This is a genomic window from Bartonella sp. B23 (assembly GCF_053793815.1).
In genome coordinates this window covers 807,403-922,745 of the sequence record NZ_CP200033.1, presented here as the reverse complement: position 1 = coordinate 922,745, position 115,343 = coordinate 807,403, and the positions used below count along the sequence as shown (strand labels likewise).

The 115,343-nt window shown below is 37.2% G+C and carries 118 protein-coding genes, 4 tRNA genes and 11 pseudogenes (1 of these 133 running past the window's edge); 82 read left to right on the top strand and 51 right to left on the bottom strand.

The annotated features are described in order from the left end of the window. Window positions 1–515 precede the first annotated feature (515 nt). On the bottom strand, window positions 516–1,916 hold the full coding sequence (locus V4B17_RS04170) for an amino acid permease (RefSeq protein WP_455478954.1): 1,401 nt from the start codon (window positions 1,914–1,916) through the stop codon (window positions 516–518). Window positions 1,917–3,187: 1,271 nt separating this feature from the next. Beyond that, window positions 3,188–3,313 carry a hypothetical protein gene (locus tag V4B17_RS04165; RefSeq protein ID WP_455478953.1) on the bottom strand — a complete coding sequence of 42 codons (126 nt, stop codon included), beginning with the start codon at window positions 3,311–3,313 and terminating at the stop codon, window positions 3,188–3,190. A 504-nt stretch (window positions 3,314–3,817) separates the two neighbouring features. Between V4B17_RS04165 and V4B17_RS04160 the strand changes: the two are divergent. Continuing rightward, window positions 3,818–3,982 (top strand): annotated as a pseudogene (locus V4B17_RS04160) (phage tail protein); the annotation flags it as partial. 14 nt (window positions 3,983–3,996) lie between these two features. Further along, window positions 3,997–4,602 (top strand): annotated as a pseudogene (locus tag V4B17_RS04155) (DNA adenine methylase); the annotation flags it as partial. 115 nt (window positions 4,603–4,717) lie between these two features. Here V4B17_RS04155 and V4B17_RS04150 read toward each other — a convergent pair. Next, window positions 4,718–4,793: transfer RNA gene (locus V4B17_RS04150), tRNA-Lys, on the bottom strand. A gap of 464 nt (window positions 4,794–5,257) precedes the next feature. Here V4B17_RS04150 and V4B17_RS04145 point away from each other — a divergent pair. Beyond that, window positions 5,258–6,808, top strand: coding sequence for a TerC family protein (locus tag V4B17_RS04145; RefSeq protein WP_455478952.1), 1,551 nt, complete (start codon window positions 5,258–5,260; stop codon window positions 6,806–6,808). A gap of 509 nt (window positions 6,809–7,317) precedes the next feature. On the opposite strand, the gene V4B17_RS04140 is transcribed toward V4B17_RS04145, so the two are convergent. The 4 genes from V4B17_RS04140 to V4B17_RS04125 all read right to left on the bottom strand — a co-directional run bounded on the left by V4B17_RS04140 (window position 7,318) and on the right by V4B17_RS04125 (window position 13,106). Beyond that, complete coding sequence (locus V4B17_RS04140; protein ID WP_455478951.1) at window positions 7,318–8,271, bottom strand: lysylphosphatidylglycerol synthase transmembrane domain-containing protein; 954 nt, start codon at window positions 8,269–8,271, stop codon at window positions 7,318–7,320. Between the two features lie 15 nt (window positions 8,272–8,286). After that, the gene (ybaL, locus tag V4B17_RS04135) at window positions 8,287–10,041 is read right to left on the bottom strand and encodes a YbaL family putative K(+) efflux transporter (RefSeq protein ID WP_455478950.1); all 1,755 of its coding nucleotides are present in this window, start codon (window positions 10,039–10,041) and stop codon (window positions 8,287–8,289) included. 98 nt (window positions 10,042–10,139) lie between these two features. After that, complete coding sequence (gene secD / locus V4B17_RS04130) at window positions 10,140–12,653, bottom strand: protein translocase subunit SecD (protein WP_455478949.1); 2,514 nt, start codon at window positions 12,651–12,653, stop codon at window positions 10,140–10,142. A gap of 78 nt (window positions 12,654–12,731) precedes the next feature. After that, complete coding sequence (locus tag V4B17_RS04125; protein WP_455478948.1) at window positions 12,732–13,106, bottom strand: hypothetical protein; 375 nt, start codon at window positions 13,104–13,106, stop codon at window positions 12,732–12,734. A gap of 181 nt (window positions 13,107–13,287) precedes the next feature. On the opposite strand from V4B17_RS04125, the gene V4B17_RS04120 reads away from it, so the two are divergent. From V4B17_RS04120 to V4B17_RS04085, 8 genes and pseudogenes are all read left to right on the top strand, one after another. Further along, the gene (locus V4B17_RS04120; RefSeq protein ID WP_455478947.1) at window positions 13,288–15,663 is read left to right on the top strand and encodes a mechanosensitive ion channel domain-containing protein; all 2,376 of its coding nucleotides are present in this window, start codon (window positions 13,288–13,290) and stop codon (window positions 15,661–15,663) included. Beyond that, window positions 15,657–15,929 (top strand): hypothetical protein, encoded by a 273-nt coding sequence (locus V4B17_RS04115; RefSeq protein WP_455478946.1) that lies wholly within the window; start codon window positions 15,657–15,659, stop codon window positions 15,927–15,929. The genes V4B17_RS04120 and V4B17_RS04115 overlap by 7 nt, the downstream gene beginning before the upstream one ends. A 652-nt stretch (window positions 15,930–16,581) precedes the next feature. Beyond that, the gene (locus tag V4B17_RS04110) at window positions 16,582–17,607 is read left to right on the top strand and encodes an outer membrane protein (protein WP_455478945.1); all 1,026 of its coding nucleotides are present in this window, start codon (window positions 16,582–16,584) and stop codon (window positions 17,605–17,607) included. 194 nt (window positions 17,608–17,801) lie between these two features. Beyond that, window positions 17,802–18,041 (top strand): hypothetical protein, encoded by a 240-nt coding sequence (locus tag V4B17_RS04105; RefSeq protein ID WP_455478944.1) that lies wholly within the window; start codon window positions 17,802–17,804, stop codon window positions 18,039–18,041. Window positions 18,042–18,200: 159 nt separating this feature from the next. Beyond that, a pseudogene (locus V4B17_RS04100) lies at window positions 18,201–18,606 on the top strand (antA/AntB antirepressor family protein); the annotation flags it as partial. Between the two features lie 192 nt (window positions 18,607–18,798). Continuing rightward, a complete protein-coding gene (locus tag V4B17_RS04095) occupies window positions 18,799–19,461 on the top strand; it encodes a lysozyme (protein ID WP_455478943.1) in 663 nt (220 codons plus the stop codon). Continuing rightward, window positions 19,458–19,685 (top strand): hypothetical protein, encoded by a 228-nt coding sequence (locus V4B17_RS04090; RefSeq protein ID WP_455478942.1) that lies wholly within the window; start codon window positions 19,458–19,460, stop codon window positions 19,683–19,685. The genes V4B17_RS04095 and V4B17_RS04090 overlap by 4 nt, the downstream gene beginning before the upstream one ends. After that, entirely contained in the window at window positions 19,618–19,833 is a 216-nt protein-coding gene (locus V4B17_RS04085) for a hypothetical protein (protein ID WP_455478941.1), read from the top strand. The genes V4B17_RS04090 and V4B17_RS04085 overlap by 68 nt, the downstream gene beginning before the upstream one ends. Window positions 19,834–20,389: 556 nt before the next feature. Here the strand turns inward: V4B17_RS04085 and V4B17_RS04080 are convergent. Together V4B17_RS04080 and V4B17_RS04075 are read right to left on the bottom strand one after the other, a co-directional pair. Further along, window positions 20,390–20,794 (bottom strand): hypothetical protein, encoded by a 405-nt coding sequence (locus V4B17_RS04080; protein WP_455478940.1) that lies wholly within the window; start codon window positions 20,792–20,794, stop codon window positions 20,390–20,392. Next, window positions 20,787–21,134, bottom strand: coding sequence for a hypothetical protein (locus V4B17_RS04075; protein WP_455478939.1), 348 nt, complete (start codon window positions 21,132–21,134; stop codon window positions 20,787–20,789). Before V4B17_RS04075 ends, V4B17_RS04080 begins: the two co-directional genes overlap by 8 nt. Window positions 21,135–22,492: 1,358 nt before the next feature. Here V4B17_RS04075 and V4B17_RS04070 point away from each other — a divergent pair. Then, window positions 22,493–23,311 (top strand): annotated as a pseudogene (locus V4B17_RS04070) (DNA adenine methylase). Between the two features lie 69 nt (window positions 23,312–23,380). Here V4B17_RS04070 and V4B17_RS04065 read toward each other — a convergent pair. Then, window positions 23,381–23,457: transfer RNA gene (locus tag V4B17_RS04065), tRNA-Pro, on the bottom strand. A 402-nt stretch (window positions 23,458–23,859) separates the two neighbouring features. Between V4B17_RS04065 and V4B17_RS04060 the strand changes: the two genes are divergently transcribed. Then, window positions 23,860–24,237, top strand: coding sequence for an iron-sulfur cluster assembly accessory protein (locus V4B17_RS04060; protein ID WP_455478938.1), 378 nt, complete (start codon window positions 23,860–23,862; stop codon window positions 24,235–24,237). An 89-nt stretch (window positions 24,238–24,326) separates the two neighbouring features. Here V4B17_RS04060 and mazG read toward each other — a convergent pair. The 8 genes and pseudogenes from mazG to V4B17_RS04020 form a co-directional block, all read right to left on the bottom strand. Beyond that, window positions 24,327–25,137: pseudogene (gene mazG, locus V4B17_RS04055) on the bottom strand (nucleoside triphosphate pyrophosphohydrolase). Window positions 25,138–25,166: 29 nt separating this feature from the next. Beyond that, window positions 25,167–26,096 carry a lipid A biosynthesis lauroyl acyltransferase gene (locus tag V4B17_RS04050; RefSeq protein WP_455480183.1) on the bottom strand — a complete coding sequence of 310 codons (930 nt, stop codon included), beginning with the start codon at window positions 26,094–26,096 and terminating at the stop codon, window positions 25,167–25,169. Window positions 26,097–26,102: 6 nt separating this feature from the next. Then, window positions 26,103–27,131 carry a zinc-binding dehydrogenase gene (locus V4B17_RS04045; protein ID WP_455478937.1) on the bottom strand — a complete coding sequence of 343 codons (1,029 nt, stop codon included), beginning with the start codon at window positions 27,129–27,131 and terminating at the stop codon, window positions 26,103–26,105. A gap of 67 nt (window positions 27,132–27,198) precedes the next feature. Then, window positions 27,199–28,473, bottom strand: a complete 1,275-nt coding sequence (locus V4B17_RS04040) for a beta-ketoacyl-ACP synthase (RefSeq protein ID WP_455478936.1) — start codon at window positions 28,471–28,473, stop codon at window positions 27,199–27,201. A gap of 14 nt (window positions 28,474–28,487) precedes the next feature. Beyond that, window positions 28,488–29,663, bottom strand: coding sequence for a beta-ketoacyl-ACP synthase (locus tag V4B17_RS04035; RefSeq protein ID WP_455478935.1), 1,176 nt, complete (start codon window positions 29,661–29,663; stop codon window positions 28,488–28,490). Between the two features lie 9 nt (window positions 29,664–29,672). After that, complete coding sequence (locus tag V4B17_RS04030; protein WP_455478934.1) at window positions 29,673–29,957, bottom strand: acyl carrier protein; 285 nt, start codon at window positions 29,955–29,957, stop codon at window positions 29,673–29,675. A 199-nt stretch (window positions 29,958–30,156) separates the two neighbouring features. Next, a complete protein-coding gene (locus tag V4B17_RS04025) occupies window positions 30,157–32,475 on the bottom strand; it encodes an NADP-dependent malic enzyme (protein WP_455478933.1) in 2,319 nt (772 codons plus the stop codon). Between the two features lie 809 nt (window positions 32,476–33,284). Continuing rightward, complete coding sequence (locus V4B17_RS04020) at window positions 33,285–37,847, bottom strand: hypothetical protein (RefSeq protein WP_455478932.1); 4,563 nt, start codon at window positions 37,845–37,847, stop codon at window positions 33,285–33,287. A gap of 706 nt (window positions 37,848–38,553) precedes the next feature. On the opposite strand from V4B17_RS04020, the gene hfq reads away from it, so the two are divergent. From hfq to V4B17_RS04000, 4 genes are all read left to right on the top strand, one after another. After that, entirely contained in the window at window positions 38,554–38,793 is a 240-nt protein-coding gene (gene hfq / locus V4B17_RS04015; protein WP_455478931.1) for an RNA chaperone Hfq, read from the top strand. 56 nt (window positions 38,794–38,849) lie between these two features. Then, a complete protein-coding gene (hflX, locus tag V4B17_RS04010) occupies window positions 38,850–40,193 on the top strand; it encodes a GTPase HflX (RefSeq protein WP_455478930.1) in 1,344 nt (447 codons plus the stop codon). A gap of 140 nt (window positions 40,194–40,333) precedes the next feature. Beyond that, complete coding sequence (locus V4B17_RS04005; protein ID WP_455478929.1) at window positions 40,334–42,100, top strand: hypothetical protein; 1,767 nt, start codon at window positions 40,334–40,336, stop codon at window positions 42,098–42,100. Window positions 42,101–42,225: 125 nt separating this feature from the next. Beyond that, window positions 42,226–43,314: a COX15/CtaA family protein gene (locus V4B17_RS04000; RefSeq protein ID WP_455478928.1), complete on the top strand. Its 1,089-nt coding sequence runs from the start codon at window positions 42,226–42,228 to the stop codon at window positions 43,312–43,314. Between the two features lie 21 nt (window positions 43,315–43,335). Here V4B17_RS04000 and argC read toward each other — a convergent pair whose 3' ends face one another. Next, window positions 43,336–44,271, bottom strand: a complete 936-nt coding sequence (argC, locus tag V4B17_RS03995) for an N-acetyl-gamma-glutamyl-phosphate reductase (RefSeq protein WP_455478927.1) — start codon at window positions 44,269–44,271, stop codon at window positions 43,336–43,338. A gap of 326 nt (window positions 44,272–44,597) precedes the next feature. On the opposite strand from argC, the gene glyA reads away from it, so the two are divergent. The 6 genes from glyA to nusB all read left to right on the top strand — a co-directional run bounded on the left by glyA (window position 44,598) and on the right by nusB (window position 49,145). Further along, the gene (gene glyA, locus V4B17_RS03990; protein WP_455478926.1) at window positions 44,598–45,911 is read left to right on the top strand and encodes a serine hydroxymethyltransferase; all 1,314 of its coding nucleotides are present in this window, start codon (window positions 44,598–44,600) and stop codon (window positions 45,909–45,911) included. Window positions 45,912–45,923: 12 nt separating this feature from the next. Beyond that, on the top strand, window positions 45,924–46,412 hold the full coding sequence (nrdR, locus tag V4B17_RS03985) for a transcriptional regulator NrdR (protein WP_455478925.1): 489 nt from the start codon (window positions 45,924–45,926) through the stop codon (window positions 46,410–46,412). Continuing rightward, window positions 46,405–47,532: a bifunctional diaminohydroxyphosphoribosylaminopyrimidine deaminase/5-amino-6-(5-phosphoribosylamino)uracil reductase RibD gene (ribD, locus tag V4B17_RS03980; RefSeq protein WP_455478924.1), complete on the top strand. Its 1,128-nt coding sequence runs from the start codon at window positions 46,405–46,407 to the stop codon at window positions 47,530–47,532. The genes nrdR and ribD overlap by 8 nt, the downstream gene beginning before the upstream one ends. Beyond that, complete coding sequence (locus V4B17_RS03975; protein ID WP_455478923.1) at window positions 47,514–48,131, top strand: riboflavin synthase; 618 nt, start codon at window positions 47,514–47,516, stop codon at window positions 48,129–48,131. Before ribD ends, V4B17_RS03975 begins: the two co-directional genes overlap by 19 nt. An 82-nt stretch (window positions 48,132–48,213) precedes the next feature. Further along, window positions 48,214–48,672 carry a 6,7-dimethyl-8-ribityllumazine synthase gene (locus tag V4B17_RS03970; RefSeq protein ID WP_455478922.1) on the top strand — a complete coding sequence of 153 codons (459 nt, stop codon included), beginning with the start codon at window positions 48,214–48,216 and terminating at the stop codon, window positions 48,670–48,672. Between the two features lie 2 nt (window positions 48,673–48,674). Continuing rightward, window positions 48,675–49,145: a transcription antitermination factor NusB gene (gene nusB, locus V4B17_RS03965; protein ID WP_455478921.1), complete on the top strand. Its 471-nt coding sequence runs from the start codon at window positions 48,675–48,677 to the stop codon at window positions 49,143–49,145. A gap of 83 nt (window positions 49,146–49,228) precedes the next feature. Here nusB and V4B17_RS03960 read toward each other — a convergent pair whose 3' ends face one another. Then, window positions 49,229–49,708: an outer membrane protein assembly factor BamE gene (locus V4B17_RS03960; RefSeq protein ID WP_455480182.1), complete on the bottom strand. Its 480-nt coding sequence runs from the start codon at window positions 49,706–49,708 to the stop codon at window positions 49,229–49,231. 216 nt (window positions 49,709–49,924) lie between these two features. Here V4B17_RS03960 and V4B17_RS03955 point away from each other — a divergent pair, with 216 nt between their 5' ends. The 5 genes from V4B17_RS03955 to V4B17_RS03935 all read left to right on the top strand — a co-directional run bounded on the left by V4B17_RS03955 (window position 49,925) and on the right by V4B17_RS03935 (window position 53,809). Then, window positions 49,925–50,488: a DUF177 domain-containing protein gene (locus V4B17_RS03955; RefSeq protein ID WP_455478920.1), complete on the top strand. Its 564-nt coding sequence runs from the start codon at window positions 49,925–49,927 to the stop codon at window positions 50,486–50,488. Between the two features lie 137 nt (window positions 50,489–50,625). Then, the gene (gene plsX, locus V4B17_RS03950) at window positions 50,626–51,708 is read left to right on the top strand and encodes a phosphate acyltransferase PlsX (RefSeq protein ID WP_455478919.1); all 1,083 of its coding nucleotides are present in this window, start codon (window positions 50,626–50,628) and stop codon (window positions 51,706–51,708) included. A 36-nt stretch (window positions 51,709–51,744) separates the two neighbouring features. Continuing rightward, complete coding sequence (locus V4B17_RS03945) at window positions 51,745–52,719, top strand: beta-ketoacyl-ACP synthase III (protein ID WP_455478918.1); 975 nt, start codon at window positions 51,745–51,747, stop codon at window positions 52,717–52,719. A 76-nt stretch (window positions 52,720–52,795) separates the two neighbouring features. Next, a complete protein-coding gene (locus V4B17_RS03940) occupies window positions 52,796–53,119 on the top strand; it encodes an integration host factor subunit alpha (RefSeq protein ID WP_455478917.1) in 324 nt (107 codons plus the stop codon). A 186-nt stretch (window positions 53,120–53,305) separates the two neighbouring features. Continuing rightward, a complete protein-coding gene (locus V4B17_RS03935; RefSeq protein WP_455478916.1) occupies window positions 53,306–53,809 on the top strand; it encodes a MerR family transcriptional regulator in 504 nt (167 codons plus the stop codon). A 48-nt stretch (window positions 53,810–53,857) separates the two neighbouring features. Here the strand turns inward: V4B17_RS03935 and thrS are convergent, their stop codons facing one another. The 3 genes from thrS to V4B17_RS03920 all read right to left on the bottom strand — a co-directional run bounded on the left by thrS (window position 53,858) and on the right by V4B17_RS03920 (window position 56,736). Beyond that, a complete protein-coding gene (gene thrS / locus V4B17_RS03930) occupies window positions 53,858–55,834 on the bottom strand; it encodes a threonine--tRNA ligase (protein ID WP_455478915.1) in 1,977 nt (658 codons plus the stop codon). 119 nt (window positions 55,835–55,953) lie between these two features. Then, window positions 55,954–56,307 (bottom strand): membrane protein insertion efficiency factor YidD, encoded by a 354-nt coding sequence (gene yidD / locus V4B17_RS03925; protein ID WP_455478914.1) that lies wholly within the window; start codon window positions 56,305–56,307, stop codon window positions 55,954–55,956. Further along, a complete protein-coding gene (locus V4B17_RS03920; protein WP_455478913.1) occupies window positions 56,308–56,736 on the bottom strand; it encodes an iron-sulfur cluster assembly scaffold protein in 429 nt (142 codons plus the stop codon). It lies immediately after the preceding gene. Window positions 56,737–56,861: 125 nt separating this feature from the next. Here V4B17_RS03920 and folE point away from each other — a divergent pair, with 125 nt between their 5' ends. From folE to V4B17_RS03895, 5 genes and pseudogenes are all read left to right on the top strand, one after another. Continuing rightward, window positions 56,862–57,479 (top strand): GTP cyclohydrolase I FolE, encoded by a 618-nt coding sequence (gene folE / locus V4B17_RS03915; RefSeq protein ID WP_455478912.1) that lies wholly within the window; start codon window positions 56,862–56,864, stop codon window positions 57,477–57,479. 128 nt (window positions 57,480–57,607) lie between these two features. Then, a tRNA-Leu gene (locus tag V4B17_RS03910) sits at window positions 57,608–57,692 on the top strand. A 191-nt stretch (window positions 57,693–57,883) separates the two neighbouring features. Next, window positions 57,884–59,068 carry an alpha/beta hydrolase gene (locus V4B17_RS03905; protein WP_455480145.1) on the top strand — a complete coding sequence of 395 codons (1,185 nt, stop codon included), beginning with the start codon at window positions 57,884–57,886 and terminating at the stop codon, window positions 59,066–59,068. A 136-nt stretch (window positions 59,069–59,204) separates the two neighbouring features. Continuing rightward, the gene (locus V4B17_RS03900; protein WP_455480181.1) at window positions 59,205–59,699 is read left to right on the top strand and encodes a hypothetical protein; all 495 of its coding nucleotides are present in this window, start codon (window positions 59,205–59,207) and stop codon (window positions 59,697–59,699) included. A gap of 200 nt (window positions 59,700–59,899) precedes the next feature. Beyond that, window positions 59,900–60,927, top strand: a pseudogene (locus tag V4B17_RS03895) (tyrosine-type recombinase/integrase); the annotation flags it as partial. A gap of 20 nt (window positions 60,928–60,947) precedes the next feature. On the opposite strand, the gene V4B17_RS03890 reads toward V4B17_RS03895, so the two are convergent. From V4B17_RS03890 to V4B17_RS03880, 3 genes are all read right to left on the bottom strand, one after another. Beyond that, window positions 60,948–61,739, bottom strand: a complete 792-nt coding sequence (locus tag V4B17_RS03890; RefSeq protein ID WP_455480180.1) for an ERF family protein — start codon at window positions 61,737–61,739, stop codon at window positions 60,948–60,950. A 29-nt stretch (window positions 61,740–61,768) separates the two neighbouring features. After that, window positions 61,769–61,927 (bottom strand): toxin-antitoxin system HicB family antitoxin, encoded by a 159-nt coding sequence (locus tag V4B17_RS03885; RefSeq protein WP_455480179.1) that lies wholly within the window; start codon window positions 61,925–61,927, stop codon window positions 61,769–61,771. Window positions 61,928–62,082: 155 nt separating this feature from the next. Beyond that, window positions 62,083–62,385, bottom strand: coding sequence for a CopG family antitoxin (locus V4B17_RS03880; RefSeq protein WP_455480144.1), 303 nt, complete (start codon window positions 62,383–62,385; stop codon window positions 62,083–62,085). 454 nt (window positions 62,386–62,839) lie between these two features. Here V4B17_RS03880 and V4B17_RS03875 point away from each other — a divergent pair. The 8 genes and pseudogenes from V4B17_RS03875 to V4B17_RS03840 all read left to right on the top strand — a co-directional run. After that, window positions 62,840–62,974 (top strand): annotated as a pseudogene (locus tag V4B17_RS03875) (phage tail protein); the annotation flags it as partial. Further along, window positions 62,974–63,195, top strand: coding sequence for a tail protein X (locus V4B17_RS03870; protein WP_455480076.1), 222 nt, complete (start codon window positions 62,974–62,976; stop codon window positions 63,193–63,195). The pseudogene V4B17_RS03875 and the gene V4B17_RS03870, both read left to right, overlap by 1 nt. Further along, on the top strand, window positions 63,195–64,508 hold the full coding sequence (locus tag V4B17_RS03865) for a phage late control D family protein (RefSeq protein WP_455480075.1): 1,314 nt from the start codon (window positions 63,195–63,197) through the stop codon (window positions 64,506–64,508). The genes V4B17_RS03870 and V4B17_RS03865 overlap by 1 nt, the downstream gene beginning before the upstream one ends. A gap of 106 nt (window positions 64,509–64,614) precedes the next feature. Further along, complete coding sequence (locus V4B17_RS03860) at window positions 64,615–64,974, top strand: helix-turn-helix domain-containing protein (RefSeq protein ID WP_455480143.1); 360 nt, start codon at window positions 64,615–64,617, stop codon at window positions 64,972–64,974. A gap of 85 nt (window positions 64,975–65,059) precedes the next feature. Next, window positions 65,060–65,218 (top strand): hypothetical protein, encoded by a 159-nt coding sequence (locus V4B17_RS03855; protein WP_455480142.1) that lies wholly within the window; start codon window positions 65,060–65,062, stop codon window positions 65,216–65,218. 121 nt (window positions 65,219–65,339) lie between these two features. Next, entirely contained in the window at window positions 65,340–66,002 is a 663-nt protein-coding gene (locus tag V4B17_RS03850) for a lysozyme (protein ID WP_455478943.1), read from the top strand. After that, window positions 65,999–66,226: a hypothetical protein gene (locus V4B17_RS03845; RefSeq protein WP_455478942.1), complete on the top strand. Its 228-nt coding sequence runs from the start codon at window positions 65,999–66,001 to the stop codon at window positions 66,224–66,226. Before V4B17_RS03850 ends, V4B17_RS03845 begins: the two co-directional genes overlap by 4 nt. Beyond that, window positions 66,159–66,374 (top strand): hypothetical protein, encoded by a 216-nt coding sequence (locus tag V4B17_RS03840; RefSeq protein WP_455478941.1) that lies wholly within the window; start codon window positions 66,159–66,161, stop codon window positions 66,372–66,374. The genes V4B17_RS03845 and V4B17_RS03840 overlap by 68 nt, the downstream gene beginning before the upstream one ends. Window positions 66,375–66,930: 556 nt before the next feature. Here the strand turns inward: V4B17_RS03840 and V4B17_RS03835 are convergent. The 6 genes from V4B17_RS03835 to V4B17_RS03810 all read right to left on the bottom strand — a co-directional run bounded on the left by V4B17_RS03835 (window position 66,931) and on the right by V4B17_RS03810 (window position 72,220). Beyond that, complete coding sequence (locus V4B17_RS03835; protein ID WP_455478940.1) at window positions 66,931–67,335, bottom strand: hypothetical protein; 405 nt, start codon at window positions 67,333–67,335, stop codon at window positions 66,931–66,933. After that, window positions 67,328–67,675, bottom strand: a complete 348-nt coding sequence (locus V4B17_RS03830) for a hypothetical protein (RefSeq protein ID WP_455478939.1) — start codon at window positions 67,673–67,675, stop codon at window positions 67,328–67,330. The genes V4B17_RS03835 and V4B17_RS03830 overlap by 8 nt, the downstream gene beginning before the upstream one ends. Window positions 67,676–68,948: 1,273 nt before the next feature. Further along, a tRNA-Thr gene (locus V4B17_RS03825) sits at window positions 68,949–69,024 on the bottom strand. A 207-nt stretch (window positions 69,025–69,231) separates the two neighbouring features. Further along, window positions 69,232–70,590, bottom strand: coding sequence for an acetyl-CoA carboxylase biotin carboxylase subunit (accC, locus tag V4B17_RS03820; RefSeq protein ID WP_455480141.1), 1,359 nt, complete (start codon window positions 70,588–70,590; stop codon window positions 69,232–69,234). 14 nt (window positions 70,591–70,604) lie between these two features. Continuing rightward, on the bottom strand, window positions 70,605–71,096 hold the full coding sequence (gene accB, locus V4B17_RS03815) for an acetyl-CoA carboxylase biotin carboxyl carrier protein (RefSeq protein WP_455480140.1): 492 nt from the start codon (window positions 71,094–71,096) through the stop codon (window positions 70,605–70,607). A 251-nt stretch (window positions 71,097–71,347) separates the two neighbouring features. Beyond that, window positions 71,348–72,220 carry a DsbA family protein gene (locus tag V4B17_RS03810; RefSeq protein ID WP_455480139.1) on the bottom strand — a complete coding sequence of 291 codons (873 nt, stop codon included), beginning with the start codon at window positions 72,218–72,220 and terminating at the stop codon, window positions 71,348–71,350. 353 nt (window positions 72,221–72,573) lie between these two features. On the opposite strand from V4B17_RS03810, the gene glpD reads away from it, so the two are divergent. The 3 genes from glpD (at window position 72,574) to cobT (ending at window position 76,743) form a co-directional block, all read left to right on the top strand. After that, on the top strand, window positions 72,574–74,118 hold the full coding sequence (gene glpD, locus V4B17_RS03805) for a glycerol-3-phosphate dehydrogenase (protein WP_455480138.1): 1,545 nt from the start codon (window positions 72,574–72,576) through the stop codon (window positions 74,116–74,118). Window positions 74,119–74,374: 256 nt separating this feature from the next. Then, a complete protein-coding gene (gene dusA / locus V4B17_RS03800; RefSeq protein WP_455480137.1) occupies window positions 74,375–75,355 on the top strand; it encodes a tRNA dihydrouridine(20/20a) synthase DusA in 981 nt (326 codons plus the stop codon). A 401-nt stretch (window positions 75,356–75,756) separates the two neighbouring features. Beyond that, window positions 75,757–76,743, top strand: a complete 987-nt coding sequence (gene cobT, locus V4B17_RS03795) for a nicotinate-nucleotide--dimethylbenzimidazole phosphoribosyltransferase (protein WP_455480136.1) — start codon at window positions 75,757–75,759, stop codon at window positions 76,741–76,743. A 48-nt stretch (window positions 76,744–76,791) separates the two neighbouring features. Here cobT and V4B17_RS03790 read toward each other — a convergent pair whose 3' ends face one another. The 5 genes and pseudogenes from V4B17_RS03790 to V4B17_RS03770 form a co-directional block, all read right to left on the bottom strand. Next, window positions 76,792–77,283: an Lrp/AsnC family transcriptional regulator gene (locus V4B17_RS03790; RefSeq protein ID WP_455480135.1), complete on the bottom strand. Its 492-nt coding sequence runs from the start codon at window positions 77,281–77,283 to the stop codon at window positions 76,792–76,794. Between the two features lie 20 nt (window positions 77,284–77,303). Next, a pseudogene (locus tag V4B17_RS03785) lies at window positions 77,304–77,893 on the bottom strand (uracil-DNA glycosylase family protein). A gap of 82 nt (window positions 77,894–77,975) precedes the next feature. Beyond that, on the bottom strand, window positions 77,976–78,539 hold the full coding sequence (locus V4B17_RS03780) for a thermonuclease family protein (RefSeq protein ID WP_455480134.1): 564 nt from the start codon (window positions 78,537–78,539) through the stop codon (window positions 77,976–77,978). A gap of 364 nt (window positions 78,540–78,903) precedes the next feature. Next, window positions 78,904–79,071, bottom strand: coding sequence for a 50S ribosomal protein L33 (rpmG, locus tag V4B17_RS03775; protein ID WP_455480133.1), 168 nt, complete (start codon window positions 79,069–79,071; stop codon window positions 78,904–78,906). 1,006 nt (window positions 79,072–80,077) lie between these two features. Further along, window positions 80,078–80,644 (bottom strand): hypothetical protein, encoded by a 567-nt coding sequence (locus V4B17_RS03770; protein WP_455479057.1) that lies wholly within the window; start codon window positions 80,642–80,644, stop codon window positions 80,078–80,080. An 81-nt stretch (window positions 80,645–80,725) separates the two neighbouring features. Here V4B17_RS03770 and V4B17_RS03765 point away from each other — a divergent pair. From V4B17_RS03765 to V4B17_RS03755, 3 genes and pseudogenes are all read left to right on the top strand, one after another. Then, window positions 80,726–81,109: pseudogene (locus V4B17_RS03765) on the top strand (phage tail tape measure protein); the annotation flags it as partial. Between the two features lie 16 nt (window positions 81,110–81,125). Beyond that, window positions 81,126–81,332, top strand: a complete 207-nt coding sequence (locus V4B17_RS03760) for a hypothetical protein (protein WP_455480132.1) — start codon at window positions 81,126–81,128, stop codon at window positions 81,330–81,332. Window positions 81,333–81,475: 143 nt separating this feature from the next. Then, a pseudogene (locus V4B17_RS03755) lies at window positions 81,476–82,294 on the top strand (DNA adenine methylase). 219 nt (window positions 82,295–82,513) lie between these two features. On the opposite strand, the gene V4B17_RS03750 reads toward V4B17_RS03755, so the two are convergent. From V4B17_RS03750 to V4B17_RS03720, 7 genes are all read right to left on the bottom strand, one after another. Then, window positions 82,514–83,557, bottom strand: a complete 1,044-nt coding sequence (locus V4B17_RS03750; RefSeq protein WP_455480131.1) for a tyrosine-type recombinase/integrase — start codon at window positions 83,555–83,557, stop codon at window positions 82,514–82,516. 2 nt (window positions 83,558–83,559) lie between these two features. After that, on the bottom strand, window positions 83,560–83,808 hold the full coding sequence (locus V4B17_RS03745) for a hypothetical protein (protein ID WP_455480130.1): 249 nt from the start codon (window positions 83,806–83,808) through the stop codon (window positions 83,560–83,562). Between the two features lie 121 nt (window positions 83,809–83,929). Further along, window positions 83,930–84,553, bottom strand: coding sequence for a lambda exonuclease family protein (locus V4B17_RS03740; protein ID WP_455480129.1), 624 nt, complete (start codon window positions 84,551–84,553; stop codon window positions 83,930–83,932). 1 nt (window position 84,554) lies between these two features. Continuing rightward, window positions 84,555–85,334 carry a phage recombination protein Bet gene (gene bet / locus V4B17_RS03735; RefSeq protein WP_455480128.1) on the bottom strand — a complete coding sequence of 260 codons (780 nt, stop codon included), beginning with the start codon at window positions 85,332–85,334 and terminating at the stop codon, window positions 84,555–84,557. A 140-nt stretch (window positions 85,335–85,474) separates the two neighbouring features. After that, the gene (locus V4B17_RS03730) at window positions 85,475–85,843 is read right to left on the bottom strand and encodes a hypothetical protein (RefSeq protein WP_455480127.1); all 369 of its coding nucleotides are present in this window, start codon (window positions 85,841–85,843) and stop codon (window positions 85,475–85,477) included. 171 nt (window positions 85,844–86,014) lie between these two features. Further along, on the bottom strand, window positions 86,015–86,392 hold the full coding sequence (locus tag V4B17_RS03725) for a hypothetical protein (protein ID WP_455480126.1): 378 nt from the start codon (window positions 86,390–86,392) through the stop codon (window positions 86,015–86,017). Window positions 86,393–86,665: 273 nt separating this feature from the next. Then, window positions 86,666–87,019, bottom strand: coding sequence for a helix-turn-helix domain-containing protein (locus V4B17_RS03720; protein ID WP_455480178.1), 354 nt, complete (start codon window positions 87,017–87,019; stop codon window positions 86,666–86,668). Window positions 87,020–87,106: 87 nt separating this feature from the next. Between V4B17_RS03720 and V4B17_RS03715 the strand changes: the two genes are divergently transcribed. Both V4B17_RS03715 and V4B17_RS03710 read left to right on the top strand, forming a co-directional pair. After that, window positions 87,107–87,400: a helix-turn-helix domain-containing protein gene (locus V4B17_RS03715; RefSeq protein WP_455480125.1), complete on the top strand. Its 294-nt coding sequence runs from the start codon at window positions 87,107–87,109 to the stop codon at window positions 87,398–87,400. A 25-nt stretch (window positions 87,401–87,425) separates the two neighbouring features. After that, on the top strand, window positions 87,426–87,872 hold the full coding sequence (locus tag V4B17_RS03710) for a hypothetical protein (RefSeq protein WP_455480124.1): 447 nt from the start codon (window positions 87,426–87,428) through the stop codon (window positions 87,870–87,872). Window positions 87,873–88,081: 209 nt separating this feature from the next. Here V4B17_RS03710 and V4B17_RS03705 read toward each other — a convergent pair whose 3' ends face one another. After that, window positions 88,082–88,750, bottom strand: a complete 669-nt coding sequence (locus tag V4B17_RS03705) for a hypothetical protein (protein ID WP_455480123.1) — start codon at window positions 88,748–88,750, stop codon at window positions 88,082–88,084. Window positions 88,751–88,821: 71 nt separating this feature from the next. Here V4B17_RS03705 and V4B17_RS03700 point away from each other — a divergent pair, with 71 nt between their 5' ends. The 16 genes from V4B17_RS03700 to V4B17_RS03625 all read left to right on the top strand — a co-directional run bounded on the left by V4B17_RS03700 (window position 88,822) and on the right by V4B17_RS03625 (window position 98,750). Further along, entirely contained in the window at window positions 88,822–89,292 is a 471-nt protein-coding gene (locus V4B17_RS03700) for a crossover junction endodeoxyribonuclease RuvC (RefSeq protein ID WP_455480122.1), read from the top strand. After that, window positions 89,282–89,623, top strand: a complete 342-nt coding sequence (locus V4B17_RS03695) for a DUF1376 domain-containing protein (RefSeq protein WP_455480121.1) — start codon at window positions 89,282–89,284, stop codon at window positions 89,621–89,623. The genes V4B17_RS03700 and V4B17_RS03695 overlap by 11 nt, the downstream gene beginning before the upstream one ends. After that, window positions 89,613–91,097: a hypothetical protein gene (locus V4B17_RS03690; protein WP_455480120.1), complete on the top strand. Its 1,485-nt coding sequence runs from the start codon at window positions 89,613–89,615 to the stop codon at window positions 91,095–91,097. Before V4B17_RS03695 ends, V4B17_RS03690 begins: the two co-directional genes overlap by 11 nt. Continuing rightward, window positions 91,039–91,542, top strand: coding sequence for a hypothetical protein (locus V4B17_RS03685; protein ID WP_455480119.1), 504 nt, complete (start codon window positions 91,039–91,041; stop codon window positions 91,540–91,542). The genes V4B17_RS03690 and V4B17_RS03685 overlap by 59 nt, the downstream gene beginning before the upstream one ends. A 169-nt stretch (window positions 91,543–91,711) precedes the next feature. Further along, on the top strand, window positions 91,712–92,038 hold the full coding sequence (locus V4B17_RS03680; RefSeq protein WP_455480118.1) for a hypothetical protein: 327 nt from the start codon (window positions 91,712–91,714) through the stop codon (window positions 92,036–92,038). A gap of 273 nt (window positions 92,039–92,311) precedes the next feature. After that, window positions 92,312–93,079: a hypothetical protein gene (locus V4B17_RS03675; RefSeq protein WP_455480117.1), complete on the top strand. Its 768-nt coding sequence runs from the start codon at window positions 92,312–92,314 to the stop codon at window positions 93,077–93,079. 251 nt (window positions 93,080–93,330) lie between these two features. Continuing rightward, entirely contained in the window at window positions 93,331–93,744 is a 414-nt protein-coding gene (ssb, locus tag V4B17_RS03670) for a single-stranded DNA-binding protein (RefSeq protein ID WP_455480116.1), read from the top strand. Between the two features lie 10 nt (window positions 93,745–93,754). Beyond that, window positions 93,755–94,321, top strand: a complete 567-nt coding sequence (locus V4B17_RS03665; RefSeq protein WP_455480115.1) for a hypothetical protein — start codon at window positions 93,755–93,757, stop codon at window positions 94,319–94,321. 97 nt (window positions 94,322–94,418) lie between these two features. Then, window positions 94,419–94,676, top strand: coding sequence for an AbrB/MazE/SpoVT family DNA-binding domain-containing protein (locus V4B17_RS03660; protein WP_455480114.1), 258 nt, complete (start codon window positions 94,419–94,421; stop codon window positions 94,674–94,676). Next, window positions 94,676–95,008: a type II toxin-antitoxin system PemK/MazF family toxin gene (locus V4B17_RS03655; RefSeq protein WP_455480113.1), complete on the top strand. Its 333-nt coding sequence runs from the start codon at window positions 94,676–94,678 to the stop codon at window positions 95,006–95,008. Before V4B17_RS03660 ends, V4B17_RS03655 begins: the two co-directional genes overlap by 1 nt. A gap of 298 nt (window positions 95,009–95,306) precedes the next feature. Then, window positions 95,307–95,618: a hypothetical protein gene (locus V4B17_RS03650; RefSeq protein ID WP_455480112.1), complete on the top strand. Its 312-nt coding sequence runs from the start codon at window positions 95,307–95,309 to the stop codon at window positions 95,616–95,618. 3 nt (window positions 95,619–95,621) lie between these two features. Continuing rightward, the gene (locus tag V4B17_RS03645) at window positions 95,622–96,215 is read left to right on the top strand and encodes a hypothetical protein (protein WP_455480111.1); all 594 of its coding nucleotides are present in this window, start codon (window positions 95,622–95,624) and stop codon (window positions 96,213–96,215) included. Between the two features lie 468 nt (window positions 96,216–96,683). Beyond that, window positions 96,684–96,953, top strand: coding sequence for a type II toxin-antitoxin system Phd/YefM family antitoxin (locus V4B17_RS03640; RefSeq protein WP_455480110.1), 270 nt, complete (start codon window positions 96,684–96,686; stop codon window positions 96,951–96,953). Continuing rightward, window positions 96,953–97,375 carry a PIN domain-containing protein gene (locus V4B17_RS03635; protein WP_455480109.1) on the top strand — a complete coding sequence of 141 codons (423 nt, stop codon included), beginning with the start codon at window positions 96,953–96,955 and terminating at the stop codon, window positions 97,373–97,375. Before V4B17_RS03640 ends, V4B17_RS03635 begins: the two co-directional genes overlap by 1 nt. A 359-nt stretch (window positions 97,376–97,734) precedes the next feature. Continuing rightward, complete coding sequence (locus V4B17_RS03630; protein ID WP_455480108.1) at window positions 97,735–98,478, top strand: antA/AntB antirepressor family protein; 744 nt, start codon at window positions 97,735–97,737, stop codon at window positions 98,476–98,478. Further along, window positions 98,475–98,750: a hypothetical protein gene (locus tag V4B17_RS03625; protein ID WP_455480107.1), complete on the top strand. Its 276-nt coding sequence runs from the start codon at window positions 98,475–98,477 to the stop codon at window positions 98,748–98,750. The genes V4B17_RS03630 and V4B17_RS03625 overlap by 4 nt, the downstream gene beginning before the upstream one ends. A gap of 46 nt (window positions 98,751–98,796) precedes the next feature. On the opposite strand, the gene V4B17_RS03620 is transcribed toward V4B17_RS03625, so the two are convergent. The 4 genes and pseudogenes from V4B17_RS03620 to V4B17_RS03605 all read right to left on the bottom strand — a co-directional run bounded on the left by V4B17_RS03620 (window position 98,797) and on the right by V4B17_RS03605 (window position 100,119). Then, the gene (locus tag V4B17_RS03620; RefSeq protein ID WP_455480177.1) at window positions 98,797–99,078 is read right to left on the bottom strand and encodes a type II toxin-antitoxin system YafQ family toxin; all 282 of its coding nucleotides are present in this window, start codon (window positions 99,076–99,078) and stop codon (window positions 98,797–98,799) included. Further along, entirely contained in the window at window positions 99,065–99,328 is a 264-nt protein-coding gene (locus V4B17_RS03615) for a type II toxin-antitoxin system RelB/DinJ family antitoxin (RefSeq protein WP_455480106.1), read from the bottom strand. The genes V4B17_RS03620 and V4B17_RS03615 overlap by 14 nt, the downstream gene beginning before the upstream one ends. 226 nt (window positions 99,329–99,554) lie before the next feature. Beyond that, window positions 99,555–99,875: a BrnA antitoxin family protein gene (locus tag V4B17_RS03610; RefSeq protein ID WP_455480105.1), complete on the bottom strand. Its 321-nt coding sequence runs from the start codon at window positions 99,873–99,875 to the stop codon at window positions 99,555–99,557. Further along, window positions 99,853–100,119 (bottom strand): annotated as a pseudogene (locus V4B17_RS03605) (BrnT family toxin). The gene V4B17_RS03610 and the pseudogene V4B17_RS03605 overlap by 23 nt, the downstream one beginning before the upstream one ends. A gap of 90 nt (window positions 100,120–100,209) precedes the next feature. Here V4B17_RS03605 and V4B17_RS03600 point away from each other — a divergent pair. The 11 genes from V4B17_RS03600 to V4B17_RS03550 all read left to right on the top strand — a co-directional run bounded on the left by V4B17_RS03600 (window position 100,210) and on the right by V4B17_RS03550 (window position 108,942). After that, window positions 100,210–100,761, top strand: coding sequence for a hypothetical protein (locus tag V4B17_RS03600; RefSeq protein ID WP_455480104.1), 552 nt, complete (start codon window positions 100,210–100,212; stop codon window positions 100,759–100,761). Between the two features lie 16 nt (window positions 100,762–100,777). Next, a complete protein-coding gene (locus V4B17_RS03595) occupies window positions 100,778–102,703 on the top strand; it encodes a phage terminase large subunit family protein (protein ID WP_455480103.1) in 1,926 nt (641 codons plus the stop codon). Next, the gene (locus V4B17_RS03590; protein ID WP_455480102.1) at window positions 102,700–102,951 is read left to right on the top strand and encodes a phage head-tail joining protein; all 252 of its coding nucleotides are present in this window, start codon (window positions 102,700–102,702) and stop codon (window positions 102,949–102,951) included. The genes V4B17_RS03595 and V4B17_RS03590 overlap by 4 nt, the downstream gene beginning before the upstream one ends. Further along, window positions 102,951–104,495, top strand: a complete 1,545-nt coding sequence (locus tag V4B17_RS03585) for a phage portal protein (RefSeq protein WP_455480101.1) — start codon at window positions 102,951–102,953, stop codon at window positions 104,493–104,495. Before V4B17_RS03590 ends, V4B17_RS03585 begins: the two co-directional genes overlap by 1 nt. After that, on the top strand, window positions 104,482–105,468 hold the full coding sequence (locus tag V4B17_RS03580) for a S49 family peptidase (protein WP_455480100.1): 987 nt from the start codon (window positions 104,482–104,484) through the stop codon (window positions 105,466–105,468). Before V4B17_RS03585 ends, V4B17_RS03580 begins: the two co-directional genes overlap by 14 nt. Further along, window positions 105,381–105,809, top strand: coding sequence for a hypothetical protein (locus V4B17_RS03575; protein WP_455480099.1), 429 nt, complete (start codon window positions 105,381–105,383; stop codon window positions 105,807–105,809). The genes V4B17_RS03580 and V4B17_RS03575 overlap by 88 nt, the downstream gene beginning before the upstream one ends. A gap of 1 nt (window position 105,810) precedes the next feature. Then, window positions 105,811–106,176, top strand: coding sequence for a head decoration protein (locus V4B17_RS03570; protein WP_455480098.1), 366 nt, complete (start codon window positions 105,811–105,813; stop codon window positions 106,174–106,176). Window positions 106,177–106,190: 14 nt separating this feature from the next. Continuing rightward, a complete protein-coding gene (locus V4B17_RS03565; RefSeq protein WP_455480097.1) occupies window positions 106,191–107,267 on the top strand; it encodes a major capsid protein in 1,077 nt (358 codons plus the stop codon). Continuing rightward, window positions 107,267–107,620, top strand: a complete 354-nt coding sequence (locus V4B17_RS03560; protein WP_455480096.1) for a head-tail joining protein — start codon at window positions 107,267–107,269, stop codon at window positions 107,618–107,620. The genes V4B17_RS03565 and V4B17_RS03560 overlap by 1 nt, the downstream gene beginning before the upstream one ends. A 309-nt stretch (window positions 107,621–107,929) precedes the next feature. Next, complete coding sequence (locus tag V4B17_RS03555; protein ID WP_455480095.1) at window positions 107,930–108,670, top strand: antA/AntB antirepressor family protein; 741 nt, start codon at window positions 107,930–107,932, stop codon at window positions 108,668–108,670. Next, window positions 108,667–108,942: a hypothetical protein gene (locus tag V4B17_RS03550; protein WP_455480094.1), complete on the top strand. Its 276-nt coding sequence runs from the start codon at window positions 108,667–108,669 to the stop codon at window positions 108,940–108,942. The genes V4B17_RS03555 and V4B17_RS03550 overlap by 4 nt, the downstream gene beginning before the upstream one ends. A gap of 47 nt (window positions 108,943–108,989) precedes the next feature. Here the strand turns inward: V4B17_RS03550 and V4B17_RS03545 are convergent, their stop codons facing one another. Continuing rightward, a complete protein-coding gene (locus V4B17_RS03545) occupies window positions 108,990–109,286 on the bottom strand; it encodes a HigA family addiction module antitoxin (protein WP_455480093.1) in 297 nt (98 codons plus the stop codon). 19 nt (window positions 109,287–109,305) lie between these two features. After that, window positions 109,306–109,587: a type II toxin-antitoxin system RelE/ParE family toxin gene (locus V4B17_RS03540; RefSeq protein WP_455480092.1), complete on the bottom strand. Its 282-nt coding sequence runs from the start codon at window positions 109,585–109,587 to the stop codon at window positions 109,306–109,308. 90 nt (window positions 109,588–109,677) lie between these two features. Between V4B17_RS03540 and V4B17_RS03535 the strand changes: the two genes are divergently transcribed. The 6 genes in view from V4B17_RS03535 to V4B17_RS03510 are tightly spaced (at most 1 nt apart) and all read left to right on the top strand, a layout consistent with a single transcriptional unit that may run on beyond the window. After that, window positions 109,678–110,208 carry a hypothetical protein gene (locus V4B17_RS03535; RefSeq protein ID WP_455480091.1) on the top strand — a complete coding sequence of 177 codons (531 nt, stop codon included), beginning with the start codon at window positions 109,678–109,680 and terminating at the stop codon, window positions 110,206–110,208. After that, complete coding sequence (locus tag V4B17_RS03530; RefSeq protein WP_455480090.1) at window positions 110,201–110,842, top strand: phage baseplate assembly protein V; 642 nt, start codon at window positions 110,201–110,203, stop codon at window positions 110,840–110,842. Before V4B17_RS03535 ends, V4B17_RS03530 begins: the two co-directional genes overlap by 8 nt. Next, window positions 110,839–111,180 (top strand): GPW/gp25 family protein, encoded by a 342-nt coding sequence (locus tag V4B17_RS03525; RefSeq protein ID WP_455480089.1) that lies wholly within the window; start codon window positions 110,839–110,841, stop codon window positions 111,178–111,180. The genes V4B17_RS03530 and V4B17_RS03525 overlap by 4 nt, the downstream gene beginning before the upstream one ends. After that, the gene (locus V4B17_RS03520; RefSeq protein ID WP_455480088.1) at window positions 111,177–112,004 is read left to right on the top strand and encodes a baseplate J/gp47 family protein; all 828 of its coding nucleotides are present in this window, start codon (window positions 111,177–111,179) and stop codon (window positions 112,002–112,004) included. Before V4B17_RS03525 ends, V4B17_RS03520 begins: the two co-directional genes overlap by 4 nt. Then, a complete protein-coding gene (locus V4B17_RS03515) occupies window positions 112,004–113,110 on the top strand; it encodes a phage tail protein (RefSeq protein WP_455480087.1) in 1,107 nt (368 codons plus the stop codon). Before V4B17_RS03520 ends, V4B17_RS03515 begins: the two co-directional genes overlap by 1 nt. A gap of 1 nt (window position 113,111) precedes the next feature. Further along, window positions 113,112–115,343: the 5' portion of a DUF4815 domain-containing protein gene (locus V4B17_RS03510; protein ID WP_455480086.1), read on the top strand. 912 nt of this gene lie beyond the right edge of the window; only the first 2,232 of its 3,144 coding nucleotides appear in the window; its start codon is at window positions 113,112–113,114; the stop codon falls past the right edge of the window.

Below are 115,343 nucleotides of genomic sequence, written 5' to 3'. Positions count from 1 at the left end.
GGATTTTTTATTCTGAAATTGTGAACAAGAATTATGTTCAGCTTGGATAAAAACTTGTGAGAATTTCATGTTGATTATATAGAATCTTTTCCAAGATATGGTAGAGAAATGAAGTGTATTTATGATTTTTTTTACTTTTGTAGAAATTGGTAAAAAAGAGAAAATGATTTGAGAGGTCTTTGAAAAGTTTTTAAGATTTTTTATATTTTTAAAATTTCGAAAAGTCATTTTTGAAAAAGCAAAAAAATAAATCTTATCCTACAATAAAAAAGGCTTTTATTACTCTTTTGCTGTAGGTATTTGTAAATCTGTGTTTTTTGATTGTTTAATGCGCTTTTCAGCTCTAAGAGGAAGTTTTGAAAAATTTTGTTTTATACTGCTCCGTATAAGTGCTAGTGCTTCTGCAAATAAAAAATCTTGTCGATTTCCGTAGAAGATTTTATTTGAAAATTCAATGTCTCACATATAAGAAGGGTAACTTCTTACCCTTTTAACATGCTTTTTACGTGTAGGTTTTATTTGTTATCTTGAGCTGTTTTTTTCCTTAGAAAGATAAAATACGCTATTCCTAAGAAAGCAAACCATGCTAAACTATATTTAAGAGCCGTGAAGGTATCAGATTCTAATGTCAACAAATAGAGCATAAAAGCAAAAAAAGCTAGAACAGCCCAGCATGCGACAACACCTCCTGGCATTTTATAGACAGATTCAGCATGCAGTTTTGGGTGATTGCGACGATACACAATATAGCTAACTAAAATTACAGACCATACGAATAAAAACGCAATAGCTGAAATACTGGTCACAATTGTAAAAGCACTTATGATACTTGGGGATAGTGATGTGATTGTGTACCCTAATAAAATACACAAGCAAGAAAAGAATAGGGCGTTGGCTGGGACATGATATTTGGAAAGTTTTCCAAAAATACGAGGTGCTCCTTTTTGCGTTGCAAGCCCGTATATCATGCGACTGGTAGAAAAAATACCACTATTTGCAGAAGAGGCGGCAGATGTTAGGACAACAAAATTCACCAAACCAGCAGCTATCGGAATGCCAGCAAGCCAAAACATTTCAACAAAGGGACTTCTATCTAGAAGCACTTGATCCCAAGGAGTTATGGACATAATTACAATAAGAGAAAAGATATAAAAAAATACAATACGAACCGGTATTGCATTAATTGCTTTCGGCAGAACTGTTTTAGGATCTTTAACTTCAGCTGCGGTTGTTCCGGCAATTTCTATACCAACAAAAGAAAAAATAGCAATTTGAAATCCAGCAAAAAAACCTGCGATTCCCAGAGGAAATATGTTTCCATTGTTCCATATGTGGCTGAGAGAGGCAACAGTACCATTGGGAGAGGTAAAACCAGTAACGATCATATAAAATCCTATAATGATTAATACTAAAATCGCTACAATTTTGATAAGACCAAACCAAAATTCAAGTTCACCGAACATTTTTACTGCGAAAAGATTAAAGATTAAAAAGAAAGTAATGCAAGAAAAAACAACAGTCCATGGATTGAGTTCGGGCCACCAAAAGTGCATATAAGTGATAATGGCGATAATATCTGCTGCTCCAGTTACAACCCAGCTTAGCCAATAGCTCCAGCCAACAAAAAAAGCAATTCCTGGTCCCAGCATATCGGTTGAAAAATCAATGAGAGATCGATATTGCGAATTAGAAAGCAAGAGTTCTCCCATAGCACGCATTACAAAGTATAAGGCGCAACCGATAATAGCATAAACGAGTATAATAGAGGGGCCTGCTACGCTAATTGTTTTTCCTGATCCCATGAAGAGTCCTGTCCCAATGGCACCACCGAGAGCTATAAGTTGTACGTGACGGTTATCCAATCCCCGTTGCAATTTCTTTCGAGGATCATCTTCTAAATTTTGTTTGTAGTTCATTTTTTGAAGGTTCCCTTTAATTATTTAAGATTCAAATTACATTGAGAAAAGTAACCTATGTATCGAAGCATGATATGAGTGAGTCGTAAAGGAGAAAAACATTTTTTATGATTTCATGTGGAAAAAGGGAAAGCATAGGAAACTGATAAGAATAAACGACTCCACTCCAAAATAATATAAAATTTGAATGCAGAGTTTTAAATTTTAGATGAGGCGATTGATAAATGGTTGATACAAATATTTAGTATTGTTATTTAAATTATTTTTAAGATATTTCAAACAGTTGTAAGAAAATACTTATGGATCATAGCAAAACATATTCGTATAATAAGACTGTAGTTTTCATAGATCTTATAATGAAAAAATATTTTTTTTCATTTAGGTAGATCGTGTAATTAAAATATCACTTAAGAAATTGTTTTTATGACAAGAAATATAAAGCGATTTTTACAATAATTTTTATTTTGTACCATAAATGAAAAATCGCTATTTTCTTTTGTGCAAGGTCAGTGATAAGAATTCCATTCAGACGTTCATACCACTGGGTAAAGTCTTACGAGAGAATCGGATTAGTCATGTAGAAGATCTTTAGAGGATGATAGAGAAATACAATGTATTTGTAGTGTCTTTTTTGAATAGATTATAAAGAGATTTATTTTCATATGGTTTAAATTAGGAAAGAAAAGTTCTTTTAAGAAGTAAATACAGATGTTTGTTGTAACAGTTTCATAGTAAGTTCTTTTTGCTCATTTAATTACAAAGCTGTAGGTATATTTGTTAGGGTTTTTGATAATTTTTCCAAAAAATCGCCAGAAAAAAATCGAAATTCTGATAGATAAAGAGAAAAATAACAAGACACATTTTGTAGAGGAAAATGCAAAATTTTCTTCTCTTTTTTATTATGCATGTAATTTGATATTGGTTTGTGCACTAAGTGAGAAGAAGTAGTATTGATTAAAAACACGTGGTAATTTATTGTTTTTACGTATAATTTTTATAATTAAATGCGCATTTTTTCAAAATGGATTTTGATATCTAAAATTATAAAAAAGAGCTAAAAAGAGCGAAAATTGGAATTTTCTGTTAAAAATGAAAGAAGTCTGTGAAAGCTTAAGAACCATCTTTAAAAAAATAAATAAAAAAATGAAATCAACTCCAAAATTAGTCAAAAATAACTCAATAGGCAAAAAATATTTTTATATCGATTGTTGATTTTAAAAGGGCATAGAGCCGTATTTTGTATAGCTTCTATTTGATGTTTTAAATGCAGTTTAAAGAAGAGGGGAAGTTGCCTCTACTTCTTCTATATTGTTGATATTTTGAATAAGTGCTTGTAAGTTTTTATAAAGCTTTACTGCTAATTTCGCCATATCTTCAGAGGAATCTTTTTTTCTCAAGAAAAGCTCTCTAAGGATTTCAATGTTGGTATGAAACAAGCAGAGCAGGAGTTTGCCAATTGGATTGTCGATGGTTTTATTACCTTTATCACGAAGTTGAGCTATTTTTTTGCATCATTTTCAGTGAACAATCTGAAGCCGGCTATTCCTCTCCCGCTTGTAAAAAGATTACGGCTGAGTACTCCAAGCTTGATAAAAAGGTGATCAACCTTGCCAATCTACATCAATATATGGACTTATCAGTATTGATTTATCGGATCTTTTCCATTTGTCAAATTGGCTTGGAGGGGGCAAACAGCCGTCCAACCCATTGTGCAATTTTCGTGAAGTCATGACAAACATGCTCCTAACATATAGATAAGGGACAAAGACTGCTTCACCATCACACACAGTCAAAAATGTCACGGTGCATATTTATGGTGCGCGTGATCCTGTTACGACAGGGCGGTCCGTTAGTGCTGCGATTCAACGTGCACAAGCCAATGCACTCCATGGAGGGACAGAATGAATGATCCCTTTATGATGCTAGGACCACATCAATTGTATGTCGATTGGCTCAATTTTTAATCGTTTGAGGAGGAGTTTTTAGCTACATGGGTTTCAATGGCACGCTTTGGGAGGGCGTCGAGCTTGCAGTTTACAGGCTATGGCAGTGATCCTAAAGTCATCCCTGATCGCTCAGGGGAGATGTGATCAATTTTTTCAGAGTTTTGCAACGCCATTATCGGCCTTTTATGGATATGCTAAAGTTCCAAATCAGCATCCGTTAGGCATTTCAACGTCTCTCACGGCAAGAGCAAAAGGATTTAACCGATTTAGAGCGTGTTGTTCGGTTTTTGTATTTGCAACGGTCAAGTTTTAGCGGCAAGGTGGTAAAGCGCACATTTGGCGTTGAAACGAGCTGTGGTGCACGGTTTAATTATTTTAAGGTTGAAGCGTCATTAGAGCTTCTTTGCCAGCGCTTGGCAAGGGTTGCGATTGAAAATACAGATTGGTCAGACTTTATTCTTCGCTATGATAAATAAAACGTTTTGTTTTACCTTGATCCGCCTTATTGGGGTGCTGAGAATTATTATGGAAAGGATTTGTTTAAACGAGAAGATTATCAGGTGATGGCTACGATTCTTGCGTAATTAAAGGGCAAGTTTCTTCTTTCTTTAAATGACGTACCAAAAATTCGGAAAACCTTTAGTCAATTCCATATAAAATAGGTCACCACATCTTATTTATGTGGCAGCTCAAATAATGCTATTGCTAAAGAACTGATCATCACAAATTGCGATTTTTAATAGAAAAAAGACTCTTTGAAAGGCCTGTGAAGATCCTTTAAAGCCACTTTGAAAACCCTGTGAAAAAAATAAATCTGTACAAAATGAGGCAGCAAGATTTAATCATGAAAGGAAATGGTGGGTGATGAGGGGATCGAACCCACGACCCGCTGATTAAGAGTCAGCTGCTCTACCGACTGAGCTAATCACCCACAACTTTTCAGAAGATGAGAATGAGCGGTTCTATAATGCTCATAAAGGGGGATGTCCAGATAGTTTTATTATTTTTTACATGAAAGTAGCAAAATTTATAGCTAAATTGGCTGTATGATTAAAAATATGATATGACCCCTTGATCTTATATAAAAATAGACTCATTATAAAGAGCTTTGTAAACGAGTGTTTCGATTGTTGTGTGGAGCTATGGTTGGAAGATCGTCAGGCGTGATACTTGAGAAAAATTTAGAGAAACCTTCTTATGGTTGTGAGTAATGTAGATTAGTGTTCTTTTGTATAAATTTTATAAATAATCGTATGCGTTTAAGTAATATTTTACCTTCGCTTGTTTTGAGCACAGTCTTTTTGCATACAATATTCTTGATCAATTGTGCGAATGGGAGCTCATGAATTTATTTTGTCAATTGCGCACTTTTAAGTTTTTAAAAGGTGTACTATAATGGAGTGGATCACTGATCCCCACGCGTGGTTTGGCTTGGTCACGTTAATTTTTCTCGAAATTGTTTTAGGAATAGACAACCTCGTTTTTGTTGCAATTTTAGCTGAAAAATTGCCTATCCATTTGCGTGATCGTGCGCGCTTGATAGGTCTCACTTTGGCACTCATTATGCGACTGTTTCTTCTTACGGTTATTGGATGGGTGATGAATCTTGATACGATAATTTTTTCATTCTCCTCTTTTGTATTTAGTTGGCACAGTCTTATTTTAATTGGTGGTGGGGCTTTTTTGCTAGCAAAAGGAACATTAGAATTACATGAACGATTAGAAGGGATATCGCATGAAAGAAAGACAGGCATTGCTTATGCTGTCTTTTGGCAGGTAATTATTCAAATCGTGGTACTGGATGCCGTTTTTTCCCTTGATAGTATTATTACTGCAACAGGTATGATTGCAAGAGAGCAAGCAGTGGTTATGTATATAGCAGTCATTGCTGCCATGGGGGTGATGATGTGTGGATCTGGTCCTCTTATGCGCTTTATTAATCGTCATTCTACTATTGTCATCCTTTGTCTTGGCTTTTTGATGATGATTGGTTTTACCCTTATTGTTGAAGGATTTGGTTTTCATATTCCAAAAGGGTATTTGTATGCTGCTATTGGTTTTTCTGTTCTCATTGAATCTTTTAATCAAATTGGACGTCGTAATCGTGAAAAGATGATTACAACAAATAATCTCCGTGGTCGAACGGCTGATGCTGTTTTAAGGCTCTTAGGAGGGGGAAATAAAGACGGTCATCTGGGCGAGACTGTGGATGTTATTGCTGAACAAGCAGCAGCTTCTGAGTTATTTCGACCTGAAGAAAAAGAGATGATCCGTGGCGTCCTCGATTTGGCTGATCGTCCTGTTCGTTCTATAATGTCTCCGCGCAATGAAATTGAGTGGTTGGATTTGAATAGCGATGAGAATGAAATGCGTAAAGAACTACAACAAGTTAAACATAGCCGCTTAATTCTTGCACGTGAAAAAGTGGATGAATTTGTTGGTGTTGCTTTGACCAAAGATCTCCTTTTGAATTTGGCTGAGGGAAAAAAAATCAATTGGAAAAAAGCTATGCGAGAACCCCTCGTGGTTCATGAAAATACAAGCGTCTTACGATTGATGGAGCAATTACGCAATTCTTCGATTCAACTGGCAATTATTGTTGATGAGCATGGATCTTTTGAAGGGATTGCAACACCAACCGATATTCTTGAAGCCATTGCAGGTGATTTTCCTGATGATGATGAAGAACCCATGATTGCAGAACAACTTGAAAATGGAAGTATTCTTGTTGAAGGATATGCTGATATCCGCCGTTTGAGTGGTTATCTTGGGCGTAATCTTGTTGATGAGGCAGATCGTTACACGACTCTAGCAGGGTTTATGCTTTGGAGGTTTGGTCATTTGCCGAATGAAGGAGAAAGCTTTGAAGCTGATGGGTTACATTTTAAAGTTATAGAGATGGATCGTCGAAATGTATCTAAAATCCTTATTTCTCCTCTCATGTAAGAAAAAAGCGTATTATTTTTTTATTTATGTTGAGGATAAAACACGGAGTAAGCAAAAATTGAATTGCAATGAGTCTTTAGGTTAAAAGAGGGAAATTTTCACACTAGATGAAGACTTTTATTAATAATTTGCTAGGAAGAGAAAATGATACAGAATTATTTGTAATAATAATCATTAATTATCAGAAATAATGGTTGCATGTGCATTATTTTTGCATTTTTATCGAGTATATTACTTTATAAAATGGTAATTTTAACATTCAATTCTGAAAGTTAATTAGAGATTATAGAAGCGGTTATTTTTCTGCATGGAAATTCATCTTATAGGTTCATGAACATCCTTTTGAAGGAAGAATGAAATATAAAATGTTGCCATGTTTTGTATTGCGGTGTTTCTATAAAAAGAAGAGCGTTTCAAAGTTTAATATAAAAAAAATGAATAAAGACTAATGGCTGCATTATTTTACATTTTACACACCACAAAAAAAGGAAGATGCTGATTTTTTTTATTTACTCAGGTGGTGTTTTGGGAGTTCGCTTCCAATATTGTTGGGCTTCAAAAATTGCTACAACAAATAGTGAAATGATGAACGGTATAATCAAATAAAACATTCTGAATACGATAAGTGCTGCAACAACATCCGCTGGATTTAAATTGGGCATACCTGTTATGAATAAGGCTTCCAGAACACCAACTCCTCCTGCTGGAGCATTGGAGAGAAGAGTTATCGTAAAAGATGCTAGGAAAACACCGAGCACAGAAATAAAATGAACATCTGTATTGTAAGGGAGAACAGCATATATAATCCCTGCTGCTGCTAAAAGCTCTAGGGGGCTAATGAGAAGCTGTTGAATGACAATTTTTAGTCGCGGATAAGAAAGTTGAATTTTTTTACCTAGGCGCAAGGGTCTTAATTGAAGCCAGCTACCAAAAACATAAAGTGCTATACAGCTGAGCAAAATTGCACCAACTGTTGTTCCAAGCCATCCAGGAAGATCATCATGAATGAGCGTGATAATTTCGGGTTGCAGAATCAAAACGATCCCAAAAAGTAAGATTGTACCTACCACAAATGTAAAAGAGCAAAAACCTACTAATATTGCGATTTCAGTTCCACTTAATCCTTTCATTTTATAAGCGCGGTAGCGCACGACTGCACCAGAAAAAACCGAAGCACCTATATTGTGCGAAAGGGCATAGGTCGTAAACGAACATATAGCGATAAAAATCCAAGAAATTTTATGGCCAAGATGCTGTAAAGCAATTCGATCATATCCCGCAAGAGTGGCATAAGCTAAAAGAGAACACAAACAGGCTAACAGCCAATGTTGTCCATTTAAACTGTTCAAGCGTTCCAATACTTCATTAAAAGAAATCGCAGAAAGCTTTATATAAAGAATGCGGATAGATATCAGCATTGCTAAGACACCAATAAATGGCCATATAAACTGCTTTATTTTCACGCTTCTTTATCCATTTTATGTTTTTTGTAAATTTAATTCATGATTTTGCATATTTTTTACAGGCCTCTGCTCCGTTATATGCTCGATAACACCATTGGCAATTTCTTCATCATCGGTTACTACAATATCTGCACCTAAATCAATGAGATAAGACGTTTCTACGTCGGATAGTGCATGCGTGATTATTTGGATATTTTTTCTTGTATCACGTATATTCACTATACACTCTCCTACTTCAATGGTACCTCGCATTGTAATAACAACTTTGTGTGCATTGTTTATATTTGCTGCATTCATTATTTCTTGTTGAATAATATTGCCGCAAATGACCTCGAAACCATCTGCAATTGCTTGATCAGCGAGGCGTTTTGATTCTTCTACTATCACTAAGTTTTTTTTTCTATCTTTTAAAGATAGTGCAACACATTTACCAATACAACCGTAGCCAATAATCACGATATGGTTGGTCTTTAAGGTCATTTGTAAAAATTCTTGATCGAGATCTTGTGGATCAATGTCAATAATTTTTTCTATATCGTGTAAATTTTCAGAAACCTTTTCTAGATGTTTTTTAATTTTATTACAGGCTAAGAAAACAAGGGGATTGAGCAAAATAGAAAGAATCGCACCTCCAAGAATTAAATCATGGGCATCGTTGTTTAAAAGTCCTAAGTTCAAACTTAAACCTGCAAGGATAAAAGAAAATTCTCCGATTTGGGCAAGGCTTGCAGAAATAGTTAAAGCTGTTGCATTAGAATAGCGAAAAGCTTTAACGATGAAAAAGGCAGCAACAGATTTTCCCAATACAATAATAAACAATGTTGCTAGGAGAGGAAAAAAATGAGTCAATAATTTTCCTGGATCAAATAACATACCTACAGAAACAAAAAAGAGAACAGAAAATGCGTCTCGTAGTGGTAAGGATTCTTCTGCTGCATGATGGCTCAATTCTGATTCGCTCATCACCATGCCTGCAAAAAAAGCACCAAGAGAAAGAGAAACACCAAATAGATGAGCTGCTCCGAAGGCCACTCCTAATGCAATGGCAAAGACACTAAGACGAAATAATTCGCGTGATCCTGATTGTGCACTCATTTTTAATAACCACGGGATAACACGCCGACCAATAATGAGCATAAGAGCGATAAATATGATAACTTTCAAGATTGTGAGACCAAAAATTCCCCAAATACTTAAATCTAACCATTGAACAAGAGGATCAATCGCTTCCTTTTTTGCACTGCTAAGGACATTTGCCAGTGATGGTATGAGAACAAGAATAAGAACCATTGCTAAATCTTCAATAATCAGCCATCCGACAGCAATGCGTCCTTTTTCTGTTTTAATAAGGTGGCGTTCTTGCAAAGCACGCAGAAGGATGACAGTGCTTGCAATTGATAAAGCTGAACCGAAGATTAAACTACCACTAAATCCCCATCCCATGATCAAACCAAGGCACAAGCCAAGAAAAGTAGAAAATATCATCTGTGCAATAGCAGCGGGGATAGCAACAGCTCTCACAGATAGAAGGTCTTTTAATGAAAAATGGAGTCCAACACCAAACATCAATAAAATGATCCCAATTTCTGCGAGTTGGTTAATAATAACGGAATCTATCCTAAATCCGCCTGTATTGGGTCCCACGATAACACCAGCCAATAGGTATCCCACAAGAGGTGAGATACGCAAACGGCTTGCAATCATTCCTAAAAGAAATGCTAAACATAAACCGGAAACAATAGTTGTAATCAGTGGTGTATCATGGAGCATGGACTATTTATGGCTTTGTTGTTAAAAAATGAATGGGTTGAAATGAACGTATTTCTTATGAGAAAAAAGAGGAAACCTATTATATGAGAATGGCATTTTCATTTTGCTTTTGTATTTATACAATTATTTCGTTTATGCCACCAATTTCCTAGCAAGAGTAAAATGGGTGCGGCAATAAAAATAGAGGATGATGTTGCAATAACAATCCCAAAGACCATAGGTACTGCAAAATTATGGACAGCACTTCCACCCCATATCGCCATAGGGAGCATAGCGAGAACTGTGGTAGCCGATGTAAAGAAACAACGGACAAGAACTTGGTTAATTGAGAGATCAATGAGTTCGCGCAGGGGCATTTTTTTATAAAGGCGCATATTTTCACGCATTCGATCATAGACAACAACCTTATCATTTATAGAATAACCAACAATTGTTAGAAGAGCAGCGATGGCTGTTAAATTGAAATCAAATTGAAATAAAGCGAAAAAACCAACCATTTTCGTAGTATCTAGAATGAGTGTTACAATTGCTCCAACTGCAAAAAACCATTCGAAACGTAACCATATGTAGAGAGACATAGCAATGGCCGCCAGAATAACAGCGGTAAAAGCAGCTGTAGCAAGCTCACCTGAAATTTTTGGTCCAACAACCTCTATTTGATCGAATGTGGCATCCGGATAGATGTTTTGTACCGCTGTTTTCACTTTATCAATAGCGCTAATTTGTTGTGCTTCACTGCCATTTTGTTTCTGTATACGAATCAGCACAGTGTTTGCATTATCCATATTTTGCAGGGTAATTTCACCAATATTGAGAGTTGAAAGCTTAGAGCGCAAGCTAGCTAAGTTTGCTGGTACTTTTATGGTAATACTCATTTGGCTACCACCGATGAAATCAATTCCAAAATTCAAGCCAGGCTTAAAAAACAGAAAAGCTGAAGCTAGCGATAAAATAATTGAGACGCCAATTCCAACGAATCGTGCTTTCATAAAATGGAAATTTGTATTTTGTGGGATGATGTTGAAAATAGAATGAAGATGCAGAGTTTTAATTTTCCATTTACGTATTACCCAAGTCATCATGATACGCACAATCGTAACATTTGTGAACATAGAAATGATAATACCAAGCAGCATTGTTACAGCAAAACCGCGAATAGGACCGGTGCCAAACCAGAACAGTAAAATAGTTGCAATAATTGCAGTAACATTAGCATCAACAATGGTTGCGAAAGCGTGTTTAAAACCGCGATCTAAGGCTGCAAAGGCACTGACACTTTTTCGACTTTCTTCACGGATGCGCTCATTGATGAGAATGTTGGCATCAACGGCGATACCAATGCCTAAAATAATACCAGCAATACCTGGTAATGTGAGTGTCGCACCCAGAAGACTAAGTGTAGCAAATGTTAAAATAGTATGTAGTGCTAGCGCTATATTTGCAATGATACCCCACAGTCTGTATAAAAGAAAAATAAAAACTGTAACAAGAGCAAAGCCTATTATGCCGGTGTAAAACCCCATCTGGATGGCGTCAGCACCAAGATTTGGACCCACAGTTCTCTCTTCAATCACGGTTAGTGGTGCTGGCAAGGAACCAGCGCGCAGGAGAGCTGCTAGAGTTGAGGCTTCTTTAGGGCCAAAGCTTCCTGTAATTTGACCCTGTCCATTGGGAATAACACTATTAATAGTAGGAGCAGTCAAAACTTTGTTATCAAGAACGATTGCGAAAGGGCGATTAATGTTTTGTCGCGTTATTTCCGCAAACATTTTTGCACCAGCGGAATTTAAAGTAAATGAAATAATAGAACGTCCAGGTATTTGCGGGTCAAAACCTGCGCGGGCATCTGTCAGAACATTTCCATCTAAGGCGACTTGATCATAAATCGCGTAGCGTTGTGTTTCCTCTGTATATCCGGGGAGAATTGAAACACCTACGGGTGGGTTATTTATATCTACATTAGAGGGCACCAAATGAAAGGTCATCTTAGCAGTTGTTCCTAAAAGATCACGTAGCTGCTTCGGGTCTTGTAAACCCGGCAATTGAACCATAATACGATCAGTTCCGACTTTTTGTATAGCAGGTTCAGTAATACCAACTTGATCTATACGGCGACGTATGATTTCTAAGCTTTGTTCAATAGCACTGTTCACACGATCCTTTATACCAGCTTCAGTTAATACGACACGGATAGTTTCATTTTGAGCACTAATAGTGATATCATCGGTTGTAGCACCAAAGCTGCTATATACAGGAGTGATTAATGTTTTCAAAGCAGTGACAGCTTTTTCATTTTGTGTTGGATCAGAAATAATTGCAATTATACTGTCTTCGAGGATGCGAATACTCGATGTACGGATTTGTTTTTCGCGTAGCGTGTTGCGCACATTGCTTAAAACCGTGTGCAGTTGGTCGCGTTTTAGTGTTTTGCTGTCGACCTCAAGTAAGAGGGAAGAGCCTCCTTGAAGATCAAGCCCAAGTGTTACTCGGGTGTCGGGTAAGAATTTTAAGTTTTTAACTTGTTCTTGCGAGAATAAATTAGGCAAGGCGATGTAAATGCTGCTTAAAATGATCAAACAATAAAGAGTAGTTAACCAACCGGGTGTGCGCATGATATATTCCACTGATAGGAAATTTAAGAGTTATTAAAATTAAAGGTGAGACAGGATAATAATCTCACAATTTAAGATTCAAGCAAAAGGAGGAGCACGTTTATCTGAAAAATATTGTGTTTGTAGGTTCTCAAGCTCTGAACAAACGAATGTGGTCGTTATTAAAAAGAGATCCAACATCGAGATATTTTGCAAAATGCTGAGGGGCAATACAGAATCTTTATGAAGTGTTACAAGCTTTTTGTTTTTGGTTGTTTTAGCATTTAACTGATTACGTTTGTTTTGTGAATCGAGGGTATTCGTTTCAACTATATTATCTGCTTGTGATTGTTTGATTGAATAGGCTCTTGTTCCTAGATTGTTTGTCAACAATATGCCAAAACTGGACAGAAGAATCCAGGCTGTAAAAGAGAGAAAATTTTCTTTTTTGCAAGAAAGGTGCAAAAAAAGCATGCTAAAACGCCTTCTTTAATCTTGTTAAGTCCACAAACTTAGCTATTATCTTTTCTCTTATTATCAGCATTATGGGATAAGGAAAAGCTTTTATAAGATTATTCTATAAAAGTTGAAAATATTTATTCCATGCCATATTTTTAAAAAGGGGTGGATTTTTCTTTATGCATCTAAGGCAGATATGTATTCATTTTTTAAAAAAAAATCACTCATATTTTTCTTTGTTTTTGAGATTGCCGTTGTATTCAGTTCGTGTGCATGGGGGCATCTTGAATCGCAAAATACCACAATTGGACAAGGGAACACTTTTCACTCAATTGATAAAATTATTCAACAACAACAGTTAATTGTTAAGAATCTTGAACAAAACACAGAACGTTTAGAAAAAGATTTTGAAAAAAAATCAGGAGATCAGCATGCTTTGGTAGAACTGCGGTTACGTGCACAAAATATCAATAAACGTGCCATAGAAGCAGCGTTTTTTTTGCGTGCTCCTCTTAATGATATTAATGCACTTCTTGATCAATTAACAGAGCTCCATGATGATTTAAAAAATTTGAAAAAAACAAGTGAGGAGCGTTCTCACTTGATGGAAAAAAAAGCTAAAATTAATAGTATAGTGCTTCGGTTTGAAGAAATCTTTTTGGCCACAAATAAAATGGCCGAACTTGCTATTTCTCAATCTAGAGAATTTTTTAAATATACACTTACGCACAGATTTGAGTTTTCGATGTCGATAGTTACACATCTCATCCAGAAAACCAAAGAGGCTTCATCGGATTTTCGTTTGTTATTGAGTTCTTGGTGGAATTTTGTATTTTATTTCAAATTATTAAATCTTATTCTTTCCTTCTTAATTCCACTTTTTGTTGTTTTGGGACTTTCTTATTTTTCTCGCAAAATTTTGGTACATGTGCGCGATCATTTTACCAAGGAGAATGGAGAAATATCTTATTTGCAATGTTTATTGGTTTCTTTTATTTCAGTTCTTCTCCCTTCGCTTGTGTGTGCTGTTTATATTTATTTCGTATTGTTTTTGTTCCATAGTTTTGGTTTGGATCTGGGCAAACTCACAACGGTATTTGATATGCTTGGATATCAAATTGTCTTAGTTTTTTTGATAAATCGTTTAGCAGTTGTTCTGTTATCACCGAATATAAAACAAGTGCATATTCTCAATATTACACCGCTGGCATCATATCAATTAGTGATTTTGATCACTTTTTTAGGTGGAGTTTTGGCACTTGATGCTGTTTTCGATAGTATTTATCAAGTTGTTTTGGCTTCTTTTTCTTTGACAATTGCTAAAAGTTTTATTGCTGTTTTTCTTGTCGCGATATTGCTGTTTCTTATCTCATTTGTGCCTTTATGGTTTAGACGTGGAACTTCTCAAGATGGAGAGAGAGAACAACACTTTTGGCCACTTTATATACGTATTCCTCTGATTATATTGGGAATATTTCTGGTTGTGATGAATTTTTTAGGTTATGTTGGCCTGGCGCGTTTTATTATGCAGCAAGTTATAATCTGGGGCGCATTTTTGGTTTTAATGTATTTGGGGATAAAAAGCTCACAAATGATTGGAACTAAAGGACAATTTATGAAAACAAGTGTTGGTCATACTTTGATGCAACGGTTCCATTTAGAAGAGAAAACAATGAATCAATTGGGGATTGTTTTAAGTATTTTTCTCAATTTATTTGTTGTCGTATTTTGTGCAATGCCAATTGCCGTACAGTTTGGATTTTCTTACTCTGATTTGAGAGCAGTTTTGTGGCATTTGATGACTGGTTTTCAAATTGGAAATGTATCTATTTCTTTGATTTCTATTGTTACAGGAATCGTTGTTTTTTTCGCTTGTTTTTTCGTTATTCGTCAAGCTATCGGTTGGCTAGATGGCACGATACTATCGCATGGTGAATTCGATTCTGGTGTACGTAATTCTATCAAAACGGTTATAAGTTACCTTGGTATTATTCTATCAGCTCTGATGGGATTGTCGATGGCAGGTTTTGATCTTAGAAATTTTGCTCTCATTGCTGGTGGGCTTTCGCTTGGTATAGGTTTTGGATTACAAAATATTGTTCAAAATTTTGTATCTGGGCTTATTATTTTGGTTGGGAGACCATTTAAACTTGGCGATTATGTAGAAGCTGGATCAGTAGGTGGTATTGTCAAACGTATCAGTGTTCGCGCGACGGAACTTGAAACATTTCAGCGTAAAACAGTTATTATTCCTAATTCAAGCCTCATCAACAACAATGTCAGTAATTGGACTCGACATAGTAAAATGGGGCGGATTGATATCCCTATCGCTGTTTCTTCCAATATTGCTCCAGAACGTGTTGTTGAAATTTTACTAGAAACTGCTTCTACAACAGAAGGAATTTTAAAAAATCCTGCTCCCCAAGTGAGTTTTACTGCATTTGATAGTAAAAAATTTTCCTTTAATTTGGCTATTTATGTGCCTAACATCACTTCACCTTTTAAGATAACCAATACTCTTCGCTTTGTGCTATATAAGCGTTTTGTTGAAGAAGGAATCCTAGAGTGCTAAAATGTATCCATGTTTTTATAACGATTGCGTTGTTGAATATTTTGACTGTAACAGTTTTTGCAGCAACTGTAAAAAACACTGATTTAAAGGTACAATCTCTCATTATCGTTGAAGGGAGTGTGCCTTTAAATATTTCGTTGAATACTCATCAAACTGTTACAGTTTGTATGAAGGGATGTTTTATCACTTTTCCTAACAAAGACCGCTTTGTAATAAAGGCAGAAGATAATATAGAAATCAGTGATGGTAGAGCAATTTTTAAATAAAATTATACTATAAGGTAAGCTTTATAAGCAACTAATATTGCTATTATGTGCATTGAATAAGAGTAATATTAAAAGTAAAAGATAAAAATGTAATGTTTATAAATATGCACATAATTTGAAACATGTACTATCATTGTAACAACATCATAAATGTTTCTGCAATATTTTTATTATTTTATGTTAATTACAATAAGTAAATTTAATTTATTTATACAAGTTAATTATTCATGTTGTATTATCCATAACATATTTAAAATAATATTTATTATATAGTGTTTTTCTAACAATTATATCTGTTTTTTTAAATAAATTCTAGGAAACATACAATACATTATGTATTTTTTGTACGATAATTTACATAAAAAATAAAACAAAATGTATTTTATACTTATAGCTATTTTATGTATAAAATATTAATATAAGTGTATGAAATATTAATATAAATTAATTTATTTGATAATACTTTTAATTAGGTGTATACAGTATGGTATATATATATGAAGTTTAGTGATAATTGTACATATACTTTCAGATGAGCATATGTCATTTTTCAGAAAATGTTTTTTAATACTTTATTTATCATTTTTTTTTATATTTGACTTAGAGTATGCGTTTTTTTTTAATTTTCAACTTCAGAATATTGGGATATACTATGAATAAAATACTTATAACAACCTCCATTTTTGCGTTATTTTCGTCCTCTGTTGTGCAGGCAGCAGATATAGCGGTGTTTGAAGAGCCGGTGCATCGCGTCGCTTCAGCGGGTTTTTCTTCTCCCTCTTTTTCTTGGTCAGGTCTTTATTTTGGAGCTCAAATTGGTGGTTCTTCAGGCAAAAGTTCTGCTATGATGCCTAATACTGATATTCCTCTCTATCCTGGTAAGAATAGTGGAAAGAATAAATGGGTACCAGTCGAAAAAATATATACGCCTGAACCTTCTGGTTTTATAGGTGGTTTTTATGCTGGTGCTAACTTTAGTCTCGGTAATAATTTTGTTCTTGGGGTTGATACGGATATACTTTTTACGGATCGAAAGAGTACAATAACTGTTGCAGCTCCTGGTGTTGGTACTGATCCTGATCTTGAAATTAGTACTGGTGCTGGTACTGGTGCTGGTGCTGGTGCTGGTGATGGTGCTGGTGCTGGTGATGGTGCTGGTGCTGGTGATGGTGCTGGTGGGTCCAATGGTGATGAAGGGGGGGAAGCAAATAGTAGGAAAAAATTGGGGTTTGCAGTAGGTAAGAGTGGCAAATTTTCTCGATCTGTTGTAAGGGCTGAAGCTGAAGCTGAAGCTGAAGCTGAAAAAGGAGACAACGACGGTCGTTCATCGTTTAGTCATACTTTCAGACAAAAATGGACAGGTGCTACGCGGGTGCGTGCTGGTTTTTCTGCTGGTCGTATGATGCCTTATATTTCTGGTGGTATCGCTTATGGGCAGTTTCAGGATGTTATGTCGGTCTCAATTAAGGGGAAAAATCCCTTTGATCAAGAATTAGATGCTACAAAAACCATGATTGGTTATACTCTGGGTAGTGGTATTGATTTTGCAGTGACAGATAATATCATTGTGCGTGCAGAATATCGTTACTCAGATTTTGGTAAAAGGAAATTTGATGACAAAATCGAAGTTAAATATAAGACGAATGATTTCCGTGCTGGAATAGCTTACAAATTCTAATTTTTTAGATAAGTCAGCTTAAAAGGCTCTATCTTAAGATAGAGCCTTTATTTTTTATTATAAATGTGGCTGAAGAGGTTGGTTTTCCCAGGAAAATTGGTTGTTTCTTTTTTGTAAATAAAAAAATCTAATAATTGACCAGTCATGTCATTAAATAAGCCTAAAATTAGTCTACAAAGGGAGAGCCTACGAAAATGGTCATTGCCAGATCAATGTGCGTTTTCGGCAATAACGAAAGCACTGTTCGTTTTGGGCCTTCAACTTTGGATAATCCATTTGTTGAAGTTTTTAATCAAATTTATGCTCGTATTAAATGTGCTCATGCTGCTAAAATTTATCAAGAAAAGCAATGTATTGCTGTTGATACAGAACAATCGATTGATGAGAATGCAAAAACAGATAGTCACGAAGAGATAAGCAAAAAAAGAAACTGAAACGGTCGTTTCTGAATAGGCTAAGGGAGTTATGGACTAGATGCCGTGTTTGTTAGAACCCAGCACTCTTCTTGAGTGTCAATAACTTATAGCCTCTTGGAGTTAGCAATGACGCTCATACCAATATTAAAACAAATTATTGGTTAGGAAACTGTTTAGACAGGAAATGCACGTAAATTACATGCGTTTTTGGAAGTAAAATCTGAATTTAAAAATTGGGTAAAGAATCGTATTGAGGAATATGCTTTCTTAAAAAATTAGGACTTTATCAGTTTCGGTAAAAATTTACCGAAACCCTCAGGTGGTCGTCCAAATATAGAATATCACCTCACACTTGACATGGCAAAAGAACTTGCCATGGTAGAGCGTAATGAAAATGGTGAGAAAGCGCGTCGCTATTTTATCAAGTGCGAGAAGAAATTAAAAAGCCAATCTGTTGACCGTGATACACGGTTTGATTTACCAAATTATTGGAATGATATGAGATCTGCCGAAAAGGCTTTGTTATCTTTTGGGATTAATTCATAAGCGTCTTGTTGATGCTTTTAAGGTGAATGAAAGAGATGTGTGAGAGGACGGACATTATTAAAGTCTTAAATCAATGAATCTAATCGTGTTTTAGAAGACCCACTTTAGAAAGTATCTTAACCCTTATCAATGAGTTTTATCTTCTCTCGCTGTTAAAGGACGGGAAAATGAATTTTAAATATGTCAATTATCTCCGCGTTTTGCGGGGCTTTTTTTATGGAGGGAAGCAATGCGAAAAATATCGAAAGAGGGGCTTATGCTCATTAAGCAATGGGAAGGACTGCGATTACAGTCTTATCAGGATGCTATTGGTGTATGGACAATTGGTTATGGCCATACCAACGCTGCTGGAGAACCTTTGGTGCGTAAAGGTATGAGTATCACAGAAAAAGAAGCAGAAACCATTCTTTGCCAAGATTTAAAACAATTTGAGAATACTGTTGAGCAAGCAGTCGCTGTCCCTTTAACGGATGAGCAATTTTCAGCATTGGTGTCTTTTTGTTATAATGTAGGGGCAACGGCTTTTTGCAATTCGACGCTTTTAAAAAAGCTCAATAATAGTGATTATGAATCTGTTCCAACCGAATTACAGAGATGGACAAAAGCAGGAGGACAATGTCTCGAAGGTCTTGTTAATCGTCGTGCAGCAGAATCGGGATTATGGGCAAAGGGGTCTTATGTTTGTTCAAATTATCAACCGGTAGAAACAAAAGAACCAACAGGTTTTTTCAAAGCAGAAATTCTTGCACCAATTATTGGTTCTTTTTCTGGACTTGGAGGCTTATTGGCAGGCAATGGCCCAGTTCAATGGGCTTTTGCAGCCATTATGATTATAGCTGCCTGTATCGGTGTTATGTTTATAGCCAAACGTTTTCATGAGCAACGCTTATGATCTGGCGGGTAAAGAAAAACTTAACACTTATGATGGCAGCTTTTGCTGCTTTTTCTATGGCTATAGTGAAAGCATTTTACCTTGGAAAGAAGTTTGGACAACAGAAACAAACAAAGAAAGCTTTAGAATCAGCAGCAACACGGTTTAAGGTGGAAAATGAAATTAACAAGAAAAGTGATGCTGATGTGCGTGCTGATCTCTCTGACTGGTTGCGCGATAAATAGGTCTGTTTCCTGTCTAGGTTGGATGCCCATTTACTTAGGTAAGCAAGATCTGAACGTTATCAGCTCAAACTTAGCAAGAGATATCTTAAAGCATAACAAGCAAGGCGAGTGCTTGTGCGGGTGGAAGCATGGCCAGAAAGAAGGCTGAGAAAACAACAGATCTTATGGAATCATAAAAAGAAATACTCCAAGAGATGATTGTTACTTACCAAAGTATAAAAGTGGTATCTCGCTGTATGAAATGGATCGTATTTACCATCTTTTTATTCATTCTTGAATTTGCACGCCTTATGGATGCACTAAATGATATCTTTGTTTATTTGAAGCAGTGGTTTTCAAGGAGCTGAGTGATAAAATATTTTATAGTCTTATGTTGATAGATGGCGTAGGGGATCTTTTTTAATAATTTTCATAAAAATATGATTCCGTGCTTTTGTGTTTCCGATAATAGCTTTTGACGAAATAACTTATTGATGAGCATTTAAGTTAGGAAGTAAACTACGCTGGTAAATTTTTTCTGTTGAAGAAAAAAATAGGAGAAAATTTATATGTAAGATGCAGCGCATTTTCAAAAGCATTATCTATCTTAGCAATAAGACACATATATACTTCACTTAAACCGTTCTGTATGAGAATTTGAGCGTAATGATTTAATTGAACAATGCCATCAGTTTTATAATTTGCTTTAGGTCTTTTAAATTCCATTAAAACAGCTCGTTTTTTTCTTGTGTAGAATCAAAATAAACAACTACATCAGGATGATTAGATAATTTTTGAATATCGTCTTCAGAGTCTGCAGATAGTAAACTAACTTGAGAAAGAAATTTGTTTGTTCCTTCTTTGCCTTGCAAATAGTCATAACTCGTGAATTCATCATCAAGCAACCATAAATTATTTTCTCTTAATGGCAATGATGAAGTTTTATTTGCTAACCTTCTTTGAAGAATAAATAAATTATGAATCTCTTTTTCTAAAGTTTCAGGTTGTATTAACTTATCAAATCTCTGCAGAGTATAATCTCGAAATTCAATGCACTGGGTTAATTCTAGATTAGCGAATTTTTGTGCTTTTTGTAAATTTTCTTCTACTTTTTCTTTACCGTTACGCAACTCTTTTCTGAGGGATAATTTTTCTTTTTAATATTTTTTCTGCCTTTTCAATAAATTGATCTTCTTGAAACATGCCACCAATCATATCATTTCCATTTAAAAATTCTGCTAAATAAGGATATTCTTTAACAACTGTTTTAAGAGAATTCCTCTTTATTTCTCTAATTTCTTGGAAGTTAGTGTCAATAATTTCATTTAAAACACTTTTTAAATTTTTATTAATATTAGCCCAACTTAATGATTTTTCTAAGTCAGAATTTTTTTCATTGATATAAAATTCATTTTTTTCATCGTTAACATGCTTATCCAAAAAAGAAGATTCTAATAAAAATATCATCATTTTCCCGTTGATTGGATTGATATTTATAAATTTTGAAAATGGTATAACAGTACGCTTATTAGCGCAATAAAACGTTTCTACTGTGCTTTTGGAGTTTTTGTTTTTTCAATCTTTGTAAAATAATAAGAAAGAGTAAATGGGGTTTTTAAATGATTGATATTAAAATTTTTCTTATCTGAATGGGGCAGTTCTTGTGTTTTTATTGTATCAATCATATGGTCAGCATTGCCTTTTTTTATATGAAAGTTAATCTGAATATCTTCTTTTTTTTAAAAAAGGTAATGGTAAATTTTATCACAAATTGATTTAATATTTATCGGCGAATAATGCTTATGGCTCATAAGGAGTTTCAAAACATAGATGCGTTTTCCACCACTCATTTTGTTTAGCCTATTCGTTTTTAAAGGAATCTTGTGTAGACTGCGGTGCAAAGTCTAGTAAGACACAAACATCAGCATTGTTTTCGTTTTTAACAAAGCTTGTAATATTAATTTTTTGAAATACTTTTAAGTAAGAAATACGTCCAGCGCCTTTACACCCTTATTTAATTTTATAATCGCTCTTATAAGTAGAAAAAGATCTTTATTCTCTTTTGTGAATTCATCTCCATTATCAAAAATATTTATAGATGAAATGGGCTTAATAGCAAATAAGTCTTCATTTGCAGAAAAATTGAATACAACCTTAATTTCTTTTGCATGAGCTTGTATAGAATTGATTACAGATTCTTTAGGTACTGTAATGATGTCAGCTTTTTTAAGATCCCTGATTATAGATTATAGATTGACCAGCATAAGTACACCAATGTAATTGTTTTTAGCAGAAAAAATCATAACCTATGATAATGAATATTGTATAAAATTTGAATTACAATTCCTCCTAATCCATCTAATTACCAGATGTATGTATGGTACGTTTGATAAGGCGATAGAAATTTTTTCGCAGCATGACCTAGAAAAATTTAGAGCGTTAATAGAACAACTCGGCGAAAAAAGATGTACTTTATAGGGGGATGTTCAATAATTATTCCTTTGCCTTTGTTTTATATCTCTCGCATTTAATGGCCAATCGACCTTTTTTCTCTGTGGGTTTCGTGGGGAAATGAATGGACAATGGAAAGCCTCTACGGTGCCCCATCGCCATGAAAAAGCCAGCGACTATACCACAGAAATTATCCTAGAAGGACCAGAAAAGGAAAGGGGAAATAGTAAGTAATAGAGGCTTGTCTTGTTATCCAGCCAACGGGAACAGTTTATCGATAAAATTGTCCGATGCCAAAAGACATAACATTGCAGCCATTTTTTATCACTCAAAGCAATGAGAAGAAGGCACTTATGGATGGAAGAAGTTAAGAAATTATGGACACAATTTATTCAGAAACATCACAATCTGTTTTTGCTGTGACACCAGCAGCTGTTTATGTTTGTGGCAAGGGAATATTGGCCAAAATCCTTGTCAAAATTTTGAATAGATTCCGCACAATGCTTATGCTGAACTTTTATTGGAATGGGAGGAATTTTCTTTAGGAGAACATTGATACCAGTTGTGGAAATCATCCCTGATCGCTCAGGGGAGATGTGATCAATTTTTTCAGAGTTTTGCAACGCCATTATCGGCCTTTTATGGATATGCTAAAGTTCCAAATCAGCATCCGTTAGGCATTTCAACGTCTCTCACGGCAAGAGCAAAAGGATTTAACCGATTTAGAGCGTGTTGTTCGGTTTTTGTATTTGCAACGGTCAAGTTTTAGCGGCAAGGTGGTAAAGCGCACATTTGGCGTTGAAACGAGCTGTGGTGCACGGTTTAATTATTTTAAGGTTGAAGCGTCATTAGAGCTTCTTTGCCAGCGCTTGGCAAGGGTTGCGATTGAAAATACAGATTGGTCAGACTTTATTCTTCGCTATGATAAATAAAACGTTTTGTTTTACCTTGATCCGCCTTATTGGGGTGCTGAGAATTATTATGGAAAGGATTTGTTTAAACGAGAAGATTATCAGGTGATGGCTACGATTCTTGCGTAATTAAAGGGCAAGTTTCTTCTTTCTTTAAATGACGTACCAAAAATTCGGAAAACCTTTAGTCAATTTCATATAAAAGAGGTCACCACATCTTATTTATGTGGCAGCTCAAATAATGCTATTGCTAAAGAACTGATCATCACAAATTGCGATTTTTAATAGAAAAAAGACTCTTTGAAAGGCCTGTGAAGATCCTTTAAAGCCACCTTGAAAACCCTGTGAAAAAAATGGTCGGAGCGGCGGGACTCGAACCCACGACCCCTTGACCCCCAGTCAAGTGCGCTACCAGGCTGCGCTACGCTCCGTTTCTGCTTAAAACGACTAAACGACTGTTTCTTTAAAGGCAAGAGAAAAAATAAACAGAATAAAATCTATAAAATACTTTTGTATTTTTAAAGAGAGTTTGTATTCATAAAAAGTTTGTGTCTCTAAACTTGTTCATTTTTTCAGTAACTTAATAAATATGAGGGGATGGTGACATCTTTTTGATTTTTCTACAACAGGCATTTTATGCAAGATGTGAGGGTGGTAAAATAGAAGGTTCAGATTGTATAATGATAAATCCAAATTATCAGATATGAGGCTTTCATCCCGATGGCAAAATATTTCAATTTACGTCTTGTTGTTTTATGTTTGATATATCAGACAATTAAAGATATTATAGATAAAACATTACCAAAGTTTTGTTGAGCAGAAAAGAGTAAATAATGAGCTGTTTTTCGGTAGTAAGTTTGACAGAATCTGCAGTAAATCATGTTAAAGCGATTATGGATGCAAAAGATGCACATGGCATCCTTATTGGTATAAAGAAAGGTGGCTGTGCGGGAATGGAATACACAATTACCCTTGTAAAGGAAGAGGGGGTGGATGCAGATGTTGTTGAAATTAACGGCGCCCGTGTTTTTATAGCACATGATGCAATATTATTTTTATTAGGGACGCAGGTAGATTACGAAGTGACAACACTTCGTTCTGGTTTTGTGTTTAAAAATCCTAATCAAGTTTCAGCATGTGGATGTGGTGAATCGGTGGAACTTCGTCCTGCTTTGCAAGATCAGCTAGATAAAGCGTATCAAGCCAATTGAACTTGGTCAGATTTTATTGAATAATTTGGATGTTTGTTGGTTTTTTTAGGTTAGCGAAATCTGATATTTTTCTTGCTTTTTGCCTTATTTCAAAGGTTTTCTATTTCATTTAAAGTTGCATCAGCTGGTATTTTGGATTGAGCGGATATTTTTTGTTCAGTGCAGGCAAAACGGTTTCGAAATTTTATATTTGTTTTTTTTAATGCTTTTTGTGAATCAGTATTCAAGTAGCGTGCAAGATTAAGCAGGGTAAAATAAAGATCACCGAATTCTGCTTCTATATCTGATATATTATTGTTTCTGATTGCTTTTTTGGTTCATTGAATTCTTCTTCAATTTTTGCAAAAAAATTATGATTTTCATACTAATAAAAGCCCACTTCGGCAGCCGCTCTTTGTAAAGTAAGTGCTTCCTGGTCTGCTGGCTAGATCTTTTTTATTTTTGCAAGAATTTATTTTTGCAAGAACGCTTGTTGTGAAATCGTTTGATAGGTTTATTTCTTTGCGCTATTGTTTCTTTTTAGCTCGTTCTGTTTTTTTAATCTGTTCCCATTCTTCTGCTATAAAACCACGTTTTCTTTCTCTACATTTCCAAAAACATGGGGATGGAGAAGAATTATTTTTGCGGTAATTACGTAAACAACATCTCCAAAAGAAAAGTTTTTTCTTTTTGCGCAATTGTAGCGTGGTAGATTATCTGTAAAAAAAGATCACCGAGTTCATCACAAAGATCTGTGCGGTTATCTCGCTCAATGGCATCGATAACTTCGTAAACTTCTTCAAGCATGTAGAGTACAAGATATTAAAATGCTTGTTTTACATTCCAGATACGTTCGTTTTTAAGATTTCGTAATGCTGCAACAACTGCGATAAGATCATTAATATTTTTTGACGCGCTCATTTATGTCCTTCACATAAATCTGCAATATATCAGCTATCCCAGCGTCTGTGTAACCATGTCCATTGTCCGGGGTATTCACGTACCCAACTTTCAACAATATCATTTAATTTTTGTACAGAAGCAGCTATATCAATTTCATTGTTTTCATCAAGTGGAAGGTTTACACGTTCATACAACTCTAAACGGTGACGCCCTCCAGGAAGACGAATACAGCGCGCTGGATAAATATCGCAATTATAGTGTCGCGCAAGCTTTATAATCAGGGGATTTGTTTTAAGTGGTCTATTAAAAAATGTTCCTAAAATACCTCGACGAAACTTTTGATCAACGAGCATACCAACATTTTGACCTTCTGCTAATTTAGCTGCTAATGCCCAAGCTGCACCTGCCTTAGAAGGGACGAGATGCCCCATAGAAGTTTGTCGAGCTTTCAGAACTCGTTTTGCTACATAGGGATTATTTGGTGGTCTAAAGAGCACTGTAATATTAAGGCCAAAACTTTGAGCGCATATAGGGAGAAGTTCGAAATTTCCAGTATGGGCTGTGAAAAAAATATGCGGTTTTTTTTCATTTTTTAATCGCTGAAATATTTCGGCACCCTTAACCTCAATAAGACCTGGCTGGTCTGCATGAGGATCAAAATCAAAAATTTTATCAAGAAAAATATATTCAGCTATAAATTGTCCTATATTTTCCCACATTTCTATTGCAACTGCATGCAGTTCTTTTTCTGTTTTTTCTGGGTATGCAGCTCTAAGATTTGCAAGCGCGATTTTATGACGATGGACAAGAGGACCGAATGTTTTTGCTAAGAAGGAAAAAAAAGAAATTCCAATGTTTGCAGGAAAATATTTTAAAATAAATAAAGAACCAATGAGCAGATATCCCCATAAAAAATAAAATGATCTTTTTACCATTATTTTAATACGATACATGAAAACTTTAATATAAAATTTTATCATAATTTAATCGATTTTAAGAATAATTTTACCAAAAACATTACGGCTTTCCATGCGTTTTAAAGCTGTATCAATTTCATTAAATCCAACAATTGTATCAATGACAGGGTGTACAACGCCTTGTGCCATTTTCTGCATAGCATTTTGCATATTCTCCATGCGGCAGCCAAATGAACCGAATATCTTAAGTTGTTGCTGGAATAACTGCATGAGATTTAGTGGTGCTGTAACTCCAGAGGTAGAGCCACAAGTTACTAAGCGTGCTCCTCGTTTCATACATAACAGAGAACCGCTCCATGTATCAGCCCCTACGTGTTCAAAAACAACATCAACACCTTTTTTTTGAGTCAATTTTCGGACAATACCTTCAAAACGTTCTTTACGATAATTAATCACGTGATCAGCTCCGAGAGCCTGTGCTTTTGCAATTTTCTCATCTGAACCTACGGTCGTAATAACTGTGCATCCCATATGTTTTGCAAGTTGAATGGCTGCTGAGCCGATGCCAGAACCACCTGCTTGTACCAAAATTGTTTCTCCGGCTTGTAGTTTTGCATTATCAAAAAGCATATGTTCTACAGTACCAAAAGTAACTGGAGCAACAGCCGCTTGTAGTTCATTACATTTTTGTGGAGCCGGAACTAATAGGCGTGCTGGCAAATTGACAAGTTCGCAGGCAAATCCATCAAGATGAAAACCGTAGACACCTTTTACATCATTGCAAAGGTTATCATGTCCTTCACGGCAAGCTTTGCATGTTCCACAGGTTTGCGCTCCATAAATTGAGACGATCTGCCCTAGCTGTAAATTTTTAACATTCCTTCCTAGTCGAGTGATCTCACCGGAAGATTCTGCACCAATTATAAGGGGCATTTTTCTTTTAGCAAAGGCCATACCACGCCAGCCCCATACATCAATATGATTAAGAGAAACGGCTTTTATACGCACTGTTGCTTCATCAGGATTAGGCGGCGGCGGTGGGGCAATATTGGTGATTTCAAGCTCGCGTTCATTTAATAATTGCAGTGCACGCATTATCTTTCCACTTAAATATATATGGTTATTAGGTTAAGCATAATGAGTTTGATCAGTATTAAAAGATTTAGCCTTTATATGCTGTGATAACAAGACTCGTGTTTTGACCACCAAATCCAAATGAATTTGATAAAACCGCATTGACACAAGCTTTACGACTATGATTGGGAACAACGTCTAAAGGGATAGTAGGATCAGGATCATCATAATTGATTGTAGGGGGAATTATTCCCGATTGAATCGTTAACAATGAAAAAATAGCCTCTATGGCACCGGCAGCAGTTAATGTATGCCCAATCATTGATTTATTAGAAGAAACAGGAATATGCTCTAAAATATCACCGAAGACTGTCGACAATGCGAGATATTCCATCTTTTCATTTTCAGGTGTTGAGGTTCCATGTGCATTAATATAGTCAATTTCATTGATGGTTATTTTGGCATCATCTAAGGCTTTGCGAACTGATTCAATTGCTGGAGATGCATCAGGCTTTGAGCGCGTACGATGAAAATCATCTGCTGTTTCTCCACAACCAGCCAAAATTCCTAAAATTGTAGCGTTACGATTTAATGCGCTTTTAAGAGATTCAAGAACAAGAGCGCCTGATCCTTCTGCCATAACAAAACCATCTCTATCACGACTAAAGGGTTTTGCTGCTTTTTCTGCAGGATCATTATGGGTTGAAAGAGCAGATAATAATGAAAAGCGAATAAGGGATTCTGCTGAAACTGAACCATCCGTAGCAACTGTAAGTGCACGATTTGTTTCTTTCCGTCGAATAGCTTCAACGCCCAATTGAATAGCCGTTGCACCAGATGCGCAAGCAGTTGAAAGTGTAACAGGAAGTCCTTTTGTTCCAAATTGTTTTTGAAGATTTTCCGCAATTGCACCAAATTGTGTACTCTTGAAGAGTTTTTCGTGGAGGCTACGACTGCAGACTTCAAGAAGACGCGCATAAGAGGGATCACTAGTGAATGTCTCTTTTTTATCAAGAGCAAAACGCGCTGTCCATTCAAGCTCAACAGGAGGAGCCGCTAAAAAGAGTGGGCCATTAAAATCCATTTTATCAAGAGCTGCTTGCACTAAAGCTTCTTCTGCTGCGAGATACGCGAGTTTTTCAGAGAGAGCTGAAGCACCAAGGGTACTTTCTTTAAGAAAATCAACTGTCCCAGCGATACGCGTATTTAATCCTTCAACGGGAAAACGCGTTATTTTATGGATACCGCTGATACCACTTGTTAATTTTTGCCAATTTTCGTGTTTGCCTTGTCCTAGCGATGTTACAATTCCCACTCCAGTGATTGCCACAATGGGACGTCCGAGATGATCGTTATATTTCACTACAGAAATCTCCCTCAAACAGCAGTTAGGCGGACTATACCTTCAGATCTTTTTATACCAACAGTTGTAACAAATGCTTCACGTACTTCTTTAGAAAAAGGCTTTTCATGATTACTTAAGGCTGAAAAACTGCGTTTTTTTTCAACAGAAATAGCAGCAAGTGCAAGTGCTAAAAGAAATTGCGCTTCTCGCATATACCCAAATAATGTTGCAATACCGCGGTAAGAAATATCAGCAATCTCAAGAGCAATTTTTTCCATTTTTGTTACTTCATGAAATCCTGAAGCAGCTGAAATGGCTAAAGTAGATTTAGCAGCCATTGCTTTCAACATTAATATAATTGACTCTTCAAGCGAGACTTTTGTTCTATCTATTTGATCTGTCAGTATCTGGTCAATTTCAGCATAAACACGTGCATTACGTTTTTCTGCGTGAGCTCTGCTTTCAAGAACCAGAAAGACAGCACCAGAACCAGTTATAACACCGCCACCAGGGTATTTTTTACGTTCCCACACTGGTGTCCACCCACCCCGTGTTAAAAGGTTTCCAAGTTCATGAGCCAATAACATATCATAGCGCTGTGCATTATAGGAGCTACCTACCAGTGCATGCGTGCTCTGTCCTGATTTAATACGTGCTGTAGCAATTTGAAGTGCAGAAAGTCCAGACCCTTCTTCTCCCATAAACGTGCGAGAAGATCCAGTAACCTTGTGAACAATTGAAATATTTCCAGCTAAAAGATTTGATAATTGTGCTAAAAATAAAGTAGGACGAAGTTCGGTCGAAAGGATTGAATTCAATATGGAATTAGGGTCGGCTGTTGTACGTGCTTTAGAAAGAACTTGTGTATCAACAACAATATCACGTTCCCCTCCACTTGCTGCAACGATCATATCCATTGTTGATGTTAATTGTTCGTTGCCTTTCATACCTGCATCACTGAGAGCAAGACCAGCCGCATAGGTACCAAGGCGTTGCCACGTACCCATCTGCCGTTGATCACTTTTTTTAGGAATCTGTAAATTCCAATCAATCTTTGGCAACCGATGAACAGTATAGGGTGAAAAAGTTGTACAATCAAGATTTGGCGTAATTGTGGAATCATTTAAGAGATTCCAATGATGATCAACTCCTTCTCCCAGAGAGGTCATAAGTCCTATACCAGTAATGAATACAGCCTGATCATACATGGTAAAAAATTATTCTTTCTCTTTTAAGGCAACAAGCTCATCAATTTTTGTACAAAGATTTTTAAGAACAAAGTACTCTTCAGTTGTAACTGCACCTTCGTTAACTTCTTGCGTCCACTGCTCTAGTGGAACTTTAATCCCAAAAGCTTTATCAATAGCAAACACAATATCAAGAAAATCAAGACTATCGATTCCCAAATCATCAATTGTATGGCTTTCAGGTGTGATCGTATTGCGATCCATTTCACTAATTTCTGCAATAATATCAGCAACTTTATCAAACGTAGAGGACAATGTACGATTCCTTATTATAGAGTTGATAAATTCAAAATACACTACTGCCCTTCTTTTAGCCTTTTTTCTTTTAAAAAAAAAGCTAAATCCAGAATATGGCTGTCTTTTCTGTAGAGCACATGGGTTTACAGTGCTTGAAATACCATACTGTAAGATTATGAAAAACTTTGGAATTTATTTTGAGCTTGCTTATTTTTATTTACTTTATCATAGAATTTTTTCTGTTAGCAGCGAGGACTGCAAGGGCTGTCATATTAACAACTCCCCGTGAAGTTACTGAAGGTGTCAGGATATGCACGGGACGTGAGGCTCCAATTAAAATAGGTCCTACGTGAAGTGCATTGGTGAGATTTTTTACGAGATTGAGTGCTATATTAGCTGCATCAAGGGTTGGAAAGACAAGCAAATTAGCTTCGCCTTTGAGGCGTGAATCAGGAAAAACACGATCACGAAAAACTTTAGAAAGTGCAGCATCACCATGCATTTCACCATCGGCTTCCAAATTAGGGTATAATTTAGCAAGAATTTCTGTTGCACGGCGCATTTTACGCGCACTTGCTGTATTTTTTGAGCCAAAATTTGAGTGTGACAACAATGCTGCTTTTGGTGTTATACCAAATGCTTCAATTTCTTGTGCTGCCAGTGCGGTCATTTCTGCTATTTCTTCTGCAGAAGGATCTTCATTAACATAAGTATCTGTTAGAAAAAGAGTACGACGCGGAGAAATAAGCAAACTCACAGCAGAAAAATGACGAACATTTGAATCAAGACCAATAACTTGTTCAATCAATTCAAGATGACGTTCAAAACGCCCTTCTAAGCCGCAAATCATTGCATCAGCTTCTTCACGCGTTACGGCGAGTGCTGCAATCGCTGTTGTTGATGTTCTGACGATTGTTTTAGCAACGTCAGGTGAGACACCGCGCCTTCCTGTATAGCGAAGAAATAAATTAACATAATCACGAAAACGTGGATCATCTTCTGGATTGGTAAGTTGAAAATCTATACCAGGGCGAATTCTTAAACCAAGGCGCTTTAATCTCGTCTCCACGACATGTGGACGGCCAATGAGGAGAGGTATTGCAGTTTTTTCTTCAAGTACAATTTGTGCTGCTCGAAGTACGCGTTCATCTTCACCATTGGCGTAAATGACACGCTTACGTTCTGCTGTTTTTGCAGCAGCAAAAACAGGTTTCATCATTAAGCCAGAACGGAATACAAATCGATTAAGGGTATCATGATAGGCTTCCATATCTTCAATCGGCCGAACAGCAACACCAGTTTGCATTGCTGCTTTAGCAACAGCAGGAGCAATGCGCAGTATTAATCGTGGATCAAAGGGAGAGGGGATCAGATAGTTTGGACCAAAACTAGGTGGTTTCTTTGAATATGCACGTGCTGCAATGTCTGAAGTTTCTTCACGAGCCAGGGCTGCAATTGCATGAACTGCAGCCATCTTCATCTCTTCATTGATTGCGGTAGCACCAACATCTAATGCACCACGGAAGATATAAGGAAAACAAAGAACATTATTGACCTGATTGGGATAATCAGAGCGTCCTGTGCAGATCATTGCATCTGGTCGCACGAAATGTGCTTCTTCCGGCATAATTTCTGGTGTTGGGTTAGCAAGTGCCAGAATTAATGGATTTTGAGCCATTTTTTTCAGATATTTAGGTTTCAAAACACCACCTGCTGATACGCCTAGAAAAATATCCGCATTATCAATAATTTCGGATAAAGTTCGTGCATCAGTTTCTTGTGCATAATTAATTTTCCAACGATCCATAAGGGTTTCACGACCTTTATAAACGACGCCTTCTAAATCGCTAAGCCAAATATTTTTAACTTTTGCTCCAAGGCGAACCAAAAGGTTAATACAAGCTAAGGCTGCAGCGCCTGCGCCAGAGACAACTATTTTTGCGTTTTCAATTTTTTTTCCAGCAAGATTTAAGGCATTTAATACTGCTGCAGAAACAATAATAGCAGTTCCATGTTGGTCATCATGAAAAACTGGAATATTCATTCGAGAGCAAAGTTTTTCTTCAATTTCAAAACATTCAGGAGCCTTAATATCTTCAAGATTAATGCCACCAAATGTGGGTTCTAAGGCAGATACAGTTTCTACCATTTTCTCAATATTGGATGCATCAATTTCAATATCAAAGACATCAATATTTGCAAACTTTTTAAATAAAACAGCTTTTCCTTCCATAACTGGCTTTGAGGCGAGAGGGCCAATATTTCCTAATCCAAGAACAGCAGTTCCATTTGATATAACAGCGACCAAATTAGAACGGGAAGTATATTGTGCGGCAAGATTTGGATTTTTATGAATTGCAAGACATGGCGCAGCAACACCTGGAGAATAAGCAAGAGCCAGATCACGCTGATTATCAAGGGGTGTTGTCGATTGTATTTCCAATTTTCCAGGCTTTGGATATTGGTGATAAAAAAGTGCGGCACTATCGAGTTCAGCTTTTTGTGAACTGAAATTACTATTTCGTTCTGTAGACATTTTTATGATATCCAAATTACAGTGTACGTTTATATGAGTGTTTCATTTACGATAAGGTTTTATCTACCGCTAGAGCTTAATTTATATCAATACAAAAATGCAACGAGTATGAACAAATTCTTTTAGATTGTTAAATTAGTTTGATATTTCTTTTTGTTTGCACTCATTAACAGTTTTATTGATATTAGCACAATTAGTTTTCTCTCCTTAACCGAAATTCGCGGAGGTTAGTCAATTTTTTAATAAGTAAAATATTACTGGTCATTACATTACCAAGCAGTTATTTTTTTGCAATGCTGGTAAGATAAGCAAAAAACAGAAGAAAGTTACTTACTAATTTAATCTAATTGCCATAAATATGTGCCTTATTTATACGTTCTACAAGTAGATGTGTGATTTATTAGCTCATTTTTTATAAATCCTAAATTTTGTATAATTTTAAAAAGGTTTATTATAGAAAAAATATGTATTTCAATGAATGAAGATTTAGTTGAGAAATCTTTCATTGGGTGTTTTATACGCATGCAGTTCGTTTTTTCAGTAGCTCTTTATAAAAAGTGAAGTGGGGGGGGGCGAACAAGAGAAGTATGAAACGGTATGTTCATCTCATTATGCCGGTCTGTTTGGTAGTTAATTATGCTATTTTAAATAGGGTTACTGCTTAAAACATCATAGAAAACTGCATGCCAATCATCTATTTACCCTTTAACATACAATGTTATACTTGAAATTAGTGCATCACATGATGGTGAGCTATGAATACAGTTAGAACAAAAGTAGAAAAATATCTTTCCCACTTCTATCGGTATCTATTGAATACGACCACTTGCATGAGCAAGCATAGTATAGACTTTCCCAGTATCTGATGTCAGATATTTTCGAACTGAGCTAGAAAAACCAGAACCATGGGATACTTCATGTAAGGGTTTTTCAAAATCCGTAATATACTGATTAACTGAACGTCTAAAATCAACATCATTCATATATTTTTTCCTAATCATCTCAAATATGGCTTTTCCGTTCAAAGTATAAAGGCGTTCCGTTACGATGTTTTTTTGTCCACGCTGATAATGATCCCACAATTCAACGATGGCATTGTGGTTAATAGCCCGTAATATACCTGCTGCTAATGTATTAAGAGATACATTAGCAGGACGTGGTTTTGTTTGCATTGGCGCAAAAACAGCATCATCAGGAATTTCGTCATACCAATTTTCTTCACGCGAAGCTCTCTCCAGGAGATTGGATACCCATTTATTTTGCCTTTTTTTGCTTTGGTGTTGTTGTAAAACGGGTTTCGGTGGCACTATCTTTTTGATGGAATCAGGAGAAATGCTATCGCTTTTCCGAAGTGTTGATGAGGTAGGAAATGCTGACATTAGCTGCTCATTTGTATTCTTTTGATCAGTTTTTCGTACAACACTTGCTAAGTCCTTTAATGCCGTAATTTGTTCATTGAGAGGAGCACGGATTGTTTTCGTCATTTCTTTTTTCGTTGCAGGCAATTCTTGGACATTCCCATTAATATCATCATTAATTTTTGAAAGTTCTAAACGAATCTCATCAGATGAACGACGTATATCTTCTGCTGCTCCTGAAAAACGCGTTGAAGCTTCATTAATCAGCTGATTAAGTGATTGTTGGAGTGAATGTGTTGAATTACGCGCACTTTTATCAGCACGTTCAAGTGCTAAGCTGAAAATGTTTTCATAATGTTCAATCAGTTGATTGATTTCATTAGATTTTGAAACAAGAGCACTGCTTAATGCAGAGAGCATGTTATGTTTTTCTTCAAGTGTTGTACTCAGTGAATTTTCGGATTGTTCGAGAACATGAACAGTTTCAGACAGTGTTTTAGCATGTTCACAGAAACTATTTGTTATATGACTAATTTGCTCAAATGTATTTTGTGAAAGCCCTTGCAGAACCTCAACATTGTTGTTGAGCGCTTGATTTGAGGCTGATAAATGCTCTGCAGCTTGGGTGGTATTTCGAAAAAAATTATTTGCAGTCTCGCTAAATTGACCATCAATATTTTGAACCACCGATAATAAAGCATTGCTATTTTCGTGGAAGCTATAAATTGATTGATTTAGCTGTTTAAGGATGGATGAGACATTATTGATGAGATCTTCCTTCATAGCAGTTACTGTTTGAAGTGTTTCAGAATTGGTTTGTGCCAGGCTATTCACCAAAGATTCACTGTGTGCATAAATTCTTTGCTCAGCATCTTGTGCCGAGAGGGAAAGTTGTTCACCGATATGCTCTGTTAAATAACCAATTGACTCCGTTGTACTTTGTGCAGCTTGATTTAAATGGTTTGTCAACTCTGTGATTTTTCCCACATGTTCTGAAATTTGAGTAGCTGTTTGATTTTTCGCTTCTTCCAAACGATCACTTACATCAGAAAGCTGATGTTTTAAGTTATTTTTAAGATTCCGCATAGAGTGATGAAGAATATTACAGCGTTCGTTAAGGACTTGTTCAATTGCTATTGTCGAAGTGTGAATTGTTTCATTCAACAATGCTTGTGCATTATGACTAGCCGTTGTGAAGGCTTCCACAGTATGAGTTGTTTGATCAGACAAAGAAGACAAAACTTTTTCACTAGTGTCATAAATTGTTTGTTTAACATTCGATACGATGCGATTGCCAGATTCTGAGAGAATATTTTCTGCTTTTACAGTGACATCTGTAACCGATGAAAGTATCTGTTCACCTGCAGAAGAAAGAATATCAGAGGCTTTTATAATCTTATTATGCAAGTTGTCTGTGACTGTATTGACGGAATCTTCTAATGTGATGCGCATATTATCAATGTTTGTTTCCAGCGCTTGTTGAATCATCTGACTTTGTTCATTATTAAGCATGATAGATGTTTTTAATGTGTCAGAGCGTTCTTCAAGAGCAGATGTCTGCATCTCAATAGTTTCACATACTTGACCAAGTTTTTTGGACAATGTTTCTTCTAGTGCAACTGCATGTTCAAAAATTTTGTGTGTACGACCCTCTAGATTTGTGTCAAACGATTCTATGCGTGCATCAAGGGTTTTAAAGAATATACCACTAGATTGAGAGAGAGTACTCTTCAAAACTTCTGCATGGCTTTCTAGGTTTTTAATATGACCTTGAACAGTTTCAGTAATGTTCTTGTTGTTGACAGCAATTGCATTTTCAACTAGATCTACTTGTTGCTTTAATGCAACATCAACGCGTATATCACTTTTTGCGATGAGATTATGGATTGTTTCCATCCGTTGCTCGAGTGTACGTGCTTGATCTGCGAGAACTTCGTTGAGAGAAAAACTATTAATGGCTAAAGAGTCACGCAGAGCATCAGCACGTATATCAATATTTCTAGCTTGTGCTTCTAAAACTTCTTTCGTTGTGTTGCAGCTTTGTTCGATGATTCCTTGTAGTTTTTCTGTGCATTGAACTATATCTTCAACATGATCTCCAGCATGCTGGTTAACGATTTGAACCTTATCAATCAAAGCCTGTTCAAGATTTGAAGTATTTTGAGCTAAGATATCAATTTGACTTCTTAACGTATCAGCAATTTTATTCCTTTCATTATCGAGTACATCTACCATTAGAGCTCGTTGATCAGAAAGCTGTAACTTGAAGTCTTGCGAACGTTCTTGTATAATCTCAACGATAGCATTATCAATATGTTGAACTTCCTCTCTTAGCCTTTCTTTGCTTTTGTCGATTGCAGAAAGAATGGTTTCGTGCCCGTTTGTAAATGCTTCGGTGATATCAGTCGTTCTTTCTTTGAGACTTGTATTAATTTGCAAGGCGTGTGATTCTAAGAAATCGCCAAGCTTTTCAGCATTATTTTCTAAAGTTTGTGTGCGAGCAATGAAGGATTCGATTATAGAATCGCTGTGTTCCTTGAGTGAAAGATCAACAGCTGCTAAACGATTTTCAAAGGCTTCAATCGCTTCTGAAGTTACTTTATCGAATTTAGAAGAGAGTTTATGTGCCTGATCGTCGAGCTGTATGATTTTTTCATCAAAATTCTGCAAAGATTGATTATTGCGATCAATAATGGTTTCATCTAACGTTTTAAATTTCTCATCAATACTATGCAGAGTTTGATCTGTTGTTGTTTGTATATGCGTCGCAATTTTAGCGATATGCATTTCAGCTTTAGCAGCTGCTTCATCAAAGGTTTTCTCTATTTGTCTTTCATTATTATCAAAACGTTCTGAGAAACCATCAAAATTTCTTCCTAATTCATGGAAGAACTGTGTGTTTTTTTGCTGAATTTGTGTTGTGGTTTCATTAAATTTTTCAATGAGATGATTTGTTACGCTATCACCTGCATAGGAAAGTTTCTCAACAAGATCTTCTCCCTGTTTTTGTAGAGTCTGGGAAAGAGTTTGCGCAAGCTTTTCAGCATTTGTCACAATTTTAGAGGTAACTAAGCCAAATTCATCACTTAGCTGTTCTTGTGTTCCTTTAATCGTTGATTGTACGCGATCAGCATGATTTAAAATGGCTATGCGTTCATTACTCAATTCTTTGATTAATGTGTGAATGCGTGATTCATTTTCAGCATAGGCCTGTTCGAGATTGTGAACTTCTCCTTGTATGATCGCTTCAAGCTCAACAGCACGCTCAAGTGTGCGCTCAATTCCCTCATTCATGGCTGCGACTTCTTCACGGATAGTTTGTCCTATAGCAATAGCTTGCTTTTCAGATATATGTTGTGGTTCGCTAAGACGTTGTACAGCATTTGTCATAAGAAGAGCGATATCATGCAATTCGTTTGAACGTTTTATTAATTGAGCAATCCCCCAAGAAATAAGGATAGGGATTGCTGTTCCAGCTGCTACCGCTATTCCCATTTGGGATGTAATAAAGGAAGCAATACTCGATAAGGAAGTAAGTCCAGCAGGGGCTAGCTTATGAGCAACAAAAGCACCTCCTGTTGCCCATAGAGCACTGAGTGCTGTTGTACACCAGTAGATTCGAGAGGTAGAGCGCTGCTTTAAGAAGCCAAGGTTTGCAGAAATTGTTATATCATCATTAGCAGGAAGCAGTTGTGTAGACAATAATGTATTATGAACAGTTCCACCTGAAAGTTCAGGTGCAGGTTTTTGAGTAAAAAGTTGTTCAACAACGGACTCATCAATTACAGCACTATCATGAGCATTTGAGACAAAAGTTGAAGCACCATTTTCAGAAAAAATTTCTTCTTCCGCCAGTGTGATTTTTTGAACTAACTCATTTACATTAGGGGCATTTTCAGAATTATTAAATGAGATCGTTTCAATTGTTTCGTCATCAAAATCAAGGTTCATAGCTTTCGAGAGAGCTTCTTCGACTTCAATTTCAAATGTTTGTAACTTGGTTCTGCGTGCCATACTCGCCTCGTACTCTTACAGATGGGAAAGGGATACGTCCTCCTCCAGATTTTCTAGTATACTAGCTGTTAATTATTTGGAAAGGAATATGTTCTGAGAAAAATTTTAAAAACTTATCAGGATAAAGTTAACGCAGCTCATTATATCCGATTCAAAAGTTGTATAAAATACAATAAAAACAAATGGATATTTGAGTAGAATAAAAACAAAAATGCTGTTTACAACTTTTGTTCATAATAGAATTACAAGCCTGTTATATTATGGGAAGATATAATTTAGTGGTAGTTACGCACAGAGTTTAAAAGAAGTCTATGGTGTGTGGATATATTTGTATTGTGTAACCTATTATTTCTTTTTATCAATGCTAAATTAGCGAATCGTATTACTATGCTGTTTATTTTGTTTGATTCTAGATGACCATATATTTCCTTAAAATGCACAGAATGTGAAATAGGGTATGCACAGTGCTTTGAGGACAAAATAAAAGCCCACTTTTGAACCGTAATGCATAAAGTAAACGTAGGAAATTTTTTATTTAGTGACAGATTTTCACGGTGTGCAGTGCTTTTGCCTTAAAAGATTCCTTTTTTAATATTTAAGCTACCTTTTACTAATTTTTGAAGCTCCTACGTTGACAATTGGATATTTTTCAGCCGATATGCATGCACGAATATTTTATGCAATTCGAGATGAAGGTGTAAGAATAATGGCAGAACGATCACAACACCTGCAGGATGTGTTTTTAAATACGGTGCGCAAGCAAAAAATTTCTCTTACAATTTTTCTTGTAAATGGCGTTAAACTAACAGGTATCGTAACTTCGTTTGACAGTTTTTGTGTTCTTTTACGTCGCGATAGACACGCGCAATTGGTTTATAAGCATGCTATTTCCACAATTATGCCTGGACAACCTGTGCAGATGTTTGAAGGTGAAAGTTCAGAATAAACAAATTACTTTTAATTTAAACCTCTTATCCCATTTTATAAAGTGCTTAAATTGCCATGATAAATGAAAATGAGAGATTTAGGGATTCTTCTTCACAGATTGCAAATCAGGTGCGCGCACTTGTTTTGGTGCCGGTTTTTCAAGAAAATAAGGGTAAAAATGTCTTAAGTGGTGGGTCAGTATCTTCCCGAATTGAAGAGGCATTGGGGTTAGCACGCGCTATAAAATTAAAAGTTATTCATTATGAAGCAGTTAATATCGTTAATCTCCGTCCTGCAACGTTGTTTGGAAAGGGTAAAGTAGATGCACTTGCCCGTTATATAAGTGAAGAGAATATTGAGCTTGCAATTGTAGATTATTTTTTAACACCAGTGCAGCAGCGTAATTTAGAAAAATTGTGGGATTGCAAAGTTATTGATAGGACGGCTTTGATTCTTGAAATTTTTGGGGATCGTGCGCGAACAAAAGAAGGAGTTTTGCAAGTCGAATTGGCGCATTTGTCTTATCAAAAAAGTAGACTTGTGCGTAGCTGGACGCACTTGGAAAGACAACGTGGTGGTCGTGGTTTTTTAGGTGGCCCTGGTGAAACTCAAATTGAAGCGGACAGACGTCTTTTGCAAGAGAAAATTATTCGTATCCGCCGCGAATTAGAAACAGTTATTAAAACACGTGCTCTTCATAGAGCAAAAAGAAAAAAAGCATCCCATCCTGTTGTTGCTTTAGTAGGATATACTAATACGGGAAAATCAACTCTTTTTAACCGTTTAAGCGGTGCGGATGTATTAGCAAAGGATATATTGTTTGCAACGCTTGATCCGACTTTGCGCAAAGTTATTCTTCCCCATGGAAAAAATATTCTTTTATCTGACACTGTAGGTTTTATCTCTAACTTACCAACGCATTTGATTGCAGCTTTTAGAGCAACCATTGAAGAAGTGGTTGAAGCTGATCTTATTCTTCATGTGAAAGATATGTCAGATTTTGAGCATCGTGCGCATGCCCATGATGTTTTAGAAGTGCTTTCAAGCCTTGGTATCGACATTGAAGATACAGAACGTATCATAGAAGTTTGGAACAAGATTGATATATTGGATGAGCACGCATTAAACGTTTTGCGAACAAGCGCGAAGACACAGTTAAATCTTGCAGTAATGGTATCAGCGCTTATGAGTGATGGACTTGATCAATTGTTAATAGCAATTGAAAAGCGAATTTTTGGAAAACTGCAAAAGGTTGAATGTCTTTTAAAACCTCATGAAATGTCACTTATTGATTGGTTTTATGCAAACTCTGGTAATATAATGCAGAAAAGTCATGAAGATGGTTCTGTTACCATTAGAGCAGTACTCACCTCTGAAGCAAAAAAACAGCTGGAACATATCAAGCAAAATATGAATTAAAGTTTTTTGAGATATTTCTTTATATTTTTCTCAATTTTTGCGTTTTTTTCATCTCAAAATAATATGTTTTCAAGTTAAGAGGATAGTTACTACTTTCTCTTAATAAATAAATATGAAATATTTTACTGGTTGAAATAAAAATGAGTCTTAAGTGTAATAAAAGACTGTTTGTACGCGCGATTCTGCGAAATGTTTTGTTCGTTTTGCTGTTAGTGTTGGTATGTGCATTTTTTATTTGGTTGTATTACCTTATTCAACCACGGATATATCGGGCAAGCTTGACTTTTTCGTTATCTGATTCTGTAGGAAAGCCATTGCCAACTGATAAGCAAAACAATATCCTTGCATTCCTGTTTTCACAGTCCATATTTTCGGGCACTTCAAGCGTACAAAATTTTGCTTCAGATGCTGCTCAGAAGAAAGATTTTCATGAAAATGTTCGCTTGTCTCGCAATGGTAATTTTATCGATCTTACTTTTGAAGCTGGAACTGTTGAAGCTGCTCGATATGGATTGGAAATGTGGTTTTCTGCATTTTCACAAGCAATCATAGAACAGAAAAAAAAATTATTGTTAACGCAGTTACAGACTGGTCAACAATACGATAGAACTGAGGTACTTAATATAGTGCAGGGATTTCGTTCATCTGTTGATTCTTTCATTTATCAAAATGTAAAGCGAACAGAGCTTAGTGATCTTTCTATGCAATTAACGCAAGCAACCTTGAAGCGTATTCATTTAACGAGTTTAAATTCAACTATTAATATGATGCGTGAAAAAGGACAGTCTTTACTGTCTCTATCATTTATTGCAAATAATTCAGTGATTGCTGCATTAGAATCCAAGCGTGACCTTTTGGAGACACAAAGAGCACATATGGTTGCGCAATTAGGTTGGACACATCCTCAAATTAAAGCAATGACTGCGGAATTAGAGGCAATTTCTCATCAGTTAGAGAATAAAATTTTGCAGATCATTCATCAAATTCATTCGGATGAAGTTATTGCAACAGAATTTGAAAAACAACTCAAAAAAAGGATGAGCTCTTTTATAAAAGATCAGTCCCAATCTTTGAATCAAATGTTTGATGAGCTTGAAAATAAAATAAAAGCAGTAGTGGGTTTACAAAATAAAAAGATGAGCGGAGTTTTTTCTCTGTTACAAGGTACAAAGATCCACGTGGTTGTGCCTACAACGCTAGTTCCTATTTCTTTTATGGATCTTTACGGAAAAAATGTTATTATCAGTGTGCTCACAAGCGTGGTTACTTTGTTGGGAGGAATATTGTTATTTCGCCGATTCTTTGAAATAAAAAAAGGTCAACTAGGAGAAAATGATCTTAAAAATAATGAGGGCGCTTTAGTATCTGAGAAAATAAAAAGTTTTGAATCTTTGATCACAATAGAGGGATTATCTGATTTTTTGAAATGCCGTACTTCAACGGTCGTTTCAATAATTGGGCCAGAAGCTGCGCGGATGGCAGCAAGGCTTTCTCTTCATCTCGTAAAAGAGCACAAAACAATCCTGTTAGTGGATATTTCTGGTCAACAAATAGAGAAAGTTATTGGTCCTCATCGGGGAATGAGCGATATTTTAACAGGAAATGCCCAGTTGCATGACGTTATTTACCGTGATTATGATACGGGAGTTGATATTCTTCCTCAAGGATTAACAAGTGCTGTTTGTGCACAAAATTTTTCAAATGAAATTCCTCATGTATTACAGGAATTTAAAAAAGAGTACGATTTTATCGTTTTAGAAATGGCGAGTGAACCAAAATATGGATTTGAGAAATTTGCAGAGTTAACAGATTATTATATTTGTAGTATTGCGCTTAACGAACAGGATTGGATGATGCAAATGGTGAGTAAGTTTCCGAAAACTGTTTATCGTGTGGTTGCATCATAAATGTCGTAGATTGCTCGTTGCATGTTGTAATGATACGCTTGTTTTGTGTTAGAGCTATAGACATACTTAAAATAGCCTAAGATTTAATGTTTAAATTTTGAAATGAGTTGTGATTGGAGAGAGACGTGGGGCAATCAGAGATGACAGTAGAGGGGTTGAATGGTGGCATTTTAACAGCATTGCAAAAGAAAAATAGAAAACAAGTTCAGGTGTGGCTTTATTCTATTTTATTGCTTTGTTTGGCTATTGTTTTGGTGGGAGGGGCGACCCGCTTGACAGGATCAGGGTTGTCTATAACAGAATGGAAGCCGATTCATGGTGTTATTCCACCAATTGGTGTAGATCAATGGCAGGAAGAGTTTTTAAAATATCAACAGATAGCGCAATATAAGCTACTTAATCGTGATATGACGTTAAATGCGTTTAAGGTTATTTTCTGGTGGGAATGGGCACATCGTGTTCTCGGGCGTCTTGTTGGTTTTGTGGCTTTATTCGGTTTAATTTGGTTTTGGGCGACAAAACGTATTGAAAAAAATATTTTATTTCAGCTCGCGGTTGTACCAATTCTTATTGCATTTCAAGGGGCGATTGGTTGGTGGATGGTAGCTTCAGGCATTGGCAAGAGTGATTTGACAAGCGTGAGTCAATATCGTTTGGCATTTCATCTTATAACAGCATGTTTTGTTATTATTTTTGTTACTTATTTGGCGCGAGGACTCACAGAGTATTCAGAGGAACCAGCAAATAAAAAGGTTCAATATTTTGCTGGTTGGTTTGTTATTCTTATTGTGATTGAGATTTATTTTGGTGCTTTAGTTGCAGGGCTTCATGCTGGGAAAGTCTACAACACATGGCCGTTTATGGATGGTCAGATCATTCCTGATGGATTATTTCAGCATAATCCTGTTTGGCTTAATTTATTCGAAAATCCTCTAACTGTTCAATTCTTTCATCGCTGTTTTGCGTATCTTTTGTTTATTACAGCAGTTATTCATGTTTTATACGTACAAAAGAATGCTCCATACTCAACCCATGCGCGCCGTGCATTTTTTATATGTATGATGATCGTTGTTCAGGCATTTTTGGGTGTCGTCACCTTGTTACATGAAGTTCCCATAAGTTTTGGGCTTATTCATCAAAGCGTTGCGTTAGCGATATTGTGTTTTTCGGTTGCTCACTGGCGAGCAACAAAAGGGGTATATCGTGCTGTTTAATAATTTATCACCAAAGAAGTATTAGTATCCTGAAAGCATTAAATCGAGATTTTGAACGGCAGCAGCAGCAGCGCCTTTTCCTAAATTGTCCAATATGGCACAGAGATTAAAAATTCCTTCGCGCTCATTGCCAAATACAAATAGTTTCATCCCATCTGTATGTGCTAAGCATTCTGGATTGAGTTTGGTGAGTGCATCGGTCTCTTCTTGTGAGGCAACTGATATGATATTTTGTCCACTGTAATGGTTTTGAAGAATTTCTCGCAGATCAGAACAGTTCGCTGATTTTGTAAATAAATGACGATGTAGTGGAATATTTACAATCATTCCTTGAGCAAAACGACCAACACTTGGTACGAAAATGGGTGTTTGGTTGATTTGTCCATAGATTTTAATTTCTGGCACATGTTTGTGTCCAAGATTGAGACCATAGATGAAATAATTTTCCCGAACATTATTTTGTTGAGATTGATCTTCCATGTGTGCAATTAATTGTTTACCTCCACCAGTATAGCCGGATACTGCGTTAATTGATATCGGATAATAAGCATCTAGCAGGCCTGCTTCACGGAGTGGTCGAATCAAGCTAATTGCACCGGTAGGATAACATCCGGGATTGGTCACGTAATGCGCTGTTTGGATACGTTTTTTGTGTCCTGCAGTCATTTCAGGAAAACCATAGACCCAATTTGGCGTAACACGGTGTGCTGTTGAGCTATCAATAATTCTAATTTTTTTATTATTTTTAAGCCATTCAACTGTCTCGCGTGCGACATCATCTGGAAGACATAAAATGGCAATGTCAGTTTGACTAAGATAGTCTCGCCGAATGTTAATGTTATGTCGCTCTGTATGAGAAAGAGAGAGTAATTTAAAATCCGAACGCTCTGCCAGTCGTTTTTGTATTTGTAATCCGGTTGTTCCATGTTCACCATCAATAAAAACTCTTGTTGTCATCCTGGTTACCTTGAATTAATTTCTTCCACCATATTCAGCTTTTCATATTATAAATTATTACCAATTTAAATAATAGTCATTAAGTTATTGAATTTACTAATATTATAGATATTTTTATAGAAATTATGGCAGATAGGAGCGCGGGAGGAAAAACGTCATACCCATTTTGCAGCATTTTGTGGGAAAAGAGCTTTTGCTCACATAGCAAAGAAATAAGGTAATTGTTTGCATCATTTTTGGATGAAAATGGTTTAAAATATTTTGTTTGCGCGATTTGCTGTGTTATCGTTTAGTTACTTTATTTTTTTACTTTAGGAATGTGTTTTATGAATCAACAGGAAAACGACATACAAAAGCGCTTTTTTAATGATAGATTACAAACTGTTGATGTTGCAATCTTTGATGCGATTAGGGGTGAATTTGGGCGTCAACAATGCGAAATTGAGCTGATTGCGTCAGAAAATATTGTTTCAAGAGCAGTTCTTGAAGCACAGGGGTCGGTTTTAACCAATAAATATGCGGAAGGTTATCCAAGAAAACGCTATTATGGTGGTTGCCAATTTGTTGATGTTGTTGAAGATTTAGCAATTGAACGAGCAAAGCAGCTTTTTGGTGCTGCTTATGCAAATGTCCAGCCTAATTCTGGTAGCCAAATGAATCAGGCTGTCTTTTTATCTTTACTTCAGCCAGGTGATACATTTATGGGACTGGATCTAAATGCTGGTGGTCATCTTACCCATGGTTCAGCGGTCAATATGTCAGGAAAATGGTTCGATGTTGTTTCCTATGGTGTGCGTCAAGAGGATCAGATTCTTGATATGGAAGAAGTTGAACGCCTTGCAAAAGAACGCAAACCAAAACTTATTATAGCAGGTGGCTCGTCTTATTCTCGCCTATGGGATTGGAAACGATTTCGTGAAATTGCAGATGAGATCGGTGCTTATTTTCTTGTTGATATGTCTCATATTGCGGGTTTAGTTGCAGGAGGTGTTCATCCTTCGCCTGTTCCGCATGCGCATATTGTAACGACTACAACGCATAAATCGCTGCGCGGTCCTCGTGGTGGTTTGATATTGACAAATGATGAGATATTAGCCAAAAAAATCGATTCAGCAATTTTTCCAGGTCTTCAAGGTGGTCCTTTAATGCATGTGATTGCGGCTAAGGCTGTTGCATTTGAGGAGGCTTTGCGTCCTTCTTTTAAAAGTTACAGTGCTCATGTCGTTGCTAATGCAAAAACTTTAGCAAAAACACTGCAAAGTAATGGTTTTAATATTGTTTCTGGCGGTACAGATAATCATTTGCTATTGGTTGATTTGCGTTCTAAAAATGTGACAGGAAAACGCGCAGAATTGGCTTTGGGACGAGCGCATATTACCTGTAATAAAAATGGTATTCCTTTTGATCCTGAAACACCCTCTATCACATCAGGAATTCGTTTGGGGTCACCTGCTGCGACGACGCGTGGTTTTACGGAAAAAGAGTTTATTCAAGTTGGTGATTTGATCTCAGAGGTTCTTAATGGTCTTCGGATAGCGAAAAATGATGAAGACAACAGTGCTGTTGAAATGGCTGTTAAGAAAAAGGTAGGAGATATAACGAATAAATTTCCTCTTTACTCTTATCTGAGCACTTGTTAAGGATGCAAAAAGATGCGTTGCCCTTACTGCCAATACGAAGATACACAGGTTAAGGATTCGCGTCCTGCGGAAGAGGGATCGGTCATTCGCCGTCGACGTGTATGTTCCGTTTGCGGTGGACGTTTTACAACTTTTGAGCGTGTTCAGTTGCGTGAACTCTTAGTATCTAAAAAAAGTGGACGATGTGAGCCATTTGATCGTGATAAGTTAATGCGTTCAGTTGATATAGCTGTACGTAAGCGCAATATTGATCCTGACTATGTTGAACGAGCAATTTCTGGTATTGTACGTCAGCTTGAGAGTTTGGGAGAACCAGAGATTGCTTCGGAAAAAATTGGACATCTTGTTATGGAAGCGTTGAAAAGTATTGATGATATTGCCTATATTCGTTTTGCTTCCGTCTATCGGGATTTTTGTAATGCAAGCGATTTTCATGATGTGATTGACGAGTTGTCAAAGGGTATAATGGATACGGATACAGAATCTCGCTTTGATGAATAAAAAAGTGCAAGATGAGCGGTTTATGGCTGCAGCTATCCGTTTGGCAGAGCGTCATGTCGGTCTTACAGGTGAGAATCCTTCAGTCGGTACGTTGATTGTGCGAAACGATGATGGTGTAGGAATGTCCGTGGTTGGGTATGGTGTAACGGCCATCCATGGAAGGCCTCATGCTGAGGTGCAAGCTTTACATATGGCGGGCTCCTTGGCTCGTGGTGCTACTGCTTATGTGACTTTAGAGCCTTGTTCGCATTATGGAAAAACTTCGCCGTGTGTGAATGCACTCATTGATTCAGGTATTTCACGGGTTGTTATTGCTCTGATTGATTTAGATAAGCGAGTTGATGGTCGTGGTATTGCTCTTTTACGTGCGGCTGGGATTGAAGTGGTTGAGGGAGTTTTAGCTGAGGAGGCTTTTGAGGCGTTGTGCACACATTTGTGTATAAGGAAGCTACAGAGATGTGCAGTTACTTTAAAAATGGCAATTTCTGCTGATAATGGTGTGGGAAAAAAGGGGCAGGGTGGAATAAAAATTAGTGGAATGATTTCTCACACTCATACTCATATTTTACGTGCTCAAAATAATGCTATTCTTGTTGGTGTTGGTACTATACTAGCGGATGACCCGCAATTAAATTGCCGTTTGCCAGGGATGGAGACACGTTCGCCTATACGCGTTATTTTGGATTCAGATTTACGCATCCCACTTGATGCAAAAGTTGTCCAAACAGCAACAAGAATTCCTACATGGGTGATTTGTGATACAAATTTTTTGAAGAAAAGCAAAAAAAGTGCACTAGAACATTTTGGTGTGTCTGTGTATTCGGTAAAAATGGGCAATGGTTGCATGCAGCCCTTTGCTATTTTACAGCTGCTTTATCGATGTGGAATCAATAGCGTTTTACTTGAGGGAGGTGTAAAAACAGGGGAAGAGTTTTTAAATGCCGGTTGTGTGGATCATTTGATATGCTTTTATGCACCCGTTATTTTAGGCAAAAATCGTATTGAAGCTCCTCGTTTTGGAAATTACCTTTCACAATTTCAGGAAGTTGAGACAAGGATGTTTGGAAATGACCGTTTTTATAAATGGAGACGTAAGACATTATGTTCACAGGGATTATAACGGATATAGGTTGTGTTGAAGATGTTCAATCTTTAAAAAAAGGGGTTCGCTTAAATATTTCTACGCGTTATGCTATGGAAAGTTTAGAAATTGGTTCATCAGTTGCCTGTTCAGGAATTTGTCTAACAATCGTTGAGCGAGGATCAAAACATGCGAACATCAGTTGGTTTGCTGTGGAAGCATGGGAAGAGGCATTGCGTTTGACTAATCTTGCAGAGTGGAAAAAGGGGACTTGTATTAACTTAGAGCGCTCTCTCCGCTTGGGTGATGAAATGGGCGGGCATTTAGTTTCTGGTCATATTGATGGTTTGGCAGAGGTCATTGATCAAAAAAATGAAGGTGATGCAGTTCGTTTTTTTCTACAAGTTTCAAAAATATTTACACCTTTTATTGTAAGCAAGGGGTCTATTGCACTTAATGGGACATCTTTGACTGTTAATTGCGTTGAGGATTGTATTTTTGATATCCTTGTTATTCGCCATACACTTGAAATGACAACTTGGGGACAAACTAAAATTGGAGATCACGTTAATTTAGAAATTGATCAATTGGCTCGTTATGCTGCAAAGTTTTCTGGCTTTAAAATGATAGACGAGTAAGTTGAAAGCTTATTGTATTTTTTAGAATTTTGCACTCTATAATCCTATTTTTTTGGTTAATTTTTATCTATAGGATTCTGTCATGATAAAAGAGATACATAAAAAATCACATGTATTGATTGTTGAAGCGCGTTTTTATAATGGAATTTCTGATGCGCTTCTTGCTGGTGCTGTGAGTACTTTGCAAAAATTTGAAGCAAGTTATGATATTGTAACAGTGCCAGGAGCATTAGAAATACCAGCCGCAATAGCTTTTGCTGAAAAAAATGGTAAGGTCATTTATGATGGTTATGTAGCACTTGGGTGTGTTATTCGTGGTGAAACATATCATTTTGAAATTGTTTCTAATGATTCTTGTCGTGCATTAATGGATTTAACTGTTCATAAGAACTTGGCTATCGGAAATGGTATTTTGACCGTTGAAGATGAAAAGCAAGCATGGGCGCGCGCAAAACAGGATGAAAAAAATAAAGGTAGTGTTGCTGCTAAAGCTGCTCTATGTATGATCGCTCTCAAAAAAAGATTTGGAGATAATCATTAAATATGGCTGATATAAAAGGAATACATTCTTCGTGTTCAGCTAATAAACGTGGAGCAGCAAGACTCGCTGCAGTTCAAGCGCTTTATCAAATGGATATTGTTGGTTCTGGTGTAATGGAAACAGCAGCTGAGTATGAGACTTATCGTTTAGGAAAAAATATTGATGGAGATCAGTACCTTGATGCTGATTTTCAGTGGTTTTTAGCTATTATCACAGGTGTTGTAAAAGATCAAAAACAGCTTGATCCTATGCTTCATCAACAGCTTTCTGCTGAGTGGTCGCTTTCACGTCTTGATTCTATACTACGTGCAATTTTGCGTGCAGGTTTATGGGAGTTGATCAACCGCCAAGATGTGCCTGTTGCTGTTGTTATGAATGAATATATGGATATAGCAAAAGCGTTTTTTGAAGGGGATGAACCAAAGCTTGTCAATGCAGTTCTTGACAGTATGGCAAAAAAAATCCGCCTCTAAGAGGACGGTTACAAATTCAATGCTATCAGGACTAATAATTATCAGTCCTGAGATTATCAAAATTGTACACGAACTGTTATAACTTAGCCATGCGTTGGTAAATTCGCAGAACCTTTAATAATCTGGATCAGAAAAGGCTGTTCTTTTGTAGCGGTTGGGGTTGTTTGCGCGACAAAATCGAATATTTGTCCATTTTGTAGACCGTAGTTAGCTATTTTAGTAACTTGATTATTTTTATTGAAATAAATCGCCAAAATCCTACGATCAATAATCTTTGTTTTCATAAACTGCATTTTACGATAGCGCGTTTGTGAGATATAATAGAAAATTTCATTATCATAGTTCGTTTTTAACGAGGGGGTTCCCAAACTTAAAATAACTTGCTCCTGACTTGATCCAACAGAAACAGAGCTAAGAGCATTTTTATCAAGGACATAACCTTCTTGATATATCTGGCTTGAACCTGAAGAATCGAGAATACTACAACCGGAAACCACTATCATGCTTGCTATTGACAGACCAACTAGTAACTCACGCTTGATCAGAACCGCTATGTGGAACATTTGAAACAACGACATCTCCTGTATCTAGATACACAAAAAAAGGCAACCTCAAGTTTTTCGTCATTTTAGCTTAATCTGCCATAGCTTACGTTGAGCTTCCCTGTTATAAAGTAAATTATGACACACAGAGGTTCTTTAGAAAAGAAAAAAATGAATAAAATGTACTTTGGTTAAATAAAATTGCAGTACATTACACTCTATATTCGGGAGTCATTAATGAATGTTCAAAATGTTTCTCAAATGACATTTGCTTTGGCTTATCCAATATCAGTATGTTCTCTACCTGCTAAGGGTATAAATGTTTATATTTGTGCGAAACAGCGAGAATGTGCTCATTTAGCTAAGAATCACGATTTGGTTGAAGTAAAATTCTGTGAAGGAAAATTTCATATTTTCCCGTGGAAAAAACGCGGAGTACGTATAAAAGGTCTATTGCGAGCACATATAATGCAGTTATGTGTTGTCACATTAGAGCCACTAGAGAATATTCTCTGTGAAAATATTGATGTTGTTTTGGTTCGTGCAGACTCAAATTTGATGAAGCCGAAAATATTAGAAGATGCAGGAGAATTGTTCTTAGATGTGGAGGAGCTAGATACGCCAGAAGTGTTTTATGGTGATAAAATTGATATTGGTGCAATTATGGAAGAATTTTTTGAGTTGTCCATTAATCATTATCCACGCAAAGAGGGGGTAAGAATACGTATGATTGAAAATTTAGAAGAATCTGAACAAAAGTTATCGCCGTTTTCTGTTTTGAAAAGTTGGAAGCGATTATAAAAACATAAAAAAATTATCTATTGTATGGCATTACAAAAACAGTATTTTTGCACGGTGTATTTTTGTGGTTGTTCAATAGCGAAAAGTCATAATATGCACTTAAAAAGCGTAAATGAAAAGATGTGGGATATGCAAGCGTGATTAGAATTTCTGTAGATGTAATGGGCGGTGATTATGGCCCAGAAGCGACTATTGCAGGGGCAGCAATTATACAAAAAGCTTTGTCGAATATCTACTTTCTGTTTTATGGGGTAGAGGAGGTTGTTGTACCAGTTTTAAAAAAATACTCTTGTTTAGCGTCCGTATCACGTTTCTATCCTACAGAAAGTTATACGCGCATGGATGAAAAGCCAAGCCAAGCACTACGCAATGGACGTGGTAAATCATCAATGTGGTATGCAATTGAAGCGGTAAAAAATGGCGAGGCTGATGCTTGTGTTTCTGCAGGTAATACCGGTGCACTCATGGCAATGTCTTATTTTTGTTTAAAAATGATGGAAGAGGCAGAACGTCCTGGAATTGCAGGTATTTGGCCAACGCTTCGCAGTGAAAGTATCGTTTTGGATATTGGTGCAACAATTGGTGCATCTGCTAGTCAGTTGGTAGATTTGGCTGTTATGGGGGCGGGTATGTTTCGCGCGCTTTATCATACTGAAAAGCCAAGTGTTGGGCTTTTAAATGTGGGTGTTGAAGAGGTTAAAGGCCTTTATGAAATTAAAAAGGCCGGAATGATATTGCGTGAAGTGCACTTGGAAGGATTAGAGTATAAGGGATTTGTCGAAGGTAATGACATTGGAAAGGGAACAGTAGATGTTGTTGTAACAGAAGGGTTTTCTGGTAATATTGCTTTGAAAACAGCAGAAGGAACTGCACGCCAGATAGGGGAGATCTTAAATTCCGCTATGCGCAGTTCTTTTTTAACATCTCTTGGTTATTTTTTGTCGCGGAGTGCTTTTCGTGCACTGAGATACAAAATGGATCCAGATAGAGTGAATGGTGGAGTGCTTTTGGGGTTGAATGGTGTTGTGATCAAAAGTCACGGGAGTGCTAATGCTAACGGTTTTGCTTCTGCTATCCGTGTTGCTTATGAGATGGTTAATAATGGACTTTTGAAAAAAATAGCTACGGATTTACGGCGCTTTCATAAGGATAAAGAAATACTTTTTGACCAGGATGATGAAGCGACGGTGAATGGAGGAGCTTATGATAAGCTTTTGTAGTATAATTGAAAAGTGTGAAGAAAAGGTTAGGGACGAATGATTCGATCCGTTATGTGTGGTGTAGGGAGTGCTTTACCAAAAAAAAGCTTATCAAATGGTGAGATTGCAAAATTTGTTGAAACGTCTGATTCATGGATTGTTCAGCGTACAGGGATACGCCAACGTTATATTGCCAATGAAAATGAAACAACTGTTTCTTTGGGAGTTGAGGCTGCACAAGCAGCACTTGTCAATGGTGGTCTAACAATAAAAGACATTGATTGTATTATTTTAGCAACCTCAACACCGAACCACACTTTTCCTGCTTCTGCTGTTGAAATTCAGCATGCTTTAGGGATGAGTCATGGATTTGCTTTTGATATTCAGGCTGTTTGCTCTGGTTTTATTTTTGCTTTAACAACAGGAGATGCTTATTTACGCTGTGGAACAGCTAAAAGAATTTTAGTTATCGGATCTGATACATTTTCTCGAATTTTAGATTGGAAAGACCGCACTACATGTGTTTTATTTGGTGATGGTGCGGGGGCTGCTGTCTTGGAAGCACAAAAAAGTGAGAGTGATGTTGCTTTTGATTGTGGCATATTGGCTGCAAAATTGCGCTCTAATGGTGCCTATATGGATAAGCTGTATGTTGATGGTGGTCCTTCGACAACGCAAACGACGGGCTATTTACGTATGGAAGGACGAGAAGTTTTTAAATATGCAGTTGGTATGATAACAGATGTGGTTGATGATTGTTTTGCGGCTGCTGGCATAGATTCTTCACAATTAGATTGGTTTGTGCCTCATCAAGCTAATAAACGTATTATTGAAGCATCAGCTAAAAAATTAGGAATTTCAGCAGATAAAGTTGTGATTACTGTTGATCAGCACGGTAATACTTCTGCGGCATCGGTGCCATTGGCGTTAACAAAGGCTGTTCACGATGGAAAAATTAAAAAAGGAGATCTCATTATGTTAGAAGCTATGGGAGGTGGATTTACATGGGGAGCAGTTCTTGTTCGTTGGTAGATTATAGTCGCTTGACCATATTTGAATAAAACGTATAAGTCATTTTGTAATTTTTAATTTTAAATAGGTGGTTATAATGGCAAGTAAAACGGTAACGCGTGCAGATTTAGCGAGCGTAGTTTGTAGAAGGGTAGGCTTGTCACACACCGAATCAGCCGCTTTGGTTGAATTGGTTTTGGATGAAATCTGCAATTCATTGGTGAGGGGTGAGGCAGTTAAACTTTCTTCCTTTGCATCTTTTCAAGTTCGCAATAAAAATGAGCGTGTTGGACGGAATCCAAAAACAGGTGTTGAAGCTCCTATCCCACCGCGACGTGTAGTGACATTTAAGGCTGCAAATGTACTTAAACAAAGAATTTTAGATGCGCATCGTACAAGACAGAAAAATGATATCACATAGGTGAACGCTGTTACAGTGCTTGGTATTTATTAAAAAAGTGTATAAGATTAAACTCTACATTTTATTTTAAGAAAAAGGCTTTTTAGTTTAAGGTGTGGTCCTATTTTTGACCAATCTTGTTAATAAATTGAAACCTCATGAGTCTTTGTAGAATCATTCGTAGTGTTTTGGATAAGGTGTTGCAAGATGGATAATAGCTCTGATGCTTTTCGCACAATTAGCGAAGTAGCCGAGCTGTTGGAGCTTCCGCAGCATGTTTTGAGATTTTGGGAAACGCGTTTTCGACAGATAAAACCAATGAAACGTGGTGGGGGGAGACGTTATTATCGTCCGACTGATGTTGATTTGCTTAATGGTATTAAGCAACTACTGTACGATCAGGGTTATACAATAAAAGGTGTGCAGCGCCTTTTAAAGGAGAATGGTGTTGCTTTTGTTGCTGCATTTGGTAGTGGCGATCTCGATGCTATGAATGTTGTAGTAAAGAAAAAGCAAACAGGACAAACTTTTGAATCTGGTAACAACAAACCTAAAAAATCTTCTTTCGGTCTTTTGGGTTTTATGAGAAATGAGGAAGAAACAGCTGTTGGTTCTGTGGATGTTCACAAAGAAAAAACCGATAAAGCATTGTTGCAAGAAACGCTGCTTGAACTCATTGAATGTAAGCGGGTTCTTGATAGAGCGCGATAACGGCGATTCTTTCTGCTTTATAGTCCCTTTTATCTTTTTGCATACCTTTTAAGTATTTATTAAACGGCACAAGTCTGGTGGTGTTGCTTTATCCGTTAGTTGTTTAATCGCTTCTTCTATAGGCAAAGAGATTTGATCTGTGCTTCCTAAGCAGCGCATATTCACGCTATTTGTTTCAGATTCACGTTTGCCGCATACCAAAATTACAGGAATTTTTTGTAAAGAGTGTTCACGTATTTTATAGTTAATTTTTTCATTACGAAGATCTAATGTTGCAGAAAGTCCAGCAGCTTTAATTTTTGCTGTTACTTTTTTTGCGTATTCATTTGCTTCTGATGTAATTGTTGCTACAACGACCTGTTCAGGCGCAAGCCAAAGTGGTATATGTCCAGCAAAATTTTCGATTAATATACCAAGAAAACGTTCCATTGATCCAAAAATGGCCCGATGAATCATAACTGGTTGACGTTTTTCTGAATCTTTATCAATATAAAATGCGCCGAAACGTTCCGGAAGATTAAAGTCTATTTGTGTTGTCCCACACTGCCACTCACGACCGATAGCGTCTTTCAATGTATATTCAAATTTTGGACCGTAAAATGCACCTTCACCTGGAAGGATACTTGTTTCGATTTGTCCTGCAAATTTTGTTTCAATAATTTTCAAAACGGATTTCATGATATTTTCCGCATGATCCCATAATGCGTCAGATCCGACTCGCTTTTCTGGACGTGTTGAAAGCTTAAGACTTATTTCTTTAAAACCAAAATCAGCGTAAGTTGATAAAATTAAATCATTAATGTTGAGACATTCATCCGCTAACTGCTCGTCTGTACAAAAGATATGGGCATCATCTTGTGTAAAGCTACGTACACGCATAAGACCATGCAGAGAGCCTGAAGGTTCATAACGATGAACAATACCAAACTCAGCAAGTCTAATAGGTAAATCGCGGTAAGACTTTAAACCATGTTTGAAAATCTGCACATGACCAGGGCAATTCATTGGTTTAAGAGCATAAACTGTTTCATTATCCCAATCCTCAGCTGCTGGGATTGCTTTAAACATATTCTCCTTATACCACCCCCAATGCCCGGATATTTTCCAAAGCGATTTATCGAGAACTTGCGGTGCATTAACTTCAGCATACTGATGATCATCAAGACGCCTACGCATATAATTGATCAAATTCTGGAACATTTTCCAGCCTTTTTTGTGCCAAAAGATCATTCCCGGTCCTTCTTCTTGGAAATGAAATAAATCCATTTCACGTCCTAAGCGGCGATGATCACGTTTTTCAGATTCTTCTAGCATGTGTAGGTAGGCTCTTAAGTCATCTTCATTCGCAAATGCTGTGCCATAAATTCTTGTTAGCATTGGATTATTGGCATCTCCACGCCAATAAGCTCCTGCGACTTTCATTAGTTTGAAGGCATTTCCAACTTGTCCAGTAGACTGCATGTGTGGTCCACGGCAAAGATCAAACCAATCACCTTGATAATAGATTTTTAAATCTTGATTTGTGGGGATACTATCGATAAGTTCTACTTTGTAGAGTTCGCCTTTTTCAGAAAAAATCTCTCTCGCTTTTTCACGAGACCAAATTTCTTTTCTGAAAGGTTTGTTGCGCTGAATAATTTCACGCATTTTTTTTTCAATAATGGTGAGGTCATCCAATGTAAAAGGTTGTTGGCGTGCAAAATCGTAGTAAAAACCATTCTCAATGACAGGACCAATAGTTACTTGTGTTTCAGGAAAGAGCTCTTGCACTGCTTCAGCTAGTACATGTGCACAATCGTGACGTATGAGCTCAAGAGCACGCGGATCTTCTCGGGTAATAATTTCTATTTGACCAGATTGTTCTAATGGATCTGATAGATCTCGTGTGCTTCCGTTAAGGTTATAGGCCACTGATTTTTTTGCAAGTGATTTAGAAATAGATTCTGCTAATTCCAAACCAGTCATTTCAGGGGGATAATCACGTTTTGAACCGTCAGGAAAAGAAAGAGAAACAGAGCAAGACATACAACACCCCTTTAATCCAATTCCGTCAACGATCACGGATGGTTTTGTGAAAACTGAGTAATAATTAATTTAAAGCTTACAAATTGTTTTTTATCAATACACATGAAAAAAGAAAAGAACTATTTATTACGCTTAGTAGAAATTTTCCAGTAACACCAAGGTTTATAAAAACAACAATTCTTTTCAAGAAAAGTAGGTACTGGATCGAATCCGTGTGTTCCAAATGGACCACAACGCATAATACGAAAAAGTCCCATCCATGCACCAGCCCACAGACCATGACGTGCGATTGCTTCATAAATATATTCCGAACAGGTTGGTGCATGGCGACATTGATTCCCTATAAAGCTGGAAAGTGTTATTTGATAGAAACGTATCAAAAAAATGCCAAGCAATCGTCCAGGTGTTTTTCGCCAATGTCCTATATAATTTCGAGTTTGGCCGTTTTTTTTTCGGGATTGTGATTTGAGCATTTATTTTTCTTCAATTTGTTCAATACAATCTACAGTTGCATCAAGTGGAAGCATTATTGATGCATGACGCGCTTTGTAGTCTTTAATGGGTTGCAAGCAAGAAAAAGCTTGAAATGGATCTTGAGGAGATGGACCATCTTTCGTTAACATATGATAGATAATTTCACGTAATATTTTAAGATTTTTTGTTGTTTGTCCTCTAATATGAGATGCTAAAAGTGAAGCTGAAGCTTGCCCTAGCACACATGCTTGCACTTCATGGGCAAAATCTATAACGATGTCATTTTCTATTTTTAGATCTACAGTGATTGTTGAACCGCAAAGGCGTGCATGTTTTTTTGACGTTGCATCCGGATTATTAAGGCGCCCGATACTACTTATATGTGCGGCATATTTGAGTACTTTTTCACTATAGATTTTATCAATCATGAGCACTTTCCTGAAATTTTGAGAGTCGTGATTGTTTAAGCTTTTAATTCGTTTATATAGAGATTATACAAAATGAAATAGATATGTAGCAAATATTTTGTGTAGGATAAACTTGGAGTTTTTAGATGCATAATGTTGTTAAAGGAGGTAGGATAGATTCATTTTTATCTGGAAAGCGTCCTAGTTTTGGAGAGGTAGAAGAAGCGATTCGTACATTGTTGTTATGGATGGGGGAAAATCCGAATCGGGAAGGGCTCGTAGACACTCCGAGACGTGTAGCTAAAGCGTACCGCGAGCTTTTTATTGGTTACAGCAAATCGGTTGAAGAGATTTTAGGTACGGTTTTTGAAGAAATTTCAGGATATGATGAATCTGTAATGGTAAAAAATATTCCTTTTTATTCACATTGTGAGCATCATATGATCCCAATTGTTGGTAAAGCTCATATCGGGTATCTTCCTGATACAAAGATTGTTGGACTTTCAAAAATTGCGCGTGTTGTAGACATTTTTGCTCGTCGCTTACAGACACAAGAGGCTATGACAGCTCAAGTAGCTGGTGCTTTGGAAGTACATCTGAAGCCTCGTGGTGTTGCGGTTTTGATTGAGGCTGAGCACATGTGCATGGCTATGAGAGGGATTCAAAAGCAAGGCGCTACAACAATTACAACGAATTTTAGTGGTTGTTATGAAAAAGACCAAGATATGCGAGATAACTTTATGAGGATGGTTCAAGGATTATAATTAAAGTGTACATTCTATTGAGCTATAAATCATTCAAATAAAATAAATTGTAGGAAAGCGAAAATAGGCTTGTACCTCGCTTTATGATTTGTTAAAGCCAGAGGTCAGTATATTTTTCTTTACTACGTGCGGTCGTGGCGGAATTGGTAGACGCGCAGCGTTGAGGTCGCTGTGGGGTAGCCCGTGGAAGTTCGAGTCTTCTCGACCGCACCATTTAAATTCTCTGTAGTGGATAGGGTTGTATTATGTTTGAGGGGGATGCTATTTTGTTCATTGTCGCGGGGGATTTCTTTATGTATTATCTGTTTGCATTCCTGGCAATGGTTTCATTTCAGAGGTGGTAGAATTTTTTTACCTGTAGATTTGAGATTTTGATTTTTTTAATAAGATCGGGTGATATTGGAGTGAGAAGTACAGTATTTTTAAGGTATTTTACATTCTTTATTTGTGTTTCTTTATTAACGGCATGTAGCAAGTCGCGTGCTGTGCTCTGGCATGGGGTACATGCAACACCGTCCATGGCTGCAGCACAAAAGGAAGTTGAAGGTAAATCAATTCTTCCGAAAACCGTTGTTCCAGTGTATGTTGCAACAAGTCGTATGATGCAAAATAATTATTCTCAGCCTTATGGAGCAGAGCGATCAAATAAAGTGCACTACAATCGCGTCGATGTAGGAATTCCTCAACAACATATGAAGGGTGTTGTTGAAATAAATGCTTATAAACCTACTCATGATAAGTATTTTGCGGCAGTGGCATTACAAAAATACGATAGCAAAGAACAGTTTAAGCAGCAATTAAATGCTGCTTTAGCAAAAAAGAAAAAAGGAAAAAAAGAAATTTTCCTTTTTATTCATGGCTATAATAACAATTTTGCAGATGGCACATTTCGTACAGCTCAGTTTACATACGATTATTCTTTGGATGTTGTTGCTGTGCACTATTCTTGGCCATCTGCTGGATCAGTACCTCTTTATATTTATGATCGTGATAGCGCTAATTTCGCGCGTGGTGGACTCATAGAGCTTTTAAAAATCATCAGCGAAACCAATGCTGATCAGATTTCAGTTATTGCGCATTCTATGGGAAATTTTGTCGTAATGGAGGCATTTAGAACTTTAGCATTACAGGGGAACTATAAACCCATTCGCCGTATTACAAGTTTTTTAATGGCAGCGCCGGATATTGATATTGATGTGTTTGAGCGTCAACTTAACGATATTAAAAAATTGCCTAAACCAACGGCTGTTTTGGTATCTCGTGCGGATAAAGCGCTAGCTGTTTCAGGGCGTCTTACAGGTGGACATCATCGTGTAGGGGATGGTTCAGATGTTGAAATGTTGCGTAAAAATGGAATAGCTGTTTTCGATTTTTCTAATGTTGATGGCGGGACACATCATGTCTTTGCATCTTCACCAACATTGATGGCTCTTTCTCGAGAAGGTTCTTTGGCTTCAACAATTATGCAAGGTACAGAGTTGTCGCCTAGTCAGGCGCTTCTCGCTGACAGTAGCAGTGTGTTGGAAAAAACAACTCATCTTATTCTTTATACACCTGTACGTTTCTTAACTCCTTTAGCTTCGCATTAAGCATAAGAAAGATCGAAATTTTCTATTAAATATAAATGAGTTGTAAATAATATTTTTTAGCACTTTCTTTAGAATGGTTTTGTAAAATGAAAGTAAATGGCGGGATGAATGTAAATAGTTATTAGGTGAGTTTATGATGCTTGCACGAAAACGCCGTACCGATACGCCTACATTGGTTGATTATTTATCTCATTCCGCAGTTAAGTTATTAGATATTCATACTATGCTTTTGAAGGTGAGAGAAGGTAATATGGGGGAAAAACCGAATTTATTGCGTCAAATTGATTCCACAAAAAAACAGCTGGATGAAATAAGCCATGCTCTTATCTTAGAATATCGTAAACGACAAGAAAATGAGCGCTTTTTAAAACAAATTTTGGTATCAATTTCCGATCAACTTTTTTCACTTAATAATGGGTTCAAAGAGACTGGACGTCTTTTTTTTCAAGAGATTAGAATACTTCAGTCTCAGATGCAGTGTTTTTATGAGGGAAGAGAAAGACAACATTTATTGGATAGCCAAGAATCTTTTTATTCTCCATCAAGAATTGATGAAGTCATTAAACAGCTACAAAAAGCGCGAGAAAAGCTTATTGTCGAAAGCCCACATCTCTTCGAAAAAGAATATTAAAAAAAACAAAAGATTTTTTGAATAAATATAATATATGGTGCTTCAGAGGCACCTATTTTCTTTCTCTCTAGAGTTCTTGACGGTATCATGTTATAATGTTATCTGTCTTGTTTTATTTAATAAGTAATTGTTTTTATTGTAATTTTTATACAAGGTAAAAGCGTCTCAAGCGCGACTTAAAAGGTGGTTTAAGAGTGAGAATGCGTGATAGGTTGTCTATCTTAGCAATAAAGAATTTGACAAAAGGAAAAATATGTTGATGGAGCAGGCTTATGGCTTATTAAAACGACATTAGATCAAGGGCGTTGGGTTTTTAGATTTGATCTTAATAAAAAGCGTCGTGAGATGGGATTAGGCTCTTGTGATGATGTATCTTTAAAAGAGGCAAGGCTTAAGGATACAGTTTACCGTAAACTCTTGAGTCAGGGAATTGATCCAATTTGTGAAAGAAAAATTACAACGAACTGGTGGTTGTATTTCTTTACGAGAGATTGTCTTAAGTGCTTTTGAAGTGAAAAAAATGAATTGAAAGGCGGGGGAAAAACTGCAAGGTGGTTAATACTTCTTGAGCTGCATGTTTTCCCTAAACTTGGTGATATAGCAATTAACGAATTGAGTCAGGTTGATATGAAAGAATGTGTGGTTCCTATTTTGAAAACAAAAAACGAAACAGCAAGCAAAGCTCTTTGTCTCGCTTGAATATTGCTATAAAATATGCGGCAGCACATGGTATAGATGTTGATATGCAATTGATACCAAAAGCAAAATCTTTATCAGGAAATTTTATCCAAGATACTCAAGATATTCCAGAAATGCTATGGAAAAAAGTGCCTGAATTTTATCAATCTTTCAATGTTCATTTATATCAAATTTAGCTTTAAAGCTTCTTATTTTAACTGTGGTTTTCTCGATGCCGATCAGGTATATTCGGTTGGAGGAGATTAATGAATCAATATGGACGATTCCAAAGGAAAACATGAAGGGGACAGTTGGAATGGTTTCTGACTTTTGCGTTCCACTTACAGTTAAAGCACTTTCTGTTATTGAAAAATCAAAACGAAATGACTTTTTATTTGTTGGAAGTTCTGGAAAACCTGTATCTGACGTGACTCTTTCTAAATTCATGAAAGAAAGAAGGATTGATTATAGATTTCACGGTTTCAGATCAAGTCTTCGTGATTGGATAGCAGAAACAACGTCTACAGCATTTGAAATTGCAGAAACCATTTTTCTGTTCTTTGTTCCATATCACACCGCCGCTTCCTGCTCTTGCTTGATTGGCTCATGTTTGATATCTTGAACTTGTTGTTTTTTCTTCAAATGTTCTAAAACAATTTGCGCCTTCTTTTCTGACATATCGGTTAGGTTTTGCACCTTTGCAAAAGAAAGCACTTTTTCTGTCTCCGAGTTTGTGTCTTTGATTAATCGATTTATTTCCTTGAGTCGCTCACTAGATGCGAGTTTAGAAATTTCTGTGGGATTTCCATCTGTATCTTCTTCTGCACTTGCGACATTTAACAACATTCCCAACAGGTATCTTCGCGCGTAGGTAATTGTTGATCCAATAGATTGTATGTTTGATTTGCATCCTTTAACGTCTATTGGGAATCTTCCGTGTGTTGATATTTTGTTGCCTGATGGATGCGTTAAAGTCATTTCTATGATGATATGATCGTGAGTTTGGTCTTTGATATGAGAAAACAAAGCAAAACGATATTTTGAAAGAGTATCTTTTACCGCATCAATATATTGGTCAAGTGTGGCACATGTACTATTTGTATGGGTGTTCTTAGTGTTTTTTGAGATGTTTTGATACTCTATTTGCATTGCAGAAAGATCAGAAACAAAGTTTTCATAATTATGCCTTTCTATCTCTTTGTCTCTTAAAGCAAGGAGGCGCTCTAGCCGATCCAGATCCACATCATTTGCTAACGCTTTATCTAGAATTTTGTTTAAAGCATGTGTTTGAGATACAGGTATATTATCGATTTTGGTTTTTTCTGTTTGAGTTTTGGGTAAATCAAGGATCTCGGTGGTCATATGGCCACTCATGTTATTTCCTTCAGAAGCTACAGTTTAGAAGAAATGTATCTACTTAAACTTACACCATTTTCGACAGCTTGAATTGCCAATTGTCTGTGGAGTTCTGATGGTATTCTTAGATGAAACTTACTACTATATTTGCCATGCGACAAAGATATGGAAACTTCTTCTCTATTGTATTGCATGTCTTTAACAATTTCTGAAACGAGGTTCATAATGCTTTTTAAAACATTTTCTGCTTGAACGTCTAACTATGAAAGGGATGGAAATTCCGCACATAATTCAACATATTTTTCATCCTCGCATGACCATAAAACACGATATGTATAATGATTATTGTTCATATCTTGCCTGTTTTATGAAGGTAAAATTTGTTCCGATGACTTTTTTGTAAATCTTGTTCGATTAGATATCGAATGTAACGTGTATAAGGAATGGCTTGACTTTTAGCTTTTTCCTTTAACGCTTTCATAAGTGCTTGAGGTAATCGAACGTTAACAGACGTTTCTTTCGGTAAAAATTCGAAATGAACAGGCTTAAAATTAGTTAAATCATAATCAGTAAGATCAGCAGTATCCACAAAGTTTTCCGCTTCTTCATCTGTCTTGAAAACAGGTATTTTTTTTAGCTTAGAGGTTTTCATAAAAATCGATCTCCTTTTGATGCATATAATGGGCACTAACAGGGCGCACGAATAATTTGTTATTTATCGTTCTTAAGGTAAAAACTAAAAAATGTATCGTTCATTATAATTTTTTCCAATATCTCTGAAGAATTCTTCTTTGATGTTAGGTTAGTGCTCTATGAAAAAAATATCAAAATTGGTAAACAAATACTCGACTTCTTTTTGGGAGACACCGTGTTTAGCGCATTTAGACCAGTTTTCGTTATTCCAGTTTATGCCATGAATTTTAATATTTAATGCCATAACATATGTATATTAAAATGTATCCACAAATACAATAAAAATCAAATTATTGAACAGAATCCTTTATGCACCCTCGAGAGAAGATAAGAGAGAGCTTTGTTTCATTGCTCAAGGTAGGCAAGACAACAGCTACTGAGCGTGTTTTAATATACGGAACTTTAATTTCTCTGTGATGGGGCATGGAAGGGTTTTAGGCAAATTTGTTATCCTTTCCGTTTCTGAGAAGCAAAGTGTTTTTCATTATGATGGCACACCCAAAAAACAAGAATTTACTGTGCACTTGAAAGAATATGGTGGTGATTAATGAGTCATCTTTACATCACCAAAGATGGTGATATGGTTGATGCTATTTGCTGGAAGTATTACCCCAAAGGTCAACAGGCGCTTGCTGTTGAGCGTGTTTATGCAGCCAATGCTGGACTTGCGGATTATGGGACAATGTTACCAGCAGGGATCACAATTGTTTTGCCTTCCTTACTTTATCCAAAAGCGACACCAGTAATCAGAATTTGGGGCAGCGGATAATGAAACCTTTTTGTGTGGTTATGGCCAATGGAAAAGACATTACAAGCTCTTTAATGGATTATGTTTTGTCCATTAAAATTACGGATGAAGCAGAGGAAAAAAGTGATCGCATCACCATAGAGCTTGATGATCGTGCACGTCATAGCGATAATGGCTTTCTTGATATTCCTTTAATTGGAACAGTGACTGCTGTGACATTAGGCTATGAAGGTGGTCAAACACGCGATATGGGGAGCTACTTAATAGATGAAATATCCGTTAGCAATCCACCACGAAGTTTAAGTGTGACTGGCCATGCAGCATCAATGAACACATCTTACCGAACGCCTCAAAGCCGATCTTATCACCAGCAAACATTAGGAAGCATTGTTCAAGAGATCGCAAGACGCAATGGTTACATCCCAAAGATTGATCCTGCTCTTGCAAAAATTGTTGTGCGTCACATTGACCAAACGTCGGAAAGTGATATGGCTTTTGCTGCACGCCTTGCTGAAGCATATGATGCTGTTGCAAAACCTGTTGATGGAAAACTTGTGCTTGCTAAGCGTGGGTTTGGCATAGCCATTACGGGTGAGCCACTTCCTATTGTTTCCATTCATGAACAAATGTGTAGCTCTTGGGATTTTAAGTACAGTGCGCGTGAGGAAGCAGGGGCAGCCAATGGCTTGGGAACGGATGTGGGTGACGATCAAAAAGCTGCTTCTGCTGCAAGAGCACCAGAAGAGATTGATGACAGTTCTGATCTCATCCATATGGATAAAAGCGATATTCCAGCATTACCTGAGCTAAAAAGAAGAGAAAAAGGGTTACAAGAATCTAACCAAGAAGAGGAAGAGAAAAAAGGTGGTGTGATTGCTAGCTACCATGATTTGCGCAGTGGTGAAAAAAAAGAGGTCAAAGTTGGGAATGCACCCTTTCATGAATTAAAATATACCTACCATAATCAATCAGAAGCTGTTGCAGCAATTGCTGCTTATCGTAATAGATCCTCGCGTGGACAAGCATCCTTTTCGTGTAGCATGGGTGGCAACCCCTTTGTTCAAGCAGAAGCAAAGCTGATCCAAGAGCCGCCTTTCCGACCTTATATTCCAGCAGAATGGCGGATCAAAAGCGTTAAGCACAAACTTGATAAAACTGGTGGTTACACCACAAATATAGAATGCGAGCTCTTTAATAAAGCACAGGAAGATCCAGCAGGGAATATTGCCAATATAACACCAGACAAAGATGACATTATCGACCCAAGTGCTCACTCCACCACGGCATATGATGAAGGCGAAGATGTCATCCATATGGATGAGGAAGATGTGTAATATAATTTTTAAAAAAGCATAAAATTTTGTAACTTGATTTTAAAATAACATCTGAATTGTGATAATAAATATACTGTTAATGATTATTAGAATGTAGATTGTCCATATGTTAACTTCTTTCGGAAAGAGTTTACGAAAATTCCGCATTGACCGTGTCGAACGTCTTGTTGATATGGCTAAAAAAATAGGTGTATCCTCAGCATTTCTATCTTCTGTAGAAATTGGAAAAAAGCCTATTCCTCCTAAAATGGAAGAAAAAATAATTGAAGCATATAATTTAAATCAGGAAGTTGCAGATCTCTTGAGAGAAGACGCTGATATTTGCCGTAAAAGCTTTAAGGTAAAAACCTCTAATCCTCTTCATCGTGAAACAATTGGCATGTTCGTTAGAGTAATTGATAGCCTTTCAGAAGAAAAAATATTAAAGATTAGACAGATATTAGAAAGTTCAAACTATCAAACTTAATCTATTTTGCGAAAATATTATTTATTTTTTTAATAAATTTTCTATCATTTTATATACAAAGGAATGCAATGCTATAGTCAATATCATGAGCATAGTAGAAGAAGCTTTGGTTTCAAAGATCAAGAAAAATACACATATTGTTAAGCTTCTAGCGATTCTTACAGACTTTGGAGATTCGGAGTTTCCTCGTAGCGTCGATTCTTTGCTGAGAGCTTATGATCCAAGTTTAGAAGACCCACTTTAGAAAGTATCTTAACCCTTATCAATGAGTTTTATCTTCTCTCGCTGTTAAAGGACGGGAAAATGAATTTTAAATATGTCAATTATCTCCGCGTTTTGCGGGGCTTTTTTTATGGAGGGAAGCAATGCGAAAAATATCGAAAGAGGGGCTTATGCTCATTAAGCAATGGGAAGGACTGCGATTACAGTCTTATCAGGATGCTATTGGTGTATGGACAATTGGTTATGGCCATACCAACGCTGCTGGAGAACCTTTGGTGCGTAAAGGTATGAGTATCACAGAAAAAGAAGCAGAAACCATTCTTTGCCAAGATTTAAAACAATTTGAGAATACTGTTGAGCAAGCAGTCGCTGTCCCTTTAACGGATGAGCAATTTTCAGCATTGGTGTCTTTTTGTTATAATGTAGGGGCAACGGCTTTTTGCAATTCGACGCTTTTAAAAAAGCTCAATAATAGTGATTATGAATCTGTTCCAACCGAATTACAGAGATGGACAAAAGCAGGAGGACAATGTCTCGAAGGTCTTGTTAATCGTCGTGCAGCAGAATCGGGATTATGGGCAAAGGGGTCTTATGTTTGTTCAAATTATCAACCGGTAGAAACAAAAGAACCAACAGGTTTTTTCAAAGCAGAAATTCTTGCACCAATTATTGGTTCTTTTTCTGGACTTGGAGGCTTATTGGCAGGCAATGGCCCAGTTCAATGGGCTTTTGCAGCCATTATGATTATAGCTGCCTGTATCGGTGTTATGTTTATAGCCAAACGTTTTCATGAGCAACGCTTATGATCTGGCGGGTAAAGAAAAACTTAACACTTATGATGGCAGCTTTTGCTGCTTTTTCTATGGCTATAGTGAAAGCATTTTACCTTGGAAAGAAGTTTGGACAACAGAAACAAACAAAGAAAGCTTTAGAATCAGCAGCAACACGGTTTAAGGTGGAAAATGAAATTAACAAGAAAAGTGATGCTGATGTGCGTGCTGATCTCTCTGACTGGTTGCGCGATAAATAGGTCTGTTTCCTGTCTAGGTTGGATGCCCATTTACTTAGGTAAGCAAGATCTGAACGTTATCAGCTCAAACTTAGCAAGAGATATCTTAAAGCATAACAAGCAAGGCGAGTGCTTGTGCGGGTGGAAGCATGGCCAGAAAGAAGGCTGAGAAAACAACAGATCTTATGGAATCATAAAAAGAAATACTCCAAGAGATGATTGTTACTTACCAAAGTATAAAAGTGGTATCTCGCTGTATGAAATGGATCGTATTTACCATCTTTTTATTCATTCTTGAATTTGCACGCCTTATGGATGCACTAAATGATATCTTTGTTTATTTGAAGCAGTGGTTTTCAAGGAGCTGAGTGATAAAATATTTTATAGTCTTATGTTGATAGATGGCGTAGGGGATCTTTTTTAATAATTTTCATAAAAATATGATTCCGTGCTTTTGTGTTTCCGATAATAGCTTTTGACGAAATAACTTATTGATGAGCATTTAAGTTAGGAAGTAAACTACGCTGGTAAATTTTTTCTGTTGAAGAAAAAAATAGGAGAAAATTTATATGTAAGATGCAGCGCATTTTCAAAAGCATTATCTATCTTAGCAATAAGACACATATATACTTCACTTAAACCGTTCTGTATGAGAATTTGAGCGTAATGATTTAATTGAACAATGCCATCAGTTTTATAATTTGCTTTAGGTCTTTTAAATTCCATTAAAACAGCTCGTTTTTTTCTTGTGTAGAATCAAAATAAACAACTACATCAGGATGATTAGATAATTTTTGAATATCGTCTTCAGAGTCTGCAGATAGTAAACTAACTTGAGAAAGAAATTTGTTTGTTCCTTCTTTGCCTTGCAAATAGTCATAACTCGTGAATTCATCATCAAGCAACCATAAATTATTTTCTCTTAATGGCAATGATGAAGTTTTATTTGCTAACCTTCTTTGAAGAATAAATAAATTATGAATCTCTTTTTCTAAAGTTTCAGGTTGTATTAACTTATCAAATCTCTGCAGAGTATAATCTCGAAATTCAATGCACTGGGTTAATTCTAGATTAGCGAATTTTTGTGCTTTTTGTAAATTTTCTTCTACTTTTTCTTTACCGTTACGCAACTCTTTTCTGAGGGATAATTTTTCTTTTTAATATTTTTTCTGCCTTTTCAATAAATTGATCTTCTTGAAACATGCCACCAATCATATCATTTCCATTTAAAAATTCTGCTAAATAAGGATATTCTTTAACAACTGTTTTAAGAGAATTCCTCTTTATTTCTCTAATTTCTTGGAAGTTAGTGTCAATAATTTCATTTAAAACACTTTTTAAATTTTTATTAATATTAGCCCAACTTAATGATTTTTCTAAGTCAGAATTTTTTTCATTGATATAAAATTCATTTTTTTCATCGTTAACATGCTTATCCAAAAAAGAAGATTCTAATAAAAATATCATCATTTTCCCGTTGATTGGATTGATATTTATAAATTTTGAAAATGGTATAACAGTACGCTTATTAGCGCAATAAAACGTTTCTACTGTGCTTTTGGAGTTTTTGTTTTTTCAATCTTTGTAAAATAATAAGAAAGAGTAAATGGGGTTTTTAAATGATTGATATTAAAATTTTTCTTATCTGAATGGGGCAGTTCTTGTGTTTTTATTGTATCAATCATATGGTCAGCATTGCCTTTTTTTATATGAAAGTTAATCTGAATATCTTCTTTTTTTTAAAAAAGGTAATGGTAAATTTTATCACAAATTGATTTAATATTTATCGGCGAATAATGCTTATGGCTCATAAGGAGTTTCAAAACATAGATGCGTTTTCCACCACTCATTTTGTTTAGCCTATTCGTTTTTAAAGGAATCTTGTGTAGACTGCGGTGCAAAGTCTAGTAAGACACAAACATCAGCATTGTTTTCGTTTTTAACAAAGCTTGTAATATTAATTTTTTGAAATACTTTTAAGTAAGAAATACGTCCAGCGCCTTTACACCCTTATTTAATTTTATAATCGCTCTTATAAGTAGAAAAAGATCTTTATTCTCTTTTGTGAATTCATCTCCATTATCAAAAATATTTATAGATGAAATGGGCTTAATAGCAAATAAGTCTTCATTTGCAGAAAAATTGAATACAACCTTAATTTCTTTTGCATGAGCTTGTATAGAATTGATTACAGATTCTTTAGGTACTGTAATGATGTCAGCTTTTTTAAGATCCCTGATTATAGATTATAGATTGACCAGCATAAGTACACCAATGTAATTGTTTTTAGCAGAAAAAATCATAACCTATGATAATGAATATTGTATAAAATTTGAATTACAATTCCTCCTAATCCATCTAATTACCAGATGTATGTATGGTACGTTTGATAAGGCGATAGAAATTTTTTCGCAGCATGACCTAGAAAAATTTAGAGCGTTAATAGAACAACTCGGCGAAAAAAGATGTACTTTATAGGGGGATGTTCAATAATTATTCCTTTGCCTCTATTCTTTTAATTTTGGTAGGATTGGAAGAAAGACATTTATTTGGAAGTTGTCCACATGTGGAAAAAATTTGAGTGTTTTGTATTGCTAAAAATACCTTGACAAGAAGAGGCAATTCATAATCTTACACTACCATGGTGCTGTCTGATGGCACTGTAACAACATCACGAAAGGCGGTTTATTTTTTTATGATTTTAAATAACTATTTAAAAAATAAAGAAAAATATTTGTAATATTGGTGCCCCCAGAGAGACTCGAACTCCCGACCCCCTGATTACAAATCAGGTGCTCTACCAACTGAGCTATAAGGGCATAAGCACACAGGGAGTAGCACAAACTTTACAAAAAGGAAAATAGAAAATCATCAATTTTGGTGGATATTTTTAGAAATTTGTATCATAGATTATAAAATGATCAGCCTCTTTGTTTTTTCACTATCGCTTGTAGCAATTTTAGATATTACGATCATATTGCCACTTCGTAGAAACGCCGATGAGCACTTACTATTTTGCTATCGAATTACGAATCTAAAAAAGTTAATTTGTTAGAAAGATATTTTTCTAGCCAGTGGATATTATAATTACCATCTGCAACATCTTTATTGTTAATGAGATCACGAAAAAGAGGCAATGTCGTTTTGATTCCATCAACTACAAATTCATCTAAAGCGCGCCGTAAGCGCATCATGCATTCTAAACGTGTACGTCCGTGAACAATGAGTTTTCCAATCATGCTGTCATAATAAGGAGGGATGCGATAACCTGAATAAGCGCCTGAATCAACGCGAATTCCTAAACCTCCAGGTGTATGAAAGTGTGTAATTGTTCCTGGTGATGGTGTAAAATTAATTGGATCTTCCGCATTAATACGGCATTCAATGGCATGACCAGAGAAGCAAATATCATCTTGTGTAACTGAAAGTTTGCAGCCTGACGCAATATGAATTTGTTCATGAACTAAATCTATGCCCGTAATCGCTTCAGTTACAGGATGTTCGACTTGTAAACGCGTATTCATCTCAATAAAGTAGAATTGGCCATTTTCATAAAGAAATTCAATAGTACCTGCTCCACGATATCCAAGTTGTGCGCAAGCGTTTGCCACAATGGCGCCAATTTTTTTCCGTTCAGTTTCATTAAGTGCAGGTGACGTAGCTTCTTCCCATATTTTTTGATGACGCCGTTGAAGTGAACAATCTCGTTCTCCTAAATGAACAGCGTTTCCCGCCCCATCACCTATAATTTGAATTTCAATATGACGGGGTTTTTCTAGATATTTTTCGATATAAACTGCATCATTACCAAAAGCTGCTGCCGCTTCTGAACGGGTTGTTTTGAGGGCTATAGCAAAATCTTGTTCAGAATGAACAACTTTCATACCACGTCCACCACCACCGGCAGAAGCTTTAATAATAACTGGATAGCCAATCTCACGAGCAATACGCAGAGCTTCAGCTTCTTCAGTAACAGCGCCGTTTGAACCAGGAACTACGGGAATTCCAAGTTTTTTAGCAGTCTTCTTTGCTTCGATTTTATCACCCATGATTCGAATATGCGCAGCTGTTGGACCGATAAATGCGATGTTGTGAGCTTCTAGAACATCCGCAAATTTTGCATTCTCAGAAAGAAATCCATAGCCTGGATGAACAGCATCAGTCCCTGTAATTTCGCATGCAGCAATAATTTGCTGAATACTTAGATAAGAATCGCGCGCTGAAGGAGGCCCAATACAGACACTTTCATCAGCGAGACGAACATGCATTGCATCAGCGTCAGCAGTGGAGTGAATAGCTACGGTTTTTATTCCGAGTTCTTTGCAGGCTCGTAGTACGCGAAGAGCAATTTCTCCCCGATTAGCAATGAGGATTTTTCGAATCATAGATGCTCCTCGCTTTATTCAACAACAATAAGTGGTTCGCCAAATTCAACAGGTTGGCCATCTTTCACAAAAATAGTGGTCACCGTACCTGAGCGTGTCGATGGAATCTGATTCATCGTTTTCATCGCTTCAATGATAAGTAACGTCTGTCCTTCAGAAACATTTTGGCCTACTTCTACAAAAGGTTGTGCGCCTGGTGAAGGTGCAAGATAAGCTGTTCCAACCATGGGAGATGTTATTGCATTTTTTGATTTGTCCTCTTGTGCAGGAATTTCAATTGTGGGGGCAGGAGGAGAAGTTACAGTAACAGTAGGGGCAGGAATGGGAGCATAAATTGTCTGTTCAGGAGTGGCTGAGGTGTTGTGACGTGATACACAAATACGAAGGCCACCTTGTTCAAGTTCAATATTCGTTAAATTTGTATCATTTAAAATCTCAGCAAGGTCACGGATAACTTTTGTATCAATTGCGGTATGTTTTTCCACGTCCATTTTTTTTGTTGACATTTTATTTCTCACTCCTTGATCAATGAAGATCGTCATTATTTAATTTCTTATGATCGAATATCTTTAGACTACGGATGACCTTTTTTGAGGCTTCTATTAAAAGCTATCTACTTTTCTAGATTATAGTTTACAATTTTAAACTGGTATCTACTGTATGAGATCGCATTTATAAGTCTGTTATCAAAAAAGAGAAAGCATAAAATCATTTCATTGACGGTATTTTTTAAAGTAGATGAGATAAAAAAATATATTTACTGTGTATTTTCTATGGATTCTTTTAAAATATCTTGGCTTACGGCTCCGATGAGCACTTTATCACCAATAATATAAGAAGGCGTTCCCGTAATATTTAGTGCAAAGGCGATTTGAATATTTTTTTTAAAGGAATTTTGAAGATTAGAATCTCTTATTGCATTGCGCAGTTTTTTCTCATCTGCTCCTAACGAAACTGCTATTTTAATAGCTTTAGCCTCATTGACGCGACTTTTATTGGTTAAAAGTGCTTTATGAAACTGAGGATATTTCTTTGGAAGTTGCTTTCGAAAAGCATAAGCAACACTATGTGCTGCCATAGAATCAGGTCCTAAAATTGGTAAATCTTTGATAATGACCCGAAGATCTGGGTACTCTTTTATTAAATTTTCTATGTATGAATAGGACATCTTACAATATCCGCAATTGTAATCAAAAAAATCAACAAGCACTCTTCTACCATTTAAATTTCCCAAAACAGCATCATGAGGAGATTGAAAAATTTCTTTTTTAAACGAATTGATAACTGAAGCTTGTTTTTGAACTTTTTGTTCGATTTTATTTTTCAGCTTTTCTTGAAGGATAAGCTGCATTTCGATCATGATTTCTGGATTAGCGAGCAAATAGTTTCTTACAATTTTTTGAATATCATTTTCGTCAACGCTTAGTGCAAGCTTTTCTTTTAGCTTAGATAAAAAAGTAAGATCTTCCAGAAGTTGCATTTTAAGTTTTTCTGAACTCAAATAATTTGCTATTTTATCATTTGAGGTTGCGTTTGATAAAGAAGATGAAAAGGTTAAAACACTTAACGTAACTGTTGCTAAAAATTTTGCAATAAGCATTATTTTTGAGTATTGAGACTGCTGAGTCATTTGTATGCCTTCATGATTTTTATTGTAAAGTTGAGTAGGGGGTATAAAAGCTATTGTTTATGTGCAACAAAGCACCTAACTGCAGCATACATCCAGTATGTTACAGAGAAAACATCAATTTTTTCTTTCAGAAGAGTTAATATAAATATAATATGTGTTTTGCTATGAGTATTTTCTTTAATAGCTAAATTTCCCTTTTTTTATCAAACGTTGGTTGCATCTATGATAATATCAAAGTTCTTTTGAGATATACTATATATTATGGAAAAAAGCACGTTGATAATCCAATTAAGAGCATTTTTATTGATTTTTTACTGTTGCTTTATTGAGCACATTAGAACAAATTAAATCAAATGGTGAAAAGTAAAATTATGAAAACCAAAACGCATTATGATTTGTTTATCATTGGTGGAGGAATAAATGGGTGCGGGCTGGCGAGGGATGCATCTGGACGTGGGTTTAAAGTAGGATTGGCGGAGATGAATGATCTTGCTTCGGGCACATCAAGTGCATCTACAAAGCTTATTCATGGCGGTCTTCGTTATCTTGAACACTATGAATTCAAGTTGGTTCGTGAAGCATTAAAAGAACGCGAGATCATTTGGCGTATGGCTCCCCATATTGTGCGTCCTTTACGTTTTCTTCTCCCCTATCATAAAGCATTGCGTTCTGCTTGGATATTGCGTCTTGGTCTTTTTATGTATGATCATCTAGGGAACTGGAATCAAAAATTGTGGCGCAGTAAAACAATTAATTTTTCAAAAAATTTTTGCTCTATACTTAAGGAAGAATATCAGAAAGGTTTTGAATATTCTGATGCAACAGTGGATGATGCGCGTTTGGTCATTGCTAATGCTCGTGATGCAGAAAAGTATGGTGCTGATATAAAAGTGAGAACAGAAGTTCTTTCTTTAAAAAGAGAAGAAAAAAAATGGCTTGTAATGCTTCGAAATAAATTAAGCGGTAAAGAATATTGCGTCATGGCTTCTTATATTGCAAATATGACGGGTCCTTGGATTAAGAACATTTTGGCAAACGTGTCGGACTGTAAAGATAATCCATCACCACGACTTGTCAAAGGTTCTCATATTCTGGTTCCAAAGCTTTATGCTCATAATCGTGCTTACATTTTCCAAAACGACGACAAGCGTATTATATTTTCTATTCCTTATCAAGAAGATTTTACATTGCTTGGAACAACAGATTGTGACTATCAAGGTGACCCTGCTCATGTTTATATTACAGATGCAGAAATTGATTACATCTGTACAGCAGTGAGTAAATATTTCATACAACCCGTATTACGTGAAAATATTGTTTGGTCTTATTCTGGAGTTCGTCCGCTTTATGATGATGGGACGTCAAAAGCACAAGAAACCACACGTGACTATGTTCTGAAAGAAATAGGATCAGAAGATGTGCCAAAGATGCTTAATCTTTATGGTGGCAAGATCACAACGTATCGCAAATTGGCAGAGGACGCAATGACATTTGTTGAAAAAGCACTTGGAAAAAAGGGAGAACCATGGACAGAAAACTCAACGCTTCCTGGAGGTGATTTTCCATATAATAGGCTAAATATAATTGAAGATAAGATTTCTTTTTTGATTCCAGATTTAGATACTTTTACATACCGCAGACTTGCGCGGTCTTATGGTTCTGAGGCACCGCTGGTATTTGCATATGGCAAAGCAGATAAAGGAAAAAATTTTGGACATGGTCTCTACGAAATAGAAGTCAAGTGGTTAATAGAAAAGGAATGGGCTAAAACATGTGAAGATGTATTATGGCGCCGTTCAAAACTTGGACTTTTGTTTAATGAGAAAGAAACTTGCATGCTTTCTGATTATATGCAAAACCAAAAAGGAAGTGAAAAAATTTATGATCACAAAAATTAAAAGAAGCACTTTAGAATCTATTCGCGCAATACATTTAAAAATATTGAACAAAGGTGCGTTATAACAATACGAGCTCTGTAATGTTCTGGTTTGTCCTTTAATTAAATTCAAAATATCTTAGATACTATACCGGATAGTGCAGCTGTATTTTTAGGTGACAGTAAAAAGAGTAAAACTTTCTGCATAGCGAAAAAAAGTGGAGGCTTTGTATGTATGAATGGGAAACATTTAATAGAGCTAAGAGAGTAATCTTCTTATGATATTTTATGGTTTTCCATCATCAGTAAAATTTGCAGTAGCACCAATGTTGGACTGGACAGATCGGCATTGCAGATTTTTTTATCGTCTTTTAACAAAAAAAGCAGTTCTTTATACTGAAATGATTGTAGCCGATGCTGTAATTCATGGTGTTCGCAAACAAATATTAGCTTTGAACAATATAGAACATCCAATTGCATTACAACTAGGGGGAGCAGATCCAAAAAAATTGGCGGAGGCTGCACGAATTGCTGAAGAATTTGGTTATGATGAAATAAATCTCAATGTCGGTTGCCCATCAAATCGTGTTCAAGCGGGTGTATTTGGTGCTTGTTTGATGTTACATCCTGATGTTGTGGCAAGTGCTGTAGAAGAGATGAAAAAAGCAGTTAGTGTACCTGTCACCGTTAAATGTCGTGTTGGTGTAGATGAACAAGATGAGGTATTAGCTTTAGATATTTTAGCTGATCAAGTTTGGAATGCTGGGTGTGATGCACTCTGGGTACATGCACGCAAAGCATGGTTACAAGGATTAAGCCCGAAAGAAAATCGCAATATTCCCCCACTTAATTATGAAAGAGTTTATAAATTAAAACATAAATATCATAATAAATTCATTGGGATAAATGGTGGAATAAAATCGATTTATGAGATTAAAGAGCATTTGACTTTGTGTGATGCCACCATGGTTGGTCGACAAGTTTATCATGATCCAACTTTGTTAAAATACATTGATTTTGAAATATATGATGAACCGCAGAGTGATCTTAGTGATAGGGATCTTATTGAAGCTATGTGTGAGTACGCTGATCGACATATTGCATTAGGAGGGCGGCTTTCTCATGTGACGCGTCATATGATTGGTTTATTTCATGGTCGAGATGGAGCACGTCGATGGCGAAAAATATTATCAAATGATGCAATAAAAACAGATGCGGGCGTGCATGTTTTGAAGGAAGCTTTTTCTGCTATCATTTAACAGTAGTTTGCAGATTAATATATGTTAAAGTTTGGATTCCCTGAAGTTTTGCCTCTTTACGAAGATTTTGGATGAAACAAGATTCGTGAATCTCAGAAATCCATCACCTTTATTACGAAGAGGATGTCAATGCCATATGTTCAACAGTGTGTGGATCAATGTTAATCAATATAGAAATATATTAATATTATAATATAAAAATATATAATAACATATTGATAATATTTTAAATATATAAATCACTGAAAAAGCCATTCTGTTAGAAAATATGGTACAAAAATAATTTTGCTAATAGTATTTAACATTTCTAAAATGCTGCTTTGAAAAAACAATAAATTATTCATATCCTGTATATATGACAAGATTCTCATTAAACATTGTAGATTTTAAAAGGTATCTTCATGTCCGTTAGTCCATTTGATGATTTTCGTGCTTTGCTCACAAATTTACCTGTTTCTGATGCGTTTTCTGTAAATTTAGCAAAAAAACGGCAAGAAAAATTAACGAAAGTTGAAGGAGCTCTAGGGAAATTGGGAGATATTGCGGTTTGGTATGCGGGCTGGAGAGGAACAGAAAAGCCTATCGTAAAACGACCTTTAGTTGCTATTTTTTCTGGTAATCATGGCGTTACGGAGGAAAATGTTACACCATTTCCGCAATCTATGACGCAAAAGATGGTTCAAAATTTTGCTTCTGGTGGTGCTGCTATTAATCAAATTTGCATAGCTTATGATCTTGGATTGAAAATATTTGATTTAGCACTGGAATATCCTACAATGAATATTGCCAAAGATGCAGCAATGGATGAGCGTAGTGCGGCCGCTACAATGGCATTTGGAATGGAATCTATTGCTGGTGGAACAGATCTCCTATGTATAGGTGAAATGGGTATTGGAAATACAACAATAGCTTCAGCTTTGTGTTTAGCTTTGTTTGGTGGAGAGGTTGAGGAATGGACAGGAAATGGTATGGGATCTGAGGAAGAATTTTATCAGCGTAAAATAGCGGTGGTCAAGACAGCGGTTTCTTTACACGAGGATCATTTTAATGATCCTTTTGAAATTATGCGTCGCCTGGGAGGGCGTGAAATCGCAGCTATGGTTGGAGCGATTTTAGCAGCAAGAATGGAAAAAGTTCCGGTTATTTTAGATGGTTTTGTAGCAACAGCAGCAGCAGCGGTACTTTATAAAATGCATCCAAGAGCTCTTGATCATACTCTTGTTGGACATGTTTCTTCTGAGTCAGCACATCGTAAACTTTTAAAAAAGATTGGCAAAGAACCGCTTTTAGATCTAAAGATGCGTCTTGGTGAAGGAACGGGTGCAGCTATGGCAGCTGGCATTGTCAAGGCTGCTATTCTGACGCACACAAAAATGGCAATTTTTTAACAAAAGGATTCTATCGTCTAAAAAATAATAGCATATTTAAAAAAATTTTTAAGAATTTTGTTCGCTTGTTTTTTCTTGCAACTTTATATAGTTGAGTGGAAGTTCCGTTGTATATTTAATCTGTTCCATTGCAAAAGAAGATGAGACGTCACGAATATCAATTTTAGCAATTAATTTTTTATAAAAAAGATCATAAGCTTCAATATCGGGAACAACAACACGTAATAAATAGTCAATATCTCCACTCATGCGATAAAATTCAATGACTTCACGAAATTCTTGCACAATTTTTGCAAAACGCTTAAACCATTCATGGCTGTGTGTGTTTGTACGAATGGAAACAAAAACAGTAACGTGTGCATTTACTTTTTCTGGAGAGAGAACAGCAACACGACGCTGAATAACGCCATCTTCTTCAAGTCTTTGAATCCTGCGCCAGCAAGGAGTGGTTGAAAGTCCAACTTTTTTTGCAATATCAGCAACAGAGAGTGTTGCATTTTCTTGCAAAAGATGTAGAATTTTTCTATCAAGGTGGTCCATGTTTTTTCTCAATATTCAGTTTATAAAAGCTTATGTATTAGATTGCACAGATACATAGCAAGCTCATCATTAAACCTTTGTGACTAAGAAATATTTTGCCATGAAGGATGAGGCAAAGACGCGACACTATAACTTCGAGGTTGGCGTATGGAAAGAGTATTTCTTCAATCATGGATAATTTCTGAAACAGTTTTATGCTTATAACTCTGTAATATGCCATTTTTGTGCGTAATTTCCAATAGCAAGAACAAGTTTTGTTTGTGGCATCACTGTGAAATATCTTCTCATGACATATTTCGTGCTACTCACGTTTTGGTGATAAATCAGATTTATTTTTGTTATAGCCTGGAAAATAAAATCTCATAGGAACAACAGCAAAGAGGGATTTATTATAAAATTTTTTTTTCGTAACATTGAGCTAACTACGCAATCTTTCTCCAGAATGATCATTAAAAGGGCTAGAAGTTTCATGTACACATAACTCTGGTGTTTAGCCTGCGATTGCAATTAAAGCTGAGTTGGATAAATAAACTACAGGTTTTGGCTCGTGAGAAAGCAAAGAAAGATAATGTGGTTGTTTGATGCAAACACGGCAGAAATAAATTTTCAAGTTCGGTAATTTAACTACAGGGTGGTTTCTTCATTGGTAAATAGGAAATTAAAAAATACGTTTTAGAAAAAGAATATTTTTCTTATTTTGTTTGAGAATGTGTTCTTCGCCATTCTATCGGTCGTTGGAAATTTGATTTCCATATTCCTTTTCTTTTTTTTCTGGCTTCTTGTTCTTCTTCAAGATAATCGTAGTAACTCACAGCCCAGCCACTGCGCACAAGCGATGCGTTGATATTGCTGACTTGTTTTGTTCCACATGTCGCAAGAATACGGTGATATTTGTCTTTTTTGTGCCAATGACATGTAACTGGTTGGTTTGCTATGAGTCGTTTCAAATATCTTTTTGCCTCAAGTCCGCACGGATAACGCGTTTGCTTTTTACCACAAAACTGGTGGAGTTCAGGAGCATCAATCCCTAAAAGCCGGATCCTGACAGAAGAAATCACGATCGAATCACCATCAACAACTAGAGCATTTCCCTTGATAGACGTTTTGGAAATAAAAGTTTCCTTTTGAGGGTGGGGCTGAGTCTTTTCAGAATAAATCGTCACAGCAATGAGAATAATAGCTGTGACAAGAACGCAAAAACCGATAATCCCTAACTTAAAAATTCTTAGATTAAAACGAGAAAATTTCTTTTTCATGAAATAAAAAATCACTGCTATAATGCAATTGCTTTAGTAAGAATCTCTTACATAATTTTACAAAAGACTTTCATTATTTTGACGAAAATATTATCTCGCTTTAATAACGGCACTCCGTTATGTTTGACGCGTCCCGTATTTTCGTTATACACTAAGACAAACCAAACACCTTACAATTCCAATACTTATGATGTAGATAGGCAACTAAAAAATAAACCAATCATCACACATCTACAAAAAGCATAAAAATTACAGAGACACCACTTTCTTTAACCAAAAAAATCTCATAAAACAATCCTGATAGAATCAATAAAACTGTATTTATCTTCTGCTACAAAATCTATCATTTAAACGATACAATTTATTACTTAATTTTTGTTTCTTTAAATTCAACGTGTTTTTTTACAATTGGATCATACTTACGTTTGCTCATTTTGTCTGTCATCGTACGGCTATTTTTCTTTGTCACATAGAAAAAACCAGTGTTCGCAGTTGACAAAAGCTTGATCTTAATGGTTGCTGCCTTAGCCATAATTTAAGAATCCTACTCATGCTAAAAACGATATCGTTTCGTTGTCAAAATCTATTTCTAATGTACTCAGATTTTTCGGCAACACTACGGATGTTATAAAAAAAGTCAAGAGCTGATTAATTTATCATGAATTGTACAAACATCAAAATAATATATAAGCCAAAAAAACAGGCTATTGCTGCTGAAAAAATAAATGGTTTAAAGATATTCATGTATTGTCCGATAATGGTTGATCAGATGAGCATAGAAATTTCATAATAAAAGATAAAAACAGAATTAACGGCAGAGAGTTCATGCTCTTTGAGATGCGCACCTAGGCGTGCAGGTCTGATTGTATAAAAACTTGCAGATACGCCTCTAAGGAGAAAAAAATCAAAATTCATTAATATTTTATTATCCATGATATCATAAAATTTCCAACACAGCCTAAGATAGCGCAGTTCATAAGAGGGTAATGTCGATTTTTAGCAAAATTGCTTATAACGCTGATAGAAGCTAAGAGGAAAATATTACTAAGTGCAAGTATTGCCATAAAATTTTCAGCTACACTCTCATTATGTTCGATGGGTAGACTGGAGGGTGTTATAGTAAGGGTTAATTCTCCCATTTGGATAGTGTAGTTTGACAATTGTTTTTGTATTCAGTGGGAAGAGATGGGATTGATTAGGAATATGTGTTAATTTGTTGTTTTTATGTACGATTTTTACTATTAAATGCATGTTTTATCAAATTGGATTTTGATATCTAAAATTTCCAAAAAGAGCGAAAAATCATAAAAATCGGAATTTTGTGCTAAAAATGAAAAAAGGCTTTGAAAGGTTTTTGAAAGCCTGGAAGATCGAATTTGAAAGATCTTTGAAAAAAATCACCTAAAAAGTCAGGTTAGCCTCAAAATCAGCTAAAATTACTAAAAAAGCAAAATAGAAATGCGCCTGCATCTTTGTATTTTAGAGGGACATTAAGCCGTATTTTGTGTGATTTCTAGATGTGCCTTTTCAGTTTCAATCTACCGTTTTAAGTGTGGTTTTAGAAGAGGAAAAGTTGCTTCGATTTTTTCCATATCGTTGATGTTTTGAACAAGCTCTTGCAACTTTCTATAGAGTTCCGCCGCGATTTCCGCTATATCTTCAGGGAGGAGTTTTATTTTCATACCACGATAGGTCATATAAGCTATACGACCAAGCTTTTTTATGAGTTCATCAAGGATAGTTTGTGGTTTAAAACCAGCGGCTTTCGCTTTATCTACGTCACGAAACATTTCTCCTTCACCCGTAACGAGCCAATGGGGGTTAATGTTATAGACCCTACGATGGGCGTTAGTTGTTGAGGATGCTGGTTCGTGTGCTCCGATTTCATAATTGACAAGAGCAGTGCGTTGTAAACTAATGTGTTGCACAAAATTCAGATCAAAGCAATATTGAGCGTGAAGAGAATAAAAAATCAAAAATGCAAGTTGACCTTTGATCGGTGATGGCGCAGTTTTAGAGCAATTTGGTAATGTCTGCCCTTTTGCTAAACATGTAGCGGATTGCATTGGTTTGTCTGAAGAGTCAGTAAGACGTTTTAACCGCATTACTCAGTATTTACATCTAGAATTGCGGTCTATTTTGCGTGGTATGGCATTGGCGGATAATCAACCACAATTGCTAAATCAGGGATTAGTGAACAGAATTTGGAAGCTTTTAGCATTTATGCGGCAAAGGCTGCCGTAGCCTTTAATATGTCTGGTGATCAAATTGGTGAGTGTTTTGCTAAGTTGCGTAACGTTTTTCAATTGAATCAGAGAGGCATTGAAGATTTAGGCGATGCTATCAATTATCTTTCCAATCATATGACGGCAAAAGCCAGTGAAGTTTCCGATTTTACCAATCGTGCCATTGGCGCGGCAACCATGTTTAAGCTCACGGCACGTGAAATCGCGGCTTTTGGTACGGCAATGATTTCTTCTGGTATTGTTCCAGAAAGTGCTGCCCGTGGTTTTAACTTTATGAGTACACATATTCAGGAAGGCGGAAAGCATATTGAGGATGCTTTTACAAAAAAGGAGAGAGGCTTTGTCGTGCTGTTGGAAGTTGTTTGTTTCTGTTAGAGGTTCACCCAGAAATCATGGCCAATCGACCTTTTTTCTCTGTGGGTTTCGTGGGGAAATGAATGGACAATGGAAAGCCTCTACGGTGCCCCATCGCCATGAAAAAGCCAGCGACTATACCACAGAAATTATCCTAGAAGGACCAGAAAAGGAAAGGGGAAATAGTAAGTAATAGAGGCTTGTCTTGTTATCCAGCCAACGGGAACAGTTTATCGATAAAATTGTCCGATGCCAAAAGACATAACATTGCAGCCATTTTTTATCACTCAAAGCAATGAGAAGAAGGCACTTATGGATGGAAGAAGTTAAGAAATTATGGACACAATTTATTCAGAAACATCACAATCTGTTTTTGCTGTGACACCAGCAGCTGTTTATGTTTGTGGCAAGGGAATATTGGCCAAAATCCTTGTCAAAATTTTGAATAGATTCCGCACAATGCTTATGCTGAACTTTTATTGGAATGGGAGGAATTTTCTTTAGGAGAACATTGATACCAGTTGTGGAAATCATCAATGATCGCTCAGGGGAGATGTGATCAATTTTTTCAGAGTTTTGCAACGCCATTATCGGCCTTTTATGGATATGCTAAAGTTCCAAATCAGCATCCGTTAGGCATTTCAACGTCTCTCACGGCAAGAGCAAAAGGATTTAACCGATTTAGAGCGTGTTGTTCGGTTTTTGTATTTGCAACGGTCAAGTTTTAGCGGCAAGGTGGTAAAGCGCACATTTGGCGTTGAAACGAGCTGTGGTGCACGGTTTAATTATTTTAAGGTTGAAGCGTCATTAGAGCTTCTTTGCCAGCGCTTGGCAAGGGTTGCGATTGAAAATACAGATTGGTCAGACTTTATTCTTCGCTATGATAAATAAAACGTTTTGTTTTACCTTGATCCGCCTTATTGGGGTGCTGAGAATTACTATGGAAAGGATTTGTTTAAACGAGAAGATTATCAGGTGATGGCTACGATTCTTGCGTAATTAAAGGGCAAGTTTCTTCTTTCTTTAAATGACGTACCAAAAATTCGGAAAACCTTTAGTCAATTTCATATAAAAGAGGTCACCACATCTTATTTATGTGGCAGCTCAAATAATGCTATTGCTAAAGAACTGATCATCACAAATTGCGATTTTTAATAGAAAAAAGACTCTTTGAAAGGCCTGTGAAGATCCTTAAAAGCCACCTTGAAAACCCTGTGAAAAAATAAATCTGTACAAAACGAGGCAGCAAGCTATATACACATATAAAAATGCAGTGGCGGAGGGGGTGGGATCACCATATTTAAATAAAATCAATAGGTTATATAAAAGTATGGGAATTTTTATTCCATTGATTCCATTAGTTTATTTTGCTGTCTATCCCGAACCTTTTTGAAGCTTTTTGATTGATTCTAAAGCGAGTTTTTTGCGGTCAGCACTCTTAGTATAGAGTGATGCCATTTTATCTTCAGTCCAGCCAAAAAGCGCTTTCATTTGCGAAACTGTAGCGCCTGCATTAGCAGCACGTGTTGCTGCTAGTTTTCTCAATCCATGAGCTGATTTTTTTATTCCAGCTGCATTGCATGCTTCACGAAACAGATTGCCAAAACTTTCTTTAACCAATCTATTTCCGTTTTTTCCGCAAATAAATGTTTCATTCCCAACAGGACCAATCTTAAGAGTCTCTGCGAGTTCAGGCAAAATTGGAAGAAAAACATCTGTTTTGAATTGGCTCTTTTCCGTTTTTAAATAAATAATGTTGTCTGTAACATCCTTCCAACCAATACGAACCGCATCACCACGCCGCAATCCTGTATAAAGAAGAACATCAATCCAGACGCGTTCATGTGTACCATGTGACCAATGATGGTAATAGTTGTCTATGTCCTCTTCTAGCCATGGCCGTAATCCTTCGCTGTTAAAAGATTTTGGTGCTTTAATATTAAAGGCAGGATTTTTATACATAAGATCGTTATCAACTGCCCAGTTAAAAAGACCACTTAAAGCATTCAAAAAGTGTTTTGCTGCTGCGGGGGTATTACGTCTTCTGTCTACAGCATCAAGAATATGTTGTTTTTCTATGCTTTTATAAGAACGATCACCAATAAGTTTAGAAATGTTATTCAGGATTCTATACTTCACTTTTTTAGTAGATTCTGATTGATTATACCATTGCATGCTTTGTAAATACTGATGCAACAACCAATCGAAAGACCCTTCTGTAAGTCTGGTGCGTTTTATGGTTTTTGAGGAACCATTTTGCGCTTCTTTGATGGCCAGTGTGTAATTATCAACAAATTCTTGTGTTCCATAGGTTCCTTCAATCCGAAACCGTGATCCGTGGCCAATACGTACATACCATATGACCTTACCATGGCGGGTGCGTTCACGAACGAGATGAGGAGGACGACGCTTAGGCATGGCTAAAATTTTATACCATCGACAGGACGACAGGTTTTGTTGGAGCCATATTCTTCTTGCTCATTTTCAAATGACGGAAAGTCGTCGATACTATAGGCATTTCGTGTATTTTCTGATGTTATAATTTTATTGAGATAGATTAACAGTTCACCAGTAGGCTTGATTTCTATTAGTTCGCAGCCTTGTTTTTTGGCTTCTCTTAAAGCGCGAGCAATGGCTGGTTGTGTTATGGTAGGTTGGCGATGTGCCATGTTTTATCTCCTAATTTTAGATGCAGTTTATCTGTGGCGTGAAACACGCGTTTAATGAAAAGTTGTTATGAAAGAGGGTGGGAGCACTTGGTAAAGGAGAAAAAACATCGCTCCCATAATTTTAAGCGGCTTTTGTCAATATTTGCGTCATGTCTTGTTCTATCTCTGTTAAAAACGCTTCAACAACTTTGTTGATGTGTGCAATCTGTTCTTCATCACGGTAGACACGTTGTCTTTTGAGACGTAGATATGATGATTGACCAATAAAGCGTGGATCATAGCTTACAAAATCGCACCATTTTCGTCCTGTACAAGCCATTTGGAATTGCATTTGTGCAAGATATTCAGGCTTGATTTTACTATCAATAAAAAAGCGAATGTGGGTTGTTGATCTTGGACATTTGACTTCCACTAATCCTTGCTCTCCAATGAGTCCATCAGGGCTTGCACCTGCCATCTCAATTGTTGGATGAGGTACAAAACCGCATCTTGTGACATTGGCATCATAAATGAAGTTATATTCTTCTATGGCATCATTCTCATGCTCAATGCCCCATCGCATATCTTCAGTTTCATGATGTGGGCTTATTTCTCCTGTTAAGCGTTCTGTGATGAGTTTGATTTTGTATTCGTCATATTTGCTTGTAGGTAGCCCTTTGGCTGTTCTGTTAATGACACTGTAAACGTTTGAGGCACTGACTTTTCCCAACCGCGCTTGAAACCATTCTGCTGTTCTTTGTTCCATCTTACACCGCCATTGCCTGTTCTTGCATGATTGGCTCATATTCAGTATCTTGTATGCTAGCGTCTTGTTGTGCTTGAGCCATTTGTGATTGTTGTTTTCGTTTTAAACCTTCTAAGACAGTTTGTGCTTTATCATGAGAGATATCGTTAAGCTTTTCGACTTTGGCAAAAGAAAGCACTTTTGCTTCTTGTGTTTGTGTTTGATCCATTAATTCCTGAATTTGCATAAGCATTTCATTTGAAATCTGTTGGCTTTGTGTGCTGTGGTTTGTGCCATTAATGCGTGCGGCTTCGTCTTCTTCATAAATGCCTGAAAACCCGAAAGCATAACGTGCACATTGTATGGTAGCTTTATGGCGCAACATACGTGCGGGGTATTTTTGCCAAGTATCTGTTTTTTGTTTACATTCTGACAAATATTCGGTGACTTCTATAGGGTCTTGAATATTTTTTAAACGGATGGAGCATTTGATAGCAATTAAATTTCCATTGTTGTCTAGTTGATCTTGGAAGGTCATTCCATCAAAATCTGGGTTTGATTTAATTATCTTAATCCACCCATCAATAGAAACAACAGGTATAATCCCTCCACCTCTTTTAGGAAGTGCGTAGATTTCTTTTGTTAGCGGATTAAGACTGTAACTATTGGCAACAGAGATAAAGGCAACAAACTCTTCGTCAGAGAAGTTATGATTGATGCAGGTTTTGATAATAGTTTTTCTGAACTCATCATAGGATAAGCCATATTTTTGCGCCATGGCAGTTAATGGAGAATTGGTCATTAAGATCCTTCATTTAAGCGCAATTCACTCGTGGCGTGAATCACGCTTTTATTAAAAATGGTTGTTTGTTCGTTAGAAGTTTATTTTTTGAGGCTGTATGATTTTATCGATGAATTTGTACTGCCCGTGAGCTATAATCTCTATCTCAAGACGGTTTCATTTCCAGAAACTATGGCATCGTCATAAACTACGGCATCTCCACAAACTTCGGCACAGCCATAAACTCTGGCATCGCCACTAACTATGGCATCGTCATAAACTGTGGCATCTCCAAAAACTTCGGCACAGCCACTAACTTTGGCATTGCCATAAATTTTGGCACTTTCATAAACTTTGGCATTGCCATAAATCCAGCAATCTCCATTATGTGATAGGTTATCTTCACGTTCTATAAAACCACCTAAATCGCCTTCTTTTATATCTCCAAAGTCTCTAACAGCCTTAATGCGGTGAAGTTCAAGTCCATTGAATTCGATTTTTTCATCTGTGAGTTCGTATTTCTTTTCCATTATTTTGCTTCCTTATATTAATGTATGTCTTGTTTTTGTAATTTTTGAGAAAGAATACCGATGCCCTATAAATTCCAGTATTCACTGTGCTGAATAGCAAAAAGCTTTTCATTGCTTATTTCATATTTTGATTGGATTGAGAGGGGCGTTCTCTAAAACGTTTTTAGTTTTTTACAGAACGCCAGCAAGGCGTAGTCTGTGTTGCACTTCGTAAGTGTTGTACATCGTATCTTCATGCTCTTTCTTTGCTATTTCATCATAAAAAGCATCAAAAGCATCGCTCTCTTCTATAAAAGGATGTCCAGTGCTGTTGGATTGAAGAATATCATTTTCCTTAATGTATGCTTTTGCAATTTCTTCGCTAATATCTTCACAGCACTTTGTTGAAGTATCTATATAAAGTATTTTTATAACACCTTCTGTACCTTCAAGTATCTTTAATATTTCGAACTCATCGTAGAATGGTCCTGATTTAGCAACGTGGTTACCGTTATTGTAGACAAATAATAAAATTTCATCGGAATTTATGAAAATTTTCTTTTGCATCATTTTTCCCCTCTAACAACTCTTGGAAATTGCTTGTGTGTAAATTGTGATACGAATATAGTATGCATAAAGCATATATGTCAATAATAAAAAATATGCATTATGTGTATTTTTTAAAAGTGTAAAAATTTTCTCTACAAGATTTTTATTATTAAATGACAATTTTCTACAAAAGGGGAAATGAAATAATTATGAAGATAATAAAAGACGATATGGAATTAGATAATAAAATAATAAAGCTAATTTCTACATTTAGTTATGAAAGAAAAAAAGCTTTTATTTTTTTTCTTCTACATGCAGGCGATTTAAAAGGTGAAGAATTGTTTCTTTATCTGGTTGAGTTGTTTTTTGTAGCAGATCAATAATTTGTTCATCAATAGTTTGTTTTGTGGCTTGGATTGGAAAGGAGGGGCCATCTCCCTCCCCAGTTAATAACCATCCCTCACTAACTCTAAATGCTTTTGCATATTTCGCAGATGCACGCGATATTCCTCTTAATCCTTGTTCGTGTTGTATATAGCTAGAGTATTTCCAGCCAAAATATCTAGCTGCTTCTTTAGCACTTCTAAAGCCACGCGCTAAGCGTGCTTTTATTAATCTAGCAGATTGATTTGCAGTATTACTAAGCATTTTTGTCTCCTTAATATACTCATATTGCATAAAATTGGTATGCATTTCGACTTGACATTAAAGTGCTCATAATGCATATTTACGTTTATGAAAAAAATAGCAGTAAAACAGTTACGTAAAAATCTAAATTTCACTTTAAAAGAAATGGCGGAACGGTTAGGCGTCAATAAATCAACAGTATGGCGTTGGGAAAAATATGGTGTTCCTTCAAGAGGAGCTGTTGCATATCTTCTGGAAGCGTTATGGAATGAACAATCCCTTTCAACGTCCGCATTTGTTGACGGTTTTCCTGTTTGCATGAAGCTATGTGAACAAAATGAAATTACGAAGCTTCAATATGAAGAAAAGAGTGAACAACAACACCAGCATTCACACTCTTGAATAAATGGCACTAGAAAGAGAAGAGATGGCAAATAATCAGCACCAGATCACTATAAGTAAAGTCCAGTTGATCGATCTTGTTAATAAGATTGAACAGAGTGATATGTGTTATGATGCCCGTCCGCTTAATGAACCACCTTCTCAAGTAAGATTATATTTTCCATCAACAAGTTTTATTCTCTATACGCTGCACAGTATTTTTGAGAATGATGATAGAAGTTATTTTACATTATATCCGTACGATGATTTTAACCAATGGTTTTCATCTGTGTTTACGCAAGCTTTTACTGCTTGGTTTGACAATTATTTTTCTAGAGATTTGTTATCTTTTGATCGCTTAAGTGAGCTGGTCTTTTTTATGGCTATAGTCAAAAATGAGCTTAATAGCCTAAGGGATAAGCTCATCGAAAAGAAAAAAGAAGAAATTAAATTAATAGATCGTGCATGCAGCATGGACATAAACACGCAATAACCTTAAGGGGAAAAACATGAAAAGAACACCAGGTTATACTTTCAGCTGTTCAGAAGATTTAATACATGCAATAGGTTTTCCAGATGGTTGTACAATCGTTTTTGATAATTCTAATTGGAACTTTTCGTTTGATGAATACAACCATTTAGTAGCAAAAAATGATTTAGGATCAATGTTGTACTTAGAGATACACGGAAATACACAAACTTTCAAAGAGAAATTTCAGAGATTATTTGAGAAACACAATAAGCGGTCTTCATATTAAATGAAGTACCTCGTAATTGATATGCTTTTAATTGATCTGTTGCATTTTCCATTTCATCCCATGCCGAATGGATTCGTTCAGCTTCTTCTGTAGGAGAATACAAAAATATTTTTTCTAGATAAATGTTAGTACTAAAAATTTTTGTAAAATCATATGTCGGAGAAAATTGAAAAGTGAGTTTAACAGAAGCAAAGCATGTATGGTCAATGTCCGCCCAAAATTGTGTTCCCATAATGGCAAAACATTTTGTCTGGGCTGGAATGTTTATGTTTCTCAAAGATACTTCTAAAGCTGGCATTGTAGGTGGGGTTATAAGATGAATTTTATCTTCGATATTATGGCAATAAGGAAAAGTAGGTGCATTAAATTGGCCAACAGAAAGAAGTACTTTAGGATAAGAACTAGCATGTGCCTGATTAGTAACAATATCTTCTTTCCAATAGCAAACAGCAGAAATAGAACGCAATTTAATATCAAAGGGGGTTACATTATGAAAATTAAGCCATGTAACATCATCAGAAAAATTTTCATAACAAGATGTAATATATAAAGGTTGTAGTGGAGTGCCGTTTACTTGATTGTTTACGTTTCGAATTGCATCATTATCAGGCATTTTCTTCCCCCGTTTTTAAAATAATTATCATTGAACAGCTTTATAAAAGTATTCTTATAATGGAATTTCAGATGACTAACACGATTCTTTGCCTTGATCTAGGCACAAAGACAGGCTGGGCGATTTGTGGTGCAGATAACCACATAATCAGTGGAACGGTCAGTTTTCAACCACGCCGTTTTGAGGGTGGGGGAATGCGTTATTTGCGCTTTAAGCAATGGCTTACAGAAATGAAGATGACCGCGGGTCAAATTGGTGAGGTGTATTTTGAAGAGGTGCGTCGTCATGTGGGCACCGATGCTGCTCATATTTATGGTGGTCTGTTAGCAACTTTAACAGCTTGGTGTGAGCAGCACACAATTCCCTATGAGGGTATCCCCGTTGGTACGATTAAGAAAGTTATGACAGGGAAGGGGAATGCCTCAAAAGACGAAATGATAAAGGCGGTGTGTGCAAAAGGGCATGCACCGCAAGATGATAATGAAGCAGACGCTTTAGCAATTTTACATTTAATTAAAGAAAGGTGCATACATGTCCAGTAAACTACCGTGGACGAGGTTATTTGCAGATAAGTGGGCGATAGTTGTCGATTATTTACCTCCCGTAGAAGGTAATATCTATATGAGATTGCGTTTTCGCATGCTTCGTACTGGTGAACCTCTTTTTTGTAACATGAAAGTTTTATCTCATTACACTGGTTATTCATTAAAGAAATTTGAAGCTGCGCTGAATGTTTTGCTAAAAGAGGGATACATCGTTCGTTTAGCAGATGGCCGTTTATGGAATCTAGATGTTGAAGAAGAACTCAACAGCTTTCGTGAAGAACTAGAGAATTTTACCTCTAATAATAAGGAGGTAAAATATGTCAACTAAACTAACTTGGACAAAATTATTTACGGATCAGTGGCTATTTAAGCTCTCTGATTTACCTCCTATGGAAGCCAATGTTTATGTGAAATTGCGGATAAGAATGTTACACACTCGTGAACCTCTTTTAAATGACTCACAAATCTTATCTCATTTTACTTGCTGTTCAGTAAAAAGATTTCAAAAGGCATTAGATTATTTATTTAGGTCTGAACACATCATTTGTTTAGAAGATGGTCGTTTATGGAGTTTAGATGTTGAAGAAGAACTTAACAACTCTCCTAATGAGAATTTAGAGAAGGTATCAGAGACATTTCAGTCAAAGAAATTATCAGAAAGAGCACAGAAAGCAGCACAAGCAAGATGGGAGAAAAATAAAATTGATGCTAAGCATGATGCTTGTGGCATGCTTAATGATGCTAAGCATGATGCTTGTGGCATGCTTAATGATGCTAAGCATGATGCTTGTGGCATGCTTAATGATGCTAAGCATGATGCTTGTGGCATGCTTAATGATGCTAAGCATGATGCTTGTGGTATGCTTAATGATGCTAAGCATGATGCTTGTGGTATGCTTAATGATGCTAAGCATGATGCTTGTGGTATGCTTAATGATGCTAAGCATGTCGATGAACAAAAAGAAAAGAAAAGATCCCCCCACACCCCCCTAAAAGAAAATAAAAATATATATAAAAACAAAAAAACTAACACTATCGTGTTAGCAAAAAAAGAAAAAGAAATTGGTTCTGACCATTCAGAAACTGAGGATCATGTTCACGAGCCAACAGAAGTTGATGTTCTGGAGAGTTTTTCAGATCCAGTCAAAACATCATCAGAAAACATCCTACCCATTCATCAGCAAAATAACGAGGGCATCCCTGATTTCAGAAACTGGGCACCGATTGACGATGATGCGCTAGAGAAGCTTCCAACACGTGAAGATCAATCAAGCGCTAAAATGCTTGGAGAATCTATCGGAGATGTTTTTTCCTCTCTTGCTGATGAGGCAGCACTCGCTCAAGAGCCAGATCCTGTTTCTTCACCTGCAAAAAAGCGTTCTTCACGAGGCAAGAGCACACGTGGTTGTCGATTGCCTGAGGATTTTGAACCGGATTACGATTTTGCCATTGCAGAGGGTTTGTCTCCAGAGTGTGTGAAAGTCGAAATTGCAAAATTCCGAGATTATTGGAATGCCAAGACAGGGAAAGACGCGACCAAGCATGATTGGCAGGCAACATGGCGTAACTGGGTTAGAAATTCAAAAAAATACGGAAACAGCAAGATAGGCGGTAATTATGGAAATAACTCTCAAAGACAAAAAAGCATTGGCGAGCGCATCGCAGACTGCGTCCTTGATATCGGGAATCGAGGTTACTTTGAAGCAAATTCACGAAATGATAGCTCCGGGATTTCCCTTGATTTTGAAAATTGGCAGTGTGTTAACGAAACAGCAAGAAACGACGGCATTAGAAGCTTCTGATCGGCTTCAAGAGTTGTTTGCAGTGAAAGCTGGAAAAGAGGATATAGCAAAAGCCATTCGCATGTTGTCATGTGGTTTGAGAATATCGCAACATTCAGACCATGAAGGTATGGCGCTTACGTATGGAATGGTTCTCGAGAATGTTTCGGCATGGTCACTCATGCAAATGGTTAAACGGATTTTGTGTGATGAGATAGAAGGTTTATCCGATACGTTTTTCCCGAGTACTCGTGAGCTTGTGAGATTGTGTCGTAATTTGGAAAGCAGTCTTTTGACAAGAGCAAGTATTGTTCGCAAAGCTGTTTTGAATACTCGTGAAAAAACAATGAAAGCAAAGGGAGAGAGAAAACCTTTGCAACCACTTACGCTTATTCAGAAGCAAGAGCTTGAAGAGGTTTTTAATGGCATTGGAGGAGTAATGAAGGATCTTAAGTCAGCAAACTAGTGAGAAGTTGCGATTGTTTTGTATTTAGACATGCGTTTAAATAGACAAAAAAGCACCATAGAGCGCAATCTATAATTTTTTTGATGAAAACCACATGAAATGCATAAATCGCGCTGTACGATCAAATTTAAGGCAAATAAATCCATGCGATCAAATTAAGGATTAATCAATGCAAATTTTAAAACATCTGGTCTTAAAAAAACGTAAACAGTCACTGCAAAAAAGGTTTGTGGCAACAGCTGTTGGTCATGCTCCATGGGGTCTTGGCTGTGCTGAATATTTTTATAATCTGTATGAGCGTGAAGATGGCACCAGAGAGTATGAGGAGTTTGGTGGGGGTCAATACCATGATATGCCTAGTAATGCAGATTTCAGTACTAAAGCACAAGTGAAAGCATGGGTTTATGGAGGTAAAGTTCCTAGCACAGTGCTGAATCTTGAACCTCTTATCGATGAGATTAACAAAAATATTAAAAAAATATCGAAAGTCACTTGACAATATGGCAAGAATATTTCTATTGTTGATTCGGGTGCCTAAGAAACACCTTAAATGCATAGCGGATAGATTGCCGAAACAATCTCTTCTCCGCACATTAAAAGCTTTGACTCATTATACACTACGTGTGTACAATGGCTCTGTCGGGTGTGGTTACACTATACAATACCCTTATGGGAAAAGTGTAACGACGGACTATGCACCGTGTTTCTTAGCACCCGACACTCTTCTTGAGTGTCAATAAGAAACCTCTAACTGCATAGGAGTTCAATTATGAACACTTTCTCAAAAAAATATGAATTTACAAGTGAAGCTAAACAGATTGATAATCTTACTTTTTATCGCATCCGTGCATTAAGGGACTTTGGGAATGTCAAGGCAGGTGACCTTGGTGGTTTTATAGAAAAAGAAGATAACTTAAGTCATGATGGTGACTGTTGGGTTTATGACAGTGCTATAGTTGCTATGAATGCTGTCGTTTCTGAAAATGCCAAAATACGTAATAATGCCATTGTTGGTGATGATGCTAAAGTTTATGGTAACGCTGTGGTTGGTGGTAAGGCTAAGGTTTATGGTCGTACTACCCATGTTTATGGCAATGCCCAAGTTTTTGATAATGCCAGTGTTTGTGGTAAGATGTTTGTTCGTGGCAAGGGGTGGGTTCATGGCAAGTGCGTGGTTAATGGTAAGGCTAAGGTTTATGGTAATGCAAAAATTTGTGGTCAAGTTTGTAACAATGCCGTGGTTTATGGAAAAGCCTTTATTTCTATAGATGCAAAGATTTATGACAATGCAAAGGTTTGGAATAGTGCTTCTGTGAGTGGCTTTGTTTATGGCAATGCTAAAGTATCAGGGTCTGCTTATGTCTGTGAGGGTTCTCATATTTTCGATAATGCTAGGGTTTATGGAAAAGCAATAGTTGTTAACAATGTCAAGGTTTATGGCAATGCGAAAATATTCGAAAAAGCTAAGGTTTGTAATGATGTTAGTGACAATATCATAATGACTGGTCGTGAAAAGATTTTAGATCAAGTTGCATAAAAAAGCAGCGGTGCGGCGGGGCACCTGTTTTTAAACAGAAAAAAAGTCGTTTTATTTATGTGAAGCGGCTTTTTTTATTAGCGATTTTTCGAAATAAAACATCAACAGGTCATGAGAATTTTTTAGTATCTGTAGATTGACTGAAAAACATCATGTTATTAATTAATATTTTGTTATATCTTTTTGAAAAATAAAATAATTTATGTTATAATACTTGTTGTTTAAAATGCAGGTTTCATGGATATACAAATATGCTCAATAAAGTAACGTTAATAGGGCGTCTCGGTGCTGATCCCGAAAGTAGAACGATGGCTTCAGGAGCAGAAGTGGTTAGCTTTAACATGGCCACTTCAGAGAGCTATAAAGATAAAAACACCAATCAAAAAATAGAGAAGACGGAATGGCATTCTGTATCGGTTTTTAATCCTCATTTTGCAAAGGTTGCTCTTCAGTATCTCAAAAAAGGCAGCAAGGTCTACGTCGAAGGGCGCTTACAGACACGTAAGTGGCAAGATAGAAATGGTATCGATCGTTATACGACAGAAGTGATTTTGCCACAATTTAGAGGTGAGCTGTATTTGCTTGATGCGAAAAACAAGAGCGATACCTCTGTAGCACAGACACAAAATCATACTGCGTCTATGTATGATGACATTCCATTTTGATTAAAGAAATATGGCCAAAAAGAAAAAACGTGCAAAACGTGGACGACCACGGATTAAGGGGTGTCTGAGGGAACCAAATGGTCGTATCTCACGTGCAAAAACCCCTCGTGAACCCATTCATAAATTAACCATTGAAATGCGTGCAAAGCGATATGGTTTGACTGTTGAAGAGGCAAAAAATCCTCTTTCTGGCACTTATATCGGGCGACTGTGTTTGCTTGGATATAGACAAGATCCATCAGGCATTAGCCAAGATCAGTATGATGCTGCACAAAAATATCTTGAAGTCAGAAATGATTACTTGTGTGCAAAAGGTTTGCCTAGTGCCATTTATGATGAAATACCTACGACTTCTGATGGTGATGCAAGAGAAAAGTGGGTTGAATTTGCAGAAGAACAGTTTTTAGATATGCAAAAAATCATAAAAGAGGCACAGAATCTCTATAGACAGTATAATTTTTATGCTGCGCTTCAGTATCTTGTAGTGGAAGATCAATCATTGTCATATCTTGTACAGTCATTACGTATCGTTCTTAATACTCTCTATGAATATTTTGGCAAAAATAGTAAAAAATGAATATTCTTCTATTATTTTTTATGAAATTTTGAAAAATCATTGAATAACAGGAAGATAAATATTATATTTTTATGTAATATTTAAAATGGAGCGTTTCATGCATACGACAAAATTGCGTAAAGTTGGAGGGTCAGTTATGCTCTCTATACCACCTGCATTGCTTGATGTTCTTCACCTTTCTGAGAATACTGAAGTTGGATTGGCGATTGATAATGGATATTTAGTAGTGAAGCCACAAGCATTCCCCAGTTATACTCTTGACGAATTATTGGTTCAATGTGATCCTTTAGCTGATTTTTCTGATGAAGATTCGGAATGGTTTTCTGTTCCACCTGTTGGTCGGGAACTTTTGTAATGAAGCGGGGTGAAATTTGGTTAGTATCCCTTGATCCAACTTCTGGTTATGAGCAAAAAGGGATGCGTCCAGTGTTGATTGTATCTCCAGAGGCATTTAATCGTATAACGAGAACACCTGTTGTTTTGCCTATTACAAATGGAGGAAACTTTGCTAGAATGGCAGGTTTCTCTGTCTCATTAATGGGAGTTGGATTGCATACAACAGGTGTGATACGCTGTGATCAACCACGTGCTTTAGATATAGGAGCGCGTAAAGGGAAAAAAATGGAAACAGTTCCTCCCATGATTATGCACGAAGTGCTTGCCAGATTGTCAACATTCCTTACTTAATTTTTTAAACATAAAGTCTAGGTAGGGAAAAAAATATAATATTTAAATTTTTTGTGTTGACATGGTTTTAAAAATCGTATTTAATGACATCGCTGCACTAGTTTTATTGCGTCTAAAATTCAAAAAATATCCCAAAAAATTCAGTGAAATATGAGCCTTAAATGTGGCTAGAGAGCCTAGTTTTCTTAGGAAAACTGGCTATTTCTTTTTTTCAAAGAGTAAAATCCAATAATTGATCAGTTGTGTCATTAATTCTGTCATTAAATAAGCTAAAAATTAGCATACAAAAGGAGACCCTATGAAAGTGGTTATTACTAGATCAATGTGCGTTTTTGGCGATAACAAAAGCACTGTTCGTTTTGATCCTTCAACTTCGGATAATCCATTTGTGGAGGCTTCTAATCAAGTTTATGCTCGTCTTAAACGGGCTAATGCTGCTCACATTTATCAAGAAGAACAATGTATTGCTGCTGATCCAGAACAACCGATTAATTGGAAAACAGAGACAGATAGTCACAAAGAGATAAGCAAGAAAAAAGAAACTGAAACGATCGTTTCCAAAGATGCTAAAGCTTTTAAGCCATCAATGGATTCTCCAAAGAAGGCTTAGCATTTGAAGTTCACTGTTCACCAAAAATGGTATCTTCAGCAAGTTGAAGACACTTTTACCAATCTTAAAGCACCACGTCTTAATTGGGCACTTCGCAATGCTGTAAATACTGCAGCAAAGCAAGTTGAACGTTTTACAAAACGGAAAGTTTCTGAAGTTTCATCTACTCAAGTAAAGCATGTTAAAAAAGGTATATACATAAAATCAAAAGCGACAACACAATTTCCTGAAGCGGATATTGTTGGTTCAGGAGCACCATTGCCTCTTAAGTTTTTTAAGGCAAAAGAAACAAAGCGTGGTGTGGTCTACACGATGTTTGGAGTAAAAAAGATTTTGCCTCATGGCTTTATCAAAGGTGGAAAGTTCCCCAAGCGTGTTAATTTAAGGAGAGGAGGAGGGAATGTATTCCAAAGAGCTGGAGGAGATCAATTCCCCATTGTTAAACAAGAAGGCATCTCCATTGCAGAGGTTATGTCTAAGCCAGAGATTGCAGATTCCATTGCACAATATGCCAATGAAAGATTAACTAAAAATATCCAGATACAACTTGCTCGTCAGGACTATGCTGCAAAGAGTAAGGCTAAGGCACGTTCTTAAGCGATGTCTATGTGTTGTATGCAGTGATCGTAATTTTTAAGACAAGACTATCTATGATACTTCGCTTTTTTCATAAAAAAGTCAATAAAATCAATGCAAAAGGTACTTCCTAGCGGGTTGGGCTTGTTGCGGGGCAAGGCAGCGCGACCTATCGCTAGCGACAAAATTTTAAAATGACTGTGCATTGTACACATAAACCATTGAAAATAATCAATTTTAAATGCACAGACTGTGCAATGTAGGATGATTAAAACGAAAACAAATTCTACAGAATTAGAGATTGGACTATTGCGGCAAATTTGGGAAAGACAATAAATTTATGTTTTCATGAAAAGAATATAATTTTTTCATTTTTTATGGTAGAGAACTGCCGTATTTTATGAGGAACTATTTATATTGTTGAAAATCACTCTGGACGACTCTATCTTTATGTAGTAACATAACTACATAATAGAATTGGAAATGATCATGCCTGTAATTATTACAAGCCGCGATTTTAATCATGAAGTCAGCAAAGCGAAACGAGTTGCTTGCAAAGATACAGTCTTTATTACTGATCGAGGTAAGCCCACACATGTTCTAATGTCAATGGAAGCTTATCAGGAAATAACGGAGCAAGGTGTTGGTGATATTCTGAAACGTTTGGCGATGCCCGCCCATTTAGATATTGACCTTGCGGATATTGATTTGGAAACGGAGCGAGTACCTCTTCTTGATGGGGAACAGGAAATTTTTTAATGTTTCTCCTTGATACAAATGTTATTTCTGAATTGCGCAAAGTAAGTGCTGGACGAGCTAATGAGAATGTCTGTCGCTGGCTATCACAGGTACATAGTGCACAGCTTTATCTTTCTGTTATGACAATTTTTGAACTAGAGCATGGTATATTACGTGTAGAGAGGAAGGATAAAATACAAGGGAAATTGTTGCGTCAGTGGCTTGATGGATATGTTTTACCATTTTTTACCAACAGGATTTTGCCTATTGATTTGTCTGTTGTTCGCCAATGCGCAAAGCTTCATGTCCCTGATCCAAAACCCGCAAGTGACATGCTCATTGCCGCTACAGCTTTAGTTCATGGTTTCACAGTTGTGACGCATAATGTAAAAGATTTTATAGATACAGGTGTTTCTATTATTGATCCATGGCAGCTTCTTTGAAACATCGATCGAGTCAGTATTTTGCAAACGATTGGAAGCGCAGATAAGATTAATAAAATGCAGAGCAGAAGGTAATTTTACTCATTGACAATATGGCGAGAATATGTCTATTGTTAATTTAGGTGCCTAGAAAACATCTTCAACACATAGCGGATAAATTGCCGAAACAATCTCTTCTCCGCACATTAAAAGCTTTGACTCATTATACACTGCATGTGTACAATGGCTTTGTCGGGTGTGGTTATGCTATACAATACCCTAGGGGAAGGCATAACGACGGGCTATGTGCCGTGTTTTCTAGCACCCGGCACTCTTTTTGAGTGTCAATAGAAAACCTCTAAGCACATAGGAGCCAAGTTATGGCACAATATTTAATCGATATAAATCAAACGACTATTGATGGTGATATTGTTCAAACGGTGAATGCACGTGAATTGCACGCGTTTTTGGAAGTTACATCAAAATTTGCAGACTGGATTAAAAATCGCATTAAGGAATATGGATTCTTAGAAAATAAAGACTTTGTGAGTTTTTCTAAAATTTTAGAAAAACCTCAAGGTGGCCGTTCTTCTAAAGATTATGCTCTTACCTTAGACATGGCAAAAGAGCTTGCCATGGTAGAGCGTAATGATAAAGGCAAGCAAGCACGTCAGTATTTTATCGAATGCGAGCGACGTGCGAAGCAAATATCCGCACCACAGATTGATTATTCGGATCCACGCACGATACTTGGTGTCATCACCCATATGCAAGAGGAGTTGCAAAATAAAGAAGCATTAATTGAACAACAAGCCCATAAGGTTATAGCTTATGACCACTTAACTCGTGCTGAGGGCACCATGTGCATCACAGATACCGCTAAAATGCTTGAAATACGTCCGAAAGATCTATTCGGCTATATGCAACAAAAACGTTGGATATATAAGCGCGTGGGTACATCTGAATTTGTACCCTATCAGGATAAGATACAACAGGGGCTTATGGATTGCGCAACGAATGTGTTTAGAAGAGATGATGGCAGCGAAAAAGTTTCTGTTCAGGCACGTGTTACAGCAAAAGGCTTGGCATTCTTGAGAGAAGAAATCCATGGGGGTGTACAATGAATACTGATATCGATTCTTTGTGTGATTTGTGGCTGGTTTTATTTAAGCTTTGCAATCGTGATGGTGTTGGAGAAGAAGAATGCAATGCTTTGGTTAATACCATGAGCGTAGTAGAAGAAGCTTTGGTTTCAAAGATCAAGAAAAATACACATATTGTTAAGCTTTTAGCGGTTCTTACAGACTTTGGAGATTCGGAGTTTCCTAGTGGAATCGATTCTTTGCTGAGAGCTTATGATCCAAGTTTAGAAAACCCACTTAAGAAAGTGGCTTAATCTTATAATTCAATTCACATCTTCCCATCTTCAAGGTGGGGAGAGATTAAAGATCAAGCTGTGAATGGGAGCCAAGACGCACTAAGATAAGTCTATGCTGGCCGATTAAGCGATAAAGCAGAACCAAATTAGGTCGAATATGGCAATCTCGGTAATCTTTCCAATTTCCAATTAATGCATGGTCATGATACCGAGGCTCTAGAGGCCGATCATTTGCTAATGCTTCAATGATTTGACGCAAATCAACTTCTAAAAGAGACCGATGCCGTCCTCTCATTTCACGCTTGAAATCACGTTTGAAGATAGCGGTACGTTCAATCGTCCGTATATAAATCATCAAATAATTCGTTTACAGAATGAAATTTTTTTAAGTTGCCTTTATCTAGTTCAGAAAAAGCCGCTATGGTTTCTGCATTGGGTTGAAACAAGAAGGATGGAATAGTTTTATCTTGCGCAATACGCGTCATCAACACTCTCACGACATCACTTACGGATAAGCCAGAGGCTTTGATAACTTGATTAGCGACATTTTGAATCTCTTCTGGTACACGTGCTTGAACCATGCGACTGGCAGTCATGATGATTTCTCCTCTCTTCACTGTATTTCAATGTAATACAATTGAAATTTAATTTCAACTGAAGAATATTTGGCTTATTCGGTACACTGAGAAATATCGTTTTAGAGTGGGGAGAAAATATTTCATGAACAAGAGCTGTTGAGAAGGGATATCGGTTCGTGCGTTTGCGAAACAGATGGGTGTGTCTGCTAATGCGGTGGTTTCTCGCTTTAAGGTGGGAAGAAAGCTAAGATGTATATTTAAAGTCATCACTTGCTTTTTTTAGCGCTTCGCTCATACGTGTGCGCCAGTCTTTGCCTTGTTTCTTAAAAAAGGCAATAACTTCGGGATCAAGGCGTATGGTGATGGCTTGTTTGGGAGATTCAATTGAAGGGCGTCCACGCTTACGACGCTCTTCTGCTATATGCTTGAAAAAAGAATCAGGTAAAACTTCTTTTGCTGGTTTTAAGCGTGCAAGCTCTTCATCTGTAAGGGGTGGTGAATTCACAGCTTCCAAGTCTTCTTTTGTGTAACCGCATTCTTTTTTAAAGGTTTTTTTGATAGTCATTGAAAACCTCTCTTTCTTTTTTATTTGCATGACGGAAACTAATAATGGATATAGCTTCAGTACCAAGTTTTGCAAAGACAACAACTGTTGTACCATCGGCAAAATATCCGATAGCTTTCATACGGTTTGAGTGTGTTGCATCAATGAAAGCATGTTCTCAGTCAAAGTAAATAACATCTGCAAAATCAAGTTTATGTTTATCAATGTTTAAAGCTCTTTTTGGTTCATCCCACACTATTTTCATATATTTTATGTACACGAAAAATATGACACTGTAAACAAATTTAAAGTGTACGATAATTCCTATAAGTTATTCACCACAGGCAAATATTTCATGAATAAGAGAGATCGAGAAGGGATATCGGTTCGCGCGTTTGCGAAACAGATGGGTGTGTCTGCGAATGCAGTGGTTTCTCGCTTTAAGACGGGCAAATTTGATGAAGCGATTTTTGCAGATGGTTCGGTTGATGAAGAGGTTGCGAGAGCCATATGGAATAAGAATCCAACTAAGCGGGCTCAATCATTTTCAACATCTTCTGGTCGTCCTTGTGCAAAAATTAAAAAAGATTCCATAGACGGAGCGAATGAATACGAAATCAAACTGAAGAGAATGCAAGTTGCACTGGAAAGTGAACAGATTGCGCTTGAACGATTACGTGAGACAACGGTTGATCGAGAAGAAGTAAAAAAGGCAGCGCGTGATTTTGGAAGAGCCCATCGTGATGCGATGCTGAATTTTCCGCATCGTTTCGGTGCCAGCATTGCTGCTCAAGTTGAGTGTGATGCAGCGAGCCTTATCGGTTCCCTTGATTATTTTATGAGAAAAGCTTTGCTTGAAGAAATCCATATACCTGTTCCTTTTCATGATCCGAGCCTCTCTGACTAATAAGAGCAAGTGAATTATGGATGATCGTGCGGTCAAAGAGTTTTTTTCGCATGCCAATGAATCTCGAAAACCTGATCCACCTTACATGGTTTCAGAATGGGCGGATAAGAATAGATATTTGAGCACCGTGGCAAGTGCAGAGCCTGGATTATGGAGAACAAAACGGACGCCATATTTGCGAGAAATCATGGATAACCTTTCCTCGTATGTGCCAATTGAAACAACCATTGTGATGAAAGGTGCGCAGGTTGGCATGTCGGAAGCAGGACTGAATTTCTGTGGTTATGCGATTCATTATAGTCCGAGTCCGACGCTTTACGTGATGCCGACGGTTGAGACAGCGAAGAAACTGTCGAAGACTCGTCTTGATCCAATGATTACAGCAAGTCCTGTTTTAAGTGAACGGATTGCTCCAGCTCGTGCACGCGACAGTGGCAATACGATGTTCTCGAAGGAATTTGACGGGGGCGTCTTAATGCTCACAGGAGCCAACAGTGCTGCTGGGCTTCGTTCGATGCCTATTCGTTATCTGATTTTGGATGAGGTCGATGCTTATCCTTTGAGTGTGGATAATGAAGGTGATCCTGTGGTGATTGCTGAAAAGCGTACATCGACCTTTGTGCAAAGAAAGATTTTTAAATTGTCGACACCTACGCACCGCGACACCAGTCGTATATCCAAAGACTTTGTGCTTGGCGATCAAAGATATTACAATGTTCCCTGTGATGGGTGCGGTGTGTTACAGCCGATTGTTTGGTCGCAAATTAAATGGCCAAAAGGATCACCAGAAAAGGCTGTTTTTGTTTGTGCGCATTGTGGCCATGAACATGCGGAGCATCGCAAAGAAGATTTGATGTCTGAAGAGAGGGGAGCATGTTGGGTTCCCACCAGTGAATCAAGCCGACCAAATTTGCGTTCTTATCACATTTCAGCGCTCTATTCACCGTGGCTGACATGGGGAGAGTGTGCGCGAGAATTTTTGAATGCCAAAGATGATCCTGCGCTTTTACAGCCTTTTATCAATACTGTTCTTGGAGAACCTTGGGAGGATAAAACGGGTGAGGTTATTGATCCTGAGAGCCTCTATGCACGGCGTGAAGAGTATCCCCTTGCACCGCCACAAGCTGTGTTGTTAACAGCGGGCATCGATGTGCAAAATGATCGATTAGAATTGGAAGTTGTCGGGTGGGGGCGTGGTGAAGAAAGCTGGCATATTGATTATCAAGTGATCTTAGGTGATCCGTCCTCCTTTGAAGTTTGGGATCAATTAGATGAATATCTTGCAAAACGCTGGCCACATGCAGGTTACAAAAATGGCATAAGGATTACGGCAGCTTGTATTGATACAGGGGGTGGCCACACACAGGCTGTTTACAATTATGTCCGTCCTCGCGAGGGAAGGCGCATATGGGGAGTGAAAGGTCAGGCTGGATGGCGAGCAGTCTGGCCGCGTCGTCCGAGCAGAAACAACAAAGGGCAGATCAATCTTTATATGATAGGGGTTGATGCAGCCAAAGACATTATTACAGCGCGTTTCAAGAAATCAGGTTCTGAAGCATCAGGTGCTGGTGCAACGCACTTTCATACAAATCTTGACCAAGAATATTTCGAACAACTGACGGCTGAAAAGAAGGTTGTCAAGTATTTCAAAGGTTTTAAGCGCATCGAATGGCAAAAAAGTGAGAAGGCTAGAAACGAGGCTTTGGATTGTCGCGTCTATGCTTACGCGGCTTTGCAAGGTCTCATTTCAGCGGGGATGAACCTCAGTGAAGAAGTCGATATTTTAGAAAAGCGCTTGGAAAGTCTCAAAAATGTTGAGGCGTCTTCAGAGAGTACAACCTCTTTTCCAACAGCATCTCAGATAACACAGCCTCAAAGGATACAACAACAACAAAGGAGACCAGTGAATCCTTACATGCAAAGGGAGTGGGATATTTTATGAGTGAGCATTTCAATCAATTGAAGAGCAAAAATGAAAAAATTGCAGAATTAAAAAACAGGCGAGAGCAACTTGAGGAGACCCTTTATTCAGGAGCGCAATTTGTGCGTCACGGTGACAAGCAAGTGGGAAACCGCTCTGTTGAAGAGCTACGCAAAGCACTCGCACTACTGGATAAGCAAATAGCAGAACTTGAAGGGCGCAGCGGGAGTCCTTGTATTTTCTATATTGATGCGAGGAGAGGTTATTAATGGCTGGGTTATTGGGTAAAGTAACGAACTTTTTTCGCAATTCCAGAGATCATAATCCACCTTTTGAGGCGGCGAGTCGCAGTCGTCGAATGAGGGGATTAAACCCTGCAAAAAAACATATCAATAAAGCCATTGAAGAAGCGGGTGATACCATTATTGCGCGGTCAAGATGGCTTTATGACAATGAGGCGCTTTATGGTTCTGCAACAGAAGAATGGGTTTCAGCAGCGATTAGTGATGGAATTAAGCCTTATCCTAAAATTGAAGGTTTTCAGAAAGAAAAGAAGAAGCTGCTTGATCTTTGGTGGCAATGGGTTGATGAAGCTGATTATGATGAAGATGCAAGCTTTTATGGTCTACAGGCCACGATTGCTCGGGAAGTTTTTTTAACCGGCGAATGTTTTGTGAGATTGCATTATGTTGACCTTTATGGGCGTTCTGGTGTGCCTCTTCAGTTGCAAATTTATCCAGCAGAAATGCTTGATTTAACCTATAGCGGGGTTGCTGAAATTGAAGGCAATTATATCCGCATGGGGATTGAGTTTAATGCCAGTGGAAAGCGTGTTGCGTACCATTTTTGGAAGCATCATCCTTATGATAGCAGTCCACAAAATGGAGTGTTTGGAAATCAAGAGCGTGTAAGAGTTCCTGCTGAAATGGTGATCCACGTTAAAGAAAGGCGTATTGCAGGACAATTGCGTGGATCACCAAAAGTGACACGTAGTCTGGTTAAGATTTTTCAGCTTGAAGCTTATGATGATGCCGAGATTGATAGGAAAAGAACAGCTGCTCTTTTTGCAGGGTTTATTACGCGTTCTAATGATGGTTATTCAGGCTTGGCCGATAACCACAAAGAAAGCAACAAAGAACAGCAAGATAAGCCTCCTCTCATATTTGAGACAGGTGGAATCCAAGAAATAGCAGAGGGAACGGACATCAAATTTTCTAATCCCGTAGAGGTTGGAGGATCTTATGAGGCTTTTCAATTTCACAATACTTTAAAAATTTGTGCAGCCCTCAACATGCCTTATGCCGTTGTGACAGGGGATGTGACGCGGGGCAACTTTTCCAATGTGCGTACATCGATCATTCAGTTTAGACGCCACGTTAAACAATGGCGCGAGCATATTATAGCTTTTCAGTTTAACCGTATTGTCTGGGAACGTTTTGTTGAAATGGCTGTGCTTGGTGGTTGTGTTGATTTGCCAGGCTGGGAAGACAATTCTTTGCCGTGGATACAATGTGAGAGCTTTGCACCGCCGCTTGAAATGATAGATCCGCTCAAGGATATTTCAGCAGAAAAAGAAGAGATCCGATCAGGCTTAAAAACACGACGTATGGCACTTGCTGAACGTGGTTTTGATATTGACAGCGTTCATGTTGAGCTTGAGGAAGAACGCAAAGATGCTCAAGTGCGCGGTTTAATATTTGATACGGATATGGCTGGTTCTTCTGCGGGTTATCCAGTGATTAATTCTACAGACTCTGACGATAATTATGAGCACAATCAAGTCAGCGAGGCACACATCCATGGCACATCATAGTCTTGATATGCCATTTTTGGCATCACGTCTTTTTGGCGTACCTCACATGCTTGCTTCTACAAAGTTTGATGTCATTCTCAATGCACTTGCACCGCGTCTTTTTGATGGGGAACGATTTGCCGCTGGAGCTTTATCGGAACATGATGTGTCTGCTTTAAAACCACCTGAGACTTATGTGGTACAAAACAATATTGCGATTATCCCTGTTCATGGCACGCTCGTGCGTCGTGGTGCATGGCTTAGTTCTTTGTCGGGAATTACGTCTTATGAAGGCTTAAGTGCTTCTTTTGGTGAAGCCATTGCACAGCCTGATGTTCGTGCTGTTTTGTTGGATATTGATAGCGGTGGTGGAGAAGCGGGCGGTGTGTTTGATTTGGTTGATGAATTTCGCACGCTTTCACAAACGTACAACAAGCCCATTTGGGCGCATGCGAATGAATTTGCGTGTTCTGCAGCTTATGCGATTGCGTGCTCTGCTTCTCAAATTTGGGTTGCTCGCACGAGTGTTGTTGGCTCAATCGGTGTTGTTTGTGCGCATCTTGATCAATCCCGTTTTGATGAAAAGAATGGGCATAAATGGACTTTCATTTTTGAAGGCGATCATAAAGTCCACGGGAACTCTCATGAACCCTTAGCAGATAGAGCACTTGAAAAAATGCAAGCAGATTGTGCGCTTCTCTACGATATGTTTATCGATTTAGTTGCACAAAACAGACCAATAAGTTCTGCCGCCATTCGAGAAACTAAGGCAGAAACTTTTATAGGCAGCCAAGCTGTAAAGCTTGGATTAGCAGATGCGCAAGGCACATTTGCGCAGACTTTGGAAGCCTTGATGAATTCCATAAATTTACCTCCAACATTAACAAAACAAAAAGGATCAAATACATGGCACATACAAAATATCGCGCCGAAGAAGAAGGTATTATCAAAGAAGATGACACAGAAGAGATTGCTATCGTCACCACTGAAATAGGGGATGACGATATTGGCACTTATTCCGAAGTCTTTGACGAAGACAACGAAGACACGCACAAAAATCTTCAAGTTGCGTGTGCACAAGAAAGACAACGTGCACGTTCATTAACAATTCTTGAAAAACAAGCCAAAAATTTAGGCGTCTCTTTTGATGCAGCAAAGGCTATCGAAAACGGTACGAGCTTAGAAAAAGCGCGTTATGCTGTTTTGATGGCCGCTGCTTCTAAAAGTGCATCTTTAAAAGTGTCACCTTATGTACCGCATCAAGACGGAAATAATAAGGTGAAGATTAATGCAAAATGGGAAAACGCTTGGAAAGCAGTCAATGGAAGGAAATAAAATGAGCAATGTTTTATATGAAAACGTTCGTAATGCCGCTTATCTTGGGCGTTATGATCCCGATTTATCAAATGAAGAGGTTACCTTCGCATCAGGAGCAGAGATTGTAGCGGGTACTGTCATGGGAAAAGTGACAGCAACGGGAAACTATGTTCCACTTAATCTCGAAGCAGAGGATGGAAGCCAAGTGCCAGCAGGTATTTCTTATGCCAATGTTGATGCAACAAAGGAAGAACAGCGTGCAGTGATTACAGCCCGTTTGAGTACAGTGAAAGCTTCTGAATTGATATGGCCGAGTAGCATAACTGCTGAGCAGAAAAAGGCGGCCATTCAATCTTTAGAAAACAACAACATTATTTTACGGTAAAGGAGATATCCTATATGAACATTGACTTTTTTAAACATGATGCTTTTTCAGCCACGACAATGATGAAAGCAATTGAAGACTATGAATTTAAACCTGATCTCATTAGCTCTCTCGATCTTTTTGAGACAGTTGAAACAAGTACAACGGTGGTTGGTGTAGAGAGGCGTGATAATATGTTGTCTCTTATCCAGACAAGTGAACGCGGTGCACCTTTGGAAGAAGCGGACAGAAGTTATCGTAATCTTCGCTTTTTTAAAACAACTCGTATTGCCAAGAGTGATACGGTGAAGGCGGAAGAAATCCAAGATCGTCGGGAATTTGGAACAGAAGATCAACTTGAGAGTGCGATGAAATTTATCGCACAAAAACAAAAAAAGTTGATTTCTGAAATCGAACTAACATGGGAAAACATGCAGCTTGGAGCTATCCAAGGTGCTGTTCTTGATGCTGACGGATCAATGATTGTTGATTGGTATAAAGAATGGGAGATTACTCCTCCAAAGCCAATTGATTTTAAACTAAACACTGAGACGACAGATATTGCGGATATTGTCGATCAAGTTATTCTGAAGATGGTTGAGGCATCAAAGGGTGCATTTACGAATTCTTCACGGATTATAGGGCTTTGTGGACATGAATTTTTTTCCAAATTAAAAAATCATAAAACCATTCGTGAGACTTATTTAAATACATCTTTAGCACAAACACTGAATAGTGCAGGGGGTGTTGCAACACCGAGTGCTATTGGGTCAGGTAGCTTTGGCAGTTTTGATTTTGCTGGAGCCACTTTTATAAATTACCGAAGCATTTACAACTATAATGCCAATGCCAAGGCTGGTACAAAACGTGCGATAGGGATTAAGCCTGACGAGTGTCAATTCTTCCCTGTTAATGCACCTGGTGTGTTCCAGAAAACCTTTTCTCCAGGGGAAAGTTTAGACTTTGTTAACACGGTCGGAAAGCCTCTTTACACTATGCTGATCGTTGATCGCGATCGTAATGCGTGGGTCAAGCCTGAAGTGTACAGCTATCCGCTTTATATTTGCACACGTCCTGAAATGCTCTTTAAAGGCGTTATCGGAGCGAAATAATGTTATGGCACGGGCTTCTCAAGCAAATGGTGAAGGATGTGCGCAATACTTTTGGGCAGTCTGTTGTCTACACACGAAAAGAAACAGGGCAGTCTTTTAATATCACAGCAATTTATAGCATCAAGCATTCAGAATCTGAAGCCGGTGGCAGAATCCCCACGACAATCCCAAGAAAAGAGCTGGATATTTGCATCAATGACATTGGAGGGGTACCACCAAGCCTTAAGGATAGTGTTGTGATTACGTCTCTTGAAAACAGCAAAGATACCTTTTCTCAAGAGCATTTCATTGTAACAGATGTACAAGCTTCTGAATCTGGAATGTATAAGCTGATTTTACGGGAGGAAAAATAATAATATACCTTTGTTTTAAAAATCTTACTTTACTCATTGACAATATGGCAAGAATATTTCTATTGTTGATTCGGGTGCCTAAGAAACACCTTGATAGTAAGCGGGTTGGTTACGAAACGATCTCTCTCCGCACATTAAAGACTTTGACTCATCATGCGCTTGTTGCGTATAATGGTCTTGTCGGGTGTAGTTACACTATACAATACCCTCACGGGGAAAGTGTAACGACGGACTTACTACCGTGTTTCTTAGCACCCGACACTCTTTTCGAGTGTCAATAAGAAGCCTCTAAGTAGTAAGGAGTTCATTATGAACACTCTTATAAAAATTACAGAACAAACGATCGGACATGATACTGTTCAGACGGTAAATGCACGTGAATTGCATGCGTTTTTGGAAGTCACATCTCGTTTTAATGATTGGATTAAGAATCGCATCAAAGAGTATGATTTTCTTGAAAATCAAGACTTTATGAGTTTTACTAAAAATTTAGTAAAACCTCAGGGTGGTCGTTCTTTTAAAGATTATGCTCTTACCTTAGACATGGCGAAAGAGCTTGCCATGGTTGAGCGTAACGATAAAGGCAAACAAGCACGGCAGTATTTTATCGAGTGCGAGCGACGTGCGAAGCAAGTATCAGCGCCACAGATTGACTATTCGGATCCACGCACGATACTTGGCGTTATCACCCATATGCAAGAGGAGTTGCAAAATAAAGACGCGTTGATTGAACAACAAGCCCATAAGGTTATAGCTTATGACCACTTAACCCGTGCTGAGGGCACCATGTGCATCACAGATACCGCTAAAATGCTTGAAATACGTCCGAAAGATCTATTCGGCTATATGCAACAAAAACGTTGGATATATAAGCGCGTGGGTACATCTGAATTTGTACCCTATCAGGATAAGATACAACAGGGGCTTATGGATTGCGCAACGAATGTGTTTAGAAGAGATGATGGCAGCGAAAAAGTTTCTGTTCAGGCACGTGTTACAGCAAAAGGCTTGGCATTCTTGAGAGAAGAAATCCATAGGGGTGTGCAATGAATACTGATATCGACTCTTTGTGTGATTTGTGGATAGCGTTGTTTAAGCTTTGCAATTGTGGTGGTGTTGGAGAAGAAGAATGCAATGCTTTGGTTAATACCATGAGCATAGTAGAAAAAGCTTTGGTTTCAAAGATCAAGAAAAATGCGCATATTGTTAAGCTTTTAGCGGTTCTTACAGACTTTGGAGATTCGGAATTTCCTCGTGGAATCGATCCTTTGCTGAGAGCTTATGATCCAAGTTCAGAAAACCCACTTAAGAAAGTGGCTTAATCTTATAATTCAATTCACATCTTCCCATCTTCAAGGTGGGGAGACAATTAAAGTATACATTCAAATTTATTGATTTTGGCAAATTCTTCTGCTTTTTCTGATTGCAAAACACTGACGTCGTAAGCAACTTGCATATTAAGCCAAAATTCAGCTGTTGTATCAAAAAAATAGGCTAATCTTAGAGCTGTATCTGGTGTTACGGGACTATTTTCAGCAACAATACGCTCTATGCGTGTGCGTGGAATATTCAACGCTTTTGCAAGAGCATAAGCAGAAAGGGAATATCCTTTTAAATATTCTTCCCGTAGAATTTCTCCAGGATGGATCGCTATATAATTTTTCATATTAAAGTTCCTTCATACATCAATGATAATCTACAATTTCAACGTTATGAGCCCCCTTAGAGCGCCATTCAAAACAAATACGAAATTGGTTATTAATACGGATAGAATATTGTCCTTGTCGACTACCTTTCAATGCTTCGAGACGATTGCCAGGAGGGCTACGTAAATCTTTGAGGTCAACTGCTTTATCAAGCATGAATAACTTTCTCTGAGCTATACGCATTAAATCTGCGGGAAAGCCTTTGGGCAGTTTATCTTCTAAAAGATCCTTACATCGCTTATCCGCAAAAGATTCAATCACAAAATCACCTTTATTCTATTCATTCTTTTTCGTATCGTATCATGATACTAACGTTAAAGAAAGGATAAATGTTCAATAACAGGATTATTTATGCACCCTCGAGAGAAGATAAGAGAGAGCTTTGTTTCCTTGCTCAAGGCAGGCAAGACAACAGCTGCTGAGCGTGTTTTTAATATGCGAGACTTTAATTTTTCTGTTGAGAGTATGCCAGCCATTAACGTTTCTACGCAAAATGAAAGGCTGGAAGAAGGGCATGATTATGGATTGCGTCGGCGTATTTTAACCATTGATGTTGAATGTTATGCAACCCAAGAAGATGGAGCACGCTGTGTGGATCATTTGGCATGGGAGGTTGAAGAGATTTTCCATGCAAACCCTACTTTAAACAATACGGTTGAAAGCTGTCGGTTACAGAATATTGCTTTTGCCTTTGGTGATAATGGTGTCGTATCGCTGCATGGTGCCATTTTAACCTTTGAAGTTATTTACAACACCAACATTCCTGATTTTGATGAAGGAACATCACTGGCGGTCTTTGTTGAACCCTTCACGGACTTTATTCTCAATCCAGATTTAAACAACGAAGCTTCATGTCAAACAATCGAGGATATTCATGCTTGAGCAGCGCAATAAAGAGATCACGGATTTAAAAAGGCGTATGGCTAATATAGTTGTTGTGGGAAAGATTAGTCATGTGGATCATAAAAATGCTCGTTATCGAGTAAGAAGTGGCACTTTGGTCAGTGATTGGATTCCAGACACACAAGCGCGTGCAGGCAAAACCTGCTCTTATGAGGGGCGTGATGTTGGAGAGCAAGTGGTTGTTGTGTCATCATCGGGTGATTTATCTCAAGGGGTGATTATTGGCTCTATTCACACGGATGCTAATCAAGCGGCTGATAAAGGGAGCATTCATAAAACCGTCTATCCTGACGGGACAACCATTGAATATGATGATGAACAGAATACTTATGCTCTCTCCATCATAGCAGGAGGAAAGTTCATTCTCACGATTTCCGATGGCGTTTCCGTTAAAGGCGATGGGGGCATGTTAGAGCTTACAGCTCCTGATGGTCTTAAAATTGCTTCAGAAGGTGATTTGCGTCTAAGCGCAAAGGGCAATCTTTCTCTGAAAGCGGGCGGTAATGTTTCAATAAATAGCAGCTCTCTAACCCATAATGGCACAAATATTGGGGCATCCCATAGTCACGGTGGTGTTACGTCTGGCGGCTCTATGACAGGAGTTCCCATTTGACCACAGGAATGGATAGAATAACGGGCAAGCCCTTATCTGGGATAGATCATTTGCGTCAATCGATCCTTGATATTTTGTCCACGCGAATTGGGTCTCGTGTGATGCGGCGTGATTATGGTTCACGAGTTCTTGAACTGATTGATGCCCCCGTTAATGGTGCTTTTGCAGTTGCGCTTTATGCAGCTGTTGCGGAAGCATTAGATCAATGGGAACCGCGTTTTAAACTTCAAGAAATTGACTTGCAATTGGTTGAGGCTGGAAAAGTTTCCTTGTCATTTTCAGGAATTTATTTGCCATCAGGGAAACCCATTACTATGGAAGGATTACTAATAAAATGAAGAAGTCCTTTGCTGATCCTGAAATCATCTCAGAACTTTCTTTTGAGGAAATCCGTGCAGCGAGTCTTGCATGTTTAAAAGAACAGTTACCAGACTACACATTTCTTGAAAGTGATCCTGCGATAAAAGTTATTGAGGCTTTTAGCTATCGAGAGCTGCTTTTAAGACAACGTATTAATGAAGCGGCCCGTGCGAACCTTCTTGATTTTGCGACAGGCTCTTCTCTTGATGATTTAGGAGATTGGCACGGTGTTGAAAGAATGGATAATGAAGATGATGACAGATATCGTGAACGCATCAGGCTTTATGTTCGTAGTGGCAAAGGGAGTGGTACAGAGCCTTATTACAGATTTGTCGCTTTATCAGCAGATAGTCGCGTTAAGGATGCTATCATTTATCGTAAAGGAAAGGATCCGACCATTCATGTTGCTCTTTTTGGCAATGATGAGCAAGAAACAGCAAGTGAAGATCTGTTAGAGAAAGTTTCAGAAGCGCTTCACAAAAAGAATGTGATTATGACCAATGATACGATCATTGTTCATTCTTCTGTAGCAAAGGTTATAGATTTAGAAGCAGATGTTTGGCTTTTACCCGAAACATCTTTGCAAATTTTAACCCAAATGGAAATGAACTTACGGGCGTCTTGGCAACAAGAACAAGCGATAGGTCATGAATTGAGTTTATCGTGGTGGATTTCAAAATTGATGATTTCTGGTGTTCAAAAAGTGATTGCCATTGATCCCACACAAGATAGTTCAGTTTCTGATGAGGAGGTTTTAGCCATTGGTAAAATCACCTTAAACTTTAAAGGACATGCACGTTAATGGTTGGTTCTTTACTTCCGACCAATGCCACAAAATTTGAAAAGCACGTTGCGAATGTTTGTGATTTTCATCAAGATGTTGATGACATTATTTCGGGAATTTCACGTTCAAAGCTTCTTATTCGTCCACCAAGCTTTTTGCCATGGTTGATTGAAGAATACGGGCTTGGTGAGTTAACCCCCTATGTTCCAAACCTTTATGATTTGCTTGATACAGGTTCCAAATGGCAACAGGTACGTGGATCATTAGCATCTATCGATATGGGGTTGCAGTGGTTAGAGCTTTCAGCTCATTTTACAGCGGCATGGGCGGGGCGCGTTTGGTGGAATTCCTTCCAGCTTGATTTTGATCATTTACCTGAACAAAGCAGTCTCGAAGCCATTGTGGCGATCACAAACCTGTCTAAAAGTTTGCGTTCTGATTTTCGACGTGCCACCTGTGGGTATAGTGTTGGAGCTTTCGAAGGGGATATGTCAAGACTAAATAACGTGCTTTTTGAACGTGAAAGCGGTATGCGTATGACTACTGATAGCACTTTATTTTCCTTTGGGCGCACGACAGAGATCCACCATCTTCTCGAAGAAGAAGAAGGCAAGCTTATTGGTAATTGGATGGATGATGGAGATGAAGAATTAAATTGGGATGATATTGATTATCCATGGGACATGGCAAACTTTCCGTGGTGTTCGGTAAAAAAGCATGAACGCGATATACTCATGGCAGAGTGGTTTTACAACCGCACGCTTTATCTCGTTTTAAGAGATACTCAAAATGCTGTGATTGGTTATCGCAAGTGCTATGCTGTACACCCTGTTAAGCAATCTTTTAATGGTATTTACAGTCATTGTGGCAACAGATTTAAACCCTCTGCAAAAGGCACAATGCTTTTTCTTGCTGCTCGTACAGATTTTCAGGATGTTGGGGACACACAAGCAGCCTCTGTTTCCCTTCTCGTTCATGGTTCCCTAGAAGAGCAGACAGCCTCTGGCAAGCTTTGGCTAAAGCCTGATGAAATGCATGATGGTGTGGAAATATTAAAGACGCCTGTCAACATTCCTTTACGCATCGATGTTCGTGAACAATTCAAGATTTTACTGAGGTTTTAACATGAAGCATGAAAGCAATTTACCGTTTGCCATTAACAGATCTGTTGGCAAAGATGAGCAACAAAGCGTTGTATTTTATGGAGAACGTTCCTTTCTTCAAAGTGGTGAACTGAATGAGTTGCAAACAATCATTCGGGGGCGTCATGACCGCTTGGGACGGTTGGTTGCCAAAGAAGGTGATCGCATTGAGCGTGCTGATGCTTTTGTGAATAAGGACAGCCAAACTGTTACGTTAACGGATGGCAAGATTTTTCTTGCGGGCGATATTTTTCCAGTCTCACGAGTTGTTTTGAAAAATATTTCCATGGTTGGACGGATTGAAATTGGTGTTAAACTGCAAAAACGATGGATAACCCATGAGGATGACCCAGAGCTATTAGGCCAAATTCCAGGAACATTAGCTGAAGGTGAACCAGGGGCAGCACGCGAGACTGTCAAGCTTGTCTGGGCGCTTAAAGATGATTCTCAAAAAGGTTCTTTTTATCCTGTCTATGTGTTGCAAGATGGCATTTTGATTGATCAAAAATCTCCATCACTGCTTGAACCTGCGATGCAAGCGATTGCAACGTACGATCGCGCCCATGGACATTATGTTGTTAGCGGTTGCCGCGTAACAGCTTTGGGCAAAGAGGGAGAAAATCAAGTTTTCAGTATTCAAGAAGGGGAAGCTAATATTAACGGTTTTAAACGCAAACGCCTTGCGGCTTTAAGATACGAGGAATTGGAAGATTTTTCCGAAGGGTTTATTCCCAGTGAAACGCATATTTTTTCGACTAAGAGTGGAGAAAATAGCTTTACTTTTAAAACATATTATTTCCCTCTTTCGAGGGTTCATTCGATTTTGTTGACCAAAGAAAAAACCGTCAATGTCACCCGAGGTGCCATTGTTTCAGGTCGTGATGGCCTTCCAGATAAAAGCATCACCTCTTTCATCAAAGTTGTTCAAGGCAGTAAAGAATTTAAAGAAGGCACCGATTTTAAAAGAACTGGGGATACCATTGATTGGGCACCAGCTGGTGATGAGCCGGCTCCGGGGAGTACTTATACAGTCACCTATCGCTATCATGCAAGTGTTACTGCAGATAAAATAACAGCGCAAGAAATCACTGTTTCAGATGGAGCACAAGGAGGGGATATTATTGTCAGCTATGCTTATAAATTGCCACGGATTGATCGGATTGGTCTCAATACGCAAGGCACAGTGGTTTATATCAAGGGTGTTTCAGCTGATGATCCCATGGCACCTGCTGTTCCTGATGATGTGTTGTCTTTAGCGACGGTTATCAATAATTGGATGGATATTCCTGTTGTCAAAAATGATGGCACGCGGGTTGCTCCCTATGATGAAATGTGGCGCTATTTCCAGCGTGTTCTGTCCCTTGATCGTCTCATGCAGTTAGAGCGGATAAAAAGCGGTGTTGACGCAAAAGAACCGGTGGCAAAAAAGGGCATGCTTGCAGATCCTTTTCTTGATGATAGCTATCGCGATGCAGGTTTTACGCAAACGGGTGCTATTGGGAATGGCGTTTTGCGATTGGCCATTGATCCGACATTTTATTACGCGTCTTTAACCTCTCCTGTCACCCTTGATTGGGAAAACGAAGTGATTATCGCACAAGAACTGACAACGGCTTGCGAAAAAATCAATCCTTACCAAAATTTTGCACCCTTGCCTGGGATGGTCACCCTGACACCAGCGACAGACTTTTGGCATGAACAGCGCACTGAGTGGCTTTCACCCGTCACCAATCAACTCTTTATGGGACAGTCTAGTGGCGGTCGTGTGGAGAGGACGGAAGTTCGTGATGAATTAATCAATAATCATCAGGAACAAATCGATTTTTTAAGACAGATTGATCTTGGCTTTAAAATTGAAGGTTTTGGTAAGGGTGAAATCCTGGAAAGCCTGACCTTTGATGATGTGTCTGTTTTACCAAAGCAACAGTGCAGTGCGGATGATAAAGGTCTTATAGAAGGAACATTTAAGATTCCTGCAAAGATTCCAGCAGGAACAAAAAATGTGATTGCGAAAGGAAAAGGCGGAACGATTGCAACGGGTCTCTTTACTGGCCAAGGCGTCATTGATGTACAAGTTATGCGACGCACCACGACGGTGCGTGTGTGGACAAAATCTGATCCCCAAGCGCAGGTTTTTACTCCCGATGAAACACGGCAAATCACAGGGATTGATTTTTATCTCTGTCGCATTGGTGATCCCGCTCGTGATTTGATG

Coding starts and splice junctions, on each gene's coding strand:
- V4B17_RS04170 (WP_455478954.1), bottom strand. CDS start 1,916: ATGAACTACAAACAAAATTTAGAAGATGATCCTCGAAAGAAATTGCAA.
- V4B17_RS04145 (WP_455478952.1), top strand. CDS start 5,258: ATGGAGTGGATCACTGATCCCCACGCGTGGTTTGGCTTGGTCACGTTA.
- ybaL (WP_455478950.1), bottom strand. CDS start 10,041: ATGCTCCATGATACACCACTGATTACAACTATTGTTTCCGGTTTATGT.
- secD (WP_455478949.1), bottom strand. CDS start 12,653: ATGCGCACACCCGGTTGGTTAACTACTCTTTATTGTTTGATCATTTTA.
- V4B17_RS04125 (WP_455478948.1), bottom strand. CDS start 13,106: ATGCTTTTTTTGCACCTTTCTTGCAAAAAAGAAAATTTTCTCTCTTTT.
- V4B17_RS04120 (WP_455478947.1), top strand. CDS start 13,288: ATGTATTCATTTTTTAAAAAAAAATCACTCATATTTTTCTTTGTTTTT.
- V4B17_RS04110 (WP_455478945.1), top strand. CDS start 16,582: ATGAATAAAATACTTATAACAACCTCCATTTTTGCGTTATTTTCGTCC.
- V4B17_RS04105 (WP_455478944.1), top strand. CDS start 17,802: ATGGTCATTGCCAGATCAATGTGCGTTTTCGGCAATAACGAAAGCACT.
- V4B17_RS04095 (WP_455478943.1), top strand. CDS start 18,799: ATGCGAAAAATATCGAAAGAGGGGCTTATGCTCATTAAGCAATGGGAA.
- V4B17_RS04090 (WP_455478942.1), top strand. CDS start 19,458: ATGATCTGGCGGGTAAAGAAAAACTTAACACTTATGATGGCAGCTTTT.
- V4B17_RS04085 (WP_455478941.1), top strand. CDS start 19,618: ATGAAATTAACAAGAAAAGTGATGCTGATGTGCGTGCTGATCTCTCTG.
- V4B17_RS04075 (WP_455478939.1), bottom strand. CDS start 21,134: ATGATGATATTTTTATTAGAATCTTCTTTTTTGGATAAGCATGTTAAC.
- V4B17_RS04060 (WP_455478938.1), top strand. CDS start 23,860: ATGAGCTGTTTTTCGGTAGTAAGTTTGACAGAATCTGCAGTAAATCAT.
- V4B17_RS04045 (WP_455478937.1), bottom strand. CDS start 27,131: ATGCGTGCACTGCAATTATTAAATGAACGCGAGCTTGAAATCACCAAT.
- V4B17_RS04035 (WP_455478935.1), bottom strand. CDS start 29,663: ATGTATGATCAGGCTGTATTCATTACTGGTATAGGACTTATGACCTCT.
- V4B17_RS04025 (WP_455478933.1), bottom strand. CDS start 32,475: ATGTCTACAGAACGAAATAGTAATTTCAGTTCACAAAAAGCTGAACTC.
- V4B17_RS04020 (WP_455478932.1), bottom strand. CDS start 37,847: ATGGCACGCAGAACCAAGTTACAAACATTTGAAATTGAAGTCGAAGAA.
- hfq (WP_455478931.1), top strand. CDS start 38,554: ATGGCAGAACGATCACAACACCTGCAGGATGTGTTTTTAAATACGGTG.
- hflX (WP_455478930.1), top strand. CDS start 38,850: ATGATAAATGAAAATGAGAGATTTAGGGATTCTTCTTCACAGATTGCA.
- V4B17_RS04005 (WP_455478929.1), top strand. CDS start 40,334: ATGAGTCTTAAGTGTAATAAAAGACTGTTTGTACGCGCGATTCTGCGA.
- argC (WP_455478927.1), bottom strand. CDS start 44,271: ATGACAACAAGAGTTTTTATTGATGGTGAACATGGAACAACCGGATTA.
- glyA (WP_455478926.1), top strand. CDS start 44,598: ATGAATCAACAGGAAAACGACATACAAAAGCGCTTTTTTAATGATAGA.
- nrdR (WP_455478925.1), top strand. CDS start 45,924: ATGCGTTGCCCTTACTGCCAATACGAAGATACACAGGTTAAGGATTCG.
- ribD (WP_455478924.1), top strand. CDS start 46,405: ATGAATAAAAAAGTGCAAGATGAGCGGTTTATGGCTGCAGCTATCCGT.
- V4B17_RS03975 (WP_455478923.1), top strand. CDS start 47,514: ATGTTCACAGGGATTATAACGGATATAGGTTGTGTTGAAGATGTTCAA.
- V4B17_RS03970 (WP_455478922.1), top strand. CDS start 48,214: ATGATAAAAGAGATACATAAAAAATCACATGTATTGATTGTTGAAGCG.
- nusB (WP_455478921.1), top strand. CDS start 48,675: ATGGCTGATATAAAAGGAATACATTCTTCGTGTTCAGCTAATAAACGT.
- V4B17_RS03960 (WP_455480182.1), bottom strand. CDS start 49,708: ATGTTCCACATAGCGGTTCTGATCAAGCGTGAGTTACTAGTTGGTCTG.
- V4B17_RS03955 (WP_455478920.1), top strand. CDS start 49,925: ATGAATGTTCAAAATGTTTCTCAAATGACATTTGCTTTGGCTTATCCA.
- V4B17_RS03945 (WP_455478918.1), top strand. CDS start 51,745: ATGATTCGATCCGTTATGTGTGGTGTAGGGAGTGCTTTACCAAAAAAA.
- V4B17_RS03940 (WP_455478917.1), top strand. CDS start 52,796: ATGGCAAGTAAAACGGTAACGCGTGCAGATTTAGCGAGCGTAGTTTGT.
- V4B17_RS03935 (WP_455478916.1), top strand. CDS start 53,306: ATGGATAATAGCTCTGATGCTTTTCGCACAATTAGCGAAGTAGCCGAG.
- thrS (WP_455478915.1), bottom strand. CDS start 55,834: ATGTCTTGCTCTGTTTCTCTTTCTTTTCCTGACGGTTCAAAACGTGAT.
- yidD (WP_455478914.1), bottom strand. CDS start 56,307: ATGCTCAAATCACAATCCCGAAAAAAAAACGGCCAAACTCGAAATTAT.
- V4B17_RS03920 (WP_455478913.1), bottom strand. CDS start 56,736: ATGATTGATAAAATCTATAGTGAAAAAGTACTCAAATATGCCGCACAT.
- folE (WP_455478912.1), top strand. CDS start 56,862: ATGCATAATGTTGTTAAAGGAGGTAGGATAGATTCATTTTTATCTGGA.
- V4B17_RS03900 (WP_455480181.1), top strand. CDS start 59,205: ATGCTTGCACGAAAACGCCGTACCGATACGCCTACATTGGTTGATTAT.
- V4B17_RS03890 (WP_455480180.1), bottom strand. CDS start 61,739: ATGACCACCGAGATCCTTGATTTACCCAAAACTCAAACAGAAAAAACC.
- V4B17_RS03885 (WP_455480179.1), bottom strand. CDS start 61,927: ATGCAATACAATAGAGAAGAAGTTTCCATATCTTTGTCGCATGGCAAA.
- V4B17_RS03880 (WP_455480144.1), bottom strand. CDS start 62,385: ATGAAAACCTCTAAGCTAAAAAAAATACCTGTTTTCAAGACAGATGAA.
- V4B17_RS03870 (WP_455480076.1), top strand. CDS start 62,974: ATGAGTCATCTTTACATCACCAAAGATGGTGATATGGTTGATGCTATT.
- V4B17_RS03865 (WP_455480075.1), top strand. CDS start 63,195: ATGAAACCTTTTTGTGTGGTTATGGCCAATGGAAAAGACATTACAAGC.
- V4B17_RS03860 (WP_455480143.1), top strand. CDS start 64,615: ATGTTAACTTCTTTCGGAAAGAGTTTACGAAAATTCCGCATTGACCGT.
- V4B17_RS03855 (WP_455480142.1), top strand. CDS start 65,060: ATGAGCATAGTAGAAGAAGCTTTGGTTTCAAAGATCAAGAAAAATACA.
- V4B17_RS03850 (WP_455478943.1), top strand. CDS start 65,340: ATGCGAAAAATATCGAAAGAGGGGCTTATGCTCATTAAGCAATGGGAA.
- V4B17_RS03845 (WP_455478942.1), top strand. CDS start 65,999: ATGATCTGGCGGGTAAAGAAAAACTTAACACTTATGATGGCAGCTTTT.
- V4B17_RS03840 (WP_455478941.1), top strand. CDS start 66,159: ATGAAATTAACAAGAAAAGTGATGCTGATGTGCGTGCTGATCTCTCTG.
- V4B17_RS03830 (WP_455478939.1), bottom strand. CDS start 67,675: ATGATGATATTTTTATTAGAATCTTCTTTTTTGGATAAGCATGTTAAC.
- accC (WP_455480141.1), bottom strand. CDS start 70,590: ATGATTCGAAAAATCCTCATTGCTAATCGGGGAGAAATTGCTCTTCGC.
- accB (WP_455480140.1), bottom strand. CDS start 71,096: ATGTCAACAAAAAAAATGGACGTGGAAAAACATACCGCAATTGATACA.
- V4B17_RS03810 (WP_455480139.1), bottom strand. CDS start 72,220: ATGACTCAGCAGTCTCAATACTCAAAAATAATGCTTATTGCAAAATTT.
- glpD (WP_455480138.1), top strand. CDS start 72,574: ATGGTGAAAAGTAAAATTATGAAAACCAAAACGCATTATGATTTGTTT.
- dusA (WP_455480137.1), top strand. CDS start 74,375: ATGATATTTTATGGTTTTCCATCATCAGTAAAATTTGCAGTAGCACCA.
- cobT (WP_455480136.1), top strand. CDS start 75,757: ATGTCCGTTAGTCCATTTGATGATTTTCGTGCTTTGCTCACAAATTTA.
- V4B17_RS03790 (WP_455480135.1), bottom strand. CDS start 77,283: ATGGACCACCTTGATAGAAAAATTCTACATCTTTTGCAAGAAAATGCA.
- V4B17_RS03780 (WP_455480134.1), bottom strand. CDS start 78,539: ATGAAAAAGAAATTTTCTCGTTTTAATCTAAGAATTTTTAAGTTAGGG.
- rpmG (WP_455480133.1), bottom strand. CDS start 79,071: ATGGCTAAGGCAGCAACCATTAAGATCAAGCTTTTGTCAACTGCGAAC.
- V4B17_RS03770 (WP_455479057.1), bottom strand. CDS start 80,644: ATGCGGTTAAAACGTCTTACTGACTCTTCAGACAAACCAATGCAATCC.
- V4B17_RS03750 (WP_455480131.1), bottom strand. CDS start 83,557: ATGCCTAAGCGTCGTCCTCCTCATCTCGTTCGTGAACGCACCCGCCAT.
- V4B17_RS03745 (WP_455480130.1), bottom strand. CDS start 83,808: ATGGCACATCGCCAACCTACCATAACACAACCAGCCATTGCTCGCGCT.
- V4B17_RS03740 (WP_455480129.1), bottom strand. CDS start 84,553: ATGGAACAAAGAACAGCAGAATGGTTTCAAGCGCGGTTGGGAAAAGTC.
- bet (WP_455480128.1), bottom strand. CDS start 85,334: ATGACCAATTCTCCATTAACTGCCATGGCGCAAAAATATGGCTTATCC.
- V4B17_RS03730 (WP_455480127.1), bottom strand. CDS start 85,843: ATGGAAAAGAAATACGAACTCACAGATGAAAAAATCGAATTCAATGGA.
- V4B17_RS03725 (WP_455480126.1), bottom strand. CDS start 86,392: ATGATGCAAAAGAAAATTTTCATAAATTCCGATGAAATTTTATTATTT.
- V4B17_RS03720 (WP_455480178.1), bottom strand. CDS start 87,019: ATGCTTAGTAATACTGCAAATCAATCTGCTAGATTAATAAAAGCACGC.
- V4B17_RS03715 (WP_455480125.1), top strand. CDS start 87,107: ATGAAAAAAATAGCAGTAAAACAGTTACGTAAAAATCTAAATTTCACT.
- V4B17_RS03710 (WP_455480124.1), top strand. CDS start 87,426: ATGGCAAATAATCAGCACCAGATCACTATAAGTAAAGTCCAGTTGATC.
- V4B17_RS03705 (WP_455480123.1), bottom strand. CDS start 88,750: ATGCCTGATAATGATGCAATTCGAAACGTAAACAATCAAGTAAACGGC.
- V4B17_RS03700 (WP_455480122.1), top strand. CDS start 88,822: ATGACTAACACGATTCTTTGCCTTGATCTAGGCACAAAGACAGGCTGG.
- V4B17_RS03695 (WP_455480121.1), top strand. CDS start 89,282: ATGTCCAGTAAACTACCGTGGACGAGGTTATTTGCAGATAAGTGGGCG.
- V4B17_RS03690 (WP_455480120.1), top strand. CDS start 89,613: ATGTCAACTAAACTAACTTGGACAAAATTATTTACGGATCAGTGGCTA.
- V4B17_RS03680 (WP_455480118.1), top strand. CDS start 91,712: ATGCAAATTTTAAAACATCTGGTCTTAAAAAAACGTAAACAGTCACTG.
- V4B17_RS03675 (WP_455480117.1), top strand. CDS start 92,312: ATGAACACTTTCTCAAAAAAATATGAATTTACAAGTGAAGCTAAACAG.
- ssb (WP_455480116.1), top strand. CDS start 93,331: ATGCTCAATAAAGTAACGTTAATAGGGCGTCTCGGTGCTGATCCCGAA.
- V4B17_RS03665 (WP_455480115.1), top strand. CDS start 93,755: ATGGCCAAAAAGAAAAAACGTGCAAAACGTGGACGACCACGGATTAAG.
- V4B17_RS03660 (WP_455480114.1), top strand. CDS start 94,419: ATGCATACGACAAAATTGCGTAAAGTTGGAGGGTCAGTTATGCTCTCT.
- V4B17_RS03655 (WP_455480113.1), top strand. CDS start 94,676: ATGAAGCGGGGTGAAATTTGGTTAGTATCCCTTGATCCAACTTCTGGT.
- V4B17_RS03650 (WP_455480112.1), top strand. CDS start 95,307: ATGAAAGTGGTTATTACTAGATCAATGTGCGTTTTTGGCGATAACAAA.
- V4B17_RS03640 (WP_455480110.1), top strand. CDS start 96,684: ATGCCTGTAATTATTACAAGCCGCGATTTTAATCATGAAGTCAGCAAA.
- V4B17_RS03635 (WP_455480109.1), top strand. CDS start 96,953: ATGTTTCTCCTTGATACAAATGTTATTTCTGAATTGCGCAAAGTAAGT.
- V4B17_RS03630 (WP_455480108.1), top strand. CDS start 97,735: ATGGCACAATATTTAATCGATATAAATCAAACGACTATTGATGGTGAT.
- V4B17_RS03625 (WP_455480107.1), top strand. CDS start 98,475: ATGAATACTGATATCGATTCTTTGTGTGATTTGTGGCTGGTTTTATTT.
- V4B17_RS03615 (WP_455480106.1), bottom strand. CDS start 99,328: ATGACTGCCAGTCGCATGGTTCAAGCACGTGTACCAGAAGAGATTCAA.
- V4B17_RS03610 (WP_455480105.1), bottom strand. CDS start 99,875: ATGACTATCAAAAAAACCTTTAAAAAAGAATGCGGTTACACAAAAGAA.
- V4B17_RS03600 (WP_455480104.1), top strand. CDS start 100,210: ATGAATAAGAGAGATCGAGAAGGGATATCGGTTCGCGCGTTTGCGAAA.
- V4B17_RS03595 (WP_455480103.1), top strand. CDS start 100,778: ATGGATGATCGTGCGGTCAAAGAGTTTTTTTCGCATGCCAATGAATCT.
- V4B17_RS03590 (WP_455480102.1), top strand. CDS start 102,700: ATGAGTGAGCATTTCAATCAATTGAAGAGCAAAAATGAAAAAATTGCA.
- V4B17_RS03585 (WP_455480101.1), top strand. CDS start 102,951: ATGGCTGGGTTATTGGGTAAAGTAACGAACTTTTTTCGCAATTCCAGA.
- V4B17_RS03580 (WP_455480100.1), top strand. CDS start 104,482: ATGGCACATCATAGTCTTGATATGCCATTTTTGGCATCACGTCTTTTT.
- V4B17_RS03575 (WP_455480099.1), top strand. CDS start 105,381: ATGGCACATACAAAATATCGCGCCGAAGAAGAAGGTATTATCAAAGAA.
- V4B17_RS03570 (WP_455480098.1), top strand. CDS start 105,811: ATGAGCAATGTTTTATATGAAAACGTTCGTAATGCCGCTTATCTTGGG.
- V4B17_RS03565 (WP_455480097.1), top strand. CDS start 106,191: ATGAACATTGACTTTTTTAAACATGATGCTTTTTCAGCCACGACAATG.
- V4B17_RS03560 (WP_455480096.1), top strand. CDS start 107,267: ATGTTATGGCACGGGCTTCTCAAGCAAATGGTGAAGGATGTGCGCAAT.
- V4B17_RS03555 (WP_455480095.1), top strand. CDS start 107,930: ATGAACACTCTTATAAAAATTACAGAACAAACGATCGGACATGATACT.
- V4B17_RS03550 (WP_455480094.1), top strand. CDS start 108,667: ATGAATACTGATATCGACTCTTTGTGTGATTTGTGGATAGCGTTGTTT.
- V4B17_RS03545 (WP_455480093.1), bottom strand. CDS start 109,286: ATGAAAAATTATATAGCGATCCATCCTGGAGAAATTCTACGGGAAGAA.
- V4B17_RS03535 (WP_455480091.1), top strand. CDS start 109,678: ATGCACCCTCGAGAGAAGATAAGAGAGAGCTTTGTTTCCTTGCTCAAG.
- V4B17_RS03530 (WP_455480090.1), top strand. CDS start 110,201: ATGCTTGAGCAGCGCAATAAAGAGATCACGGATTTAAAAAGGCGTATG.
- V4B17_RS03520 (WP_455480088.1), top strand. CDS start 111,177: ATGAAGAAGTCCTTTGCTGATCCTGAAATCATCTCAGAACTTTCTTTT.
- V4B17_RS03515 (WP_455480087.1), top strand. CDS start 112,004: ATGGTTGGTTCTTTACTTCCGACCAATGCCACAAAATTTGAAAAGCAC.